81 protein-coding genes, 1 tRNA gene and 3 pseudogenes (2 of these 85 cut by a window edge) are annotated in these 115,343 nt (G+C 34.1%); 33 read left to right on the plus strand and 52 right to left on the minus strand.

Annotated elements, in window-relative coordinates; all coding sequences use genetic code 11:
• The 8 genes from IR010_RS18120 to IR010_RS18155 form a co-directional block, all read left to right on the plus strand.
• Positions 1-2,921 carry the 3' portion of an efflux RND transporter permease subunit gene (locus tag IR010_RS18120; RefSeq protein WP_194570609.1) on the plus strand. The gene continues 241 nt to the left of window position 1, outside the view, so the window shows 2,921 of its 3,162 coding nt (coding positions 242-3,162); its start codon lies off the left edge, out of view; it ends in the stop codon at positions 2,919-2,921.
• Between the two features lie 130 nt (positions 2,922-3,051).
• Complete coding sequence (locus IR010_RS18125; RefSeq protein ID WP_194605764.1) at positions 3,052-4,470, plus strand: TolC family protein; 1,419 nt, start codon at positions 3,052-3,054, stop codon at positions 4,468-4,470.
• Positions 4,471-4,653: 183 nt separating this feature from the next.
• Positions 4,654-5,115 carry a hypothetical protein gene (locus IR010_RS18130; protein ID WP_194605766.1) on the plus strand — a complete coding sequence of 154 codons (462 nt, stop codon included), beginning with the start codon at positions 4,654-4,656 and terminating at the stop codon, positions 5,113-5,115.
• Between the two features lie 290 nt (positions 5,116-5,405).
• Positions 5,406-5,786 (plus strand): DoxX family protein, encoded by a 381-nt coding sequence (locus IR010_RS18135; protein ID WP_029273535.1) that lies wholly within the window; start codon positions 5,406-5,408, stop codon positions 5,784-5,786.
• A 13-nt stretch (positions 5,787-5,799) separates the two neighbouring features.
• Complete coding sequence (locus tag IR010_RS18140; protein ID WP_194570612.1) at positions 5,800-6,009, plus strand: hypothetical protein; 210 nt, start codon at positions 5,800-5,802, stop codon at positions 6,007-6,009.
• 90 nt (positions 6,010-6,099) lie between these two features.
• Positions 6,100-6,477 (plus strand): VOC family protein, encoded by a 378-nt coding sequence (locus IR010_RS18145; protein ID WP_194605768.1) that lies wholly within the window; start codon positions 6,100-6,102, stop codon positions 6,475-6,477.
• A 17-nt stretch (positions 6,478-6,494) separates the two neighbouring features.
• A complete protein-coding gene (locus tag IR010_RS18150) occupies positions 6,495-7,004 on the plus strand; it encodes a DinB family protein (RefSeq protein ID WP_194605770.1) in 510 nt (169 codons plus the stop codon).
• Between the two features lie 42 nt (positions 7,005-7,046).
• Positions 7,047-7,514: a DUF1440 domain-containing protein gene (locus tag IR010_RS18155; RefSeq protein WP_194605772.1), complete on the plus strand. Its 468-nt coding sequence runs from the start codon at positions 7,047-7,049 to the stop codon at positions 7,512-7,514.
• A 333-nt stretch (positions 7,515-7,847) separates the two neighbouring features.
• Here IR010_RS18155 and IR010_RS18160 read toward each other — a convergent pair whose 3' ends face one another.
• Positions 7,848-8,009, minus strand: coding sequence for a DUF1328 family protein (locus tag IR010_RS18160; RefSeq protein WP_029273540.1), 162 nt, complete (start codon positions 8,007-8,009; stop codon positions 7,848-7,850).
• Between the two features lie 267 nt (positions 8,010-8,276).
• Between IR010_RS18160 and IR010_RS18165 the strand changes: the two genes are divergently transcribed.
• From IR010_RS18165 to IR010_RS18200, 8 genes are all read left to right on the plus strand, one after another.
• Entirely contained in the window at positions 8,277-9,353 is a 1,077-nt protein-coding gene (locus IR010_RS18165) for a pesticidal protein Cry7Aa (RefSeq protein ID WP_194605774.1), read from the plus strand.
• Positions 9,337-11,607, plus strand: coding sequence for a glycosyltransferase (locus tag IR010_RS18170; protein ID WP_194605776.1), 2,271 nt, complete (start codon positions 9,337-9,339; stop codon positions 11,605-11,607). The genes IR010_RS18165 and IR010_RS18170 overlap by 17 nt, the downstream gene beginning before the upstream one ends.
• Positions 11,608-11,889: 282 nt before the next feature.
• Positions 11,890-12,648, plus strand: coding sequence for an MlaE family ABC transporter permease (locus IR010_RS18175; RefSeq protein ID WP_029273543.1), 759 nt, complete (start codon positions 11,890-11,892; stop codon positions 12,646-12,648).
• 1 nt (position 12,649) lies between these two features.
• Positions 12,650-13,429 (plus strand): ABC transporter ATP-binding protein, encoded by a 780-nt coding sequence (locus IR010_RS18180; protein WP_194605787.1) that lies wholly within the window; start codon positions 12,650-12,652, stop codon positions 13,427-13,429.
• A 22-nt stretch (positions 13,430-13,451) separates the two neighbouring features.
• Complete coding sequence (locus IR010_RS18185) at positions 13,452-14,318, plus strand: MlaD family protein (RefSeq protein ID WP_029273545.1); 867 nt, start codon at positions 13,452-13,454, stop codon at positions 14,316-14,318.
• 18 nt (positions 14,319-14,336) lie between these two features.
• On the plus strand, positions 14,337-17,144 hold the full coding sequence (locus tag IR010_RS18190; RefSeq protein ID WP_194605789.1) for an AsmA family protein: 2,808 nt from the start codon (positions 14,337-14,339) through the stop codon (positions 17,142-17,144).
• A gap of 14 nt (positions 17,145-17,158) precedes the next feature.
• A complete protein-coding gene (locus tag IR010_RS18195) occupies positions 17,159-17,671 on the plus strand; it encodes a low affinity iron permease family protein (RefSeq protein WP_035667387.1) in 513 nt (170 codons plus the stop codon).
• On the plus strand, positions 17,668-18,867 hold the full coding sequence (locus IR010_RS18200) for an NAD(P)/FAD-dependent oxidoreductase (RefSeq protein WP_194605791.1): 1,200 nt from the start codon (positions 17,668-17,670) through the stop codon (positions 18,865-18,867). Before IR010_RS18195 ends, IR010_RS18200 begins: the two co-directional genes overlap by 4 nt.
• An 85-nt stretch (positions 18,868-18,952) precedes the next feature.
• Here IR010_RS18200 and IR010_RS18205 read toward each other — a convergent pair whose 3' ends face one another.
• Both IR010_RS18205 and IR010_RS18210 read right to left on the minus strand, forming a co-directional pair.
• Positions 18,953-19,903: a GNAT family N-acetyltransferase gene (locus tag IR010_RS18205; protein WP_194605793.1), complete on the minus strand. Its 951-nt coding sequence runs from the start codon at positions 19,901-19,903 to the stop codon at positions 18,953-18,955.
• A gap of 238 nt (positions 19,904-20,141) precedes the next feature.
• Positions 20,142-21,161, minus strand: a complete 1,020-nt coding sequence (locus IR010_RS18210) for a helix-turn-helix domain-containing protein (protein WP_194605795.1) — start codon at positions 21,159-21,161, stop codon at positions 20,142-20,144.
• Between the two features lie 187 nt (positions 21,162-21,348).
• Between IR010_RS18210 and IR010_RS18215 the strand changes: the two genes are divergently transcribed.
• The 3 genes from IR010_RS18215 to IR010_RS18225 all read left to right on the plus strand — a co-directional run bounded on the left by IR010_RS18215 (position 21,349) and on the right by IR010_RS18225 (position 23,860).
• Complete coding sequence (locus tag IR010_RS18215) at positions 21,349-21,840, plus strand: DNA-deoxyinosine glycosylase (RefSeq protein WP_194605797.1); 492 nt, start codon at positions 21,349-21,351, stop codon at positions 21,838-21,840.
• Between the two features lie 261 nt (positions 21,841-22,101).
• A complete protein-coding gene (locus IR010_RS18220) occupies positions 22,102-22,536 on the plus strand; it encodes a DUF6526 family protein (RefSeq protein ID WP_029273552.1) in 435 nt (144 codons plus the stop codon).
• Positions 22,537-22,948: 412 nt separating this feature from the next.
• Positions 22,949-23,860 (plus strand): hypothetical protein, encoded by a 912-nt coding sequence (locus IR010_RS18225; protein ID WP_194570624.1) that lies wholly within the window; start codon positions 22,949-22,951, stop codon positions 23,858-23,860.
• 359 nt (positions 23,861-24,219) lie between these two features.
• On the opposite strand, the gene IR010_RS18230 is transcribed toward IR010_RS18225, so the two are convergent.
• The 6 genes from IR010_RS18230 to IR010_RS18255 all read right to left on the minus strand — a co-directional run bounded on the left by IR010_RS18230 (position 24,220) and on the right by IR010_RS18255 (position 33,981).
• Positions 24,220-26,244, minus strand: a complete 2,025-nt coding sequence (locus IR010_RS18230; RefSeq protein WP_194605799.1) for a glycoside hydrolase family 97 protein — start codon at positions 26,242-26,244, stop codon at positions 24,220-24,222.
• 25 nt (positions 26,245-26,269) lie between these two features.
• Positions 26,270-27,514, minus strand: coding sequence for a glycoside hydrolase family 71/99-like protein (locus tag IR010_RS18235; RefSeq protein ID WP_194605801.1), 1,245 nt, complete (start codon positions 27,512-27,514; stop codon positions 26,270-26,272).
• 294 nt (positions 27,515-27,808) lie between these two features.
• Complete coding sequence (locus tag IR010_RS18240) at positions 27,809-29,311, minus strand: RagB/SusD family nutrient uptake outer membrane protein (protein WP_194605803.1); 1,503 nt, start codon at positions 29,309-29,311, stop codon at positions 27,809-27,811.
• Positions 29,312-29,336: 25 nt separating this feature from the next.
• Positions 29,337-32,339, minus strand: coding sequence for a SusC/RagA family TonB-linked outer membrane protein (locus tag IR010_RS18245; RefSeq protein ID WP_194605805.1), 3,003 nt, complete (start codon positions 32,337-32,339; stop codon positions 29,337-29,339).
• Positions 32,340-32,368: 29 nt separating this feature from the next.
• Positions 32,369-33,451 carry a hypothetical protein gene (locus IR010_RS18250; RefSeq protein WP_194605807.1) on the minus strand — a complete coding sequence of 361 codons (1,083 nt, stop codon included), beginning with the start codon at positions 33,449-33,451 and terminating at the stop codon, positions 32,369-32,371.
• Positions 33,452-33,459: 8 nt separating this feature from the next.
• Positions 33,460-33,981 (minus strand): DUF5004 domain-containing protein, encoded by a 522-nt coding sequence (locus tag IR010_RS18255; RefSeq protein WP_194605809.1) that lies wholly within the window; start codon positions 33,979-33,981, stop codon positions 33,460-33,462.
• Between the two features lie 481 nt (positions 33,982-34,462).
• On the opposite strand from IR010_RS18255, the gene IR010_RS18260 reads away from it, so the two are divergent.
• Positions 34,463-36,061, plus strand: coding sequence for a DUF6377 domain-containing protein (locus IR010_RS18260; protein WP_194570630.1), 1,599 nt, complete (start codon positions 34,463-34,465; stop codon positions 36,059-36,061).
• 123 nt (positions 36,062-36,184) lie between these two features.
• Here IR010_RS18260 and IR010_RS18265 read toward each other — a convergent pair whose 3' ends face one another.
• The 10 genes from IR010_RS18265 to IR010_RS18310 all read right to left on the minus strand — a co-directional run bounded on the left by IR010_RS18265 (position 36,185) and on the right by IR010_RS18310 (position 45,205).
• The gene (locus tag IR010_RS18265; protein ID WP_194605811.1) at positions 36,185-37,408 is read right to left on the minus strand and encodes a sterol desaturase family protein; all 1,224 of its coding nucleotides are present in this window, start codon (positions 37,406-37,408) and stop codon (positions 36,185-36,187) included.
• A 146-nt stretch (positions 37,409-37,554) separates the two neighbouring features.
• Complete coding sequence (locus IR010_RS18270) at positions 37,555-38,841, minus strand: Glu/Leu/Phe/Val family dehydrogenase (protein ID WP_194605813.1); 1,287 nt, start codon at positions 38,839-38,841, stop codon at positions 37,555-37,557.
• A gap of 467 nt (positions 38,842-39,308) precedes the next feature.
• Positions 39,309-40,160, minus strand: a complete 852-nt coding sequence (locus IR010_RS18275; RefSeq protein WP_194605815.1) for an EamA family transporter — start codon at positions 40,158-40,160, stop codon at positions 39,309-39,311.
• Between the two features lie 64 nt (positions 40,161-40,224).
• The gene (locus IR010_RS18280; RefSeq protein ID WP_194570633.1) at positions 40,225-40,818 is read right to left on the minus strand and encodes a 2OG-Fe(II) oxygenase; all 594 of its coding nucleotides are present in this window, start codon (positions 40,816-40,818) and stop codon (positions 40,225-40,227) included.
• A 156-nt stretch (positions 40,819-40,974) separates the two neighbouring features.
• The gene (locus IR010_RS18285; RefSeq protein ID WP_194605816.1) at positions 40,975-42,438 is read right to left on the minus strand and encodes an AAA family ATPase; all 1,464 of its coding nucleotides are present in this window, start codon (positions 42,436-42,438) and stop codon (positions 40,975-40,977) included.
• Between the two features lie 167 nt (positions 42,439-42,605).
• Positions 42,606-43,724: a vWA domain-containing protein gene (locus tag IR010_RS18290; protein ID WP_029273566.1), complete on the minus strand. Its 1,119-nt coding sequence runs from the start codon at positions 43,722-43,724 to the stop codon at positions 42,606-42,608.
• 106 nt (positions 43,725-43,830) lie between these two features.
• A complete protein-coding gene (locus IR010_RS18295; RefSeq protein WP_194570635.1) occupies positions 43,831-44,211 on the minus strand; it encodes a YchJ family protein in 381 nt (126 codons plus the stop codon).
• Positions 44,201-44,434 (minus strand): hypothetical protein, encoded by a 234-nt coding sequence (locus tag IR010_RS18300; RefSeq protein WP_029273568.1) that lies wholly within the window; start codon positions 44,432-44,434, stop codon positions 44,201-44,203. Before IR010_RS18300 ends, IR010_RS18295 begins: the two co-directional genes overlap by 11 nt.
• Positions 44,435-44,504: 70 nt before the next feature.
• A complete protein-coding gene (locus tag IR010_RS18305) occupies positions 44,505-44,651 on the minus strand; it encodes a hypothetical protein (RefSeq protein ID WP_194570636.1) in 147 nt (48 codons plus the stop codon).
• Positions 44,651-45,205, minus strand: a complete 555-nt coding sequence (locus IR010_RS18310) for a hypothetical protein (RefSeq protein ID WP_194570637.1) — start codon at positions 45,203-45,205, stop codon at positions 44,651-44,653. Before IR010_RS18310 ends, IR010_RS18305 begins: the two co-directional genes overlap by 1 nt.
• An 87-nt stretch (positions 45,206-45,292) precedes the next feature.
• On the opposite strand from IR010_RS18310, the gene IR010_RS18315 reads away from it, so the two are divergent.
• The 5 genes and pseudogenes from IR010_RS18315 (at position 45,293) to IR010_RS18335 (ending at position 48,005) form a co-directional block, all read left to right on the plus strand.
• Entirely contained in the window at positions 45,293-45,544 is a 252-nt protein-coding gene (locus IR010_RS18315) for a hypothetical protein (protein WP_194605818.1), read from the plus strand.
• A gap of 328 nt (positions 45,545-45,872) precedes the next feature.
• Complete coding sequence (locus IR010_RS18320) at positions 45,873-46,313, plus strand: KTSC domain-containing protein (RefSeq protein WP_194570638.1); 441 nt, start codon at positions 45,873-45,875, stop codon at positions 46,311-46,313.
• Positions 46,314-46,571: 258 nt separating this feature from the next.
• Entirely contained in the window at positions 46,572-47,333 is a 762-nt protein-coding gene (locus IR010_RS18325) for a DUF4369 domain-containing protein (protein WP_029273572.1), read from the plus strand.
• A gap of 18 nt (positions 47,334-47,351) precedes the next feature.
• Positions 47,352-47,738 (plus strand): annotated as a pseudogene (locus IR010_RS20270) (peroxiredoxin family protein); the annotation flags it as partial.
• Between the two features lie 186 nt (positions 47,739-47,924).
• Positions 47,925-48,005, plus strand: a tRNA-Tyr gene (locus tag IR010_RS18335).
• A gap of 294 nt (positions 48,006-48,299) precedes the next feature.
• Here the strand turns inward: IR010_RS18335 and IR010_RS18340 are convergent.
• From IR010_RS18340 to IR010_RS18370, 7 genes are all read right to left on the minus strand, one after another.
• Positions 48,300-48,518, minus strand: coding sequence for a hypothetical protein (locus IR010_RS18340; RefSeq protein ID WP_194605820.1), 219 nt, complete (start codon positions 48,516-48,518; stop codon positions 48,300-48,302).
• A 94-nt stretch (positions 48,519-48,612) separates the two neighbouring features.
• Positions 48,613-49,566, minus strand: coding sequence for a hypothetical protein (locus IR010_RS18345; RefSeq protein WP_194605822.1), 954 nt, complete (start codon positions 49,564-49,566; stop codon positions 48,613-48,615).
• Positions 49,567-49,591: 25 nt separating this feature from the next.
• A complete protein-coding gene (locus IR010_RS18350; RefSeq protein WP_194605824.1) occupies positions 49,592-52,846 on the minus strand; it encodes a sigma 54-interacting transcriptional regulator in 3,255 nt (1,084 codons plus the stop codon).
• Between the two features lie 176 nt (positions 52,847-53,022).
• On the minus strand, positions 53,023-53,436 hold the full coding sequence (locus tag IR010_RS18355; RefSeq protein WP_194605825.1) for an OsmC family peroxiredoxin: 414 nt from the start codon (positions 53,434-53,436) through the stop codon (positions 53,023-53,025).
• A gap of 2 nt (positions 53,437-53,438) precedes the next feature.
• Positions 53,439-54,218: an alpha/beta hydrolase gene (locus IR010_RS18360; protein ID WP_194605827.1), complete on the minus strand. Its 780-nt coding sequence runs from the start codon at positions 54,216-54,218 to the stop codon at positions 53,439-53,441.
• A gap of 67 nt (positions 54,219-54,285) precedes the next feature.
• Positions 54,286-55,326, minus strand: coding sequence for an alpha/beta hydrolase (locus IR010_RS18365; protein ID WP_194605829.1), 1,041 nt, complete (start codon positions 55,324-55,326; stop codon positions 54,286-54,288).
• A gap of 28 nt (positions 55,327-55,354) precedes the next feature.
• A complete protein-coding gene (locus IR010_RS18370; protein ID WP_194605831.1) occupies positions 55,355-56,335 on the minus strand; it encodes an alpha/beta hydrolase in 981 nt (326 codons plus the stop codon).
• Positions 56,336-56,746: 411 nt separating this feature from the next.
• On the opposite strand from IR010_RS18370, the pseudogene IR010_RS18375 reads away from it, so the two are divergent.
• Together IR010_RS18375 and IR010_RS18380 are read left to right on the plus strand one after the other, a co-directional pair.
• Positions 56,747-57,015: pseudogene (locus IR010_RS18375) on the plus strand (DUF4134 domain-containing protein).
• 435 nt (positions 57,016-57,450) lie between these two features.
• Positions 57,451-58,158, plus strand: coding sequence for a LytR/AlgR family response regulator transcription factor (locus IR010_RS18380; protein WP_194570640.1), 708 nt, complete (start codon positions 57,451-57,453; stop codon positions 58,156-58,158).
• Between the two features lie 123 nt (positions 58,159-58,281).
• Here IR010_RS18380 and IR010_RS18385 read toward each other — a convergent pair whose 3' ends face one another.
• The 4 genes from IR010_RS18385 to IR010_RS18400 all read right to left on the minus strand — a co-directional run bounded on the left by IR010_RS18385 (position 58,282) and on the right by IR010_RS18400 (position 61,746).
• Positions 58,282-58,599, minus strand: coding sequence for an Hpt domain-containing protein (locus IR010_RS18385; protein ID WP_194605832.1), 318 nt, complete (start codon positions 58,597-58,599; stop codon positions 58,282-58,284).
• Positions 58,586-59,305, minus strand: coding sequence for a sensor histidine kinase (locus IR010_RS18390; protein ID WP_194570642.1), 720 nt, complete (start codon positions 59,303-59,305; stop codon positions 58,586-58,588). The genes IR010_RS18385 and IR010_RS18390 overlap by 14 nt, the downstream gene beginning before the upstream one ends.
• 42 nt (positions 59,306-59,347) lie before the next feature.
• Positions 59,348-59,761: a response regulator gene (locus tag IR010_RS18395; protein ID WP_029268498.1), complete on the minus strand. Its 414-nt coding sequence runs from the start codon at positions 59,759-59,761 to the stop codon at positions 59,348-59,350.
• A 779-nt stretch (positions 59,762-60,540) separates the two neighbouring features.
• The gene (locus IR010_RS18400) at positions 60,541-61,746 is read right to left on the minus strand and encodes a sensor histidine kinase (RefSeq protein ID WP_194605834.1); all 1,206 of its coding nucleotides are present in this window, start codon (positions 61,744-61,746) and stop codon (positions 60,541-60,543) included.
• A 903-nt stretch (positions 61,747-62,649) separates the two neighbouring features.
• Between IR010_RS18400 and IR010_RS18405 the strand changes: the two genes are divergently transcribed.
• The 5 genes and pseudogenes from IR010_RS18405 (at position 62,650) to IR010_RS20175 (ending at position 65,505) form a co-directional block, all read left to right on the plus strand.
• Positions 62,650-64,053 (plus strand): cryptochrome/deoxyribodipyrimidine photo-lyase family protein, encoded by a 1,404-nt coding sequence (locus IR010_RS18405; RefSeq protein ID WP_228515196.1) that lies wholly within the window; start codon positions 62,650-62,652, stop codon positions 64,051-64,053.
• Positions 64,040-64,177 carry a DUF2256 domain-containing protein gene (locus IR010_RS18410; protein WP_194570645.1) on the plus strand — a complete coding sequence of 46 codons (138 nt, stop codon included), beginning with the start codon at positions 64,040-64,042 and terminating at the stop codon, positions 64,175-64,177. The genes IR010_RS18405 and IR010_RS18410 overlap by 14 nt, the downstream gene beginning before the upstream one ends.
• Before the next feature lies 1 nt (position 64,178).
• Positions 64,179-64,367 (plus strand): cryptochrome/photolyase family protein, encoded by a 189-nt coding sequence (locus tag IR010_RS20165; protein ID WP_228515197.1) that lies wholly within the window; start codon positions 64,179-64,181, stop codon positions 64,365-64,367.
• Positions 64,368-64,483: 116 nt separating this feature from the next.
• Positions 64,484-64,791: pseudogene (locus IR010_RS20170) on the plus strand (cryptochrome/photolyase family protein); the annotation flags it as partial.
• A 150-nt stretch (positions 64,792-64,941) separates the two neighbouring features.
• A complete protein-coding gene (locus IR010_RS20175; protein ID WP_228515199.1) occupies positions 64,942-65,505 on the plus strand; it encodes a hypothetical protein in 564 nt (187 codons plus the stop codon).
• Positions 65,506-65,859: 354 nt separating this feature from the next.
• Here IR010_RS20175 and IR010_RS18420 read toward each other — a convergent pair whose 3' ends face one another.
• The 4 genes from IR010_RS18420 to IR010_RS18435 form a co-directional block, all read right to left on the minus strand.
• Positions 65,860-66,987, minus strand: coding sequence for an alpha/beta hydrolase-fold protein (locus IR010_RS18420; RefSeq protein WP_194605836.1), 1,128 nt, complete (start codon positions 66,985-66,987; stop codon positions 65,860-65,862).
• A gap of 27 nt (positions 66,988-67,014) precedes the next feature.
• Positions 67,015-68,310 (minus strand): glycosyl hydrolase family 8, encoded by a 1,296-nt coding sequence (locus IR010_RS18425; RefSeq protein WP_194570647.1) that lies wholly within the window; start codon positions 68,308-68,310, stop codon positions 67,015-67,017.
• 11 nt (positions 68,311-68,321) lie between these two features.
• Positions 68,322-69,872 (minus strand): glycoside hydrolase 43 family protein, encoded by a 1,551-nt coding sequence (locus tag IR010_RS18430; protein ID WP_194605838.1) that lies wholly within the window; start codon positions 69,870-69,872, stop codon positions 68,322-68,324.
• 631 nt (positions 69,873-70,503) lie between these two features.
• Complete coding sequence (locus tag IR010_RS18435; protein WP_194605840.1) at positions 70,504-72,621, minus strand: thioredoxin domain-containing protein; 2,118 nt, start codon at positions 72,619-72,621, stop codon at positions 70,504-70,506.
• A gap of 254 nt (positions 72,622-72,875) precedes the next feature.
• Here IR010_RS18435 and IR010_RS18440 point away from each other — a divergent pair, with 254 nt between their 5' ends.
• Positions 72,876-74,378, plus strand: coding sequence for an MFS transporter (locus IR010_RS18440; protein ID WP_194605842.1), 1,503 nt, complete (start codon positions 72,876-72,878; stop codon positions 74,376-74,378).
• Positions 74,379-74,503: 125 nt separating this feature from the next.
• On the opposite strand, the gene IR010_RS18445 is transcribed toward IR010_RS18440, so the two are convergent.
• The 18 genes from IR010_RS18445 to IR010_RS18530 form a co-directional block, all read right to left on the minus strand.
• Positions 74,504-76,669 carry a beta-glucosidase family protein gene (locus IR010_RS18445; protein ID WP_194605844.1) on the minus strand — a complete coding sequence of 722 codons (2,166 nt, stop codon included), beginning with the start codon at positions 76,667-76,669 and terminating at the stop codon, positions 74,504-74,506.
• Between the two features lie 254 nt (positions 76,670-76,923).
• Positions 76,924-78,480, minus strand: a complete 1,557-nt coding sequence (locus IR010_RS18450) for a phosphatase PAP2 family protein (RefSeq protein ID WP_194605846.1) — start codon at positions 78,478-78,480, stop codon at positions 76,924-76,926.
• 1 nt (position 78,481) lies between these two features.
• On the minus strand, positions 78,482-79,393 hold the full coding sequence (locus IR010_RS18455) for a hypothetical protein (RefSeq protein ID WP_194605848.1): 912 nt from the start codon (positions 79,391-79,393) through the stop codon (positions 78,482-78,484).
• A gap of 138 nt (positions 79,394-79,531) precedes the next feature.
• Positions 79,532-82,825 (minus strand): VCBS repeat-containing protein, encoded by a 3,294-nt coding sequence (locus tag IR010_RS18460; RefSeq protein ID WP_194605850.1) that lies wholly within the window; start codon positions 82,823-82,825, stop codon positions 79,532-79,534.
• Between the two features lie 27 nt (positions 82,826-82,852).
• On the minus strand, positions 82,853-85,060 hold the full coding sequence (locus tag IR010_RS18465) for an FG-GAP-like repeat-containing protein (protein WP_194605851.1): 2,208 nt from the start codon (positions 85,058-85,060) through the stop codon (positions 82,853-82,855).
• 51 nt (positions 85,061-85,111) lie between these two features.
• Positions 85,112-86,602 carry a vanadium-dependent haloperoxidase gene (locus IR010_RS18470; RefSeq protein WP_194605853.1) on the minus strand — a complete coding sequence of 497 codons (1,491 nt, stop codon included), beginning with the start codon at positions 86,600-86,602 and terminating at the stop codon, positions 85,112-85,114.
• Between the two features lie 145 nt (positions 86,603-86,747).
• Complete coding sequence (locus IR010_RS18475; protein ID WP_029273701.1) at positions 86,748-87,290, minus strand: hypothetical protein; 543 nt, start codon at positions 87,288-87,290, stop codon at positions 86,748-86,750.
• A gap of 229 nt (positions 87,291-87,519) precedes the next feature.
• Positions 87,520-89,004, minus strand: coding sequence for a RagB/SusD family nutrient uptake outer membrane protein (locus tag IR010_RS18480; RefSeq protein ID WP_194605855.1), 1,485 nt, complete (start codon positions 89,002-89,004; stop codon positions 87,520-87,522).
• Positions 89,005-89,018: 14 nt separating this feature from the next.
• Positions 89,019-92,027, minus strand: a complete 3,009-nt coding sequence (locus IR010_RS18485; RefSeq protein WP_194605857.1) for a SusC/RagA family TonB-linked outer membrane protein — start codon at positions 92,025-92,027, stop codon at positions 89,019-89,021.
• 650 nt (positions 92,028-92,677) lie between these two features.
• A complete protein-coding gene (locus IR010_RS18490) occupies positions 92,678-96,799 on the minus strand; it encodes a two-component regulator propeller domain-containing protein (RefSeq protein ID WP_194605859.1) in 4,122 nt (1,373 codons plus the stop codon).
• Positions 96,800-97,090: 291 nt separating this feature from the next.
• Positions 97,091-98,950: a glycoside hydrolase family 97 protein gene (locus IR010_RS18495; RefSeq protein WP_317174484.1), complete on the minus strand. Its 1,860-nt coding sequence runs from the start codon at positions 98,948-98,950 to the stop codon at positions 97,091-97,093.
• Positions 98,951-98,984: 34 nt separating this feature from the next.
• Positions 98,985-101,579: a xylan 1,4-beta-xylosidase gene (xyl3A, locus tag IR010_RS18500; RefSeq protein WP_194605861.1), complete on the minus strand. Its 2,595-nt coding sequence runs from the start codon at positions 101,577-101,579 to the stop codon at positions 98,985-98,987.
• A gap of 41 nt (positions 101,580-101,620) precedes the next feature.
• Positions 101,621-104,338, minus strand: coding sequence for an alpha/beta hydrolase-fold protein (locus IR010_RS18505; protein ID WP_194605863.1), 2,718 nt, complete (start codon positions 104,336-104,338; stop codon positions 101,621-101,623).
• Between the two features lie 28 nt (positions 104,339-104,366).
• Positions 104,367-106,085, minus strand: a complete 1,719-nt coding sequence (locus IR010_RS18510) for a glycoside hydrolase family 43 protein (RefSeq protein WP_194605865.1) — start codon at positions 106,083-106,085, stop codon at positions 104,367-104,369.
• A gap of 568 nt (positions 106,086-106,653) precedes the next feature.
• Positions 106,654-107,295, minus strand: coding sequence for a porin family protein (locus IR010_RS18515; protein ID WP_194605867.1), 642 nt, complete (start codon positions 107,293-107,295; stop codon positions 106,654-106,656).
• 135 nt (positions 107,296-107,430) lie between these two features.
• A complete protein-coding gene (locus IR010_RS18520) occupies positions 107,431-113,502 on the minus strand; it encodes a M4 family metallopeptidase (protein ID WP_194605868.1) in 6,072 nt (2,023 codons plus the stop codon).
• 97 nt (positions 113,503-113,599) lie between these two features.
• Entirely contained in the window at positions 113,600-113,737 is a 138-nt protein-coding gene (locus tag IR010_RS18525) for a hypothetical protein (protein ID WP_157848508.1), read from the minus strand.
• A gap of 192 nt (positions 113,738-113,929) precedes the next feature.
• Positions 113,930-115,343 carry the 3' portion of a tetratricopeptide repeat protein gene (locus IR010_RS18530; protein ID WP_194605869.1) on the minus strand. The gene runs 197 nt beyond the window's last position, so 1,414 of the gene's 1,611 nt are visible here — the last part of the coding sequence; the start codon falls outside the window, past its right edge — the gene reads right to left on this strand; the stop codon is at positions 113,930-113,932.

Here is a 115,343-nt window from a genome sequence, read left to right on the forward strand (position 1 = left end):
CAGCCAGTAACGACGGTTCATTAGCGATTACTGTTTTCTTTAAATTAGGAACAGACGCAGATCAGGCCGCAGTTAACGTTCAAAACAGAGTTGCTCAGGCAACAAGTCAATTGCCTGCAGAGGTTGTACAGCAAGGTGTAACCACTGCAAAACAACAAAACAGTTTTATAATGGCAATTGGTATGTATACCGAAGATGAGTCAAAATACGACCAGACTTTTATTGCCAATTATGCACAAATTAATATTATTCCAGAAATCAAACGTATTCCTGGTGTTGGTGCAGCAAGTATTTTTGGAGGCGTAAAAGATTACTCTATGCGTGTTTGGTTAAACCCAACACAAATGTCTACTTATAAAGTGACGCCAAACGAAATCATGAGCGCGATTCAAGACAAAAGTTTAGAAGCCGCTCCGGGTAAATTTGGAGAACGAAGCAAAGAAGTTTTCGAATATGTTATTAAATACAAAGGAAAACTGACGAAGCCTGAAGAATATGAAAATATTGCCATTCGTTCTAATGCAGACGGATCTGTTCTTCGCTTAAAAGATGTCGCCAGAGTTGAACTTGGTGCTTACTCTTACAACAGTTTAACACGTTTGAACGGTAAAAAAGGAGTTGTAATGGGTATTATTCAGTTAGCAGGTTCTAACTCAAATGAAATCCAGATTGCAATTAATAAATTGATGGAGAAATCAGCTAAAGATTTCCCTAAAGGAATAAAACACAATATTTTCTACAGTACAAAAGTATCATTAGACCAATCTATTGAACAGGTTGAACATACTTTGATTGAAGCTTTTATATTGGTATTTATCGTAGTATTTATCTTTTTACAGGATTTTAGATCAACATTAATTCCGGCAATTGCGGTTCCGGTAGCGATTTTAGGTACGTTCTTTTTCATGCAGTTGTTTGGATTCTCAATTAACTTACTGACATTATTTGCTTTAATTCTGGCAATTGGTATTGTGGTCGATGATGCTATTGTCGTCGTCGAGGCGGTGCATGCTAAAATGGAACATAAACATTTATCTCCAAAGGTAGCCACACACGAGGCGATGCACGAAATTACGGGTGCAATTATTTCGATCACTTTGGTAATGGCAGCGGTATTCTTGCCTGTTGGTTTTATGGAAGGTTCTACAGGAGTTTTCTATCGTCAGTTTGCTTTTACCATGGCAATTGCAATTGTTATTTCAGCGGTTAATGCATTGACTTTAAGTCCGGCTCTTGCTGCTTTATTCTTAAAAGATAATCATGCGGCAAACGGTGATACTCCATACGAGAAAAAAGGATTTAAAGAAAAATTCTTTAACGGATTTAATAAAAGTTTCGATTCCTTAACCAACCGTTATGTTGGAGGTTTGAAATTTTTAATTCGCAGAAAATGGCTAAGCTTAGGTGGATTGGCTTTAATTACTGTAGCAACAGTGATAATGGTAAAAACAACTCCAGCTGGATTTATCCCAACAGAAGATCAAGGATTTATTGCAATTGCGGTTAATACACCTTCTGGAACCTCTTTAGACGGAACTCAAAAAGTAATGACTGAAGCTGAAAATACATTAAGAGGTTTAGATGCTTCTCGATTTGTAACGGCTATTTCAGGTTTTAACTTATTGACCAATTCTACAAGTCCATCTTCAGCCGTTGTTTTCGTATTGCTTAAACCAAATGAAGACCGTGGCGACGTAAAAAATATTGACGAAATCATGAATCAGGTTCGTGGAAAATTAGGTGCTATTTCTGGAGGAAGTTTCTTCGTATTCAGTTTCCCAACCGTTCCTGGATTTAGCAACGTTGAAGCTTTAGATTTAGTGTTGCAAGATAAAACAGGAGGAAAACTGGATAAATTCAGCGGAATTTCTCAAAACTTCATCGGAGAATTGATGAAACGTCCAGAAATTGCAGTAGCGTTTACTTCTTTTAAAGCAGATTATCCTCAATTGCAATTGGACATCAATGATGAAAAAGCAAATCAATTGGGCGTAAATGTAAAAGACATTTTACAAACAATGCAGACGTATTTTGGTAGCGCACAAGCCTCTGACTTTAACCGATTTGGTAAATATTACAGAGTAGTTGTTCAGGCAGATATTGCCGACAGAGCTGATCCGTCATCAATTGACCGTGTATTTGTAAAAAACAAAACAGGCGAAATGGTTCCGATAAATACTTTAGTAAAACTGACTCGTATTTATGGTTCTGAAACCGCTTCTAGATACAACTTGTTCAACTCGATTTCGATTAATGCGATTCCGAAACCAGGATTTAGTTCGGGAGACGCCATCAAAGCAATCGAAGAAGTTGCAGCACAGCAATTGCCTGCAGGTTATGGTTATGAATTTTCAGGACAAACTCGTGAAGAGATTTCTTCTGGAGGGCAATCGGCAACCATTTTCTTATTGTGTTTGATATTTATCTATTTCCTGCTTGCTGCTCAATATGAAAGTTACATTTTGCCTTTGGCCGTAATTTTATCAATTCCTGCAGGTATTTTTGGAGTATTTGTTGCCATCGGCTTGACCGGAATTGAAAACAACATTTACGTTCAGGTTGCGCTTGTCATGCTGATTGGGCTTCTTGCTAAAAACGCCATTTTGATTGTAGAGTTTGCAGTTCAAAAAAGAAAATCAGGCCAAGCTTTAGTCAAAGCTTCAATAGATGCGGCGAAACTTCGTCTGCGACCAATTATAATGACATCACTTGCCTTTGTCGTGGGATTAATTCCGATGATGAGTGCTAAAGGTCCATCAGCTCAAGGGAATCACTCGATTAGTATCGGTGCAGCTGGCGGAATGATTTCAGGAGTAATTCTAGGTTTGTTTATCATTCCGGTTTTATTCATCATATTCCAATATTTACAAGAAAAAGTTACCGGAAAACCAGTAGCCGTAATTCATAACGAAGAAAAATAAAAATGGAAAACTATATAACGACAGTGCTTGTGGCCATCATATTTGGCATCGGCTATATATCGTACAGAATCTCAAAAGATCTTGAAACCAGAAAAGATACTTGTACAGAAATTTAATGACAACATATAAAATGAAAAATTATATAACCAAAATCGTGATGATCGCCATTTTGATCACCACATTAATATCCTGTAAAGTTTCTAAGGATATTGAAACTCCAAAAGATGCATTTCCTGAGAATTTCAGGAATGCATCGGTTTCAAAAGATACGGCAAGTATTGGCGATTTGGAGTGGAAAAACTTCTTTACAGAAAAAGATATTATCCAGTTAATAGACAGTGCAGTTGCAAGAAACAACGATTTGCAGATTGCCACAAAAAACATCGAAATTGCACAATACAGATTTACGCAGTCAAAATGGGGAAATGTTCCTCAGGCTAATTTATTTGTAAATGCAAGTACAAGCAATCCGTCAGACAATAGTTTTACGGGAATGAATTTGAATCAGGCTTTGGGCCAAAAACATATTGACGATTATTCTGCCGGAGTTTCACTTTCGTGGGAGGCTGATATTTGGGGAAAAATCCGCAATCAGAAAAAAGGTGCTTACGCTGGATATCTTCAGTCAGAAGAAGTTAAAAAAGCATTGCAAACTAATATCGTAGCCAATGTTTCTAAAGGATATTATAATCTTTTGATGTTGGATGCACAATTGAATATTGCGAGACAAAACTTGAAATTGAATGACAGTACAACTAATATTATCAAATTAAAATTTGACGCCGGACAAGTTACTTCATTAGGAATTCAACAATCGGAAGCACAGAAATTAAGTTCTGAGCAATTGATTCCGTTATTAGAACAAAACATTGCGATTCAAGAAAATGCTTTGAGCGTTTTGACAGGTTCTTTTCCTAATTCAAAAACGAGAAGTACAAGTTTGACCAATATTACAATTAAAAATAATAATGCAATCGGAATTCCGTCTTCATTAGTAAGCAGAAGACCTGATGTAAAAAGTGCCGAATTAGCATTAAAAGTGGCTAACGCAAATGTTGGAATTACAAAAGCAGATTTATATCCTGCTCTAAGAATTACAGCTCAAGGCGGTTTGAATTCATTTGAAACCAGTAATTGGTTTAACATCCCAGCTTCATTATTTGGAACTGTGGCTGGAGGTTTAACACAGCCTTTATTAAACAACAAAAGAGTTAGAACGCAATATAACATTGCTGTTGCCGAAAGAGAAAAAGCAGTTTTAAATTTCAGACAATCTGTTTTAGTCGCAGTAAGCGAAGTTTCTGATGCTTTGGTAAAAGTAGAAAAATTACAACAGCAGGAAGCATTTTTGCAACAACGTGTAAAAACATTACAGCAAGCCATTAAAAATGCCAATTTGTTATTTAAAAACGGAATGGCCGAATACTTAGAAGTTCTTTCAGCGCAAGCCAATTTATTGCAGAGCGAGCTAGAACTGGCAAACATAAAAAGAGAGCAATTAGCTGCTAATACCGATTTATATCGCGCATTGGGCGGAGGTTGGAAATAATACCCGTTAATTATTTATTTTTTGAGATGAAAACGCTGTGAAACTTTGGTTTTGCAGCGTTTTTTTATTTTTCTATTGTTATGGAACGCAGATGACACGGATTTATTCAGATTTATACAGATTTCTTAAAATCTGCGCTTATTTCGTTACTTTTGATTTTCCTTAATCTATATAATTAAACCTATGAAAAAAATAGCACTAATTGCACTTTTAGCTTTACTGTTTGCCAATTGTAAAAAAAGCAATCAAGATGAAGAATTAAAACCACTAGAAAAACCACCAGCTGTAAGTGCTGTAAAAAAAGCCGAAGCGAAGGTCTATCAAAAAGAAGAACAAGATTGTAAAGATATTGCAGTAGAGATGGGCGACGGAAAAGAATGTATCTTAAAAAATACAGATCTTGAAAAAGTATATCAAAATATCATCAAAAATAAAGAAGTCGAAGAATCTAGTTATTTTTTAAGTGCGATTCCTAGCGAAAATAAATCTGTTGAAGTAAATCAAAATGGATTAATGTCAATCGATTATGAAATCACAAAAGACAAAGTTGCTATTTCTATGAATTATGAAGGCGGTGTGACAGAAGTAACACTCGAAAAAATAAAGGACACTATTAAAAAGAGTATTTATCACTATGCTGACTAAATTCTGAAATGAAATAAAAATTTCGTATAATCTTTGATTAAACCGCTATGCAACTTTTAAGTGTTTAGCGGTTTTTCTTATTTCCTGCTGAGCGAAGTTCTTGAATCGCTCAGCAGGACATATGCATTGATAGAATTTTTACTCTTGATTCTTTACTTTCTATTCTCTAAAATCTAAATTAACTTGTCCTAAATGACCTTAAAATAGTCGTAAATACCTATTCGATAAAAAAATAAAGATCAGTAAGTTTGTAATACATTAACCAATAACTATTTAAAAAAATAAAAACCATGAAGAAAGCAAAAATTATTTTTTGGATTACTACAATTATTATTTTTCTATTTGAAGGCGTTATGCCGGCCTTAACTTCTCAAACTGAATTAGCGAAAGAAGGAATTAAACATTTAGGATATCCTGAATATTTTGGAAATGCTTTAGTTGTCTTTAAAATTCTAGGCGTTTTGGTATTGGTGATCCCACAGATTCCGAATAGAGTTAAAGAATGGGCCTATGCCGGATTTGCATTCGATTTTATATTCGCTTCGATAAGTCATTTTGCAGTAGACGGTGTTAATTTTCAATCTTTTTTCCCTTTGATCTTTTTAGTGATTTTAGCGATTTCATATACGTATCATCATAAAATAGAGCGCTATAAAAATATTGCGTTATAAACTTTTGGAGGCGATGATAGAGGTTTTTAAAACAAATGTTCAAGAAGTCGATCAGTCAAAAATGATTGTGGGGAAACTTCTTGAGCATTTTCCAAACAGTATTATCAATTTTGATTTGGAAGACTGCGATAAAATTCTGCGCATTCACTCCTCCTCCATTTCAAATAAAAAAATAATTGAGCTTCTAGATTCGTATGGTTATCAATGCGAAGTACTTTTATAAGTTACCAAAATCAACTTAAAAATTTGGTTTTCAAAATTTTAAATAAATTATTGTAAATTTGAAACACTATCAATCATTAAATCAAAAAAAATGAATATACCCGCTGGACATCAAACTGTAATGCCTTATTTAATTCTAAAGGGCGCATCACAATTTATTGATTTTACCAAAAAAGTTTTTAGTGCAGAAAATTCTCATTCACCTGTTTTACGCGAAGACGGAACAATAATGCATAGTGAAATAAAGATAAACGGAAGCACAATTATGGTAACTGATGAAACTGCAGATTGGGGAAAACAAACCGCAAACTTATTTATATATGTTCCAAATGCTGATGACACATATAAAATAGCGTTAGAAAACGGTGCAGCAAGCTTAATGGAACCAAGCGATCAGGAGTATGGCAGAGCTTGCGGCGTAACAGATTCCTTTGGAAATATTTGGTGGATCACCTCTGTTAACAAATAATTTTTTAAGACAATAGAATGAAAACAGCAGTTCAAAAAAATGTTGTTGAAACATTTCAAAAATTAAACGAAGTACTTTCCTCTTTTTCGCAGGAAGAATTTAATATTGTTCCTTTTAAGGGAAGCTGGACGGCAGGACAAACCGCTCAGCATATTATTTTGGCTTGTTCTGGCTATCCAGAATTGTTTGCAGGAAAAACAGAAAAAACCATTAGGAAATATGATGAGCATGTTAAAGAGCTCGAAACGTTATTTCTAAACTTCAAAATCAAAATGGAATCGCCAGAATTCCTTAGACCTGAAAAAAAAGAGTACAATAAAAATTCGCTGACTTTAGTGTTGCTCAAAATAGAATCTGATTTACTTGAGGCAGTAGAAAATTATGATTTAACCTTGACTTGTCTGGATTTTCACTTGCCAAATTCCGAAAATTTTACCATTTATGAATGGATAAATTTTGCCTTGGTTCATGCACAAAGGCATACAAACCAACTGAATTCTATTTTACAATACTTAACCAAATTGTAAATTGAACATATTAACTTTCAACCAAAACCAAAAACCATTTTTATGAAATCAAAAGGAGGCGCTGTTTTCTTATCGGGATTAATTGCCGGCACATTAGATATTGTTGCGGCAATTACCGTTTACTCTATCATTCTAAACAAAACTACCGGAATAAAAATTTTGCAGTCTATTGCAAGTGGTATCTTTAAAAAAGAAGCTTACACAGGCGGTTCGAGTATGGCTTTGATCGGATTACTGCTTCATTATTTCATTGCCTTTACGTTTGCGTGGTTTTATTTCATTCTTTACCCTCGTCTTTCATTTCTAAAAAAGAATGCTTTACTCTCAGGAATTGTTTATGGCATCTTTGTATGGATTATAATGAATCTTATAGTATTGCCAATTGTATTTCCTGTTTTGCCACAGAAACATTTCGATTTTCCTTTAATGCTGTCCATTTTAATTTTGATCGTCTGCATTGGAATTCCTATTTCTTTTATAACTAAAAAATACTATTCTATTAAGGAATAGTTTCAGGTTTCAAGTTTCAGGTTTCAAGTTTCAAGTTTCAGGTTTCAGGTTGAAATGCATATTTTACCGCAAAGTACGCAAGGAGATAGTAGCTTGTTTTTAATATTATAAAAAAAAGTTCGCAAAGCTTTGCGAACTTTGTGTTTTAACTAAACGTTTATATAAATAAACTTAGCGTCCTTTGAGGTAAAATATACGATTAACAATTCTGCATTTCAACCTGAAACCTGAAACTTGAAACTTGAAACCTGAAACTTGAAACTTGAAACTTGAAACAAAAAAAAAAGCAACACGATAACGGTTGCTTTTTTTTTAGAGAATTAGAACTTATTGTTAAACTTTTGTTCTTCCGCTTATCAATGAGATTATGAATAATACCAAAAATATAAAGAATAAAACTTTTGCAATACTAGCAGCTCCAGCGGCAATTCCACCAAAACCAAAAATTCCGGCTATAATAGCAAGAACGATAAAAATAACTGTCCAACGTAACATAATATTTATTTTTTAGTTAGAAAAATGACTTTTTGACAAGTCTGATTTGTTTGTTACTCAAAGTTCTCAAATTCTTACATTTCCTATTAACTCAAAACGTTAATTTTTTATCGCAATCAACTATAAATCAAATTTTTAAAGTACTTTTATAATTCTCCTCTTTTCGTTACAGAATTCCCACCTGTAAGCATTTGAGTTAATTTTTTGATCGATTGGATTAATTCTCGCTCTAAACCTAAAGTAATTTTATATCAAAATAACAGAAATATGGAATTAGCCACGGTCCAAAGCACAACAGCTACAAAACACGGTGTGATTTTAGAGAAAACAGAAAGAGCATTTGAAGAATTAGGCGTTTTAAATCCAGCCATTTACCAAGACGGAAATTCTGTTCATATGTTTTACAGAGCGGCTAAAAAAGGTAACTTTTCAACAATTGGTTATTGTCGTTTTGAAGGTCCGACAACTTTAGTAGAAAGACTTGCAGAACCGATATTTTCTCCTGAATATATTTATGAAATTCACGGTGTCGAAGATCCGAGAATTACTAAAATTGATGACACCTTTTACATGACTTATGTTACCTATGATGGATTGAATGCCTCTGGTGCTTTAGCAACGTCGAAAGATTTAAAAAAGTTTAAAAAGAAAGGAATTATAACACCAAAATTTATTCTGCATGATTTTACTAATCTAATTAGAAAACATTTACAGAATTCAAGCATTGCTAAAATTTTAGCTTTTAATGTAGAAAGAAATTATCCTCTTGCTCAAATGACAATCGAACATTCGCTTGTATGGGACAAAAATGTGGTTCTTTTTCCGAAAAAAATTAACGGGAAATTTGTGGCACTGCATCGATTATTTCCATCAATTCAAATTTTCACTTTTGAAAAAAAGAGCGATTTGACAGTTGACTTCTGGAAAGAGTATTTGGAGAATTTACCCAATTATCTGGTAATGGAACCAAGATATAAGCATGAAACCAGTCACATTGGCCCTGGTGCACCGCCTATTGAAACAAAAGATGGCTGGCTTATGATTTATCATGCAGCTGAAAAACGCGATAAAGGATTAGTTTATCATGCCTGCGCTGTGTTGCTTGATCTTGAAAATCCACAGAAAGTGATTGGAAGATTAACAAAACCTATTATAACACCAGAAGAATATTACGAACGAAATGGGTATGTAAATTATGTTGTTTTCCCTACGGGAACAGCCATTTTTGATGACCTTTTATATATTTATTACGGTGCTGCCGATGACAAAATTGCGGTGGCTTCATTGAACCTAAACGACTTATTAACTGAACTAAAACAGAATTCCCATGAAAACGATATCTAATAAATCAAAAATAGTTTTTTTATCTACTTTTCCGCCAACACAATGCGGGATTGCAACTTATACGCAGGACACAATTAAAGGAATCAACGATGTTTTTGGTAAATCAGTTACTTGCGAAATTTGTGAACTGGTAGACAAACCTAACGCAAAATCAACTCAAGCTTTTACTTTAAACACAAAAAACAAAGAAGAATATGCAAAAGTTGCCGAAGAAATCAATAATGATAAAGCGGTTAAATTAGTACATATTCAACATGAATTTGGTTTGTTTGGAGGAAATTATGGAGACTATTTATTAGATTTTTTGAATGTTGTCAAAAAACCCTTAACATATACTTTTCACAGCGTTATCCCGAATCCTAATAACGAATTGAAAACTTTTGTGAAATTATTATTGAGCTACAGTAATTCTGTATTTGTAATGACAAATCAATCAAAAGAAATTTTGATGAGAGATTATGACATTAAAGAAGAAATTATTACTTGTGTACCTCACGGAACGCATATTGTAATTTACGAAGCGCCAGATAAAGCAAAAGAAAAATTTGATATTCAAGACAGAAAAGTACTTGCTACTTTTGGTCTTTTAGGAGAAGGAAAAAATATAGAAACAGGTTTGCAGGCTATGCCAAAAATTATCGAAAATACACCAAACGCGTTGTATTTGATAATTGGAAAAACACACCCAAATTTAATTATTGACGGTGTTGATGCTTACCGCAATAAGTTAGAAGCAATCGTCGAAGATTTAAATATAAAAGATAACGTTCGTTTTATCAATCAGTATTTAGATACAGATGAGCTGTTAGATTATTTAAAAGCAACAGACATTTATCTGTTTACTTCTAAAGATCCAAATCAGGCTGTAAGCGGCACTTTTTCATATGCTATGAGCTGTGCTTGCCCAATTGTTGCCTCAAAAATTCCTCATACTTTAGAAGTTCTTACGCCAGATTCTGGAGTTTTGGTTGATATTGGAAATGTAGATCAGTTTTCAGATGCAGCTATCAAATTACTTTCTGATGATGAATTAAGAACTGAAATGGGAATTAATGCCTTCAGAAAAACAAGAGCATCTTCTTGGGAAAATGTGGCAATTACACACATGAATACGTATAAAGAATTGATCGAGAATCCTTCTGAAATTAAATTCAGCTATCCTTCAATTCAATTAGGACATATTAAAAAAATGACCACAGATTTGGGAATTATCCAATTCAGCAAAATCTCTGTTCCAGACCTTTCATCAGGTTATACCTTAGATGATAATGCACGTGCACTTATTGCATTATGTATGCATTATAAACTAACAAAAGACAAAGAAGATCTTCCTTATATTTTGATTTATTTAGATTTTATCGAGCGTTGTCAAAAACCAAAAGGAAACTTTATCAACTATGTTGATCAAGAAAACCGTGAACATATTGAACAAAATGCTGAAGTTAATTTAGAAGATTCTAATGCTAGAGGTATTTGGGCTTTAGGAACTGTAGTTTCAATGAAAGATATTTTACCAGATGCAATTTCTAAAAAAGCCTCAAAAATTTTATTGAACTCATTAAAATGGGCAGAGAGTATACAATCTCCTCGTTCTATTGGTTTTGCAACAAAAGGTTTGTATTTATATCACACAGCTGTTCCTAATTTATACGTTGCAGCAATTATTAATAAACTGAATGCAAAATTGCTTTCTAACTATGAAATTCATGCTTCAAACGACTGGAAATGGTTTGAAAACTATATGACGTACGGAAATGGTATTTTACCAGAATCAATGCTGTTTGCTTATTTAACAACAAATAAACCTATTTATAAAAAAGTAGCTTTAGATTCTCTTGATTTCTTGATGTCGAAAATGTTTAAAGGCAAAGACTTTAAAGTAATTTCAAATAACGGATGGCTTCACAGAAATTCAGAAGCAAAAGAATACGGAGAACAACCAATTGACGTTGCATACACTATTCATACCTTGAATTCATTTTATGCTGCTTTTGGTACGCCAGAATATAAAAACAAAATGAAAATTGCTTTTAACTGGTTTTTAGGTAAAAATCATTTAGGTGAAATTATGTACAACCCTATCAGTGGTGGTGGTTATGACGGACTTGAAAAAGAAAACGTAAACTTGAATCAAGGAGCTGAATCTACAGTATGTTTCTTGACAGCCAGACTGTTGATGGAAAATCTTAAATTATCTGAAATCAAAGTTATTCCGTTAATGAAAACCGGAACAGACGTTGCTATAAATTCTTAAGTCAATTATATGATAATAGGCTAGCCAAAATGCTATTACATAAACTCAGAAAATCCCTCTTCTACAAGAGGGATTTTTTGTTAACTAAATTGTCGCTAACGTCAATTTTTTACGATTATTGTGTTTAAATGTTAATTATATAAACTTCCAAAAAAGTTGTGTAATATGTTTTGCTTTCTTATAAAGTAATTTTAATACTTGTAAATGAGAGGGTAAGCAAAATTTTTAAAACATTGTTTATCAGAAGTTTATTTTCGATTTAATAACCTAAAACATAGTATTTTGATTCTCACTTTAAAAAATACATTCACCGAGATAGGAAATGCAACACTGTTTGCAAAGCAGTTTTTTAAGGAAGTTTTTATACCTCCTTATGAGGGAAAAGAATTCCTAAAACAATGTTATGTTATAGGCTATAAATCATTACCGCTGGTTGCGATCACTGGTTTTATTATGGGATTGGTTCTTACGCTTCAGTCGAGACCAACTTTGGTAAAATTTGGTGCTGAATCTTGGCTTCCAGGAATGGTAGCACTTTCTTTAATTAGAGAGATTGCTCCGGTAATTACAGCTTTAATTTGTGCCGGAAAGGTATCATCAGGAATTGGTGCGGAATTAGGCTCAATGAAAGTAACTGAACAAATTGATGCCATGGAAGTTTCGGCAATCAATCCTTATAATTATTTAGTTGTAACGCGAATTTTAGCTACAACATTAATGGTACCGCTTTTAGTAATTTTTGCAGATGCCATCGGAATTTTTGGAGGATATATTGGAATTAATATTCACGGCGATGTTAATTTTTACCGATTTGTAACACAAATTTTTCAATCGCTAGAATTTCTAGATGTTATTCCGGCTACAATTAAGACTTTTTTCTTTGGCTTTTTTATCGGAATGATTGGATGTTACAAAGGATTTAATGCATCAAATGGAACTGAAAGCGTGGGTAAAGCGGCAAACTCTGCTGTAGTAACTGCTTCATTAACCATTTTTATAATTGATATGGTCGCTGTACAGATAACCGATTTATTTTTTTAAGATGATTAAAGAGAAAGAAAATATAGAACCTAAAGCAGAAGTACAAAGCAAAAGTCCGATCATTGAGATTAAGGATCTGCATAAAACTTTTGGCAAGGATAATAAAATATTAAGAGGCGTAAATCTGACTGTAAACAAAGGTGAAGATTTAGTAATCTTAGGCCGTTCAGGTTCAGGAAAATCAGTTACTATAAAATGCATTGTTGGCTTAATTGAACCAGACAAAGGCGAAATAAAAGTTTTTAATGAAAATGTACTAAATCTGACAAAACCAGAATTAAATGAAATCAGGGTCAGAATTGGATTTTTATTTCAAAGCGGTGCGTTGTATGATTCGATGTCAGTAAGAGAAAATTTAGCTTTTACCTTAAGAAAACATAGAAAAGATTTGACACCTGAAGAAGTTGAAAGTGAAATTATAGAAGCTTTAGACAGTGTTGGGTTGAGCGATGCAATCGAAAAAATGCCATCTGAATTATCTGGAGGAATGCAAAAAAGAATTGGCTTGGCCAGAACTTTAATTCTTAAGCCGGAAATCATTTTATACGACGAGCCTACAACAGGTTTAGATACGATAACATCAAGAGAAATCAGCGAATTAATCTTAGATATCAAACACAAGCAAAAAACAACATCTATAATTATTACGCACGATATGGCCTGCGCAAAATTAACTGCAGACCGTATTATGGTATTAAAAGATGGCGTTATACACGCTGAAGGAACATACGAAGAACTAGAAAAAGACGAAGACGAATGGGTTCGCTCATTTTTTGAATAAGCAAAATAAATAATTAGAAATCATGGATAAGCAATCTGGATACACTTGGAAATTAGGAATGTTTGTAACAATAGGTTTATTGCTTTTTATAATGGCAATATACTTTATCGGAAAACAGAAAAACCTTTTTGGATCAACATTCAACATCACATCTAACTTTAGAACAGTAAGCGGTTTAGAGGTCGGGAATAATGTACGTTTTTCAGGAATTAATATCGGAACTGTAGAAGAAATCAGATTAGTAAATGATTCTTCAGTTATAGTATCAATGGTTATAAAAGATGACGTTCGAGAATTTATTAAAACAGATGCGCGTACCAGTATTGGTTCTGACGGATTAATGGGCGATAAAGTGCTGACAATTTCTCCGGGAGTAAAATCTCAAAAAGCAATTGAAAACGGTGGACAATTGGCATCTCTTAAAGGAATTGAGATGAACGATATTATGAAAAGCGTTAAAAAAAGTATGGATAACGTGGGCGTAATATCTGAAGAGCTAGCAATTTTCAGTCATAGCATGAACAACGGAAACGGTGCTTTAGCAAGATTGGTTCGTGATGATAAAATGGCGAACAGCGTATCGAACACTCTTTCTAACTTAGAATCTGGAACTAAAGGTTTCAGTGAAAATATGGAAGCTGCAAAAAGCAATTTCTTATTTAAAGGTTACTTCAAGAAAAAAGAAAAAGAAAAAGAAAAAGCTAAAGAAGAAGCAAAAGAGAAAAAAGAAGAGCAAGCTGAAAAGCTAGAAAAAGCTAATAAAGAGAAAGAAGAAAAGGCTAAGGAGGAAAAAGCCAAAGAAGAAAAAGCTAAGGAAGAAAAGGCTAAGGAAGAAAAACAGAAACAGGAAAAGCAGAAAGAAGAAGACGCTAAAAAAGCAAAATCTTAAACTCTTGAAAACAATGTTATGAAAGCCACATATAAAAATATAAGCCTTAAAATCTTAAAGGTAACCGGAATAGTAATAGCAAGTATTTTGCTGTTACTATTTTTGATTCCGCTGCTTTTTCCTGGAACAGTTGCCTCTGAAGTAAAAAAGATTGCAAACGAACGTTTGGATACGAAATTAGATTTTTCGAAATCCAGACTTTCCTTTTTTACACATTTTCCCTCACTTACAGTTTCACTTGATGATTTGTCGATGACAGGTTCTGCACCGTTTAGAAATGATACTTTGCTTAAAGCGGAACAAGTTGCATTTGGAATTAACCTAAAAAGATTGATTTTCGACAACGAAGTTAAAATCAATAAATTATACGTGTCTAAAGCGATGATAAATATAATGGTAAACCAAAAAGGGCAAGCCAATTATAATATTTATATCGCTCCTGAGGAGAAAAAACTAAAACCAAATGAAAAACCAGACGAAGGAACCGCTATTCGATTAGAACGAATTGATTTGGAAGATTGTCATGTAAAATACAACGACCGTTCTGCCAAAATACTGGTTGATGCAAAAGGTTTTAATTATGTAGGAAAAGGAAATTTGAGCGAAGATATTTTTGATTTGAATACAGATGCTCAAATTGACAAACTTGATTTCTATTACAACAGAACTGGTTATTTAAGAAGAAAAGAAGTTCACGCCAATTTAATTACGCGAATCAATACTCATGCGCTTTCGTTTATTCTTCAAAAAAACGAATTGCATATCAATAAACTACCACTAAAATTTACAGGCTTTTTTACTATTTTGAGAGATGGTTATAAAATCAATATTAAAGCTGCTTCAGAAAATACAACCGTAAAAGATTTATTGTCTGTCATGCCGCCAGAATATTTGACTTGGCTGGAAGAAACCGAAATTTCAGGCAGAAGTGACTTGCTTCTGACTTTCAAAGGAAATTATAATGTTGCTAAAAAACAAAAACCAAATTTAGCTTTCAATTTAAAAATCGAGAAAGGAGCTGTAAATTATCAGAATGCACCAGTGCCTTTAACCGATTTTAATATGGACCTGAATGCCATGCTGCCTGATCTTGATCCGGAAAAATTATTAATAAATCTAAGAGCACTTAAATTTAAAGTGGGTGAAAAAGATTATTTTAATGCTTACCTGCACAGCAAAGGCTTATCTGAAATGACGGTTGATGCAAGTGTAAAGGGCGCGCTGGACCTCGCTGTTGTTGATGCTGCTATTGGCTTAAATAGTATTGAATTAAAAGGACTCTTAAAAACTGATATTCAGGCTAAAGGTGTTTTTAGCACTTCAAAAAAACTATTTCCAAAAACTATCGGAGGAATTGCTTTGCATAATGGCTGGCTAAAAACAGACTCCTATCCTAACCCAATTACCAATATAACTTTTGTTGCCAATATACTTAACAAGGCAGGAACCTATCAAGATTTGATTGTGGCCGTAGCGCCTGCATCTTTTGTTTTTGAAGGAAATCCGATGTATGTAAACGCTACATTATCTGATTTTAGTGATCTGGCTTATAATGCAAAAATAAAAGGCGAATTGAATGTTGGCCGAATTTATCAGGTTTTCTCTAAAAAAGGATTGGATGTAACAGGTTATGCAAAAGCGGATCTGTCGCTTAAAGGAAAACAAAGTTATGCTACAACAGGACAATATGATAAACTCAATAATAAGGGAACTATTATTCTTAAAAATATAAAAGCGACATCAGAACTTTTTCCGAAATCTTTTTTCATTAAACAAGGAAATTTCCGATTTCAGAATGAAAAAATGTGGTTTGAAAAGTTCAATGCTTCTTACGGAAAATCAGATTTTGATATTAGCGGATATCTGCTGAACACTATTAATTATTTCTTAGAATCACACGGAACTTTGACCGGGAACTTCAACATGAAATCAAAACTTATTAATGTTGATGAATTTATGGCACTTGAAAAAGGCGAAAATACCGATCGAAATCTTGAAGTTGAATACGCTAAAGAAGATCATCCAAAAATGAGCGGTGTTGTTCTAGTTCCTAAAAATCTAAATGTTTCGCTTACAGCAAATGCTGATAAAGTCGAATATAACGGTTTGGTTTTAAACAATCTTTCTGGAAAATTTGGAATTTCAAAAGAAGGCTTTTATTTAGAAAAATCAACTTTTGACATCATCGACTGTATTGTTGGAGTTGATGCATCTTATAAAGACGAATCACCAACTACAGCACATTTTAATGCCCATTTTACAGCTAAAGATTTTAGTGTACAAAGAGCTTACAAAGAAATTCCGATGTTTCATGAAATGGTTTCTGTGGCTGAAAAAGCACAAGGAATTATTTCTGTTGATTATACTGTAAAAGGAGATTTAAACGGAAATATGGGGCCAATTTACGAATCTCTGGAAGGCGGAGGAACTTTAAACTTGCGTGATGTGCAGGTAAAAGGATTAAAATTATTTGACGGAATCAGTTCTAAAACCGGACAAAAAGGATTAGATAATCCTGATCTAAAAGGAATCGAAATTATCTCAACTGTCGATAATAATTTAATCCACGTAGAGCCTTTTACATTTTCGGTAGCCAGCTTTAGACCCACTATAAAAGGAACAAGCAGTTTTGACGGATTACTGGATTTACGAGTACGATTAGGACTTCCGCCCTTTGGCATTATCGGAATTCCAATTGTAATCACAGGAACTCACGATGATCCAAAAATTAAGGTTTTTAGTAAAACTGGCAAAAAAATAAACGATGCCATTTATGATGAAATTCGAAATAAAGTAATTCGTGAAGAAAAAGTAAGCAAACCATAAAATCAAAAGAAAAAATGAAAAATAAAAAACAGAATGGCGGCAGTACATTCGAAAAATTCGCTACTAAGGTTTCAAAAGCTTCTGGAAGTACAACTGCTTTTTTAGGTGCTTTTTTTATCGTTGTAGCATGGGCGGTTTCAGGTCCGGTTTTTAATTATTCTGAAACTTGGCAATTGGTTATTAATACCGGTACAACAATTATAACGTTTCTTATGGTCTTCTTGATTCAGAAAGCCCAAAATAAAGATTCTCTTGCCATTCAATTGAAGTTAAATGAATTAGTAGCTTCTAACGAATATTCAAGCAATAGTTTAGTTGATATTGAAAGCATGACTGAGGAAGAGATGATTATTGTTCAAAAATACTATCACAGACTTAGCGAGCTTGCCAAAAAAGAAGAAAGCATAAGAACTTCTCACTCCATTGCCGAAGCACATCAGCAGCATGAACGAAAAGATAAAAACAGAAGTGGGCTAAAAACGATTCAAAAACCAAATACAACAAATCGAAATACAACCAAAAAATGAAACTACGCTCTATAGAAACTTTCTGGCCATTAAAAAATGCTATGAAAGCAAGTTATCCATCAATAGATTCGGATTTAAATACAACGATTTTAATTATTGGAGGTGGAATTACTGGAGCTTTAATTGCTTATAAATTAATAAACGACGGCAAAAAAGTAGTATTGGTTGACCGCCGCGACATCTGCAGCGGAAGCACTGCAGCCAGCACAGCGCTTCTTCAATATGAAATTGATGTAGCATTGCATGAGCTTATTAAAATTAGAGGAATAAACTGCGCTGTTGACAGTTACAGAAATGGAAAAAAAGCCATTTTTGATTTGCGAACCATAATTGACACTGTAAAAAGCGATTGCCAATTTGAATTCAAAAAAAGCATTTATTTCAGCTCTGTTCAAAAAGATCTTCCTTATTTAAGAAATGAATATAAAGCCCGCAAAGAACATGGATTTGATGTGAATTGGCTTGAAAAATACGAATTAAAAAAAATGGGTTTAAATGCTCTTGCGGGAATTGAGTCTAAAACCGCGGCAGTTATGGATCCGTATCGATTGGCAAGTGACATTTTAATTTACTGCCAGAAAAAAGGCATGCAGATTTTTGACCGCACTAATATCACCTCAATTCAAACTCAAAAAGGAAAATCTATAGCGCATACCGAAAATAAATTTACAATCACTGCAGATCATGTTGTACATTGTTCTGGTTATGAAAGTACTCAGACATTAGACGAGAAAGTAGTTGACTTAAAAAGTACCTACGTAATTGCATCTGAGAGTTTGCCTGATCTGCCAAATTCTTTTAAAAATGCCATATTTTGGGATACCAGTAAACCCTATTTATATTTTAGATCTACTGTAGATGGCAGAATTATTGCAGGCGGAGGAGATGAAGAATTTGTAGATGCTAAAAAACGAGATAAATTATTACCTAAAAAAGAACAATATCTTTTACGAAGATTTCAGCGAAAATTTCCCAATATAAATTTTAAGCTCGATTATTCCTGGGCCGGAACTTTTGGAGAAACAAAAGATGGACTTCCTTATTTTGGAAAACCAGATCCGGATAAAAACGAACATTACGTTCTAGGTTTTGGCGGCAACGGAATTACCTTCAGCGTTATTGGAATGAATTCTATTCTAGATTCTATAAATGGAATCAAGAATCAGGATTTGGAATATTATAAGTTTAAGCGTTAATTTTTTAGCTTCTAAGATACTGAGTTGCTAAGTTGCTGAAAAAAACTTAGAACCTTAGCAACTCAGAACCTTAGTGTCTTAAATGCTATAGCACTAATTCCATTTGTATGTTACAGCGTTTGTAAGGCGTTGGTAAACCAAATACCTTTTGAAAACCTAGTTTATAATACAAATTAACTGCAGGCTTTAATATTGTGTTGCTTTCTAAATATATTTTTTTTGCGCCTTGTTCTTTAGCATAATTCACAATAGTTTGGCCTAATAAAAAGCCAATGTTTTTACCCTGCGCTTTTGGAGAAACTGCCATTTTTGCCATTTCAAAATCATAATCAGAATTATTCATTTTAATCAGCGCACAAACTCCCACAGGCTCATTTTTATACAAAGCCACGAAAATTTTTCCGCCCTTATTTAAAATATATTCTTCTGGATTATCTAAAGCTTTGTAATCGGCTTCTTCCATTTCAAAATAAGTCGAAATCCATTCTATATTTAAAGATCTAAAAGCTTCACGGTATTGAGGTTCATATCCTGTAATTTTTACATCTTGGCTTTCTCTCAATTTTTTCTGTTCGTTAACTCTTTTAAGCAAAGTTTTCTGCTCCAATAAAAACTCCCATTCTTCTAGAGCTGCCCAAAGATTTGTAGAAGATTCTGCAATTAATCCGTCAACCGCAGCTTCTACATCCTTCAATTGGAGCTTTAATTCTTTTGAAAATGCTATTCCCTGCGCTGTCAAACCCACAATATTTCGTCGTTTGTCATTGCTTTTTAAACTTTCTTCTACTAATCCTGCCACAATCATTTCCTGAACAATTTTACTGACAGAAGGCTGAGAATGACCAATTTCATTTGCAATTTCTGTAATTGTTATTTCTCTATCTTCTGTAAGCGTATAAAAAACAGGAAACCATTTTGGCATAAAGTCCATTCCGTACAACTCGTATATTTTAGCAGCATCATCTGTAATAATTGCTGTCATCAAACGCAACCGGCTTCCTAAAGCCACTTTGCCCACTTTATTAAAAAATTCCATATATAATTAATTACATAACTAGTTATGCAAAGATATGTAAAAATAGGTTCAAAGTTGCAAAGGTTTAAAGTTGCAAAGGTTTTTTTGCACTGCTAATTTTAATTCTACAAAATAAAAAAGACGGACAAATAATGTCCGCCTTATATTTATCTTTAAATCTTTGCAACTTTAAACCTTCAAACCTTTGTTGCTTTGAACCTTTGCAACTTTGAAGCTTTGAAGCTTTGAACCTTCAAATTTAAGCTGTAATAGCCATCGGATTCAAATTGAATTTATATTCTTTTGGGCTGCAGTTGAACTTTTCTTTAAAGATTTTAGAGAAATAGCTTCTGCTGGTAAAACCAATGCAGTAAACAATCTCAGAAATATTTAAGTCAGATGTTCGCATTAGAACTTCGGCTTTTAAAACTCTAACGTGGGTAATATAGTCGTTTACAGTCCTGTTGTGTATTAATTTAAAACCTTCTTGAAGTTTATTTGGTGACAAACCTGATTTTTTGCTTAACGATTTAATGGTGAAAGCTTCTTCAGGGCAAGATTTTATAAATTCAGAAAGTTCTTTGATTTCTTCCATTTCTTTAAGAGTCAGACAATTTGTATCTTTTGATGCATTTAAATCATCTGTATGCTGCTGAATTTCCATTGCAAGAATAATTCTTAAAATTCCTTCTTTCAATAAATTTCTAACAACTCCTGTTTGTGTTATAGCGTTTAATTGCTCAATTTTTTCAGCAATTTTCAAATTATAAGAACCTACATAAAAGAAATCTTGAACCGTATTATTTTCAAAGAAAGTTTCTTTTACTTTTTGATTTAAGGAATGTAGATTATTTTCGTCAACTTGCGTTCCAACAATAATAAAAGTAAATTTTGTTTTGATGTCTTTTTCAAAGAACAAAACATTATCCTGTTTGTCTTTAGAAGTAACAATAGCAGTCTGAAAAGTTTTGAATTTTCTTTCTTCACCGTTAAGTCCAAAACTATGCGATAAATTTCCTTTAGAACAGTATGCGAAATAAACAGGAGATGACATAACGTTTAGAATATCCAATCGAACATCAGCTGAAAAAGTCATATCAAACTGCACGTACGAAATATTATCATTAAAAGAGGCACCAATAATAGATCCTTTTGCAAAACTATTATTAACTTCAAGCTTATGTTCGTCTAAATCAAAAGTGATTTTTCCGCCTAAGTTGCTTTTCAATTCCTCAAATATATTTTGAATTTTTTCTGTATGGATGGTAACTATTTTCATTTTGCCTGAATTTAAATTCGATAATCTGTTGTAGATTTATATCACAAAGCATTTGCTGCGTTTGCAAATCTGACATCAAAGTTCGTTCACAAGTAGGCCAAAAATGTTATATAATTTTCGGCTTTTGTTTTATAATTACTTATGGTAATATTTTAACTCAAATAAATTATTTCTTAATTCAAAAAAAATGAAAAGTTTTTCTTTCTCACCTATATCCTCTCCTGAAGCTAACATTTTGATTTTAGGCACAATGCCCGGAACAAAATCTTTAGAACTAAATCAATATTATGGACACAATCAAAATAACTTCTGGAAATTTATGTTCATTATTTTAAGGGAAGATTTTTCGAATGATTATGAAACGCGAAAAGCATTATTGCAAAAAAACAACATTGCACTTTGGGATGTTCTTCAATACTGTGATAGAATTGGCAGTTTAGACAGCGCCATAAAAAACGAAATTGCCAACGACTTCGAAACCTTTCTAGAAAAACATTCTAACATCAAAATCATTCTGTTTAATGGTCAAAAAGCGGCCTCGTTTTTCAAGAAATATGTTCATCTAAAAAAAACATATCAGCTAATTACATTGCCTTCTACAAGTCCAGCAAATGCGAGCAAAGGTTTTCAATCTAAATTAGATGAATGGAAAATTATTGCATCTTTAGTACGATATTGAAATCATATAACATTTTCAATTTAAAATATAACACAAAATTTCGACATCTAAATTAATTTTACTTCAACGAAATAAAAGCCATTAGAAGAAATTTTTAGGATGAAAAAGAGGCTTTTTAAAATATAGATATTACTAAGAAAAACTGTAAAAAGTTTAGACTATAAAAGCAACATTGGTTATGTTAGTTTATTTTGAAAAGAAAGCTATTCTAATTATTTAGGGTAGCTTTGTTTTTTTAGTCGAAATCTAAACCAAATAATTATGAAAATTCAAACCTATTACAACCACATACGATTCTATCCCCCACATCATTTTGTATATTACCCAGTTTTATTCCTCTTCTTAGCGGGCAGCCTTTATCTTGCCTTTACCACAAACGATATGTTAATCTGGTTATTTATCAGTGCTATATTTATATTTTTATTTGCACTTGGTTTTATGCTTCGCCAGCATTATGCGCTCATTTTGCAAAACCGAATTGTAAGACTCGAAGTGCGATACCGCTATTTTACCCTAACCGGAAAAAGGCTCGAAGAATTTGAATATAAATTAACAGACGATCAAATATTTGCTTTAAGATTTGCACCAGACAATGAATTTTTACCACTTCTCGAAGATGCTCTAAAAAATAACTTACCTGGAGATTCTATCAAAAAAGCCATTGTTCACTGGAAAGCCGATTATAATAGAGTATAAAAAGTAAATCTAAAAAATATAAAATTCCAAATTCCAAAGTTTTTCAACAGTTGGAATTTGGAATTTTCATTTATAATTAATTCCACAGTCAAAATTCGTAAATCATAACTCAAATAAGGGCGTGCCACCATCCCGATAAAAGGGCAAAATACCTGTGCGCGCATACGCCCTTTTATCGCGATGCTGTCGGGCTATACGCGCTACTTTGGTAGCCAGCTTATATCCCTCACGCGGTTGGCGTATCCAAAAAAAAGTCTGTTTTTTAACAATTTCAAAATAAAAACAGGTTGTCTAAAAACCATACCACACTGATAATCAAACAAATTACTTAAAAATAAAAATTAAATGAATGATTTTTTTTGTTAACTTTAAGTGTTAAAACTTTATCAATTAAATTTAAAAATAAATTATTATGAAAAAATTATTTTATTTTTTGATAGTTTCTCTTTTTTGGCTTTCATCACATGCACAAATTGTTGCTGAAGCTGCCGCTAAAGACACTTTAGTTTCAATTGAAAACAAAGCTGCTTTTGATCAAAACATTCCCGATGATTTGCCATGGCACGCACGACGTTTTAAATTGACTGCCGGCGTCTTTTTTCCTTCTAATAACACCGAGGTAGAAGTTGGAAGCAATAATGGAAACTTTGGAGATTTAATTGATTTTGAAAAAGACCTTGGTTTTAATAAACATACAACATCATTTGCCGGATCTTTTGAATGGAGAATATCAAGAAGGTCAAGACTTGGCACAGAATTTTTCTATCTAAAAAGAACCTCAACTAAAACCCTGCAGAGAGATATTGAATTTGGAGATCATACATATCCAATAAATGCGACGGTTTCTGCATTTATGGACAATCAAATTGTTCGCGTTTATTATGGTTACGCTTTTATATCAAAACCAACATATGAAATTGGAGCGCTTATAGGAACACATGTTTTATTAGGAGATGTGGGTTTACGTCTTGAAGCAGGCACCGCACAGGCTGAATACAAAGATAATTTCGATTTCACAGCGCCACTGCCAGATCTTGGAATATGGGGAGAATTTGTATTAGCGCCAAAATGGGGACTTTATGCTAATATTAACTATTTCGCCATTAAAATCAACGATGTTGACGGGCGAATTTTAAGTTATAATTTATCTGTTTTATATAATATTTACAAAAACTTCAGTTTAACTGCCGGCTATACAGGTCTAAACATGAGAGTTGATGTTGAAAAAGAAAGACTAAACGGATTTTTCAAATGGGGTTATTACGGACCAACATTAGCCGCTACTTATAGTTTTGGAAATCATGTTAAGCTTTATAAACATTGATTTTTTTGTTTCAGGTTTCAGGTTTCAGGTTTCAAGTTTCAGGTTTCAAGTTTCAGGTTTCAGGTTGAAATGAGAATTAACCGCAAAGTTCGCAAAGTTTTTCTATAAGGAAGGATTTATAAAAACACAAAAAGTTCGCAAAGCTTTATCAAATCAAAGCCTTGCGAACTTTTTCTGTTCAAAATCAATAAATTTTCTTAGCGTGCTTTGCGGTAAATATCCATCAAGATTGCAACCTGAAACTTGAAACCTGAAACCTGAAACCTGAAACAAAAACAACAAGCCCGATACCTTAAAAGATATCGGGCTCATCAGCTCAAACTTAACTTAAACTCAAAATAAACTTAACAAAACTTATTTTACTTCTCGATTGGAGTGAATTTTATAGCTGTTCCTCCTCCAGCTGCGAGTTTGACATCTAAAACTGTTTTACTGTTTACTTTTTGTTTTGAAATAATAACCGGATACGGATTGGTTTTGTAATTCGCTCCTTTTCCATCAGCATAAATTTCAGCTTCGTATTCTTTTCCAGAATCTAAGAATGATAAATTCACTTTTAGATCTCTAGCATTTTTATTTGTAATAGATCCTAAATACCAGTTTTTTTCCTCCCAGTCTTTACGGACAATTGTGGTGTATTCTCCAATTTTAGAATCTAAAACTTTTGTATCTGACCAAATACAGGGAACATCTTTTATAAACTGAAATTCCGGTTTGCCAACATAATTTTCCGGTAAGTCTGAAGCCATTTGCAGCGGACTAAAAATAATAACATACAATGCCAGTTGATTCGCCAAAGTACTCTGCACTCTTGCACCAGAAGGCGTTTTATAATCAAAATTAAAATTCCCGGGCGTGTAATCAAAAGGTCCTGAAAGCATTCTGGTAAAAGGCAAAGTAGTTAAATGTTCTGGCGTATTTCCTCCATCAACAGACCAAGCATTGTATTCTTGACCTCTTCCTCCTTCTTGTGACATAAAATTTGGATATGTACGCTGAATACCAGTTCCTTTCATTGGTTCATGATTGTCGATCATGATGTGATATTTAGCTGCAGTTTCGATAACTTTTCTGTAATGACGCGCTCCGTACTGGCTGTCGTGCCATTCTTTTTTATCCAAATATTTGTTTACATAACCCGTTTTAACCGAATTCACGCCCATTTTTTGATACAGTTTAAAAGCGTCTTCCAATTGGTTTTCGTAATTTTTTGTAGCGCCGGCCGTTTCATGATGTCCAATTAAGCGAACATTTTTCATCGCTGCATATTTTGTAATTTCTTCTAAATTAAAATCAGGATAAGCTTTTACAAAACTAAACGCAGATCCGTCAGCGGTCCAGTCGCCGTCCCAGCCTTCGTTCCAGCCTTCAACCAAAACACCATCAAAATTGTTTTTCGCAGCAAAATCAATATATTCTTTTGTATTCTTAGTTGTAGCGCCGTGTTTTGGTCCTTGCCCCCAAGTAAATTTTTCTAAATGCATTCCCCACCAAATCCCAATGTATTTTGAGGGCGTGATCCACGATAAATCTTCAATTTTAGATGGCTCATTTAAATTCAGCATAATTGTCGAAGTAGCAACTTCTCCGGGAGTTTTACCCACAACAATCGTTCTCCAAGGCGTTTTAAAAGGCGTTTCGGCATAAACTTTTACACCGTCAGCCCAAGGAACTAAATCACTTTTGTATTGTTTGCTGTTTGTTTTTAAAAGTGTCATCGAAGCAAAATCAGTTAAATTGGCTTCATGAATAGCAACGTAAAGTTTCTCTTTGGTTTCAAAAGTTGCCGGAGTATTTATTGTATCCGTCTCACTTACTGGAGTTTTGCGATACGTACTTTCATAATAACTATTCTCTCGATGTACCGGAATCCACCAAACATCATTTTCAGATTTAAAAGTGAATTGCGTTATTTCATTCGAGATTTTTACTTTTCCTAAATGAGGCTGTTTCGGAAATTCATATCGAAATCCTACACCATCATCAAAAACTCTGAAAATAATATCAACCAATCGCTCCTCTCCTATTGATTCTTTTAAATGAACAATCAATTCGTTGTGGTGATCTCTCAGTTTTTTGAATTCTCCCCAAGGCTGCTCCCAAGTTTCATCTGCTGTTTTTTCGTCGGTAGAAACTACTTGAAAACCTTCTGTCATTTTTTGAATTCCCTGAAATTCAAATCCCAACAAAGAAGGTTCTATAACCGATTTTCCATTTGATGAAAAGCTGTATTGAGGCTGACCTGACTGCGTTAATTCAAAAGTTAATTCGGTATTTTTTCCGGGCGAACTTATTTTGTATGTTTTTTTAGTACTAGAACTGCACGCGTATATTAACATCGACGCAAGAATGATCAGACAGCAGCTGTATTTTATGTTTTTCATTATTTAATTGTATTAATTACAACTCTTATTTTATTTCACTTAATAACTGTTTTGCTTTTGCGGGCTGCATAGAAACAAAATAATTAAAAGCCTGATCTAATTTTTTCTGGGCATCTGCATTGCCTTTCTTTTCTATTCTTAGGTTGTATAATTTGCTGATTTCTGTAAAAAACGATTCGGTACTTTTTACTCCCGCAAATGCTTTTACTTTTTCGATATACGTATAACCAAATTCAACCGTTGGTTCGAACATGGTTCCTTCTCCAAAGTCATTCCATGTAATCAATTGCAAATAGTTTACGTTTGCATTTTTTGCCATAGAAAGTGTTTCCTCGAGCGTGGCGCCATTGTTATGCTCTATTGTCCAGCCAATTGCCGCTCCGCCTCCGCCTTCGGAATAAAAATCTTTAAAACCGGGATAAGCACTTCCCATCGCAACTGAAAGTTTTGGTTTGGTATTGGTATAAAATTTTGTCAAATAAGTGCTGTTTTTATACACCCAGGCATATTCACCTGCAGCATTTTCTCCCGCTTCTACAGATTGATCCCAAAGGGTTAAAAAAGTTGGTTTTGCAGTTAAAGCACCAAAAATGTTTGTCCATTCTGCAGGCGTCTGCAGTACAATTGGTCCAAAATTTAACAGCAATGGTTTTCCATTAATTTTGATGTAGTTCGAATCGCCAAAATAATTCGTCTGCAAATAACCCAAATCAGTTTTAGCGGCGCTTGTAACCGAAATTGCTTTCCCGGCATCGACAGCATTTTTCGTCACTCGGTCCTCATAAACGATGGCATATTCAAGTCCAACTTTATCAAGCATGGCAATCAATTGCTCTGTATTTTCTTTTACCATTCGATAATCGTTTACATCATATGTGCCGTACCAATCGATCAAAAGCCCATCAATTCCTGAATATTTCATCAATAATAAATGATTTTCAATCACATTTTTATCGCCAGAATGATACGGTCCGATCATCGGATAATAATACGATGCAATTTCTCTGCGGTTGTTTGCTCCAATATTGTTTGGGTTTTTATTGGCCATTGTCCAATGATATCCCCATTTTTTATCGGGACTGCTTTCATTGGTTTCAAACCAAGGCATATAATGAAGGTAAATTTTCGTGCTGTTTGTTTTTTCAATTGCAACCGGAGCGAGTGTTTCTGGCTCTGTTGGCTTGTCTGAACCTTTGTCATCACTGCTGCATCCAGAAGCGACCAAAATGTTCATAATTCCAAAAAACAATAATGTGATATATCTTTTCATATTAATGTATTATTTGTTTTTATTTTTTGATACAGATTAAAAATTTATCAGATTTTTTAATCATTAATCTGTGGTTAAATTTCTCTCGCAGATTTTGCACATAAAGCAGATTTGTTTTAATGAAATTTGATTACGAAAATCAATGAAAATCTCTTTAAACTATATGAAAAAATAAATCTATCAGATCTGCAAAATCTGCGAGAAAAAAAATTGTTCAGTAATTCTTATACCAAAAAAATTAAAATATGTCAGCCTTCCGCGACTAACCAACATGGAAGGCTGACATTCAATAACCTAATACCCAGGATTCTGTACCAGATTTTTATTTGTAGTTAAAACTGTACTCGGAATAGGGAAAATCGCTCTATACTTTTCAGTTGCACCTTTTTCCCACCACGGCTGGAAAAATGTTCCAAAACGAATATTGTCTGTTCTTCTTCTTCCTTCAAAAGTAAATTCTTTCAGCAGCTCTTTATCAATAAAATTAAGATCAATAGTTGCTGGCATTTCTTCTCCTGCACGTGCTGTAATTTGCTGTACAAATGGTTTTGCTAAATCAGGTGATCCTAAGCGAACGTAGCATTCAGCCTGCATCATTAAAATTTCGGCATAACGAATTAAAACAAAATCATGATCGCGCTCCCATTGTTCGCCCGCTTTCATTTCGTATTTTCCTAAACGAACTCCCTGATTTTCTTTTGCATCTGCGACACTTGTTACTTCTTCAGTATACGTTAATGGCTCTCCGTTATCCATAATAATAACAGAACCAGTCGCTAAATTTATCTGATCTCCGGCAACCATGCATTTTTTTCTTTTATCAGTATCTGAAAAAGCCGAATAAACTCCTGGCTGTGCGCACATTCCGTTTGCGCTCCACGGATAATCTCCAATTGGAGAAAGTGTTAGTTTATGCAGATAATGACAAGACATTGAAGACATATAATTCCCAACTGTTCCTGCTTTTTGATCGTACGGGATTGCAAAAATTATCTCTGGAGATTTTTCATTTTGTGTTGCAAAATTGGCGAAGAAATCAGGCGCTAATGTATAACCTGTTACTTTCTGACACATGTTAATACAGTCTTGCCAACGCGCAGTTCCGATAAATGCTTCCGAATTTAAATACAATCTTGCCAATAAAGAATAGGCAACATTTTTTGTAAATTTAGAATATACTACATTTGAAGTTAAGTGCGGAATCGCATCCAGCAATTCTTTCTCCACAAAATCATACACTTGTTTCCTTGAAGAATTAGACGGCAATGCTGTATCTTCAAAATTGACAACAATTGGCACATTCCCAAATAAGTCTAAAAGATTATAGTAATAGTAAGCTCTCAACGCTTTTTCCTCAGCATAAATTGGTGCTTTTGCAGCAGCTGTTAAAGAAGATTTATCGATTTGATAAATGATAGAATTGATTTTTGCAATTCCGGTATAATTGTAACGCCAAGCGGAAAGAATCATACGGTTGTCTGCTTTCCAAGTGTGTCTTTGAGCGTCTTGATATTGACCGCCATCGAACCAGTTTGTTCCTCTGGTTGGAATTGTAGCTTCATCAGAAACTGTTTCATTTAAAAAGAATACATACTCACAAGTTGGATAATTATTTGATATACCGTCTGCAAATCCTCTTAGCGAAGAATAAGCACCTCCAACTAATGCATCAATTTCTTTTGGAGTATTGCCAAAGTCTCCATCTTCTACTTTATCATATAAATCTTCATTTAAATTGGTACATGATATCGTAAAAAGCATGCTCATCAATATTGCTGCTGTTATTTTGATTTTCATTTGTTCTATTTTTGAGTTAATTCGCTTAATTATTTAGCGTAAAATTTAATCCAACAGAAATAGTTGTTGGTCGAGGATAATTATTATACTTATCAATTCCTGGAGCTGCTAATCCTGTCTGGTCAACACCATCTTGAGCATTTAAGCCAATCTCTGGATCAACACCTTTGTAGCTTGTCAAAACAAAAAGATTTTCTCCCATAAGATAAACTCTCAGTTTTGAACTTTTATACTTCAACGGTAAAGTATAGCCTAATGAAAGTGTTTGAAGCCTGAAGAAAGAGGCATCTTCAATCCAATAACTTGAATATTTTGGAGATGACGTAATCCCGCTGTTCAAAAAGTCATCCGGAACATTGAAAGCCGGAAGTCTGTTTGGATCATTTAGCATCATATTTGTTGCATTTAATGCTTTCTGACCAAACATTCCATAACCTGAAACGCCAAGGTCGAAGTTACCGTAAGTAAAATTCATCCCGATTCCTAAAGTTAAATCTGGCTGTACATTTCCTAAATCTCTTTTGTCATCATCGACTAACGCATCTCCTAAAACTTTATCATTTGCAGCATTGTAATACAGCATTTTTCCATCGGCGTCAAGCCCAGCGCTTTTAAATCCCCAGAAAGTTCCAACCGGATATCCTTCGGCAATAATTTGAGAATACTGACCAGACATACCAGATAACCCATGAAGAGATCCGCTGTAAATCACATCTGTTTCATAAGTAGTATTTGATAGTTTTTCAATTTTTTGAATATTGTGTCCTAAAGTTAAATTGGCATTCCAACTAAATTTATCTCCTTTAATGATGTCAGCATTCAGCGTAAGCTCCACTCCTTTATTTGACATTTCGCCAACGTTCGCCAGCATTGTTCCAACTAAGTAAGGTGGTTGAGGCACTTCGTACGTATATAATAAATCATCCGTTTTTTTAGAATAATATTCAAATGAGCCCGAAATTCTATTGAAAAGTGTAAAATCGATACCAACATTAATTTGTTTTGTAGATTCCCATTTTAAATCTGGATTTGGATTTTGTTTTGGAGAATAAGCCAAACTCCAAGTTCCCGTAACTGGATCGTAGTAACTGTCGTTTCCAACTCCTAGAATTGAAAGCGATTTGTATTCGCCAATCCCGTCCTGGTTTCCGGTAACTCCATAACCTACCCTAAGTTTTAAATTATCAAGCCAGCCTTTTGAGGAGCTCATAAAATCTTCGCTTGAAATTTTCCAGGCTAAAGAAGCAGATGGAAAAGTTCCCCATTTATTATTTTCTCCAAAACGGCTAGAACCGTCTCTTCTTACTGTTGCTGTCAACAAATATTTGCTGTCGTATGAATAATTGGCACGAGCATAAAATGAAACCAAATTTGATTTCCCTTTATACGAATACACATCACCTAAACGGTAATTGTAACCAGCGCCTAAATTATTGTAGCTAAATGCATCTGTAACAAAACCGCTTCTTTGTGCACCAAAACCTTCATAAATATTTTCTAAATACGAATATCCGGCAAGCGCTCCAATATTGTGTTTGTCAATTATTTTATTGTAATTGACATAAATTTCGCCTTGAGCATTAGCATATTCAGCATATGTTTTTTGAGCGTAACCGTCTTCTGTTCTTCCTTCCATAACTGCGTATGAAGGTTTATACGTGCTTCCTTTTACGGCGTTATGTTCGTATGAAATGTTGGCTACCGCTAGAAAATCATTCAAAAACTTAACTTCAGTTTTAAAGTAACCCAGCAATCTGTGTCTTTCATTGTCAACGGTTCTGTTCGTCAAAATCTCAACCGGATTTTCATAAATTGTACCGCTTACTGAAGTAAAATCTCCATTTGCATCATAAACAGGAATTGTTGGATTTAGATTATAAGAACGTTCAAAAATTCTATAATCTAACGGATGCCACTTATCAACATTGGCAAATAATCCCATATCAAATTTTACATCTTTATTATCACCAAGATATTGGTACGCGCTAACGTTGCCGCTTAATCTTTCTAAACCTGTAGTTTTAATAACACCTTCATTATTTAAGTATGAAAGAGAGGTTCTAAAACCACTGTCTGCTTTACCAGAATTAATGCTTAAAGTATGCGATTGCGAAATAGCAGTCTGCTCTAATTCTTTTTGCCAGTTGGTATTTCCTCCGTAATCAATCGCATCTTTATTGCCTGTTTGGCGCACATATCCTCTCCATTGATTGGCTGATAGAAGATCTAAATTATCCGCAACATAACCAATACTTGATAAACCGCTGTACGTTACAGAAACACCTTTTGTCCCTGATTTTGTTGTAATTATAATAACTCCATTTGCTCCTCTAGATCCATATATGGCTGTCGCCGAAGCATCTTTAAGAACGTCAACAGATTTAATATCCGAAGGCTGAACGATATTGATATCAACTCCTGCAATTCCATCTACTACAATTAGCGGACTGTTGCTCGCTGTCAGAGATGTTCCTCCACGCAAGCGCAATGTAGAACCTGCTGCAGGATCTCCAGAAGGACGAATTACATTTAATCCGGCAACTTTTCCCTGCAAAACCTGTTCTGTAGATGAAATGGTTCCTTTTACTAAATCATCTCCCTTAACTGTAGAAATTGCTCCAGTTAAATCTGATTTCTTTTGCGTTCCGTATCCAACGGCAACAACTTGAACTTCTGCCAGCATATAACCATCATTCTGCAGACGAACATCAATAGGAGATTTGGTTCCTGATAGAATTTGAATTTTTTGAGTTGTCGATCCGATAAACGAAATTTCAATTGAACTTCCTACGGCTACAGTCAAGCTGAATTTACCGTCAAAATCTGTAGTGGTAGCATTTTTAGTACCCACCTCTATTACTGAGGCGCCTGGCAATACATTTCCGGTATTGTCATAAACAGTACCAGATACCTGCTTTTTATCCTGAGCGAACATTCCTCCCGAAAGAAAAAGCATGAAAATCATGAATACCACAGTTTTAGTAGTCCACGTATGATACAGGACTATTTTTTTATTTTTACTATTCATTAGAATTGATGTTTTAATTTGATAGTGAATTATTTGTCTAGCGTTTTAAGCGGCATTTTGGTATCTGAGATCGTTTTGTCTTTGTTGTCTTTTACTACAACATGAATCTCATTTAAGTTCGCAATACCATTTAGTTCTGTAACTAAATTGACAAATCCTTTTATCTCTGCCTTTCCTCCGGTAAACTCACCAGAAATTATTTTGCTTCCGGCTGTAATGGTGTAGAGCAATTTGTTTACGCCCGGCTCATTGTTTTTTCTAGACATTCCCAGAAAATCCTTTTGACTGATCTGCAAAGGAAAAAATGCAAATACCGGTGGCGGTGGTGGAATATATTCTCCAGCGTATAAAACCTGATCCGGAATTGTTCCGGCCCAATCGTCTTTTACCATCAAGAAAACTAAATTTTCCATTACGTAACCGTCTGGTGCGTTATAATATTCCTTCGGAATCAAATCCATTTTATAGAATCCGTTTCCTAAGTCTTTTAATTTTGTTTTTGCTGCAATTTCAGGAAGCCAAGATTGGTATTCTTGTTTAATATCCCAATTATTTAGACCGCTGTGTATATGTACACTTGTCGCGCCTGCAAATCCTGGAGCCAAATTGGCATTGAATAAAATACTTACGCCTTTATCAATTGTTGGTTTTGTTGGATAAGCTCTGATTAGTTCATTAGCTGTATAAAAAGAAGAAAAATCAGTATAAGGCATATTGGCAACATCACTTTGCTTCGATCCGTTTTTGTTTTTTAAACGAAACCAAAATCCTGCGCTTGCTGCAATTTCCTCCGGAGTTTTAGAGAAATACTGTGTTGGAGTTAAAGTAAAACTCCAAACTTTATTGCCAACATACGTCAGTTTTGCAAAGTCTGACGAGTTTTCCCAGTGTCCTGCATCTGGCTCAGATGGCGACCAGATCCAGATATAAAGATCTTCATTTTCAGCAAATGTGGTTCCTGAAAGATCAAAGTACCAAGTCACTTTTTCATCATATTTGTATACTACAGGAAATGATGACATACTTCCCACAGCTCCTGCGGCTTCTTGAGCCTGCGTAAAATTAGGAGCCATTAAAAGGGCAAGTAAAATTGTATATAGAAATTTTTTCATATTACTTTTTAATTAATAGCATTTAATTTAAACACGTACGACACAAAAGGGTTTCCTCCTGAAGTATGCACTAACTGAAATTCCATTTCGTCATTGCTTCCCGGAACTGATGTTAATCTAAGTTCATCTGTTTTTTGTGTTTTTTGTGCGTCACTATACAAGTAGATTTTTACCGCGCTTGCGTTCGTCTGCTGAAAATCTGAGCTTAACTGCCAATATCCCTTTGGGGCAAATAACGCTGGCACGTTACCCAAAACTTCATAACTTGTCGGATTATTCTTTTCGTCTACGCTGAATCTGATTTTAAAATCTTCGTAGTTGAAATAGGTGCTCAAGTTTTCTTCACTTGGTTCGATCTTATTTGCTTTCGCAGATTCGTCAACCATTTTTAAATTTGTTAATCCCCAGTCTCCATTTACTTTCTCATAAATGGTAATCGGATCAACGTGGCTTCCGTCGTCAGTATTATCACAGCCAACGGCTATTAAACACAAAACAAAAGCCAGCCAATACATACTTTTACATCTCATAATTTGTGGTTTGATTGTTAGTTTTTTTTGCCTCATTAAAGACAGAACGAAGCTAGATGTTAAATAAATCTAAAAAAAAATATCTTAGAAAAATCAAGATATAATTCGAATAAATTGTAAATCAATTAATTGAAAATCAATATTTTATAATATTTTTGCATTTACAAAAATCAAGGTTATGTTTAGATCAAAATCAACAATTAATTAATGGTAATTATGACAATATCTAAATTAAAGTCTATATTTTTTTCACTATACATATATATAATTGCTTTTTATTGTATAATTTCAAATTATTAGACTACTTTTAACATTTAGATCTAGTTTTTGGATGCCAAACCCAATTTTAGAGCTTTGTTTATTGAAGTTGTAAAATTCTGAAAGTTGTCTAATCATCAGCTTTCAAGTTCTTTTTTCAAATTAAAAAACGAATTAACTCGAACCAATCAAAAGGAATTTTTTACCCTAACCAAACAAAACCATGCAAAGAATATTCATTCTATATTTTTTTATTGCAGGTTTTTCTCTAACTGCGAAAGAGACAAATCCTGTTCTGGAAGAATTAGATAAAGTACTTCTGAAAAAAGATGTTTACTTAAAACAGAAGTATCGCAAAATTGAAGCTTTAAAAAAAAACGTATCAAAATTTACGGTAAGCCAAAACAACGAAGAGCTCTACAATAGCTATATGGCATTGTTTGAAGAATATAAATCGTTTAAATATGACTCTGCTTATTATTATTTAGAAGAAGCAAAAATTAAGGCGATCGTTTTAAAAGATCCAAAGTATTTGGCTCATAGCCGAATTAAAGAAGGTTTTGTATTGCTTTCGTCAGGATTATTTAAAGAAGCAATTGACACATTAAATGTTATTGATGACACTAAACTAAATCTTAAAAATAAGTTTGAATACTATTCCATAAAAGCCCGCGCTTATTATGATTTAGCTGATTACAACCGTGATCAGCGTTTTAATATTCACTATGTACAACAAGGAAATCATTTCCTTAAAAAAGCGTTGGAACTAATCGGAACTAATACAAACGAATATTGGGCAGCCGAAAGTCTAAAAAGATTAAAACAACAAGATTGGCGTGGTGCCGAATTTGCTTTTAGTTACTGGATTAATAATTATACTTTACCGCCTGATTATTACGGAATCGCTACTTCCAGTCTTGGCTACATTTATTCGGAACGAGGATATACAAAAAAAGCAATTCAATATTTAGCGCTCGCCGCTATTGCAGATGTCAAAAATGCGACAAAAGAAACTGTTGCGCTTCGGAATTTAGCCAACGAACTCTTTAAAATGGGTTATCTTGACAAAGCAAATGAATACATTAACATTGCCATGGATGATGCTACTTTCTACAACGCCAGACATCGCAAAATTGAGATTTCGTCTATATTGCCTATTATCGAAAAAGCGCAATTGAATAATGTAAAAGATAAGAACGATAAACTCGAAAAGATCATTATTCTGCTGACAATCTTAACACTAATTATTGTATTGTTTTCGATTATCATTTTTAAGCAGCTAAAAGAAAAAAATAAAGCGCGCAAGATAATGGCTTCATCGTACGCGCAGCTTCAGGAAATGAATATCAGTTTAAGCGAAGCGAATGCCATCAAGGAAGAATATATTACGTATTTTATTAAGGCGACATCTGCTTTTATTAATAAAATAGACCATCTCCAAAAAAGTACGCTTCATAAAATTATTACAAAGAAAACCGACGAAGTTATTGCGAGCCTGAAACGCTATAACGTTAAAGAAGAACGCGAAAATCTCTTTCATCAATTTGATGAAATTTTCCTGAAATTGTTCCCAACTTTTGTGACAGATTTTAATCATTTATTTCCAAATGATCATAAATGCATCGTTAAAAAAGGAGAACTTTTAAATACTGAATTAAGGATTTTTGCTCTGTATCGATTAGGAATTCAGGACAGCAGTCAAATGGCAGAATTTCTCGAACTTTCTGTAGCTACAATTTACACTTATAAGACAAGAATCAAAAGCAAATCAGATTTTAAAGATACCTTTGAGGAAAAGATTATGGCAATTAAAACGATTTAAATTACATTCGTCCTTCATGTAAGGTTTTCAAAACCCAGGAAAGAGAAAAAGCGACATGTAAATGTCGCTTTTATTTGTATTATTTATTAAATTAAATACTCATATCCCTTAACTCATAACTGGTTATTCAGAAGTTTCCAGCTGCAGCACTACATTTTGATACCTTTTGCTCAAAGAAAAGAATTGCTCGGCAAAAATCATAATCGCAAGCGGAATAAAGAAGAACGAAGTTAAATCTTCTTCATATAAAAAGTAAGTTGTTATAATAAAAATTCTTCCATATTCTAGATAATACATCCATTTTCGCTGTTCTAATAAAGCACCGCAATTGATTAATGTAATAAGAATAAAGCACAGAACAAAAACTTTATCAACGATGTTTAAATACTCAAAATAATACGTAAAAACAGTCAATACCAAAGTACATACTCCTAATTGAATATAGAGATAATTTCTAAATCGAAGTCTTTGATGCGGATTGCTTTTATCCTGCAGAAAGCGTTTTTCTAAAATTGGGCGAATATCCTGATCCATATGAGCTGGGCTTCCAAAAACAGCGTTCCATCTGGCTTTAAAGCCTTTAGAACGTTTCCATAATTCGAAAATTTCAAAGTAATAATGAAAATGCTGCCACAAGAAACTGTAGCTTTTTAAAGGATGCGTTAATCCGTATTTTGGTTTTTCCTCTTCTTGCTGAAAAGTTCCAAAAAGGCGATCCCAAAAAGTAAACATATCTCCGTAATTTTTATCCAGGTATTTTTCGTCAGAGGCATGATGTACACCATGAACAGAAGGCGTTACAAAAACATATTCAAGCCATTTTATTCTACCAATAAGCTGTGTATGCGTAAAAAAAGAATAGGCACCATGAACAATAAGCATTGTAATAACCATAGACGGATGAAAACCGACAAAAGGAAGAACGCACCAAAATCCGGTACGTATAATTGCCTGAAAAGTAGTTATTCTGGCAGCAGCTGTAAAATTAAATTCTTCACTGTGATGGTGCACAATATGTGCCGCCCAGAAAAAATTGACTTCGTGTCCTAATCGATGGTACCAGTACCAAACAAAATCGGTTGCCAAAATTAGCGCAAACCACACAAAAGCATTATTAGGAATATAAAAAATTCTGTAGTTATTATAAATGAAATAATACAGCTGATAAAAACTAGCAGCTATAAAGAGATTGATCAACCGTTCTGCAATACCAATACTGATATTAGAAACAGAGCTTTCATAATTAAAAATTTCCGGTCTCTTTTTACGCTGTGCCAACTTATATTCTAAAAACAAAAAAAGAAAGAAAGCGGGCATTGCGAACGCAAGAAAATTAATATGTTCCATTTTTAAAAATTACTTTTTTTCGATTCTAAAAAAACTCTAATAGAAATTATTATAAAATTAGTAAAGACATTTTCATCAATTAATATATTTCTATTTATGAAATGCTATTAACTGATGAAAACAACCTTCATCTTTATAGCCAATTTTTAATTCTGTTTGAATTTTGGAGCCTCTAAAGCTACTTCTTTAACAGATTGTGTATCAGCTACTTTTTGCAAAGCAATTACATAAGCAGCAATTCTTGGCGTAATATTATGTTTGGCCGCGATTCTAAAAACAGTTTCAAAACCTTTTTCCAGAATATCTTCTAAACGTGTATTGATTTGGTGAATTCTCCAAGACTCTAAAAGTGAATTTTGAAGCCATTCAAAATAAGAAACGGTAACACCGCCAGCATTTGCCAAAATATCCGGAACTACCAATACATTGTTGTCATGCAATATTTTATCAGCATCAGAAGAAACGGGTCCGTTTGCACCTTCTACAATAATTTTTGCGCGAATAGCATCGGCATTTTTCTGTGTAATAACATCTTCTTTTGCTGCCGGAATTAAAACATCTATATCTAAAAGCAATAATTCTTCGTGTTTGATGGCAACCGAATTTGGATACCCTTTTATACTTTTATTATTCAAATTATAATACAAAATAAGTTCCGGAATATTGATTCCGTCAGGATTGTAAAAAGCTTCAGATACATCACTTACGGCAACTACTTTTAATCCTTTTTCATATAAAAATAAAGCTGAATGCAGTCCGACATTTCCAAAACCTTGAATGGCAACACTTGATCTTGCTGGTCTAAGTTTTAATTTTTGAAGTGCCAATAACGTAATAATACTAACACCTCTTCCTGTTGCTTCTACTCGGCCTAATGATCCTCCAGAATGCAAATGTTTTCCCGTTACAACAGCGTGAATTGTTTTGCCGTGAACTAATGAAAATTCATCCATAAGCCAGCCCATTTCGTCAGGACCTGTTCCCATGTCTGGCGCAGGAACGTCTTTTTCTGGTCCAAAAATATCTGATAAAGCTTTTGTGTAAGCTCTTGTTATTTTCTCTAATTCTGTTTTAGAAAGTTTTCTTGGATCACAAATAATACCGCCTTTTGCTCCTCCAAACGGAATTCCAGTTACTGCTGATTTCCAAGTCATCCAAGCGGCAAGCGCTTTTACTTCGTCTAGATTTACTGCTGTATCGTATCTAATGCCACCTTTTGAAGGTCCTAATGCTGTATTGTGAATTACACGATATCCTTCAAAATTTTGCTGGCTGCCATTATCCAATGCAATCGAAAAATTAACCACGATCTGTTTTTCCGGTCGCTGTAATTTTAATCTGATTGATTCATCTAATTTTAAAATATCGGCCGCGATATTAAAACGATCAATCATTGATTGAAAGGGATTTTGTTTAATTATTTCTGCACTCATATTATATATCTTTAAATTTGGGTTTATCTAATTTGTATTTTATTTATTTTTTTAAAACTTTCTAAAATTTCTGAAAGAATGTTTTAGAAATAAAGACCACAGCCACAACATGGAATTTTAATCCGGCAGCTCTGCATCATTTTATTTTTATTTCTATTCGATCTCATTTTTATTTGTTTTTTTAATAGTTCTAAAAAAAGCCTTTAATGGTGCATGAAAGGCTAAAAAAAAAAATAACTAACAAGTACTTTCTCTATTAACGCCATTTCATCTCATAGTTTATCATACAGCACATCGTGAAGCTGCATGTAAACGAGATTATATTTGGACTATAGTTTTTCATTGTTACTGCAAATTTATAAAATATATTTGTTAATTCTATAGAATTAGTAGAGTTTTGTTTTAAAAAGTTTAATATCAATTCAAAATGAACTGTAAATTAATACTTTATAAAAAAAGTAAAAACATTAAAATTGCGATCTTACTATGAAAAATATTGAAATTAAAGCCAAAACAAGTCCAATAAAATTGATTTTAGATAATTTCTCTTTGAACAAAAATAACCCTGTAAGACTTCCTAAAATGATTACTCCCATATTCATTCCGGCAAAAACCGTCGAGGGATTTTCAGAAAAAGCTTTATGGGCTTTTAGATAAAACAGAATATTACCGAAATTAAATATTCCGACTAAAGCACCAAAAAGAATATTTTTTAAATTGAAATTTTCCTTTTTAATAATGATTTTATACAAGGCAACTCCTAGAGCAATTACAAAGGAAATAGCAAAAACAATGCATAAAGAGGTTGGATATGGAAGTGTCGTGTAAAGCGCGATTTGTTTAAATAGAATGTCGATGATCCCGAAACCAATTAAAACTCCCGCTGGATAAATCCATTTGTTTTCTGTATTCTTAGATTGTTTTCTTAAAATGAATAACAATGCTGTAAAACCAATTACGAGACCGATAACTTTATAAGTATTAAATTCTTCTTTAAAAATCAGCCAAGCTGCTAAAATCGGAATAAAAAGAGATAATCGCTGTGCAGCATCCGTTTTTACTATTCCAATATATTTGATAGAAGCCATTAAAAGTAAAAAAACGACAGGCAATAAAACTCCAATTGCAATATAAATGTTCCAAGGTGCTTTTGCATCAACTTCAGCAAAATTGGGACTAAAAGTTAAATAGCATAGTATTAGTGCTGTTATGTAATTAAAAGCTACAATTTGTGTGGGATTGGTATCGTATTTTCGAGTTATTTTGAAGATTACTCCAACAATTACACTGCAAAGAATACTTAGAATAAGAAATAACATAGAATCAAATTTTGATTGTAAAAATAGTGTTTATCTACATTCCAACTTTCAAAAAATAAAAATATTAATCACTTTTAAGCCAGCCCGTAATACTCATTCTGGTATTTTGAGTTACCAAAACTTCATGAACTAATTCATTGCTTTTAAAGAAAACTGTTTTTCCTTGAGTAGGTGAAATTTTTTGATTGTTATTTTCTTGGTGAATCATTAATTCGCCGCCGTCAGCTTCAACCCAATTACTATTAAGATAACTGATCATAGAGTATTTACGGCTCGGATTATTTTTAAATTGATCCAAATGTTTGAGATAAAAATCGCCTTTTTCATATAGAGAATAATGAAATTCATAACCTGTAATTCCGGCGTAACAGCTTTTATTTAAATAAATTACAAAAGCATCAATTTTATCAAAAAATTCATTTTCAAAAATATTTTCGTTCTTTTTATCGAGCCAATAAATAGCATCGCTTCTGATTTTATTATTAAAAGAAAGTTTTTCAGAATTTCCTATTCCAGCAGATAAAAGCAAACTTCCAGCATTTAAATCAAGTAAATTTTTCTTTAAATGATTGGCCAATTCATCACTCAAAAAATGCTCAGAAATACCAATTTTATTTTCTAAATAAGTCGCAATCAAATCCTCAAAACTATCTTCCATCTATTATTTGGGAAAACTGCAAATACAGCCAACGAAGCAAGATAGACTATTAAAAACTTGTAATAGTACTTTTGAGAAAATAATAAACCCGACAGTCCTAAAATCTTGGGATAATCTGTCGGGTTTGATAATTATAATGTAATCTTAATTCTTAATTTATAGTTTACTGATATAACTTCCGTACATATCCTTAAACTGATGCCCTTGCGCAAAACGGTCTTTGCTTAACTTTTTATATTCAACCAATCCCCACAAAATAAATTCTTTGAAGAAATATTGATCATTTTTATCTAATTGAGGCTGATATTTTTTTAGTAAAACATCTAACGGCGTTACTTCATCCAAAATCTTTTTGTATTCTTCATCTGAAGCGTCATCTAATAATTCGAAACCGCTTTCTGCAAAAAACCATTCGATTAAATCAGAGTAAGCCGTTTTTTCACCAGCTTTTTCAAGCTTTTCAATTTTAGGCAAAAGTGTTGGAAATAAAGTTCGTATTGCAGATCCGATTAAATTCTGCGCCACCGACGCAGCTCCCTCCTGCTCTCCTTCATAAACCAATTCTACTTTTCCTGTAATTGCCGGAATAATTCCGATAAAATCAGACAATCGCAAAGTTGTTTTTTCCGCTCCTGATTTTAAGGCACGGCGTTCTGCCGTACTCATTAAATTTTCAAAAGCCGTAATACTCATTCTGGCACTCACACCGCTTTTATTGTCGATGTATTCGCTGTCACGCGCTTCAAAACTTATTTGCTCCAGAATATCTTTGGCTAAACTAGGGACATAAACGAGTTTATGCTGTGTTTCATCTAATTTCGCTTCTTGTTCCGTAATATTTCTTGCAATGGCAACACTTTCAGGATAATGCGTTAAAATCTGAGAACCAATCCTATCTTTTAACGGCGTCACAATACTTCCGCGATTGGTATAATCTTCTGGATTTGCTGTGAAAATAAACTGCATATCGAGTGGCATTCTTAATTTGAAGCCACGAATTTGAATATCGCCTTCCTGAAGAATATTAAATAAGGCAACCTGAATTCTTGCTTGTAAATCTGGTAATTCGTTAATAACAAAAATACAGCGGTTTGCTCTCGGAATCATCCCGAAGTGAATTACACGATCGTCTGCATAAGATAATTTTAAATTTGCTGCTTTTATTGGGTCAACATCTCCAATTAAATCAGCAACAGTGACATCTGGCGTTGCTAATTTTTCGAAGAAACGCTCATTTCTATGAAGCCATGATATTGGAGTTTCATCTCCTTTTTCGTCAATTAAATCTTTAGCAAAACGCGAAATTGGATTTAATGGATCATCATTGATTTCTGAACCTGCAACAAATGGAATATATTCATCTAATAATTCGACCATTTTACGAGCCAAACGCGTTTTTGCCTGACCTCGAAGTCCTAATAAATTAATATTATGACGAGATAAAATAGCACGTTCCAATTCTGGAATTACAGTATTTTCAAAACCATGAACACCCTCAAAAACAGGTTTGCCAGATTTTATTTTCTCACGAAGATTATTTCTCAATTCGTCTTTTATACTTATACTTTTATATCCTGACGCTTTTAGTTCGCCTAGTGTTTTTATGTTTTCTATTTTCATATTTTTTATTTAAAAATTGAATGATTTAAAGACTTAAAATTCAATTGATATTTGATTTTTTTTTGTGTTTGGGAACCTTTTTAATTAAATAAGCACTTCTTCGGTCCCGAAGCTTCGGGATCTGGACACTCAGCGTTACAACCGAAAACTGAGACAGAGACTCAAAACTATCTAACTCGCTTTTTTCTATTTGTTTCATAATCTTCAAAAATCATTTCACCCAAACCTTTTAGCCCAGTATAAAATGCTTTTCCTTGATTTGCTTCTGTAAATTGATTCACAAAACGCTGTAAATACGGATCGTTTGCAATCATAAAAGTCGTAATCGGAATGTGTAATTTTCTGGCTTGCTGTGCCTGTGTGTAACATTTGTCTACGATATATTCGTCGAGCCCGTTGCTGTTCATATAATATGAACCATCTCGCTCACGCACACAACTTGGTTTACCGTCGGTGATCATAAAAATTTGCTTGTTTGTATTTCGTTTTCTACGCAAAATATCCATCGCTAATTGAAGTCCGGCTACCGTATTTGTATGGTAAGGACCAACTTGCAGGTAAGGCAGATCTTTAATTGGAATTGTCCAGGCATCATTTCCAAAAACTAAAATATCTAGAGTATCTTTAGGATAACGAGTTGTGATTAATTCAGCCAAAGCCATAGCTACTTTTTTCGCAGGCGTAATTCGGTCTTCGCCATACAAAATCATACTATGACTGATGTCAATCATTAAAACCGTACTCATTTGGGCTTTATATTGTGTTTCTTCAACTACCAAATCATTTTCGGTCAACATAAAACTTTCAACACCGTTGTTTATTTGAGCGTTTCGCAGACTTTCGGTCAGTGAAATACGTTCTAAGCCGTCTCCAAAATTAAATTCACGGAATTCACCTGTATGTTCATCGCCATTTCCAGCATGTTTTGTTTTGTGATTTCCTGTTCCGGAGCGCTTTAAATTTCCGAAAATTTGATCTAAGGCTTGCTGTCGAATCGCACGTTCTGTTTTAGCCGTGATTCCAAAACCGCCAGTTCCGTCTTCTTTGACCTCATCTTTTATGTAACCTTTCTTTTTTAAATCTTCGATAAAATCATCGATTGTGTAGTTCTCGTCGGTCAGTTTATATTCCGTATCTAGCTCCCGAAGCCAGTCTATAGCTTCATCAAAATCCCCCGAAGTATGGGTGATCAGCTCTTTAAAAATACCAAAAAGCTTTTCAAACGGAGACTGAAATGGGGCTTCGTATGTCTTGAAATAAAAACCTTTTTTAAATTCGTTTTTCATAATTCTAAAATTACGCTATTTTAGAATTACGAAAAAAGAAACGTTTATTAATTTTTAGTTAAAATATTGAAACAAAATATACTAAAATTACTAAGAATTTTATCAATTATTCAAACTTTCCGTCGAGATAAAACCAAGCATTATTTTCAAACTTAAACGTCGAAAATTCGTAATGCATCTGTGGTTTTTTGTTTGAATCTATAAAATAAGCCTTAAACTCAACTGTATTTTCAGTAAAACTTAAAATTTCTAATTTTTGCCATTTATTGCTCGTTGCCCATTTTAAAATTTCAGCTTTTGAGTAATATTGTCTTTCAGAAACATGAGTAGTTTCTAAAAGGTAAACTGCATTATGCGTGGCATACGCCGAATAGCGAGAACGCATTAAAGCCAATGCAGTGGGTGCTTTTTGATTATTTTTAAGATACAATCCACAGCAGTCATTAAATAGTAAACCTGTATCGCAATAGCATTTTTTATTCTCCATCAACTTGCTCTTCGCCGTTAATTTTTACGTGCAACTGATTTAATAAAACTTGATATCTGCTGATTTCTCTCAAATCTTCATCTTCTTCTGCATGATCGAGCAATTCGTCTAGAGTTTCATTTACTTCAAGCAATTTATTATTCGCTTCTCTGTCTTGTTTTGCAGCGATCAAATCAATTATTTCCTGTACGCTTGCTTTTAAAGTTTCGAATTTAGTATTCATATATTTTGTTTTTATTTTGTTTCAAGTTTCAGATTTCAAGTTATTTACAAACTTGAAATCTGAAACTTTTCTATTCTTCCTTTTTGTCTTCGTTGAACTTTTTAATAATTTCTTTCAGTTTTTCTTTACGCGCAATTACAGCCTGTTTTGCTTTGTCTTGGGCTTTGTGCAATTTGTCATTATGCTTTTTGATATTCCTTTCGTTGTTGCGTCCCATTATATTTGTCTTTTAATTTCTTCTAAAGTTTTTTCAGTAAAAATCAGTTCTGTTATGATTTTCTTTCTCAAATCGGCAATGTCATCATAATCAAAATGTTTTGCCCACGAAGTCAATTGCTGCAGATTTCTGATTTGTTTTATTCTTTTTGTGGTTTCAAAACTCGTTCTCAGAATTGCTTTACTATCGTAATTCGGATTCTTTTTATGCTGATAGGTTACTGTATTTTTTTCGAAATCAGCTTCTATATAGTATAGCTTTTCCTCGGCATTATCCGCATAAAATTCGTTCCAGGCGGCAAAACCTATTTTTGTTTTCGATTCTCCCGAAGCTTCGGGATCAACGTCTCGGGCAATCAAACGCCATTTACTGTTGGCTAATCTTCCCCAATGATTAGAAACACGGTACATTCCTGCTTCTGTATAATAATAGGTACTTCCCGCTTTGCTTTCAAACTGTTTTTTTAGGCCTTCTATTTCATTTGCAAGCACTTCATGAAAAACACAAAAGGTATTTTTGAAGGAATTGGGATGTGGCTTAAAATTTTTCTGCATGTGCAAATATACTGAGATTGACTCGAACTCCCTAAAACAAAGATAAATTGATTAACTTTGCAACTTCAATTTTAAAATTTAAAAAACATGTCTAAAGATTCACAAGATAAAATGATGCAAAAAGGAGTTTATACCGGCATCATCGAAAAAGATGAAAACAACAATTATTTTTGTGGAGAATATCTTTTAGATTATAAAATGGTACATACCAATCATACAATAGGGGAATTGATTACTATTAAATCTGTTATCGAAAATCCAAGTGATATCAGTTATGATAAATATCCTAAAAAATCTAAAAATTTCCATAAGGCAAATAATAAGCCGGAAGATAAATAATTTGTTCAGGTCTTCTTTGTTTCAAGTTTTAGGTTGAAATGAAGATTCAAACTCAAAGAGTGCACACTAGCAAAGTTCGCAAAGTTTTTTAATAAAGCTTTGCGAACTTTGCATTTTAAATCCATGGAACATAAAAACTTTGCGGTTAATTCAATGGATAGATGGAGTAAAAACGTCTTACATTTAATATTTATCAAATAACTTTTTCTGAATATTTTTTCGATCAAAAGTAAAAAGTTAAAAAAAAGTGTACCTTTGCAAAAAATTTGTCGTTTTGAAGTAATAAAAACTCATTTCAAACTAATAGACAATAAGTTACCTTTTATTTATGAAAAAAATAGTTGAATACCGCAAGTTACTAAACGTTGATAAAACTGCAGAGTTAAAAGATTTGAAAACCATTTATCGTAATGCGATGAAAGAATCTCATCCTGATAAATTTCAAGGTGATGAAGCTGGTTTAAAAGCTGCAGAAGAAAAAAGTAAGGCAATCATTGAGGCTTATCACTTTTTGGTAAGTATTAATCCTGAGACGATTAAAGCAAATTTACCTGAATATACTGAGACAATCGCAACTGCAACAATTACTGATTATAAATTTGTTGAAGGGCGTTTAATTATCGATTTCTCTAACGGAAGTGTTTACGAATACATTAGTGTTCCTAAAGCGACTTACGTAAAAATGGTAAATGCTGACTCTCCTGGAAGATTCGCCAAAAGACACATTTTGAACTCTTTTACTTGGAGAAAGAAAACAAATCAAGAATAGTTTTACACTATATTATACTTAAAAGCATTCTGGCAACAGAGTGCTTTTTTTATACTTAAGAATTAGGAAATTGTTTGTTTTTAAGCAAAATAAAAATATAATTACTAGTTTTTAAGCACATTAAACAAACAAAACCCCTGATAATAGGCACTTTAAGCCTCTAAAAACTATAACAAAATTTTAGGTTACAAAATTCTTTATGTTTTATATTTTTAGATACTTTTGTTGCACAAATCAATTAACTAATTAATATTTATAATGAAAAAAATATTTTTTTTACTTACAGCTTCTGTAGCGATTATTTCATGCAGCAAAGTTAAAGACGGAGAATACCTTATTACAGGAACTGCAACAGGAATTGAAAACGGAAAAACTATCATCCTTCAAGGTCAAGACCCTACTACAAGAATGTCAGTTAATCTTGATACAGTAAAAGTTGAAAACGGAAAATTCGAAATAAAAGGAAAAGTAACTGAACCAGCTTTTCACGCTTTAGTACTTGAAGGTGCTAACCAGCCAATTCAATTTATCTTAGAAACTGGAGAAATCAATATTGCAATTGACAAAGACAGTATTCACAAATCTAAAATTTCTGGAACTTACAGCAATGATGAGTTTGTAAAATTCAATGAAGATCTTACAAAAACTCAAAAAAGACTTGTTGACTTTCAAAAAAATAACACTGAGAAAATGCAACAAGCTCAACAAGCTCAAGATACTGCAACTATCAATGGTTTGATGAAACAATACGTTGCTATTCAAACTGAAGTTCAAGCAGATTCTAAAAAGAAATATGTTGCTTACGCAGAAACTCACCCAAAATCTTTTATCTCTGCATTGATCGTAAAAGGAATGTCTGAAGATCCTACTGCAGATACTAAAAAAGTAGAAGCTATATATAACTCTTTAGATGAGTCTCTAAAAAATACAACTCCTGCCAAAGAAGCTAAAACAAAAATTGGTCAAGCAAAATTGCCTGCAGTTGGTGCATCAGCTCCTCCGGTTGGCAGCGCTAAATGAAGATCAGATTTTTCAGCTCCTAATCCAGAAGGAAAAGTAGTTTCGCTTAAAGAAAGTTTAGGAAAAGTTACTATTGTAGATTTTTGGGCTTCATGGTGCGGACCATGCAGGAAAGAAAATCCTAATGTTGTTGCTATTTATAAAGAATTACACGCAAAAGGATTAAATATTATTGGAGTTTCATTAGATAAAGAAAAAAGCAAATGGACAGAAGCTATCGCTAAAGACGGCTTAACCTGGACACACGTTTCGAACCTAAAATTTTGGGATGAACCGATTGCTGCTCAATACGGAGTTCAATCAATTCCGGCAACTTTTATTCTTGATGCGTCAGGAAAAGTAGTTGCTCAGGACTTAAGAGGTCCAGAATTAAGAGCAAAAATAGTAGAGCTTTTAGCTAAATAACACCAATATTCAGAATAAAATAAAAAAATCTCCCTAGTGGAGATTTTTTTATTTTATTCAATACCAATGAATTAAAAAGCAATTGAAAAATAACTTAAAATTAAGTGCGATTTTAGTTTGTAAACATCAAAAACGTTTATATATTTGCAACCGCTTAGCACAACAAAGCGCATTAATACAAGCTTCGGGGAGATACTCAAGCGGCCAACGAGGGCAGACTGTAAATCTGCTGTGTGAACTTCGCAGGTTCGAATCCTGCTCTCCCCACTAAAAGGGTAAAAGAAGTAAAAAGGTCACTTTTTCAATCTTTTCAAAAACCCGCAAAAAACGTGGTAAAACCTGCAAATCCTAGGATTCGCAGGTTTTTTTGTTTTATACTGCTTTTCAAATTTTTTAAAAACGCTCAAAAGTTTTGTGGCACATTCGGTGCACAATTCTATGACGCTGCAATGTGCACCAGAAAACTAAAAAAAACCTTTATTTATAGGGGTTAAGAAGGTTAACGACTTGTTTATTTGATGCTATAATTCTACATTTATTAATCTAAAACATTGAATTATGTTAGAAAGCAGTTTTGGGATGGTTTTCTTTTTTAAAATTCCCCGCAATGAAAGCACAATTAGAAGTTTTAATATGACCCGGTAATAGTGTAAAATTATAATGCCTAACATTTAATTTTCTGTAATTTTCAGGAGACTCCAGTTTTTCTCTGCTTAAAAGAACAACAAAAACTTCCATTTCGACATCAATACTTTTGGTCGAAATATTCTTGTATGTCAAATTATAGTCAACATAGGGATATCAGTTTGAAAATAATGCTTTAGATGAAATAACCAAGAATATAAGTCTATGAAAGAAATTAATAAGTTCGTGTTTATGCTATAAATAATCTGATAGCTTTTTTTAGATATGCTTTTTCCGGCTTGTTTATTTCCTCAATAACATTTACCCAGCTTTTTTCCAGGCTTACCATTTTATAGAATGCCAGGATCAAAGACCAGTCGGCATCATTTCGTTCAATTCGGAGACCAATCGCAATTTCAATAACTGTAAGCCAGATAAGCCAGTAATTTCCAGCTCTGAATTCTTTAATAATAGTTTTTAATACTGGGTCATTTCCATCATTGACAAATCGTGCGTAGCTTAACAGGCCAACCCTGAGCGTATTATTATAATGTTCTAATATCTTAAGGTTCTTACCGTTATTTTTAGCTAGATTTACCGCGATTTGTAAAAGTTGAAGCACTTCCGCTTTCTGTTCCTCAGGTTGTTTTTTAAGATCAAGGAACCATAAAGCATCAACATAGCTGTAGTCGGGCCAAAATTTAAACGTGCAGTTTTGGTACAATACACTGCAAATTTCGTTACTGTTTAGCAAGTTCTCCACTTGCGCTTCATCGGCAGTAGCTATGGCGATAAGAAGCCTGCTCCCCTTAATTAAGGGTTCCAGTTTTGACGAATGAATCAAAGCTTTGCCAATCATAAAATCTTTAGTGATCGACACAGAAGTGTCCCTTTCCCCAATGGTCATGGTACCTACACTTATTGCGCCTCTTGGAAGCAAATAGAAATCAGGGTTGGTCAAGGAATCATTTATCAAAAAACACTCCCTGTAAATTGCCGTTAAGCAGTTAATAAGTGCCGGATAATGTGTGGAATAAATAAGCAGACAGTCTGATGATATATTTCCCCTGAGCCTATCGTCATTATTAATACTACAAAATGCAACATCATAAAAGCGGAGCAATAATTCCTCTGCTTTTTGATGATCTTTTTCTATCATTTTAGTAAACCCAAGTAAGTCAATATAAGCTAACATTGTATCCATAGAACTCTTCATTTACAATACAGGCCTAATGTTGTTCCCTATACCCGGATTTTAATACTTCTTTTTCATCATTAACACTTTCGCTCCACTCATATGTGGCAGTCGTTTTTTTTATGCCTAGCCGTGCAATCATTGAATTTAATGTGCCAACTTTGAGGCCCAGCAATTCCGCAGCCCCCCCAGGACCGTAAATTTTGCCTTTACAGGTATTGAGCGCTTTTATAATATGCTCTCTTTCATTTTCCTCGTAGGTTTTAAAAGAAATGCTTTTTATAAAATCAGTACGCTCCTCTATTTTAGGCACAGGCAGATATACCTCTTTCAGTGTATCGCCTGTTGCCATAAGCACGCTGCGTTCCATAAGATGTTCCAGTTCCCTTACGTTTCCGGGCCAGTAATACGCGGTCAGTTCCTTCATAACCTTATTAGCTATCCTGCTTACTTTTTTACCGGTATTTTTGGCATATTTTCCAAGAAAGTGCAGTGCCAGGTCAGGAATATCTTCTTTGTGTTCCCGCAGCGCGGGAAGGGTGATAGGGAATACATTGAGCCTGTAATAGAGATCCCTGCGAAAGCGTCCCTCCTCAACTTCCTGTATTAAATTCCTATTCGTTGCGGCAATAATGCGCACATCGGTTTTTATAACGCTCTGCCCGCCAACTCGTTCAATCTCTTTTTCCTGCAATGCCCTGAGCAATTTTACCTGAAGGTCAAGCGGCAGTTCGCCAATTTCATCTAAAAACAGGGTTCCTTTATTGGCCAGTTCAAATTTTCCTATTCTTCGCTCGGTGGCACCAGTAAAGCTGCCGCGTTCATGGCCAAACAGTTCGCTTTCTATGAGACTGGCCGGTATTGCGGCGCAATTTACCTTTACCATCAGTTTGTCTTTGCGTGGGGAAGAGTTGTGTATTGCACGCGCTATAAGCTCTTTGCCGGTTCCTGTTTCTCCTAAAATTAAAACAGTGCTGTTAGCAAAAGCAACCTGTGAAAGTAAATGAAACACTTTTTGCATTTCAGGGCCGGAGCCGATAATGTCGTTATAGGAATAGCCGATATTGGCTTCATGCTGCAGGTACTGCTTCTCTTCTTCAAGCTGGGCTTTATAACTACTAATTTCAATTAACTGGTTTTCGATCTTTTCATTTGCTATCATGTTCGATACCCCTGTGGATATATGATAGGAAAGCCTTTTTATCAACTCCTTGTCTGCTTCAGGGAACGCGTCCTTTTTTGCCGACAATAATACCATTGCGCCAAAAACTTCATTGCTGTTCTGCAATCTTATTGCGGCAAGTTCCTTAATTCCTGCCCGATGTATAAATTCGATATTAGGCAGCTTTTGGGGCCGCATGCTTTCGACGGTTACAACATGTACATCTTCTGTTTTTAAGAGAATATCATGTAAACCGTCATATAAGGGATATTCCTGTGTAACTACTTCCTCATAGTCAGGCTGTGTGGCTACCTGCTCACAATAATATAAATAAGGTTTATAAGATCCTTTTTCAATATTAAAAGTAGTTATTGAAACATCTGAAAAGGATATGAAACGCTGTAACGATTGGTGAATAATATGGATTAATTCATGTTTATCTCTGGTTGAAGAAATTGCGGTGCTGACTGACAACAGGATTTCATTTTGACGGTCCCTTTGCTGGATTACTTCATTTGCGACAATATTTGCAACCGCTGTAGCCAGATGGGGTGACAAGCGCTGTATAAAAGAGGCATCACTTGCGCTGAATGCATAATCTTGTTCAGAGGACAGCGTCAAGGCGCCAATAACCTGCCCGCTGCTCACCAGACGGACGCAGGCAATTTCCCGGATATCCATACCCAGCATAAAATCGACATGCGTCATTTGCATTTCTTTTAAACTCTCATAATTAAATATCACTGCATCATCTGTCTGGACTACTACATTATGGATGCCGTCGTTTAGAGGAAAGGCCGAGGAAAGTAAATCATCCGGATAGCGTGACATGAGCTCAAAATCATAGGCAAAGATGGTATAATTTTCCTTTTCGAAATCGTAAAGCGAGATACAGATATCAGTAAAAGACATAACCGATTTTAACTGCGTACGGATCGCATTCATTAGATTGTCCTTATTGCGTATAGAGGCTATAGCATGGCTTACCGATAACAAAATGCGGTTTTCTTCATTTCTTTCTTCTATTTCTTCCAGGTGCAGGATATTGTTTAAAGCCGTTGTAATGTGATTAACTACCCCTTTAACCAGATTGAGCACTTCGGTAGTAAACTGGCCTTTTTGGTCGCCAAAAAAAGTAAGGATACCCAAAGGCTTCTGGCAGGGCGTTCTTAACGTTATCGCCATAAGTTCTTTCAGGCCACTATCAAAGTGCATTTTCATATAGGGCTGCGCATTCGCCTTCTGCGCTTCTGCTTCAATGTCAAAAACCAATGGTATTTCCGATAGTAATATAGTATCAAGAATACCATCCTTTACCGGTATTGGTTGTGTAGTTATTGTTTCATAATTCTTATACGCCCGGTTTTTAGATTCGGGATCAAGTATATATGTACTCATAGACTCAAGGTCGCTGTTAAGGCGAAGCACAAGGCTGTGAGAATAAACAAAAAGTTGTTTTAATTCTGTATTGACAAGTGCCAGCAATTCATTGCGATCTTTAACACGTGATATGACATCGCTTATATGAAGCAGTGTTTCACGCTCCTTTATTTTAGTGTCAATTGCTTCTGCTGCCAGAATATTGCTCACTGCAAGTGATACCTGGCATACTATGCCATTTACCATTCCGAACATAGACGGGTTAAAATTATCCGGCACATCAGAGTAAAAAGCCAAGACTCCTATAGTCTCCCCTTCAGTCTTTAGTGATACACCCATTAATTGTTTTATGCCCGACTGGTTCATTATTACTGCATAACCCGGGGCTTTGCCCGTAGCAACTAATGTATCCAGGTCGAAAATCTCCGGTTTGTCCGAAAGCTCAATTTTGTCATGCAGGCCATCGGCAAAAGGGTAATGATGGGTTATCAGATGATGGTAGTCATCATGTGACCGCATTTTAGAATTTGGATCCAGCAAAAATGCTTTTAGCGTTGTTTTTTCCTTATTGCTTAGAGAAATAGTGCAATGGTAAAAGTAAAAAAGCTGCTGGAATTTCTCCCGGATAAGCTGCATGAGTTCACTCCTTGCTTTAATGTAGGCAATATCTGAACTTAGGGATAATAGCAATTCCTTATCAGTAATACTTTTTTGAAGTAACAGCCTATCGTTGTTAGTAGTTGTCATAATTATATTTGCAATTTATCCCGGAATTTAAACTAGTTACTAAACCATTCAAAGATAAATTAAATGCCCTGAAAATTGTTAAAATACGCGTACATATTTTAACAGAGAAAAGAGTAAACGTTTCAAAATCAAACGATACCATTATAATGCCTGTGATTTGATATTTTGCCGCCGGCTCAACCTATTTCGTAACTGACCGGAACATTTAAGGCATTGCTGACAGGGCAATTTTTTATGCCCTGTTCAATGCAATCAGTAAGTGTTGACAAGTTTATATGTATTACAACAACATGTATCAGCAAGTGCACCCCAGTTATAGTACCGTTTTCAAATTTAACCTTAGCGGTGGTATTTAGCTGGTTACATGTATAGCCAGACTCACTTATAATAAAGCTTAATTTCATTACAAAGCAGCTGGCCAGCGCCGCAGCTAACAACTCCTCTGGGTTTGCTTCGTGCTCTTCACAGGCAAACCTTCCTTTAAAATTAAAAGGTGCATCCTGAATAAGGGTGCTTTGGGTACAAAGGAGTCCACTTCCTTCTAGGCCGGAACCCTTCCATTTGGCTTGTGCACTTCTGTATAACGGCATAATTATAACTTGCTTATCCAGTTTAAAATATAATCAGCATCCTCTTTCCATGTTGCCTGCCCCAGTACATTGTGGTTACGGCCCGCAAACTCTTTGTATTCCGTAATCGATCCATTAGCCTTATATTTTTTGTAATTACGGATGTTTAAGTGGGGCGGAATCAGGTTGTCAAATTCACCCGAAGTAATCAGTAAAGGCGCATGTTGTTTTTTAAAATCTACATAGGCCTGAGAAGTAAGCCCACCCCGTAAGACGCTTTTTGATTCTGGGATAGTCAGTTTTTCATAAGCTTCCTTCTGGTCCTTAAGCGGCATTCCGTTTACAAAAGCGTATTGCCAGTCCTTAAAAGACATCATATATGTTTTTTTTGAGGAAGTAAAAAGCCCAAGTGATTTCCATGAACCTTTAAGGAACGAAAACTCATAAGGGATAATTCCCTGTGGAGCGACCGGGTGTATGGCTACCGCGGCTGCAGCCAGGTCACGGTTTAATAATATCTGTGTGATCATACCTCCTAATGAATGCCCAATGATAATAGGCTTTTCAGGCAGGCTTTTAGCAATAGCTGCATAGTGGTCAATAACTCCTGATAAGGTTAACCCGGCCAGAGCGGTATCGTTAGGCTGTCTTTTCCTTAAGGTCTCTGCGGGTGCATCTTTAAAGGGCCATGCTGGTGCAAGGGTGGTATACCCCTTGCTTTCAAAATACAATTCCCATTCATCCCAGCAGCTATTGCTGACAAATGCACCGGTTACAAATAATATAGTTTTAGTTGTGCTCATACGTTTTTCTTTTTTTAACCGGCAGTGATAACACCGCCGGTCTTATTTTAGTTAAATTGGACTGCGATTATTTAAGGTACTTTTTTAATGTAGCAGCTGCCTGAACGAAAAGTGCTTTGGTTTGAGGAAGGTTTGCAAGCCCATTCAATAAACCGAAATCGTGGATGACATCATTGTAGCGCACTGTAGTTACATCAACGCCTGCATCACTAAGCTTGCGTCCGTAGTTTTCACCTTCGTCCCTTAAAATATCATTTTCAGCGACTTGTATCAGTGTAGGGGGCATGTTTTTTAGCTGGGCAGTAGTGGCCTGAAGCGGAGAAGCATAGACCTCTTTTCTTTTGTTTTCAGGGATGTATTGGTCCCACATCCATTTCATTAATGAAGCAGTAAGGAAACGCTGTTTACCAAATTGCTTCCACGAAGCATTTTCAAAATTAGCATTGGTCACCGGCCACATCAAAACTTCCGCTTTGTATTGTGTGCCACCATCTGCACTAATTTTTAATGCCGAAGCCGAAGCCAGGTTACCACCGGCACTATTGCCCACGATCCCAAGTTTGGTGCCGTCCACATTGATCTCGTCACCGTGTGTTGCTAGCCACTGTGACACGGCATATACCTCATTAACGGCCTGCGGGTATTTTGCTTCAGGTGAGCGTGTGTAATTTACAAACACCCCCACGTAGCCTGTAAGCACTACAAGGTCGCGCACCATACGTTTATGTGTAGGGTAATCCCCTAATATCCATCCTCCGCCATGCGTAAACATAAATACCGGTAATTTTCCCGATGCGCCTTCCGGCCTTACAATATTTAGGGTCACGGTATAGCCTTGGTATGTGATAGTTTTTTCTGATTCTGTAATACCGGAAAGGTCTACCGGAAATGCTGCCTGTGCGCCAACGAGCACATTTCGCGCATCTTCTTTACTCATGGTTTCCAATGGTTTACCGCCACTGTTTAAAGGTTTTAAAAAGGCTTTAACGGCAGGAGACAGGTTTGGGTCTGTAGCATAATCAACTTGCGAATAACCATAATAGGTTCCGATCAATAACAATGCAAGGATGTAAAAAAGAGACTTGTTTTTAATTGTATTTTTTTTCATGGTAAGATAATTTATAAGGTTGAATGGGTTATTCTAGATACTTTTTAAGATGGGCAGCCGCCTGTATGAACAATGCTTTAGTTTGTGGCAAATGGGCCAGACCATTGAGGAGTCCCCAGTCATGTATCACATCATTGTAGCGGACGGTGGTAACCTCGACACCGGCACTGCTTAACTTGCGACCGTAAGCTTCGCCCTCATCACGCAGGATATCATTTTCGGCTACTTGTATAAGCGTAGGTGGCAAATCTTTCAATTGCTCAGGCGTAGCCTGAAGAGGAGAAGCATATATTTCATTTCGTTGCCCAGCGGGTATGTACTGATCCCACATCCATTTCATTAAAGATGCTGTAAGGAACCGCTCTTCACCAAATTGTGTCCAAGAGGTATTGTCAAAGTCAGCGTTTGTTACCGGCCACATTAGTACCTTTACTTTATAGGCCGCCTTTCCTTCCTCAATAGCCTTGAGTGCGGAGGCTGTTGCTAAATTTCCACCGGCACTATTCCCTACAATGCCTAATTTAGTTCCGTCCACCCCAATTTCATTGCCATTCTCTGTCAGCCATTGCGACACGGCATACACTTCATGCACTGCCTGTGGGTATCTTGCTTCGGGGGCACGGGTATAGTTCACAAAAACTCCGGTATAACCTGTAAGCACTACAAGGTCACGTACCATGCGTTTATGTGTTGGGTAATCGCCCAATATCCAGCCCCCTCCGTGAGTGAACATAAACGCTGGCATAATGCCATTTGCGTTCTCTGGTTTTACGATGTTCAATGTTACCGTATAACCGAGATGGGTAATCGTTTTTTCAGATTCTTTAATGCCGGAATAATCTACCGGGAACGATTCCTGAAGGCCGACCAGTGCGTTGCGGGCCTCATCGGCAGGTAAGGTTTCCAATCCGGAACCCCCACCATTCAGGGGTCGTAGAAATTCTTTTACTGCAGGCGATAAATGGGGGTCACTGGCATAATCAACCGTCTTAATTGTGTTTGTGTTCATTATGTATTTTATTAGTTTTTACATCACTATACTAATTCTATACCAAAATCATAATAATCACATTTACAATGTATTACATTTAAAATGCATTAATAATATTGTTCTTATTTCAACAATTATCTTTTAAATTGATGAAATAGAAACAAAATAGTACAGAAGTTCAAATGCACAGGCAACGGCATAAGCTTGATGAGGGATCTATATTTAGATAGATTTAAATCAAGCTCTATCCAGATACAAATTTTACCTATTAAAGCCAAGTGCTGTCAAGTAATACCACTCGATGCCAGATCATGATCACGAGTTGATCTCCAGATGATATTTGCTCGGAAAGCCGTATAGTGCGGGATAAAGACAACAACTAATTTGTTTCATCATGGAAGGACAAACAAAAAATACCCTGTTGGCAACATGGCAATGCTGACAGGTTTCAGTGTGCTGGCACAGGGAAATGGTACGGCGGGTATTAATGAAGCCACTAAGATGGTAGCCTCATATTTTGATACCTCCACGCAGCTTATTTATGTCATCGGAGCCATGGTCGGCCTTATAGGAGGTGTTAAGGTATATAACAAATTCAACAGCGGGGGATCCTGATACAAGCAAAACGGCAGCAAGCTGGTTTGGTGCGTGTCTTTTTAATTGTTGCTGCTACCATCCTGCGTTCATTCTTTCTTTAATCCCACTGCCATATGAGTAATTACAACAATTGAAGTTGATACATTTTTTGCCACAAAAACTCAAGGCGATATTTAAGTTTATTTTACCAGTCGAGTTTTGTGGCAGATTCGTGGCACATGGTATTTTTAAAAACCATAATCCAGCAAAATCAAGGCCTGCCAATCTTAGGCTCTAAACTGTATATCAATAATTTACAAATTTACAGTTGTAAAATTCTTAAAAGAACACTTGGGTTGTTATTCAACAGCAACTAATAATTGATTAATTTCTATTTTACCTGTATTACTAATAATTTTCTTGAAAAAAATTATTATCTTGTTCAGGAAGTAGGAAGAGTATTAAAAAAAACAGTGCAGTACAACTTTACAATATGGATTTAAATATGTTCAGAACACTGCAATAACTTTACTAGAATTATAATATAGGCTTAAACTATGAATTGCATTATTATTGATGACGAAGAAATGGCAAGAGCCATTATAGAAAAAATAATCGAGGATATTCCGCAATTAAACTTATTAAAAAAGTTCTCAAATGCTATGAATGCCATCAAGTACTTGAATCAAAATGAGGTCGATTTAATTTTTCTTGACATCCACATGCCTGATTTTACAGGTGTTGATTTTATTAAAACTCTTAAAAATCCTCCCAAAATTATACTTATAACCTCTGATAAAGATTTTGCTATTGAAGCTTTTGAATATGACTGTATTGTCGATTATATAGTAAAACCTATTACCAAGGATCGTTTTGAGAAAGCAATTCAAAAAGTGATTGCGATACCCTTATCTAGAACAATGGTTATTAACAAAAGCGCAGGTGAAGATAATGCACATGAATTTTATATTAATATTGATCGTCGTTTAATCAAAATCGAATTTGCTTCAGTAAACATAGTAGAAGCCAAAGGAGACTATATTCATATTAAGACAGAAAATAAAAACTATGTAGTACACTCTACTCTTAAAAAAATTGAAGACAAATTACCTAAAAGTTTATTTTTGAAAGTGCACCGTTCGTTTATCATCAATACCAAAAAAATTATAGATATTGAGGACAATAGTGTCTTAATTGGTAAAGATGTTGTTCCGGTAAGTCGCGCAAATCGGCCTGATTTAATGAAGCGTTTAAATTTATTGTAGACTTTAATAAAAAGAATTAGATTTCTTCCAACTTATTTTTTTCTAATATTTTACATTTTAAATCTCAATTCTAAAAAATGACCAGCTATAACTAAAGATTAAACAATCAGCAAATAAGAATTACTATAAGCCGTTTACAAAATGTTGAATTAATTGTAAAATATTTTCAAACTCATTTGCAGACTTAATTATGCCATTTAATAACTCATTTTCATATTCATGCGTGATATGATATTCTTTTTCAAGACCAAAAATTATTATTTTATGTTTTAATTTATGAACATGTTCTGCCGCATTTTTGTAGTTATGAGCTTCCATACTTTTATTATATGCCAATATTTCGAGCGGAAGTTCTTTTTTAATAATAGTAATCATTTTTTGCTTACATTCACTGTCATCTCCACAAATTTGATCTATATAAGTTAAATTAGGCTGTTCCATGGTTTTTAGGTAAAGTAAAATAAAATGTTGTTCCGATATTTTCCTTACTTTCAAGCCAGATGGAACCTTTGTAGTATTCTACAATTTTTTTGACTATCGAAAGACCCGCTCCTGAATTTTGATTGCTGCTCTCTAATTTTGTAAATATTTTAAAAATTTTGCCGTGATATTTTTCAGCAATTCCGATACCATTATCTTTAATATAAAATTCAAAATCATTCTTGTTTTCTTTACAGCCAATGTCAATTTGACCGTGGTTTTTATCATTATAATGAATGCTGTTTTCAATTAAATTTTGCATTAATTGTTTGAATCGCCATGTATTTCCGTTTATTTTAGGTAAATCATTGATTATTGAAATTTTAATATTTTTGGGAATATGAATTTCTCTCGTAATTTCATCAATTATCTGATTAAAATCAATTAATCTTTCTTCAGATTCTAATTTGTCTATTGTAGAGTAAGCTAAAATTCCATTGATTAGCAAATCCATTTTTTCGACATTAAACAATACCTGATGCAGCAAATTCAAACAACTTTCACTCATTGCGTCTTTATTCTCCTCAAGAACCCAATTAATCAACGTATCTATATTCCTTAGTGGCGCTTTTAGATCATGTGAAACAACATGAGCGTATTCATTAAGCTCTCTGTTTTGATTTTCCAGACTTATTAGCAATTCTTCCCTGTGTTTACTCTTATTCATATTTCCATAGATTGCTATAAAAAAACAAGTTCCTATAATGTATTACTGCGAAATTATTTCATTTATACTCCAGTAGGTCAGTAGTTTTGCTATCCTGTCTACATATTCCTCATATTTCAAAGGTTTTAAAATATATCCTGCAATACCAATTTTATAACACTCCATTACATCTTTATGGTTATTGGAAGTAGTTAATATAATTGCGGGTATGAATTTTAATACATCGTCTGTTTTTAAAATATTCAAAAATTCAATCCCATTTAATTTTGGCATATTAAGGTCTAAAATGATAATGTCTGGCACTATCTCTTTCTTATTCAATATATCAAGTGCTTCTTCACCATTAGTTGCTTCGATAATTTGATGATTGAATTCTAATTTTTTTAATACTCTGTAAAATTTCATTACTTCTATTACATCATCTTCTATTAATAGAATATTTAAAGATTTTGCCATTTTCTTATTTTTAAAATTTGATGTATACCAATATTATAATAAATATACCTTACTGTACGTGAAAACATGACTTTATTCGTTAACTCTTCTGTAAGTGTCGATGAATGGGAATTAAGTGTCGATGAATGAATATATTTTTCAATTCTTCAATAAAAAATTTCTTATGAATATTTAAAAGAAAATTAAAAAATAGCATTATTTCCCTTTAATACTAATTTGTCTACCTCTCAATTCCAATCAATTACAAGTCAGCCGTAAAGATGGAAGATTCACCGACAGCAAACTACTATTCATCGAAAAAAATAAACAAAATTTGAGTATCGACTTAGATTTGTATCAGAATTAAGAAAGAATCTAAAAATAATTTTCAAAACAATTTAACAAAGTTAATTACCATTTACAATTGCATTATTTAGTTGATTAGAATTCCTAGTATTAACCATTTAAAAAATTAAATACATTTAAAAGCAGGTCAATATTATAGGTACTTCCTGAATTACATTGTCATTACAATTGGAATTTTGCACATTTAAAATCTTTTTTGAATTTACCTACATCTTCAAAAGAGTTGCTAATACCGAAAACATGACGCCCTTTTTGCCCAAAGCCTGAGCTTTCTACAAATTAAAAATTAGTAACGGCAATGTAATTCTACCGAAGTAATAATTTAAATGTCCACATTATTTCCATTTTTTATTAAATGAGAAGTTTTTTTACTTTGATTTTCCGCAGCTAATTACTCCTAAGAAATTAAGTAAATCCAAAAAAAATTAGCAGTTTTACTCTTTTGGTAAAACAAAACAAAAACAAGCACCTCTTTGATTATTTTTTCTATTTTTCAAATAGATAGTGCCTCCTAATCGCTCTAATATAGCTTTTATAGTTGATAAGCCAATGCCGGAATTTTTAGCATATTTTTGATTGACAGTTTCAAATAATTCAAATACTTTTTCCCAATATTCTTCTTGTATGCCTGGTCCATCATCTTCATAAATAAATGAATAACTAGTTTCATCTTCTTCCAGAGATATCCAGACATTACTTTTTTGTTTGTCAGTGTGTTTTACTGTGTTTGACAAAAGATTTTGAATAATTTGAATAAAACCAATTTTGGAACACTTTATTACAGCATCACAATTAATATAATGAATTTGCGCCAGAGTATATAAAGCATTGTTATCCACTATATATTGAATAATGTTTTGTACATTAAAATATTCTAAACAAATTTTGTCATTGCTAACTTTGGTATATTCTAAAATCCCGTTGATTAAAAACTCCATGTATTCATTTCTGGAATAAATTAGATCGATCCATTCCTCTAACGTAGTATTTTTTATAAGTTCTTTATGATCCTCTTTTATAAAAGTTATCAAAGAGTTCACCCCTTGGATAGGAACTTTTAAATCATGAGTTAATCGATAAGCAAATTGATTCAATTGCACATTTTTTTTCAAAATTTCATCATTCAGACTTTCTAAAAGACTATTTTTTTTTCGAAGTTCAAATTGAGAAATTACCTGTTTTGCCAGTGCCTTTAATGATTCTTTTTGGCTTTCTGTAAGGCCTTCTCTAGGCTTTGTGTCAATAACACAAATTGTCCCTAAAGAATACCCCTCTTTACTGTTTAAAGGAGCTCCTGCATAAAATATTACGTGAGGGTCATCTGTAGTTAAGGGATTATCATAAAACCTCTTGTCTTTACTAGCATCCGGAATAATGAATAATTCATCGGGCGTATTTATTGTATGTGCACAAAAAGCTAAATCCCTCGGAGTTTCGGTCGTATTTAAACCATGATGCGATTTGAACCATTGCCGGGTATCATCAACTAAAGTTACCAATGCGATTGGAGTGCCGCAAATTTCAGCTGCTATTTTTGTCAGGGCATCATATTCTTCTTCAGGTAATGTATCTAATATTTTATAAGTATCTAAAGCTTTTAAGCGCCGATCCTCATTGTTAGGAATTTGTGGTTTATACATATAACTGAATTTTTATTTGTTTGCTTAAAACTAAATATACATATGTAAGATATGTCTGCTATTTTCATTCATAAAAATAAATAATTTATAATTCTTTTTATAAGAAATTACCATAAAAAAACATGTTGGAATATTAAAATATGGCTTTTCAGTAAATTATACTATAAACTGAGCTGAATCTTTGTGGTAAGCTGTCTTTCTTTTCCGTTTAAAAGAATTATTAATTTACTGCAATTATAATCCCCTTACAATAGCACTTTGGATAGCAATGAGCTTTAGTATTTAAAATTCTAAGATAAAAGTTATCTTCATTTATGACAGAGCCGATAATATTAGAGATAAAATTTCCAACTATTTACAAAAAATCAAGGCTTAAGAAGTTTAAGTCGAAACTTTTAGATCAAGAAAGCGCAATTCATATGAAGAAAACTTACAAAATTATTTAAAAAAAATACTATTCAATCAGTTTTTAGTTGAAATAGTGAAGGCTTGCTTATGTTATAACATACATTGATAATAATACCAAAAAATGTATTTAATAGCCGCCTTATCGGAATTGAATACAGTGTTTATAATAAAACAAACAGTACTACTCAGTCGACATCTTAGCAAACCTGATTTTATTGAAATATGCACACTATTGCTAATCATTAAACCTTTATAAACATAAATTGCTTATTTTTGTTTAATATTATCTGGAAATAATTAAACAAAAAAAATAGTAAAGCCAATTATGATGCTGTAGGAAATTGGTTTTGTCGATGTAGAAAAATCCAATATTATTTCTTGTTCCGGTCCGCACAGCCATCATAAAACTTTACAATTAGACAGGTTAAGTTATGCAAAGCCTGATAAAGAAATTACATCACTGCTTAAAAGTTGAACAAAAAAAAGTTAAATATTATGTGGTTCAAACGTGATCTGCGTTTTACAGATCATGAACCTCTTTTTATGGCACAGCAGGAAAATATCCCCCTTCTTATGTTGTATTTTTTTGAGCCATCAGTAATGGCGTGCGATGATTCTGATGTGCGTCACTGGCGTTTTGTTTATGAATCCTTAAGGGAAATGCAGTCTAAATTAAAGCCGATTGACGCGCAGATCTATTATTTTCATAACGAAGTCCAGACTGTTTTTGAGTACCTATGCAGTCTTTATAATATCCAGACAGTGTTTTCGCATCAGGAAATCGGCAACAAAGCCACTTTTGACAGGGATATTGAAATGCAGTCTTTTTTTGATCAAAATAATATCGTTTGGAAACAATCCCAGCTGCACGGAGTGATAAGAAAGCTGCGGTCAAAACAAGATTGGGACAAGCGCTGGGAAGAAACAATGCGGGCAATACCTAAAATGATTGACCTGAATGCTTTTAAATTTGAAAATTTAAATCCTGATTTTTACCTGGAACTAATAGGAAAAGCACTTTCGAATGAAATTACAAACCGAAATGAAAACTTTCAACAAGGGGGCGAATATTGGGCATGGCGCTATCTGCAAAGTTTTGCAAAAGAAAGACATATAAATTACAGCAGGCACATTTCCAAACCAGCCTTAAGCCGAAAAGGCTGCAGCCGTCTCTCTCCCTATTTAACTTACGGAAACATAAGCATGCGGATGGTGTATCAATATACCAATCAGTTTTATGAAGGATCGCCCAACAAAAGAGCCATGCTTAATTTTGTTTCCAGACTCCACTGGCATTGCCATTTTATGCAAAAATTTGAAAATGACTGCCAGATTGAATTTGAAAATATAAACAAAGATTATGATTCCCTGGTCAAGCCAAAAAATGAAAACTATATAAAAGCCTGGCAGGATGGCAAAACCGGCGTTCCTATTGTAGATGCCTGCATGCGATGTTTAGTGCAAACAGGTTATATCAACTTTAGAATGCGGGCGATGCTAGTTTCCTTTTTTACATTCAATTTGTGGCAGGACTGGCGCGAACTGCATTTTCTGGCAAGACAGTTTTTAGATTACGAACCCGGAATTCATTATCCGCAGATTCAGATGCAGGCAGGTACAGCAGCAGGCAATACCATTAGAATTTACAATCCCATAAAAAACTCGCAACAGCACGATCCAGAGGGTGTTTTTATAAAGAGATGGATGCCTGAACTGGCTGAAATTCCATCACAATTAATTCATGAACCCTGGAAATTAAATCTTATTGAACAGCAATTTTACAAATGCGAAATAGGCAAAGATTATCCAGAGCCGATAGTTGACATAGAAGAAACGCGGAAATACGCCAGTGATATTGTCTGGGGTTTTAGAAATAAACAAAAAAATGCGAGGAGTTAAGAAACAGAACCTGCCCATTAAAACCTGCCCTGCCTGCCAAAGGCCATTTGCATGGAGAAAAAAATGGGAAAAGGTGTGGGACGAAGTGAAATATTGCAGTGATAAATGCAGAAGCAGCAAATAATATGGAAACCAAAACTTTAAGGCTCATACTTGGAGATCAGTTAAACAGCAATCATTCCTGGTATGAAACCACAGACAATTCAATAACCTATGTGATGATGGAAATCCGCACAGAAACAGACTATGCCATACACCACATACAAAAACAACAGGATTCTTTGCAGAAATACGCCAGTTTTGCAATTACCTAAAATCCAAAAGACATCATTGCATTTATCTGGAAATAAACGACAAAGACAATTTATAGTCTCTTGAGGCCAATCTGTCCTTTATCATAGAGAGAGATCATTACACAAGATTCGAATACCTGATGCCCGATGAATACCGCGTAGATGCAGTATTAAAAAAATTTACATCCCAGCTTGGTATTGCATCTAAAGTTTACGATACCGATCATTTTTTCAGTACCCGTAATGAACTCGGAAAATTCTTTGAAGGCAAAAAAACTTTTTTGATGGAAAGTTTTTATCGCGCCATGCGAAACATCATATCCTTATTTCAGGAGACAACCCAGTGACAGGCCAGTGGAATTATGATCATGAGAATAGAAAAAAACTGCCTAAAAATCATCGACCCGCTCCCCCTTTAGTTTTTAATAATAATGTTTCCCATATAGTGGATGCCATTTTACAGACCGATATTAAAACGATCGGATCTATTGACAAAACAAATTTTATATGGCCTGTAAACAGGAAACAGTCCCTCGACCTCCTTGATTATTTTACAGATGAATGCCTGCCTTTATTCGGTTCTTACCAGAATGCAATGCTCCCTAATGAGTGGTCCTTATACCACTCCAGATTATCATTTTCTTTAAACACAAAAATGATTTCTCCGGCTGAAGTCATACAAACTGCAATTGCAAAATGGGAGAAACATCCCGAAGTTATTGCTTACAACCAACTGGAAGGTTTTGTACGCCAGATTATTGGATGGCGGGAATACATGCGAGGCATTTACTGGCTCAAGATGCCGGAATATGCTGCATTAAATTTTTTCGGCCATAAGGAAAAATTGCCTGAATGGTTCTGGACAGGCAAAACCAAAATGAACTGTCTTAAAGACGCCATAACGCAGTCCCTCACATTTGCCTATGCGCACCATATCCAGCGTTTGATAATCACTGGAAATTTTGACCTTTTGGCCGGAACCGATCCTGATGAAGTCGACAGCTGGTATCTTGGCATATACATCGATGCGCTGCATTGGGTTGAAATAACAAACACACGAGGCATGAGCCATTTTGCAGATGGAGGAATTGTCGGCACGAAACCTTATTTCAGTTCGGCTTCATATATTTATAAAATGAGCCCTTACCATGATGAATAAATTCTATTCCGGCCGTTTTTTCGTCAAAAAACATTCCGTTGTATTCGTTGTTAAAAACCCAGACATTAAGTCCGGGAGTTTCAAAATATTCTTTTTCGTTTAATACTAAATTCTGAGAAAATGACTTATTTGCAAGACTAAACAAACAAAAAAATATAATTACTTTTTTTAATAAAGTTTTATTGAAAACCACTACTAACATACTACTAAGTTTGCGCATAATTTTATATTTAATTATTAAAACCAACAACAAGTACCTGGACAAATGAATTGTTTGAATGTCATGTTTTGGGGCAAATACAATTCATCGCCAGATACTGTATATTAAAATGAATGAATTAGTAATCCTGGAAATCACTTTTCTTTAAATAAAAGTGGTGCTAATTCTTTGAAGCTTCGACGCCAGGTTTGAAATTCGTGTCCGGTATTTTCAGAAATATAGGGAACCGCATTAAAACCAGCAGTTTTAAGAGTTGCCACAGCATCTTTAATACCATCAGGCCGCTCTTTGCTTCCACAACTTAAAAAGATCAATTTTACTTTTGATTTATCTTTAATGTCTTCCGGTTTATAAATTCCTCCACTAAGAAGTGCATAATAAGAGAAAACCTCCGGTTTATTAAGAGTTATCATTTTTGTTTCCATTCCTCCCATTGATAAACCACCCATCGCACGATTAGCCGAATTTGCCAGCGTACGGAAATTTGAATCCACATACGGAATTAAATCCTCTACCAAAACCGTTTGAAAGGGTTCTATTTTGAAACTTGCCAAACCACCGTATTTAATTTCATTGGTCATACCGTACGTCATTACAATAATGAATGATTTTATTTTGCCTTCTGCTATCAAATTATCCATGATCAAATTGACGTGTCCCTGATTGCTCCATGCTGTTTCGTCTTCTCCCCAGCCGTGTTGTAAATACAAAACCGGATATTGCTTTGATTTATCTTTATGATATCCTGGTGGGGTATAAACAAAAGCCCTGCGAGAGGTATTAGTGCTTTTTGAAGGAAAAAGAATTTGCTGTACGTTTCCGTGCGGAACATTTTTCAACGCATAAAAATCCTGATCATGTGCGGGTATTTCAATGCCGCTTTCCCAACGCGTAGAACCGTAAAAATTAAGTGCTCCCGGATCGTTAAAAACGCCTCCATCGATAGTTACATGATAATAATGAAAGCCTTCATCCATGGCGCCTGCTGTGGTTCCACGCCAAATACCGTCTTCTCCTTTTACAAGAACGGTTCCTCCTTTTGTTCCACCTAATCCAAGGCTTACTACTACAGATTTGGCTTCGGGAGCAAGAATTTGAAATCGTACATAACCCTGAGAATTAACTTGCGGGTATTCCTGTCCGGGCTGATTAAGGGTTGAAGGTTTAAAATCTTCGGCAATAGCAGTTTGATTTGTTTGTGAAAAACCTATAAAACCTGATAAAATAAATGCCCATACCATAACAATTGTGTACTGTTTCATATTTTTTATTTTTTAGATTTAAAAAAATTATTTTACTGTTGGCGTGATAATTTGATAATTCCCACTAAGATGCATTAAACTGAAGAGATACATTAATCCATCATAATACGGATCGAAGTAACCATCTTCATACGGTTCCAGTTTCGCATTCCAAAGGGCATGAACAAAATCCATACTTGTTTTATCGGGATTGACAAGTGATGCTGTTGCCGAAGTCGCTACTAATCCTATGGAATGTCTGAGTTTTTTAACGGGACCGGCTTGCAGTATAAACTCTGGTTTAGAACCATCCAGATTAAATTGATCTTCAAAAGTGTCCAATCCTTTGGATCTAAGAAAATTTTGGAATTTTACAGCATATTCTTCCTGCCATTTTTTATCTTTTCCATACCACATATAATCCATTGCAATATTCATAGGAACACGCCACGAATCATAACGAAATCCTCCAGGCATCCATGGTGTAGGATGTGGTTCTCCTGTGAATTCGGTGTAATCTGAATTTAGTCCTGTTACAGGATGAGTAGCTTTATGGAGAAAATTGCGAGACACATCGGCACATTCTTTATAAAATTGCTCGTGACCATCTTTCGCATACAAAGCCCATATTTCATAGAAGGCTGGAACATGATAAGAGGGGTCTGTCCAGTTATAACCTCCTCTTTCTGGCACAAAAGATATTTGCTTGTGTTCCGTATTTATTATATTATGAATACCAGCTGTACCGTCTTTTTTCCACATAGCATCGAGTATTCTTCTGGCTTCTTTATAATAATTTATTCCGGTATCATTTCCCCATCTATTAGAAGCAAAAAGCAAACTGGTGATATAGTATAATTCTCCATCTGAAGCAGAGCCGGGCGAATTTCGTTTTTTAGTTTCAGGGTTTACACTCCATGCAAAATAAGCTTCTCTTGGTCCTTCCTGATGTTGCATGTATTTGACAGACCATCTCCAGATGCGGTCGAAAACCTCTTTTTTATTCAGTTGAACAGCGACCATCATTCCATACGACATTCCCTCTGTACGGGCATCTTTGTTTTTAACATCCGAAACATATCCTAAAGAATCACCTTCTTCAAAATACACTTTGTTTGGACCTTCAAAAACGTCATAATAGGCTTTGGCTACTTTCTTATCTATTTCAGCCTGACTATAGCCTGCTTCCTTAAAAAGATTGCGGTACTTAGGTCTGGATTCTGATTTTTCTGCTTTCTTTTTAATTTGACCAACGACCAAAACTGGTAAAATCAATCCGAACACCAATACCAAAACGTGAATCCTAATCAGAAATTCATTTGCGAAACTTTTATCTATAATCATAATTTATCTTTTTAATATTTAATTCTAAACCAATCAAAATCAACATATCCTCCAGTATTTTTTGTCGCATAATTGAACAATCCAAAACGATAGCCCATAAAATGCGGAAGCGTATATTTCATTTTTAAAGTTTCGCCTATCGGGTTCCAAACTTTTCCATCGAGACTGTAGAAAAAATTGGCTTCATCTTTTTTGTTTGTAAAATCACAATCAATTTTAAAATAAACCAGATTTTGATCTAAAGCAATTCGCTGTACTTCAACAGCTTTGTCTTTATTGGTATTTACCATTACTATTGATTTTTTGCCTTCTTCTACTTTCACTCCAACCAGTCCGTATTCTTTTTGTAAGGCAGATAATCCGGCAAAATCACCGTCCTTCATTTTAGAAATATCCAAAAAAACAGAAGCTGAGCTTGCTGGACCAATTGTACGTTGTGTTAGTGTATTTCTTGCTAAGAGAAAATCAGTATCAATTCTTCCTGTTTTAAGGCGCAGGAATCCTTTTCTTTCTTTTAAAGACCAAAGTGTATTATCCGGATTGTGATTCCATTGCCAAACTAATGGCAGCATTTGTTCCCCTTTTTTGCGGTTGAATTCATCTGAGGCAACCAAATTCGGAATTAAGCTTTTACTTACTGGCAGATCTAATTTTTCAGGAACTTTTCCATTTTTGCCTAATATTGGCCAACCGTCTTCCCATTTTACAGGAACCAGATACGGAATTCTGCCAACAGCTCCATAATCGCGAAAAAGATAAGAGAACCATCGACCGTCGGGAGTGTCTATAAGTCCGCCCTGAGCAACGCCTAAATCCTGTAAACCTACTTTTCCTTCCCACGGACCATTAATATTGTCAGCTCTATGAATTATTACAGTACGCATTCCGCCTTGAGGCCAGCAAATATTAAAAAGGTAATATTTTCCTTTTATTTTAAATAACTGAGAACCTTCTGCACCTAGCATAATATTGTTTCCAGCAGGTGCACTGGCGTTCGCTATAATAATTTTATCCGGAACATTTTGTTTAATTCCGGTTAAATCATCATTGAGTTCAACCAGTTTGATTTTGCATGCTCCGTAGATTAAATAAGCCTTACCGTCATAATCAAAAAACAAAGAATGGTCGTGATAATCCGGTTTAAAAGAAACTCTTTGCCAGTTCCCTTTTTCTATATCTTTCGTTTTAAAAATGTAGGTCTCACCTGTAGTTTGTGCAAAAGTAGTCACATAATAAATTCCGTTATGAAAACGCAGACTACTTGCCCAGGAACCTCTACCATACGTGCTTTTTCCTTCTGTTAAATTTAATTCCGGCATATCTGCCAAAGTATCATAGGCATAATTGATGATTTTCCAATTGACAAGATCTGTCGATTTCATAATAGGCAAACCCGGACTCATGTGCATTGTAGTACTGCTCATATAATAATTTTCACCTACTCTGATTATGGACATATCAGGCACATCAGTAAAAAGTATTGGATTCTGGGCTTGCGCCAAAGTAACAGCATGAATAAGCAAAACAAAAAAGACGAAAATGAACTTAATACCTTTTTTCATGGCGTAAAGATTAAATTAAAAGAAACCTTTATCGAATTACATATCGTATAATTCCAGCGTAACGAAAAAGCCGAAAGTGTTTAAGCTTCCGGCTTTTAATTTAAAAACTAACTCTTAAACTTAGTTATAAACCAATTTGTAAAATAACACTTATAACCAACATTAATTTTTAAACCTAAAATCATAATCTTCAATTTTATAACAATTACATTATACTAAATTTAATAAGTGTATTTATCACAAATATAAATAAAAACAATTAATACACAACCGGTTGCTTAAATATTTACAGTTAGAATCATTAAAAAAAACTATATAAAAAACATTATAAATATTTTTTATGTTAAAAAAATACACAATATCAGTTTAGATGATTATTTTAATTAAGAAGTTTGACAAATTAAAGGACTTACTGCATTTTCTATGAATAACTCGCAAAAGTTAAATCAAGAAACTTATTATCAATTAGTTGCAAATAATTACAATAAAAAATCTTACGCAATTACCATACAAAATGATTAAAACAATGAGGTGCCGTATAGAATAAAAAGATAATTTCGAATGATAATCGAAAAAAAAAGATTCTGCTAAAATTAAATTTATAAAAGACTTTTTAGTTTTAGGCATTCGTTCACTGCAAACCATTCTTTATTTTAGCCACTACCACATTTATGTCTTTTTCAGGCATTTTGCAGGCTTTGTTCACGCAGACATAAATGTAAGTTTGATTCTCGACAAAACGATTTTCTAAAATAGCAAGTTGACTTTCTTTAGTTGCTCCGGCAATAAGAATATTGGGCAAATAATAGCTTTGAAGTTGACTCGTTTTAATTAGAGCGTCTTTTCCGGAAATGGCAACTTCAAAATAATTGTCGGTATAATTCAGCATTAAATTTAGCCAATTATAATATTCGGTCGGTGCTTGTAAGGCATCTGCTTTAATATTATTCAGCATCTGTTTTGCAGTTTTGCTATAAGTATCATTAGAATAATAATGTCCTAATAAAAATAGATTATTCGCCAGAATCGAATTAGAACCTGAAATTACATTATCCTGAATTTCCATTTTTCTGGTTATTAAATCTGCTGAAGCGTTAGATGTAAAATAAAACAGGCTCGACTTTTTATCCAAAAAATGAGTTATCGTATAATCCGTTAATTGTTTCGCTTTATTGAGCCATTTTTCATCAAGTGTAATTTGATACACCTCAATAAAGGTATCTATAACCGTTGCATAATCTTCTGAAAAACCAGCGATACTGCTTTTACCTTCTTTATAACTATGGTATAAACTTCCGTCTTTCCGGAGTTGATTATTCAAAATAAAATTGGCATTTTTTAAGGCAACTTCTTTATAATGCGGATTTTTAAATGCACAATAAGCATTAACATAAGCCTTTATCATTAAAGCATTCCATGAGGTTAAGGTTTTATCATCTAAATGAGGTTTTGCTCTTTTGTTTCTGGCTGTTAAAAGTATTTGCTTCCAATTTTTTACTTTAGAATCCAGTTCTGTAACCGTCATTTTGTTTTTGATTGCAAAGTCTTTATCAGATTGTGTTCTAAATAAAACATAATTTCCATTTTCCCATAAACCCTTTTCATTTATGTTGAAATATTCCTGAAAAAGTAGAAAATCAGATTTTAAAAGTGCCTGCAACTCCTCTTTTTTCCAAACATAATAAGCGCCTTCTTCTAGTTTATTTGATTTGTTTTTACTGTCTGCATCTAAAGACGAATAAAAAGCACCATTGGAAGCCATCAGTTCTTTTTCTATAAAATTCAATGTTTCAATCACTGTTTTTTTATACAAATCATCTTTTGTTATCAAATACGCATCAGCATACAAACTCACTAATTGTGCATTGTCGTAAAGCATTTTTTCAAAATGAGGAATATGCCATTTTGAATCTACCGAATATCTGCAAAAACCTCCTCCAATTGGATCGTAAATTCCGCCATTAGCCATTTTTACAAGTGTTGTATTTACATAGGCTTGCGTTGCTTTGGCATTATTTTGATTACTGTAACGAAGGAGGAAACTCAATGATCCTGGCATTGGAAATTTGGTATCGCTAACTAAGCCGCCTTCTTTATAGTCTAATTCTTTTTGCCATAATTGTACGGCTTCAGAAAGTTCTGAATTTTTAAAATCAGGCTGACTATTATTAGCTGTGATTAATTGTGATTTCTGAATACCTGCCACTAATTTATCTGCATATTCACTTGCCTTCTCTGGATTTTTTTTATACAAATCAGAAAGTTCTGTTAAGGCTTTTGTCCATTCTTCTTTGGTAAAATAAGTCCCTCCAAAAATAGGGCGTCCATCAGGAAGTGCAATGCAATTTAGCGGCCATCCGCCTTTACCTGTCATTAGCTGAACGGCATTCATGTAAATTTGGTCAATATCGGGACGCTCTTCCCTATCCACTTTTATACTGATAAAATTGTCATTCATTAATTTGGCTACTGCCTCATTTTCAAAACTTTCTTCTTCCATAACATGACACCAGTGACAAGCAGAATATCCTACAGAAATAATAATAAGTTTATTCTCTGCTTTTGCTTTTTCCAATGTTTCCTGATTCCATGCTTTCCAATCAACAGGATTGTGCGCATGCTGCAAAAGATACGGACTTGTTTCATTAATTAAATCATTGGTATATTTGTGATATTCTTCAATATGCTGTTTTTTATTGCAACCAATAAAAAAGCAGGAAACAATCAATAAAAGATATAGAATACGCATATATGAAATGAAAAAAGTATGAATAATGATGTTGATTTTCAGTTGTTTTTAAAATCAAAAGCTAAAATAGCAATTTAAATTTAATAGATTTGCTATAACCAAAGAATGCTTCAAATCTGCTATTAAAGGCTTCAAAATTGACAATCTTATTTCAACTTTCAAGCTATTTTTACATTTAACATTTTATAAAAATGAAATGAAAACGAAGTACTATTTCAATGATATATCGCTCTAAAATATTTTTTAATCAACACATGGGGATAAGCAGAAAAAAGTCAACCACTACATTGATAAGCAATACATCGCAAAAGCTTTCTGTACTGGAAAAAATAGGTTACGGTTTAGGAGATTTTGCGGCGAACTTGATTTTTCAGACCTTACTTACCTTTTTAGCTTTCTTTTATACTGATGTCTATAAAATTCCTGCCGGAACCGCCAGTATTATTATTTTTATTGGAGGCTTTGTCGGCGCTTTTTTTAATATTATTATGGGCATTATAGCTGACCGTACCCACACGCGCTGGGGAAAATTCAGGCCTTGGATATTATGGACTGCCGTACCTTTTGGAATTGGTGCTGTTCTTTCTTTTTTGACTCCTAATTTTGGTGAAAACGGTAAGATAATTTACACCTTGCTGACTTATTTTTTTCTTGTTATAATCTATTCAGCAAATAATTTACCCTATGTTGCTTTAAGTGGTGTTTTAACAGGAGATATGAAAGAAAGAAATAGTCTTTCATCCTATCGTTTTGTTGCTGTAATGATTGCGCAATTTATAATTCAGTCGCTCCTATTGCCATTAGTTTTAATTTTTGGACATGGTGATAAAGCCGTTGGTTTTAAAAATACCATGATTCTCTTTGCAGTTATAGGAATCATTTGTTTTCTAATTACTTTTTTTACCACCAAAGAAAGGATTATACCTGCAAGGCATCAAAAATCGTCAGTCAAACAGGATTTTGTCGACCTTACTAAAAATCGCCCGTGGCTGGTGATACTACTGGTTACTACATTGGTATTCATAACGTTGTCTTTAAAAGGTGGAATGTATGTTTTCTATTTCAAATATTATTTAGACCCTGTTGCGCAAACCGTATTTTTAAAAGATATTGGTTTTACGGCGTTTATTCATGATCTTAATAATTCATTAATAGCAATGGGATTAGTAGATTTTCAGTGGCCTGGAGATGTTCCTACATCTGCATTTAGTCTTTTTAATGCTGGCGGAATTCTTTTTATGATTTTAGGAATTTTATTTTCAAAATCGCTAGCAGACGCATTTGGCAAAAGAAATATTTACATTACTTTCATTTTTTTGTCCGCTGTAAGCTTATTGCTTTTTAATTTTTATAGCAGAACTGCTATTGCAATGGTTTTTCTGACGCAATTAGTTCATGGTTTTATTTACGGAGTAACAATTCCGTTATTATGGGCTATGATTGCTGATGTAGCCGATTACAGTGAATGGAAGAACAATCGAAGAGCGACTGCAACTGTTTTTTCAGCCATGCTTGTTGGATTGAAAATAGGAATCAGTATTGGCGGAGCGTTGGGTGCAGCATTTTTATCTAAATACGGATATGTAGCAGAAGAAGTCAATCAGGTTCCGGCAGCTGTAGAAGGAATTAAATTGTGCGTAAGCATCTATCCTGGATTTATATTCATTATAAGCGCCGTTATGTTATGCTTTTACGTTATAGATAGAAATATGGAAATTGCCATTGAAAAAGAACTAAAGGAAAGAAGAGAAAACTAAACTACCATCTTCTAAAATGAGTCATTAGGAATAATAAAAAAACAGTAATATAGAGCTCCCCACAAACTATATTACTGCCAAAAAAATATCTAAAAACTTTTTTTTGAGTGTTTAATAAAAAAATTTTATTGCACCATAATAGCTAAACTATTCACAATATTTTCGGATGATGTACCTGTATAAAATACAAATTCACCGGGTTCAACTTTCCAGTCGTTACTTTTCTCGTCGTAGAAAGCCAAATCTTTTACTTTCATTTTTAAAGCAACTGTTTTTTCTTCTCCTGGTTTAAGGAAAATTTTATCGAATGCTTTTAATTCTTTTTTAGGCCTTAAAACTGATGCCGTAGTTTGACCAGCGTACAATTGAACTACTTCTGCACCATTCGTTTTTCCAGTATTTTTGATAGTAAACTTCACTATTATTTCATCATTCACACCGTATACTTTTTTGTCAGAAGCAACATTAGAGATATCAAAGGTTGTATAAGACAGACCGTAACCAAAAGGATGTTGAGGTTCAATACCTTTGGTATCAAACCAGCGATATCCTACCAGAATATCTTCCTCGTAATTTACTTTCAAATCATGTCCCGGATAAGCCCCTAAAGCATGCGCCGGCGATTGGCTTAAAGTAACTGGTATCGTAAATGGTAATTTTCCTGAAGGAAATTCTTTGCCGCTCAACACATCAACAACTGCGTTACCCGCTTCCATTCCACCATACCAGCCCCAAACTACTGCAGGTACGCGAGATTCAATACCTGCCAGTTCAAGCGGAGAACCTGCAATGATCACCACAATCGTTTTAGGATTGGCTTTCGCTACTTCCTGAATTAAAGTTTCTTGTCCATAAGGCAAACGCATATGCAATCTGTCAAATGATTCTGAATCAAAATCATGGTTCAAACCGGCAAAAATAATTGCTACATCTGATTTTTTGGCCTGAGCTACTGCTTCTTCAATTAATTTCCAATCTACCTTGTCGGTGTTTAATTGACCATCACTGCTTCTCTCCACAACATGAGATTGTTTCTCGTAACCTTGTGCAAAATTAATTTGCATAGACTTTCCGAATTTAGCAGTCATAGCCTGAAATGGTGTTATCTCATATAAAGCTTTTATTTCTGAACTAAATCCACCGCCGCAATGTGTACGGGTTGCATTATCACCAATAATAGCTACAGATTTTATAGCATTCATATTCAATGGCAAAATTTGCTTTTCGTTTTTCAGTAAAACAACTGCTTCTACTGCCGAGCGATAGGCCGCTTGTTGGTGTTCTTTTGTATTTATAGAACCTGTAATTCGTGTTTTTGGATCTAAAACTTTCGTTTTAATCATCACTCTCAGAATATTAGCCACTTTTTCATCTACTAGGCTTTCTTTTATTCGTCCTTCTTGTACTGCGTTAATCAAAGGATCTGCGAAATACCAGTCGTTATAATTTTCCTTTTCGGTTCCCATTTCTAAATCCAAACCTGCCAGTGCTGCTTTTTCGGTACTGTGAACAGCATCCCAGTCCGACATATAAACTCCTTTAAATTTAAATTCATCCCGCAAAAGCGTTCGTCCCAAATAATCATTTTCAGTACAATAAGAACCTCTGAATTTATTATAGGCTCCCATAACACCCAAGACTCCGGCATCAACAACAGAAGATTTGAAACCCGGCAAATAAATTTCGCGTAAAGCCCGTTCACTCACGGTGATATCGACAACAAAACGATTTTGCTCCTGATTATTAGCTACAAAATGCTTTACACAGGCCGCAACATCCTGCGTTTGCAAAGCTTTAATATAATTAATAGAAAGCTGTGAAATAAGAAACGGATCTTCGCTCAAATATTCAAAATTTCGTCCGCAAAGTGGTGAGCGAATAATGTTGATTCCAGGACCAAGCAAAACATCTTTTTTGCGAAAACGTGCTTCTTCGCCTAAAACTATACCACGCTGTTTAGCTAGTTCTAAATTCCAGCTTGCAGCCATAGCGGTACCAGGAGGAAAACAGGTCGAAGCATCATCAGTTTGCCCAGCATATTGCCAATTATGACGATTCATTTCTGCTCTGACTCCATGCGGACCGTCAGACAAGGCCCATTCCGGAATTCCGAGATGCTTTACTTCTTCAGTATAAAATTTAGAATTGCCATGCAGCATACCGACTTTTTCCTTCAAAGTCATTTTTTTAATTAACTTTTGAATTCTTTTTTCTGTCGTAGCATTTGTTTGCGAAAAAGAACTTTGAAAAAATACGGAAAACAAAGCCGCAGCTATAAATTTTAATTTCATTTTATCTTTTTTAGAGGACCTTTTGGGTTCATTAAATAATTTAGATTGAATGTTAAATGGAAAATTCGCCTAATTAACAAGCTCCCAAAAATAGCCGAATACAAAATATACGAATCCTACAAATCGAGCATTTTATATAAGAAATGAAGCAGAATTGCATTAAAAAATACATGAGCATATTATCTCTACAAAAAATTATATTAAACATATAATCAGACCTGAAAATTCCATTCATTAGAAACTATTGCCAGCTATTAGTCAGCACCGTCAGTTGTTGCCCTAGCAACTGCAAAAGCGGCCACTTTTTTACCTAAATCTAATCCTTTTTCACAATCACTTCTATAATGAATAGCTCCGTACATTCTTGAGTTTGATGCTTCTAAAGCCATTGCCTCATATTCCGTTTTTTTAGATGGAATAAAATGTGATAAAACAGTACAAGCAGCTGCACTAAAAGTAGAATGACCAGAAACATATGCTGGAAAATTAGGAACTCCTGTGGTTGTTTTAATCGAAGGATCCATTTGACACGGACGTGGATTGAAATAAGTGTACTTTGCATCCCAGCAGCTAATTGCAGCATCCATCATTGCGACATTTAATAAGGCTAAATTTCTTGCCCATCGAATTTCGCTGTACGATTGTTCTACAAAAGCTTCACAGGCAATGGCGTTCCAATGTCCGGGAGGTGTGTAAGTATTTACTCCGTCAGCCCAAAAACTGACAATTTCTAAGTGCTCACGAGAATTGTCCTGGCTGTATCTTTTAATCTCGGCTAATTCTTTTGCAAATACTTCAGATTTTGTTGAAGGAGGTGCAGGCGGACGATTGGCTACCACATCTGCTTCTGTCATCAAAAATGATTTTACTTTTCCAAATAATGGTAACATTGGCGGCCTGGCTGGTATTTCTAATGATTTCCAAGGAATTTCGCCTCTTGCTGCAGTTTGAGATTCTAATGCAGCCCAGATCGCCGGTGTTCCACCAGCAACTCCAGCCCCATCATTCGAAGCCCGAGTTATAAATTTTGCAGCAACTTTTCTGCCCAAACTAATTCCGGCATCAACATCTGAGCGAACATTAGCACCGCTGATAATACGGTATAATTTTTCTTCCTCAGCTTTTTCATTTATGTAAGCAATTTCAGTTGGAAATAATAATTTTAAAAGCTCAACAGTAACCCCCGTCACGACTGCATCTTCTGATGGATATGACGGCAAAGTATTTTTAGGAATTAATACTTGGAGACTGGGATCAATAATATATGGTGCTGATCTGTTGTACTGCTTTTTATAATGCCAAGCAGCAATCAGTGCGTCGTATTGAGCGGCACTCACATAAGCATAAGCCCTCGCTGCATAAGGAGGATTGGAAAATGGAAATTGAGGATACGCAAATGGATTTGCCGCCGAAGGAGCCGGATAAGTTCCATCCTCATTTTGATAAGGCGGACGATTATGCCTTGCTACCAATGTTCGCATAATTTCATTCCAGCGCAGTACGCTGCCAGCGCTCCAAAATTCTATTATGCTTTTTTGTTGATTGTTAATATTAACCTGAAAACTTTTAATTTCGTTAATTTCTCTCGTGTAAGCAGGTGTATTTGTGGCAACAGGTACATCTATTGAAAATTCATCAGGTGCAGTTAAAAGATAAGGCTTCCATGTATCAGCTTCAAGGTCTGTATTTTTAGGGTTCAATTGTGGAAACTGTTCATTTCGTTGCGCAATATCATCATCACAGGAATACATTAATAAAACTATTAGAAGTATAAAGCCTTTAAAGACGATTTTTTGAATATTATTTTTCATCTCACTTGTTTTTATTTTTAAAATTTATCAGGTAAAAAACTCCTCCATATAATGAGCTTGCTTCTCCTACATTTCTGCCTTCCGTTACTACATTATAACCACCTACAATAGCTAATTCAGGAAGTTTTTTTAAAGTATATTTTCCATTCAAGCCCAATTTAAAAGCATTCATTGTATTACTTGGGAAAGGCATGTTATTTTTTGTAATGTCAAAACCACCAGATTGTGTAACCGAATTGTCAATAATAGCCTCGGCAATTAATCTTGATGAGCGATATCCTAATCTTAAATTAATGTTTATAGCATCTGGCATATTTACTTTATTGGTGTAATGAATTTCATCTGCCAAATAAGAATTTCGATCAATTGTAATATTCGCTTTTTTAATATAAGCAGCAGATAAAGTAGTAAAGAAACGATGATACTGCACATCTCCCATTAATCGTAAAGTTCCTGTTTTGCTGCCAAGGCCAATGCTTAATGGTAAATAATCTGCCACATAATCTGAGGCAGGCATTGAATAGCTTCCTAATGCAAATAAGGAATAAGTAAGAGCACCAAAAGTTTTTTTAATTGGCATATATTTCAATGTCAAGGATAAATCCTGAATTCCTTTCTGTCCTTTCATAGTTCCCACCGTAGCCTTAGTTTCAAGATAAGGAACAGTAAATAAAAAATTTAGCTTATCAAATATGCCATAATTACACATAAGTGCGGGACCTTGAGCAGATACTGTTCCTAAATTAAGATTCTCTCTTTTAAAAGTACCTTCCCAGTACTCATTCCAACTGCTATATTCGTATACCGCTCCAAAGCAAAAATTATTTTTGTTCATCATAAGGGCATCGATTTCGGTTTGTGCGTTGATCAAAAGAGGAATTAAGAAGAGACAACACAGGTATAATTTCCTCATTATTTATTTTTTTTGGTTAATTAGAACTATATAAGTCAATAAATTAGCTCAAAACCAGAACAAGTTAATGTCCTGATTTTAGCAATTAAGTTCAACACGTTTTATTTTTGAAGAGGTAAAACAATTCAAAACAAAAGCTTAATTTATTTTAACACTTTGCAAAAAAGAGTTATTCTTAGTAACCAAGAGGTACGTTTTTCCTTTTACCTTAATTTTTTCCATGTTTTTAACATCGCCGGGAGTAAAAAATCCGCTGTCAATTGCTGACACTGATCTGAATTTTCCGTGACCATCTCCTTTTAAAAATAATCCGTGACCGGCATCGTTTCGAGGCGTTTCAACTTCTGAATTATACATGTTACCCGTTACTAAAACATCCAGTTTACCATCTTTATCGTAATCGTCAACCATTATTTGATTGATGCAGGTAAGCTGTGCTTCAACTGGCAGTTCGTGAAGGATGAACTTCCCATTTTTATTTTCTAAATAAATACTGGCAAATGATTTTACTTTATAATGCAGCGCTTCTTTAAGTGATTTTTCAGTATAAACATCAACCAAAGTGGCTTCTGAAAAACTTTCGTAGTCTTTGAATTTCTTTTTGATATTTGGAATTTGCTGAGACGAACAACCACGACCGCGCACCGGATATTGTTTACCATCATTGTAGTAACTCAACACAATGTCTTTGTGTTTATTATTGTCGAAATCTTTTACATAAATATCAAAGGTTTCACTAGGAGTTGCTTTGTATTTGTAGTTTAAACCATTGTTTCCAACAATATAATCCATATCGCCATCATGATCAAAATCGCCTTGCTGAATGCTCCACCACCAACCTGTCGTATCATCATTAAGTCCCATGTTTTTGGTAACTTCTTTGAAACCCGATACAGTATTTTGAAAAATACGGATTGGCATCCATTCGCCAACAATAATAATATCAGCTAATTTGTCATTATTAAAATCGGTAATTACAGCACTTGTCGCCATTCCTAAATTGGTAAATTCTCTAGGTGATTTTTTAGAAACTTCAAATTTTGGCTGTGTTGGTGAACTTATATTGTGCAATAAATAAGTTGTTGCAGGAGAAGGATATTGCCCCGGAACCTGTCTTCCTAAAACTAAAAGATCTTGTTTTCCATCTTTATCATAATCAATAGGATATACTTTTGAACCACTTGTCAGCATCTTTGGCAATACACTTTTTGGAGCTTTTGTAAAATCGCCTTTTCCGTTATTAAGATATAGTCTGTCTTGTAATTTTGGGTCGTTAACCAAAAATTCGTAACCACCGCTCACTACATACAAATCATTGTCTCCGTCATTATCAGCATCGAAAATAACGGCTCCTGTATCTTCACTGGCTTTATCGTCTTCAAGAGCCTGACTGTTTTTTTCTACAAAGCCATTTTTAGTCTGCATAAATAATTTTCCTGAATAGGTTGCAGATCCTCCAATAAAATAGTCATCCAAACCATCTTTATTTAAATCACCCACAGCAATAGCAGGACCAAAAGTCGACATTTTATGAGGCAATAAAACTTGATCTTTAAAATCATCGTACTTATTTTCTTCGTGTTTATAAACAGGAAAAACGTTGTTTTCAGTCGCGAATAAATGCGTTTTTGGAGTTGCTTTTACAGCTGGTTCTTCTTTGGCATCTTGCTCCTTAAAGCTTAAAGTCTGATTTACTTTTACATTTGCTAATTTTTGCACTTTGCCGTTTGACCAGACTACTTTAACCTCATCGATCGTTTTGTCTTTCCCAACACCAAAATGCAATTCAGGCGCTACAGAAGATTGAAACCCTCTGGTTAGGGTTAGCTCCTGCATCTGGGTTCCTTTTTTCGTTTTTACATAAACACGGTTTCCTAAGCCAAAAGTGTTTTTAGTATTTCCTTTGAAGTTTACTTTGATGTAATTATTGCGTTTAGAACTTGAATTTTCAAAAACAGAAGCGTAATCATCTATATTATTGACAACCAAATCTAAATCACCATCGTTATCTAAATCGACATAAGCAACGCCATTTGAAAAACCTTTATACTCAATTCCCCATTTTTTATTGGCTTGCTCAAAATTTAAATTTCCTTTGTTTTGAAACATAAAATTGTCAATTTTCTCAGAAGGAATTTCCTGAGATTTCTTAAGTAAATCTTTTGGTTTTAGATTAAGCGCTTCTAAACTATGAAAGAAATCATTGTTATTAATTTCTCTTCTTGTTCCGTTCGTTACAAACAAATCCTTATTTCCGTCATTATCAAAATCGGCAAATAAAGGTCCCCAGCTCCAATCTGTAGACGAAGTTCCGGTAATACGGGATACATTGCCAAAATGTGGAATACCGTTTTCATTAACTCCTGTATTTAACTGCATGCAATTGTGCATATATTGGTAGTTAAAACCAGCATCAACTACATCCCAAAAAAGTTTCGGATTCATGCTGGACATGTTTGCTTTCTTACGACGATTATCCTTAGCGTCCATATCAACCTGAAAAACATCTAAATTTCCATCGTTATTAAAGTCTGAAATATCCACACCCATTCCATAAAAAGAATTATGCGCCATTGCCTCTTTTACTACTTCCTTAAAAGTACCATCCTGATTGTTGATGTACATAAAATCTGGAGAGTTGAAATCATTAGAGACATAGATATCAGGCCAGCTGTCATTATTTAAATCGCCAATTGTGGCGCTTAATGATAAACCATAGTTTTTTACACCGGCTTGTTCGGTAACATTGGTAAAATGATTTCCGTCGTTTCTATATAAATGTCCCGATTCATTATCCTTTACATGAAGCATCATTTGTACATAATCGCCTGTTGCCGAATTGAATTTTGTTGGCGGATAATTCGCTACAAATAGATCTAAATCGCCATCTTTATCATAATCAAAAAAAGTTCCCTGAACACTGTTTCCTATATCATCAATGCCATATTCTTTGGCTTTTTCTGTAAAAGTTCCGTTATGATTATTTATATATAGTTCATTGTTTTTAGGTCCGAATTTCCCTCCTACACTACAATAAATATCCAAAAAACCATCACCGTTTACATCGGCCATTGTAACTCCGGTATACCAACGGTTATCACCGCCAACACCTGCTTTTTTTGTAATATCCTCAAATTTTAGTTTTCCTTTGTTTAGGTACAATTTATTGGATACCTGATTTCCTGTAAAGAAAATATCTACCAGTCCATCATTGTTAATGTCGCCGGTAGCAACTCCTCCACCCAAATAAATATAATTGTAGGTGAAGTAATTCAGGGAATCATTTTCTTTCAGATTATTGCTAAAATCAATTCCGGTGTCTGAACGGTCTAAAGTGGTAAAGATTTTCTCATCTGATTCTTTTGAACAACCAGCAAGCAATACTAAACCCACAAGGCTAAAAGAAATTACTATTGTTTTTATATTTTTCATATTATGGATTCTAATAAATTTATTTTTTTAAATACAAATCGGAGAATGTGCTTCGACGGTTGAAAAAAGGATTCTTTTAATATCTATTTTGGAGAAATTATCTTCGCCTTCAATAATTTTAATGTATTGATTTGGTTTTACATTTTTAAAGACTTTTTTCTTTTGGTCTTTCGGCCAGGTAATTTCGATTTGGTCTATCGTTGTTGCTTTTCCAATTCCGATTTCCATTCTTAAAGCCGACGCTCCAAAGCTGCCACCTGAGTTTAAGATCCTGTAAACAGATCGGGAAACTCCATTTTCTTTGAAAGTGACTTTTACTTTTGTTCCAATAGCAGAACGATTACTTTCTGTTCCTTCTAACTTCAATTTTATCCAACGGTTGTTGTTTTGACCCGGATTTAGGTATAAAGAATTACTGAAAGAATCCCCTAAATAAGCACCTCCGACTTCTATAAAAATATCGTTGTCTCCATCATTATCCAGATCATTAATAGCTACACCATGCCCTTTTTGCAAATTTCCTACTCTGCCGGAAACAGTAACGTCAGCAAATTTTCCATTGCCCATATTTCTAAATAATCTATTTGGTGCCAATGATCTATAGTCCGGATTTCCTGTTCCGAGGTACATATCCAGAAAACCATCATTATCAATATCTCCGAAATTTGAACCCATAGCAAATACAGTTTTGCTTAATCCAGATATTTCAGAAACATCAGAGAAAGTGCCATCATGATTGTTATGGTACAAATACATTTTACTGCTTTCATTTGGAATATTTAGGGCTTCCATTGCAATTTCTCCAGCAATAGAGCCATTATACTGATAACCACAAACAAATATATCCTGCCATCCATCGTTATCATAATCCCAAAACCAGGTTGGAAAAGTCATTACATTAATGCCCGCCAAGCCTGCCTGATCTGTAACATCTTTAAATTGCGGAATACCCTTTTTGAGTCCAGTATTTTTTAATAATGTTTTTCTTTTATTCATTCCGGAGAGGAACAAATCAATATCGCCATCATTATCATAATCAGCTGACGTTACACCTTTTATATAAGCAATAACATCACATTTTGCTGCTTTGGCAACATTGGTAAAGGTTCCGTGCTGATTATTTAAGTACAATTCTGAAGGATAGGATTCATTATCTGATGATTCATTTCCAATAAACAAATCGAGATAACCGTCATTATTAAAATCATTCCACGTACCGGCTTGGGTAGGGAATTCAGAATATAAACCACTCTTTAGGGTTACATCAGTAAAAGTTCCGTCTCCGTTGTTGCGTAACAGCGAGTTTGGTTGTCTTCCGTATTTACGCATCCAGGCACCTCTCAAAACAAAAATATCAATATCGCCGTCATTGTCATAATCAGCTTGTATCATGTTTAATCCTCCTTTGAAACGGCCTATTTCTGAAACTTTAGAATAATCGAGATATTTTCCTTTTTTATCATTTTCATAATAATGCATCACGCCATCCAGACTCCAGTCAGAAGTTACAATATCCAAATAGTTATCGTTATTAAAATCATCAACAATAACTCCACCTGACATATTTCTGCCTATTATGCCTGCGTTTGCGGCTACATCCAGAAAAGGTTTTATGCTGTATCCTGAATCTTTATTCAGGTTAGGTATAAGCCATTGTTTGGGAACTTCTAAAGGATAACCGCCGAGCGTCATATAAGCAATATTGAGAAGCCATCTTGATTCATAATCATTAGGGTCAATCGATAATAATTTCTTATAAATTTCAATTGCTTTTTGAGACCCCTGTCGTATCGTATGAATTCCATTTTTTTGGATAGGCATAGTACAGGATTCGGGATTATGATAATTCACACAATTTTGTTTTTCGCCTAATCTCATGTACGCTATGGCTAAAAATTTTAACGATTGAAGATCTTCTTTTCCGTCTATTTTCTTCTTTCTATTTATGGCATTTTCTATAGTTGCTACAGACTCTGCCTCTTTTCCAAGTTTTAATAATGCATTTCCTTTATTTATTTCATTAAATAATTTAAAAAAACCTTCATCTGAACTTTTAATAATAGAGTCGTAATATGCTACTTCTGCTTTTGCTGCAAAAGGATTGTCTTTCACGTTATACATCTTATTTCTTGCTTCCAAAATCTTAACCATCTTGTCATTTGGATTCGAAAAATAATCACAGGACTGGGTTAAAATAAATAGGCTAAATAGCGATACTAACTGTTTGATTTTCATAATTAAGGCATTTGTAGATTAGACCAGTTTCTTTGATATTATGAAACGCACTCAATTCTCCGCTATCGTTTCGGGAGTTTTATTTCCGATATGGATATTATAAAACTTCCATTCCTGATGTGCTACATTTCTGCCCAGCTTTAGTCCTTCAACATTATCAGACTGAATATGGTAACCGCCCATTACTCTTGAGATTCCGGCCATATTTGCCGTTTCGGTTAAAGTGTTGAACTTCAAAACAACTTTCTTTCCTAAATTATCCGGTTCTGTCATAGCTCCTGATACCAATTCTGCAGATTGACCAAATGCATCGCTGCCTGTCCATAATCTTAAAGCTTCTGCACAACCACCACTTATCGTACTATGACCTGAAACATAACTCGGAAAAGGCGGACATACAAAGGTGTCTGGAGAATAAGGTCTCCATTCTTCTCCCTGCATGGTAATCATTCCCTTTCCAGGACCTCCCCAAGCAGTAATCGTTTTACCGCCGTAATAGAAATGTACTAAGGCATTTGGTCTGGATGAATCATAAAACATTTTGGTATCCCAACAGGCAATAAAACAGTCCATCGCTGTTATCTGATTTAAAAAATACATTTTAACGTCCTGATCTAAAGTGTGATTGTCTCTTCTTGAAATATCCTGCGCAAATCTTAACCAGTGTCCGGCTTGCTGAACAGATTTTGGTCCGTCTCGCATAAATTCAACCAGTGCTTTGTCTTCATCCGTTAATTTGGCCTGTAAAGCAATAACTTCATCTACTTCATTTTTAAGTTTTTCTGAACCAAATAACGGTGGCGGAACAGCACGGAATTGATCTCCTGATTTCAATCCGACTGGTTTTACTCTATTCCAAAAAGGAGTTAAACAAGCGGGGGCAAATTTTCCACCTTTTCCATCAGAAAAATATTTAGGCTGCCAGTGGTTAATATCATTTAGTTGATCAACTGTATTTACGGGCGAATATTTAGTGTAATCAAAAAATGGTTTTCCGTTAGAACCTTCTTCTTCCGCATATTGATTCGAACCGTCTCCTCTTCTTGCCGCGATTACCGCTTTGGCCGCCAGATTACCAATTCCTTCTGGCGTTTTTGGATCTAAGGAAGTATTTGTTGGATCATAGCCTAATTCTTTCATGTAAGAAGCAAATAACGCTTTATCACTATAATAATATTCGCATAGTGCTCCATACGCTGCGTAACTTATCGCAATTTCTTTATTTTTTAAATTTTGCTCTTTTTTAGGTCTTCTTTTAATATCCGTTAGATATACCGGAATTGCTTTTTCGTCATAACGGCTCCATGCATCAAAAATAGCTACGAAAGTCAATCCCAAAAAGCGGGAAGTTACAGTAGGTCTTGGTCTAAATCTGTCTGTATCATTTGCAGTTGCTTGAACTGCCATTTCTCCCCATTTATAGGCTAAATTATTTTTTCCTGTTGGTTCGGCAATTTGATTTTTGTCTTTAACTTGTGCAAACGTATTTACGCTTAAAGCACTAAAAAGTAGCACTTTAAACAAAAATTTATAAATTTTCATTTTTGGTTGGTTTATATGGTTGTTAAATAGCTTTCTTTTCAATTAGAATTAATTGAAGTTGTATGTTAAATTGTAAAATAAAGCGATTAACCCTCAGTAAAAACTAAAGATTAAACGTATCTACAATTTAGCATTCAATGAAATGCTATACCATATCTGGAGGTGGATAATTTGTAGTAAAATATCCTGAAAGAAGATTTTTTTGTGGAGAATATGAATTTAAGGCAACAGTAGAAACTAATTTTACAGAAGTACTTATTAATAATACTGTGTTACTTTGAATGTAGTCCTGAAGGAAGGATTTTAATAACTTTTTGCCTGGATTTTCTTTATTTGAATTATCATCAAATAACTGACTGTCAACAATCTTTTTTAAATTTTTATTTAAAGCTTCATTATGAGAACTTTTTAAGCAATATAATTTTAAAACATTGTTTTGAATTCTTTTCTTAAAGACATGATAGGTTTTATTGTTGATTAAGAAGTCTTCGTTGGTATCTTCAATACCAGAATCAACAACATAAGCATAAGGGTTGATTTTAACTTCAATTATTTCAAAATTTGCGTTGTCAGTTTTCTCCATAGCATTCACCCACACTTGCTCTTGTTGTTCAGCAAACGTGATATAAAATCCTAGAACATTATAAAACAATGTTACGATTAAAAAAAGTGAAGCAATCCTTTTCATTTGAATAAAATTTTGCCTGCTTAAAAATTGAAATATTGAAAATTTAAAATCTTAGTAATGGTATTTTGTTTTTAAAAAAATGCATTATTAGCTGAAGAAGAAGTAAAAAAATTACATAAATTATAATTTCTTAAACAACATAATGTATTGATAAACAGCGCACGTTAATGCGCTGTTTGCCAAATACTAACTTAACTAACTCAAACTAACAAACTTCAATAATCCTCACCTAGTAGCCAGGATTGTTATCACTAGGTTTTATATTTGGATTAGAAGATGTTTCTCTATTAGGGATAGGCCATAATTCGCTTCTACCAACTTTAAAACCAGTACCTGCAAGCTCAGTACTAGCTATACCCCATCTTATTATATCATCAAAACGAACTTGCTCGCCAGCTAATTCTACTTTGCGTTCATGAATAAGAGCTGTAAACACCTGATCTTTTGTAAGTGTTAATGCCAATAATGGCACGCCTGCTCTAAGACGAACCTGATTAATGTAGCCAATAGCGGTTGCTTGTACACCTCCAGGTCTCATGCTTTCGCATTCTGCCATCATAAGCAATACATCTGAATAGCGCATTACTTTGAAGTTGATGCTTGAATCCAGATTTTCATCAGTACGTTTATAGTAATTTTGATATTTTTTCCAGCCTGCTCTTCTTAGACCTTCAGATGAAGAGAAATTAGCAGCTGTCATTGTATTAGCTCCATTGTTATATTTAGATCCTGGTACGTAGAAAGTATCTCCAAAACGTTTATCACCCACCTCGTATGAATCTAATAAATTATCAGACGGATACACATTGTACCAGCCTAAATTACCATATTCCTGACCTCTAAGTGTAGATTCAGCCACACCGTCTCCTGCAGTATCACTACCCCATTTATCAGCTACTCCTAATTTTTCATCATATTCAATCTCAAAAATTGATTCCGGACCATGCTCGGTTTCATCCATGAAATTGTTATAAAAATTAGTTTCTAAACTAAATCCAGTAACTTTATTAAAAGCAGCCAAAGCTTCGTCATATTTCTTTTGATACAAAAGTGCTTTTCCTAAATAAGCAAAAGCTGCTTCTTTAGTCGCTCTACCCTTATCTTCTACATTTTTGCTCAATAAATTTTTAGATGCAAAATCAAAATCATCAGTGATTAATTTATAGATTTCTGCCTTAGGACTTCTTGGTGCACCCACAATAGTTTGTTTGGTATAAATAGGCAAATCACCAAAACGAGGTACTAAAAGAAAGTAATAGTAGGCTCTTAAAAAATGAGCTTCACCTAAAAATTTATTCTTTTTCTCTTGTGTCAAAACTGAATTAGGCAAAGCCTGAATCTTCTCTTCGTTATCTAAGACAAAATTAGCTTTGGAAATTCCTAAAAAACAGGTTTCCCAATAAAACTGAATAATATCGCTACTTGCATCAAAAGAAAAATCAAGGAAAGGTTTTTTGTTACCTTCTAACTGTGGGTTTCCTTTGTTTTCCTGAGCCATATTGTCTAAAGCAAAGAAAATATGTCTGGCATAGAGTCCTCTTGTTTGCAGATTTGCGTAGGCTGCATTTACTGAAGATTGTACCTGTGCTTCCGATTTAAAGAAAGTTTCAGGTGATAACTGATTTGGATTTGTTAATTCCAGATCATTATCGTTACATGAATTTATTGTTAAGATCCCTAACAATACTACAACTATATATTTTATTTTTCTCATCATCTTTTTATAAATTAAAATGTAACATCAAGTCCAAAAATTACTGATTTTGGTTGTGGATATCTGCCTATATCAATTCCGGCAGAATTTGCATTAGTATCTACACGTGCAACTTCAGGATCTAAACCAGTATAATTTGTAATTGTAACAAGATTTTGCGCACTTACATAGAATCTTATATGTGAAAAATAGCTGTTAAAGGCTTCTCCTGAAAAGGTATATCCTATAGTAACATTTTTTAATCTTGTGTAAGAACCATCTTCAACATATCGTTGGCTTGCAGAAGACCAGTTTTGGCCTGCCCCAAGCGCTCTTGGTAATGTAGCCGATGAATTAGTAACCACTCCATTTTGAACAATTGATCGATCTAAAACATCTGTACTGGCATTAAATAAACGTGACATAGCTTCTAGGTCAAACTTATTTGCATTAAAAACATCATTCCCCTGAACTCCTGTTATAAAGCAGTTAAAATCGAACTTTTTATATGCAGCTGTAAGGTTTAAGCCATATGTAAAATCAGGATATGGATTTCCTATATTAGTTTTATCATCAGAGTTAATTACTTTGTCTCCATTGCGATCCACAAACCTAATATCACCAGGTTGTATAGTAGTTTGGCCAGCACCTAAAGCAGCATCTACTTCTGCCTGATTTTGATAAATCCCGTTGGTCTGATACCCATAAAAATAGAATAATGGCTGACCAACTTCCAATCTTGAGAAATTCTCTAGACCTGCTCTTACTGCCGGACCAGCTAAGACACTAGTTACACCGGGAGCTAAACCTGTTACTTCGTTTTTGCTTGTTCCCAAATTAGCTATAGCAGACCAGGTAAAATCGCCTTTTCTGTCATTGTATCCAAGTGACAGTTCAAATCCGTGCACTTTTACATCGGCAACATTTTGAATTTGAGTTCCTCCACCAGCTGAACCTACAGAAGCAGGAAGCGGTACTGCGAAAAGAATATCGCTGCTTTTATTATTAAAATATTCGACAGATCCTGTAAATTTTTCATCAAACAATCCAAAGTCCAAACCTATGTTTCTGTCATTTTTAGACTCCCATTTCAAATCCGGATTTGCAGCTCTTCCTGCAGTAACACCAGCTCCTGCAGCTCCGTTAAACGGATATGTATAATTTGCTGCCAACGATGAACTGTATTGATAATCGTCTATTCTGTCGTTACCTGTTGTACCTGTACTCGCTCTAAGCTTCAATGTGCTAAAAACAGAATCGGTCATAAAACTTTCTTTTGCAATATTCCAACCTAAAGCAACAGAGTAGAAATTACCATAGCGGTTATTAGATCCAAAACGAGAAGAAGCATCTCGGCGACCTGAAACTGCAAGCAGGTATTTCTCATCGTAATCATAATTAATACGGGCTATGTAACCTAAATTATTAGCCTCAATATTACTAGAACTCAAATTGGCATCTTGTAGTCGCAACTGGTCTATTTCATTTGAAATATAGTAACGGCTGCTGGCTATTAAATTCTGGCTCTTATTCTCAATTTTAGTTATAACCCCTAATACTTCTAAATTATGTTTAGAAGCAAAAGTAGTTTTGTATGTTAAACTGTTATCAAAAACAATGGTTTGTCCCTGAGAATTTGTTTCAGCAGTAGACGAATACGCCTGTTTATGTGCTGAACCATCTTCGTAACCTGGAATAAAAGTGTGATCTTGACTTGTATAATAATCTAAGGAAACCTGTGATCTGAATTTTAATCCTTTAAAAATTTGCAATTCAGCATAAATGTTTCCTATTATAGATAACCCCTTAATTGTTTGGTATCCTAAATTTGCTACACGTACAGGGTTTTCTGCATCCTGTCCATCAGCTGTAGATGGGCCTTGGTAACCTCCTACATTATCTGCATTATAAACTGGCAAATACGGCGCCATTTTAATAGCATGTTCTAATAATGTTCTACCTCCTGAAGCACGTTCTGGATTAGTTTTGCTGAATGACAATCCAATATTACTGCCAACAGTTAATTTACCTATATTTTGTGTATTATTGGCTCTGAAAGAGTAACGTTCAAAACCTGTACTGATAACAGCTCCATCTTGTTTTAAATATTCTGCAGAATAACGACTTGTAGCATTCTCGGTACCATTTGAGAAACTTAAATTATAATCCTGCATTATGCCACTCTGAAAGATTTCGTCCTGCCAGTCTGTATTTATATTCCCAAATTGAGCAGCTCTTGCACTTACATCGCTCCCTAAATCTTTAGCATATTGTAAATATTGTTGTGTATTTAAAACATCGTATCTTTTAGTAATAGTTTGAAAACCTGTGTAAGTATTAAAATTTAGTTGCCCAGGACCTTTTTTCCCTTTTTTGGTAGTTACCATAATGACCCCGTTAAAAGCTTTAGAACCGTATAAAGCTGTTGTTGAGGCATCTTTTAAAACCGACATCGATTCAATATCATTAGGACTCAAGCCAGATAAATTACCTGTCAAAACTCCATCGATAACATATAAAGGAGCACTATTTCCCATTGTAGCCAAACCACGAATAGTAACTGTTGGGCTTGAACCAGGCGCGCCATTTACAACGGTAACACCAGCTGCTCTACCCTGTAAAGCCGACTCTGCATTTGTAATAGGAACTGCTGTAATATCTTTTGAACTTACGGTCGAAATTGCTCCTGTTACTTTAGTTCTCTTTTGAGCACCATACGCTACGACAACTTCTTGTAAGTTTTGTGCAGATTCTACTAATGTAACATTAATTGTTGTACGAGTCCCCACTGTAATAGTCTGTGTAACCAAGCCAACAAAAGAAAACGTTATTCTATCAGTAGGATTCACTCCATTTAAAGAGTATTTACCATCAAAATCTGTAGAAGCGCTAATTTTGGAACCTTCTACAATTACACTGGCACCAGGCAAAGGAAACCCTGAGGGATCGATAACCACACCCTGTATGGTCTTTGATTGTGCCATCACATTCTGATAGCTTATCATTAGCAATGCGATTATTGCAAATTTTAATTTTAACATCATATTAATTGGTTTTTTGTTTAGTTTAAATAATTATTTGGTTGTAAAGTTTTTGCTATTTATGCATTGAGACAATTTATTTTTTACGCTATTTTTCTGCCCTTTAAATTTTTGAAAATAAGAATACGATTTTCACTGATTTTATATTTTTCCCCAATCCTAAAGTGTTGGTTTTAAAATTTGATTGCGAAAAAAATGGACTGTTCAATACACAAAAATTAGTTTCATTTCATGTTTTTAATTGGTTTAAAATTGTTAGTAATGTTTTCATGGTTATTGATGTTTAGTTAACTCAAAAATATAACGTTAACATAAATTTCACATACTACATATGATGCAAAAACTATCAAATTTGTAGCACAAGAGTTAAAAAAACGAACAAAATCAATATTTAGCTTTTATTTACTAAACAAAATAAAATTCCTATTTTGGTAATTATGAAGCATTATTTTTCATGCATTCATAAATTAAATAAAGAATTAATCTTTATTTAATAATCACCCAAAAAAGTATAGAATCACATAAAACTTAATTATTTATACTTTACATTTATTTCTATTCCTATAATTTTCCATTTTTATTTTTCATTTTGCCTGTCTGTAAAAAACAAAAAGACGGCATAAAAGCCGTCTTGGAATAATTTAAAAAATGCATTATTTTTTGTTGTGAGTGGGCAGATAACCGTATTTATCTTTATAACATTTTGTAAAATACGAAGGAGAACTAAACCCAACTTTATAACTAATTTCGGTTATATTGTCATTGCCAAATTCTATTAATTCTTTAGCTTTTTCTAAACGCACATTTCGAATAAATTCATTTACTGATACACCTGTTAGTGTCTTAATTTTTCGATACAATTGGCTTCTGCTCAAAAACACTTTCGAAGCTAAATCTTCAACACTTAATTCCGTCTCATTAATATTTCCATTTATATAATGCAATACATTTTTTATAAAATCATTATCTAGAGTAGTTGTTTTTTCTTTTGCTTTTGGTGTAATTCCGTTATAGAATTTATTAAACATAATTTGCCTGCTATTAATCAATTGCACCAGACTCGATCTTAAAATATCCATGTCAAAAGGTTTGCTTAAGTACATATCTGCACCCGAATCAATACCTTCTAATCGATCTTTTACCAATGCTTTTGCAGACAACATCATTAACGGAATATGACTGGTTTTTAAATCGGCCTTAATACTTTTACACAATTCTAAACCATTCATAACAGGCATAATTACATCTGTTAAAATTAAATCAGGCAATTTCTGCAAAGCTAATTCTAAACCAACCTGACCATTCTCTGCTACTAAAACCTTATACTCTTTTTTGAGTTCATTTTTTAAATAATTTCTAAGTTCGACATTATCTTCAACTATTAAAATAGTGTAAATTCGATCTTGTTTTTCTTCATTTTCCTCTGATTGGGTTTCCGCTTTTTCTATAACAGGCGTGAAACTCATTTTTTTCTCCTTTTTAAAATCCTCAAGTAATATTTCACTTTCATTAAAAAACTCTTTTCCAATGGGAAATAATAATTTAAAAGTAGTACCAACTCCCAATTCACTTTCTACTTCGATCATTCCTTTATGCAATTCTACAAAACCGCGTACTACTTCCAAACCTATGCCGGTACTTCCATAATAAGCTTTATTTAAATTGTTAACCTGATAGAAACGGTCAAAAATTCTCTTAATATCTTTTTTCTCTAATCCAGAACCAGTGTCTTCCACAATAACCTCAAATGAAGGATAAGAAGTTGCGGAATCTATCAAAAGAAAATGAATCAATTCGTTGTTGACCACTATTTTTACAGTTATTCTTCCCTTATCTGGCGTAACCTTAAAGGCATTTGAAATTACATTAAAAATAATTTTTTCAAACATTTTTGGATCAATCCAATCTTTTAAAGCTGTTTTATTAGATTCAAATTCCAAATGAATTCCACGACTCAATGCTTCTTCATCAAAATAACTGACAATTTCTTTTGTAAAGCTTACTACCTCAATTAGTTGCAATTGCAATGTCATTTTATTGAACTGCAATTGGTTAAAATCCATTAACTCATTAATTAATCGTGAAAGTCTGTCAGAGCTTTTTTGAATTGTCTGCAATTTTTTCAATACACTGTCCGGCAAATCTGAGGAATAATTTCTTAGAATATCGCCTAACGGATTTAAAATTAGAGTCAGTGGTGTTCGAAACTCATGCGAGATATTGGTAAAGAATTGCAATTTTTTATTATTTAATTTTTCAATCTGAACCGCTTTTGTCTTTTCAAATTCTATCATTTGGTTTTGTTTAAAACGATTCTGATAATATTGATTGCCAAAATAAATAGCGGCTAACAACAACAGCGTATAAAATAAATAAGCAAAAGATGTTTTCCACCAAGGTGGTAGAATTTCAATTCTTAATTCTAATGGTTTTTGACTCCAAACTCCATTTTTTTCTGATGCTTTAACTTTAAAAATATAATTGCCTGGCGCTAAGTTTGTATAAGTTGCCGAGCGCTTATTGCCAACATAGTTCCACGAATCTTCAAAACCTTCTAAATAGTAAGCAAATTCATTTCGTGCCGGATATGAATAATTTACAGCAATAAAATCGATGGTAAATACAGACTGATCGTGTCTGAGGATTATTTTTTTTGTTTGTGAAATTACTTTTATTAAGGGTGAGTTTTTTTCTAATGGCCCAACTGATTTATTAAAAAGTTTTAGATCTGTAAAATAAATTGGAAGCTGTTTTTTACTCTTAACTAAATTCGTTGGATTAAAGTAATTTAAGCCTTCATAGCTTCCAAAATACAATACTCCGTTTTCATCTTTTAGAACCGAATTGTTATTAAAATCATTTCCTAATAACCCATCATAGATCGAATAATTAAAGGTAGTTTTGTTTTTTAAATTTAGTCTTGTAATTCCTTTCTTGCCACTCAACCAAATACCTCCATCATTAGATTCAACTATAGATGAAATTGACTTTTCATGAAGTCCTTTGAAATTAATATACCATTTAAGGCTATCTGTTTTTTTATTGTAACTGAATAAGCCTGCACCATCGGTACCAATCCAAATTTCTTTATTTTCAGCCTCATATAAAGTATTAATGGTGTGTGTACTTTTATGATTTTTTAGCTTTTCAGACATTTTATCTCGAAAAGAAACTACTGAAAAGGTAACAAAATCATTTGTCATAACATTGTATAAACCTGTTGTTGAGCCTACCCAAACAGCATCATCTGAATCGACCATCACATTTCTGATGTCTAAATTCATTAGATTATAAAATGGTTTTGAATTACAATGATGAAATTGACGATCTGAAGGAGTATAATAGTGCAAGCCTTTTGCAAATGTACCAATCCAAATTACACCTCTTGAATCTTCCGCAATACTCATAATGTTATCTGAAGCCAGATTAGGAGTGTTTTTTGTATTATAATTAATAAAATTTCTGCTTCCTTTTTTTAAAAGAAAAATCCCTTCGTTCCAGCTTGACAACCAAATATTCTGTTTTTTATCAATAAATACTTTTGTGATATTATCGTTGGTTAATCCAGAATAAAAGCTGGCATCAGATTTCGTAATATGTTTAAACTTTTTAGTTCTTAGATTATATACGTCGACTCCTCCTCCTTCCATAGAAATCCACAACTGCCCTTCATTGTCTTTTACAATACCGGTAACACAATTTGTTTGTAAGGATTGTGAATTTCCAGGCAAACTTTCGATAATATTTACCTTGCTGTTTATTTTATCGAAAATACCCAATCCCTTATTATAATAACCAAGCCAAATTCTACGCTCCTTATCAAGAAATAAAGACCAGACTGAATTTGAACTTAAACTACGTTCATTGAATTTGCTGTTCACATATTTTTCCTGAACAACACCTTGATCATTTACAATGATTAATCCATCATTTTCAGTTGCGCATAGTATTGTTTTAGGATCTGTTGCCAATATTGACATAATTCTTTTTTTCGTAATAGGATAAGAAAAAGCCTGATTAGAATTTAGATTTACTTTAACCAGACCTTTATATCCGTTGCCAATCCACAAATTTTGTCTGCTGTCTAAAAACATAGATACTATATTTCCAGATAAAATTTGATTATCGTTGCCTGCAATTATTTTTTGAACTTCGTTTTTTGCCTTATTGAGTACTTTCAAGCCAAAATTAGTTCCTAGGTAAATGATTCCTTTTTTATCCTTTACTAAGCTGTTAATAAGATAATTTTCAGGATTAGAAACATCTAGCTTTATTGAAGTAATTTCTCTAGTTTTAACATTTAGTTTCAGTAAACCGCCATTAAAAGTTCCTAAAAATAAATTACCATTATTATCTTCAATAATGCTTTTAACAGAAATTACATTCTCTTTGTTTATCTTTTTTTTAATATCAATACTTTCAAAAGTATTTAAATCTCTGTTATAAAGACACAAACCTTCATCAGTTCCAACCCACAACCGGTTGTTTGTATCTACGTAAGTTGCGTAAATCAGATTACTATTTATTGAATTACTAGCGTTGGAATTTTGTTCATATGAAATATAATTTACTCCATCAAATTTAAATAGACCTGCACCATTTGTGCCCATCCACATAATCCCAAATTGATCTTGCGCAATGCTATAAATACCGCTTTTTGAAGTCTCTTTGTTGACTAAACGAAATTGGTAGTTTTCAAAAGTATTTTGAGAAAGCACATTATTTACTATAAAAAATAAGATAACAATAATGCTAAAACATTTTTTTTTTGACATATTACGATTAGTTAAATAATTATATAGTTTTTTTATTCAGAAACATATTTGACGTCTTAATCATACAATATTTATTATTTTAAGGCTAGAAAAGGAAAATTACAGATACAAATTTCAACTTCCATTCGCATTACTATATGGTAGTTTTTAAAGTGGCAAACTAAAAGGATAATTCATTTTAATTTGCTAATTAAATTTTAAAAAAAATTAATTCAATAACACTATTCCACCGTTAGAAGGAATTTCAATTTCAATCTCTTGATTATTTTTCAGCTTTATAGGTTTGACATTTCAATTTAACCTTTCATCATCGAAATAGTATTTTAATGCTGTTCCCGAAGCCATCATGGAAAGTTTTAATTTAATTTTCAGCGTTTCTTTTTGTGCATTAACTCCTGCTATATACCATCTTGCACCTTTTCTTCGGGCAAGCACAGCGTATTTACCAGGATATCCATTCAAAAATCTTAATTCATCCCAAGTTGTTGGAACTTCTTTCATGAAATCGATAGCCCAAGATGGGGCATCGTATAAATTATTTGGCGCCAATGCAAAATGTTGCACACTGCTTTGAAAAAGTACTGCAGTAGCTAAGGCAAACACGTCAGAAGTAATTCGTTTAGAACCTTTATTTGGAATATTATCACTATTATAGAATTTATTTAATGCACTTCCCCCAAAATCCATACTTCCAACCGCGTTTCGAATGAAGGTATGTATTGAAGCATTTTTGGCTTCATTATCACAGCTGGCTTGTCCAAAATGCAGATTTTCGCTAGCTAACACGGCCTCGCTAGCGGCATAATTCGGATACATACGCTCCCAGCCTCTTGGCAGTGTACAACCGTGAAAAATAACCATAAGTCCAAAATCATTGGCATCTGTCAGGATATCTTCATACAATTTCATAGTGATTTGTTTGTCTCCACCAAAAAAATCTACCTTAATTCCTTTTATACCGATATTTTTCATCCAGGCCATTTCCTTACGGCGAATTATAGAATTGTCCATCATTCCTCTAGGACCTTGTGGTGCATCATTCCAATAGCCGTTAGAGTTATACCACAAATACAAACCAACACCTTTTTCTGCGCCGTATTCTGCCAGTTCAGCAATTTTATTTTTTCCTATCTGAGTATCCCAAAGTGCATCAATTAAAATAGTCTCATATCCCATTGCGGCACTAAAATCTATATATTGTTTTTGTACGGGAAAAGTAGTATTCCCATCCATTTTGATGATCCAGCTCCAGGAACCTTTGGTATATTTGTATTCTTTGAAAGCTTTATATTTTGGCTTAACCAAATCAAAAGGAATTGTTGTTTCTACAATTGGAGCAAGCGTTTCTCCAATAGTGATAGTTCTCCAGGGAGTTTCGCCACTGAGTGACATTCCCGGTGCTGGCGTTCCATTACCGTTATTTTCTCCCATCATAGGAAATCCCATAGTGTATAATCCTTTATCATGTCCAATTAATCGGCTGCCGCAATATCCACTGTCTACACCAGTTTCAGAGATTAAAAGCCAGCCATTATTTTTTACTTTAAAAAGACAGGGAAATGTATAACCTTCGCCTATACCGTTTTTTCCCATTTCGGCATCTAATGTATATGATGTTTCATAACTCGGGGCACTTCTTGCATATCCAGTCATTGGTTTGCTTTGCGGACAAAGAAAAGTTGTAGCTCCTTCGGGCAACATAAAGCCAGAAGCCTCTTCCTGAACAATGCAAGAAAGCACATCCTTTTGAGGATATATTTTATATTTAAAAGCTACATTGTTATTGCTTACCCTAAATATTACATCAATCGCTAGTTTATTCTCTTTGGTAAAAGAAAATACGGCTTCATTAGCTTCATAATGCACATTGCGCTGCTTGATAGTAAGCAGTTCATATTTTTCATCAATTTTATTCTGATTTACGTCTGTATTTAAAACTAATCCTGTTGAAAAATCACCAACACTGGTTTTCAAACCCAGAGGAGAATTTTCTAAGAACGTTTTTTCATTGTATGTAACACTATACAAAGGCAATCCATTAGAAACAGAAAGAAAAACTTTAAGTTTTCCATCAGGACTCTTTACAACTGATTGTGCATTTATGTTTAAAAAACTAAACAGACAAAAACATATAAAATATTTAAAACTCATAGCACTTTATTTTTTTTGCAATAGAACAGCTATTTTATTGAATAGCTATTTTAATCATTTTCAAATCTTTAGCTTGTGAACTCGTACCATAATAAACTTCATACTCACCAGAAGTCACATTCATTCCCTTACTTTTTGAATCAAAAAATTCAAATGATGAAGCTGGTAAACTGACCGTTGCATTTTGACTTGCACCAGCTTTTAAATCAATTCGTTGAAAAGCTTTTAATGTCTTTAAAGGACCATCAGTATCATTTACTTTTCGAACATAAACCTGAACTATCTCTGTTCCATCTTTTTTGCTGATGTTTTTTATTGAAAAGTTTAATTGTGTATTTTCATTAGACTTTATGTTTGTCTTAGTCAGATTTGCTGTAGTGATATTGAATTTTGAATAACTTAAACCAAAACCAAACGGAAACAAAACATCTGTCGTATATCTATATGTACGACCTTTCATCGAATAATCTTCAAAGTCTCTTAAGATGTCTGAATTTTTATAAAATGAAACCGGCAGTTTTCCTGAAGGATTATAATCTCCAAAAAGTACATCGGCTACAGCCTGACCTCCGGATTCTCCCGGATACCACGCTTGTAAAATGGCATCACAGCTTGCCGTTTCCGGCGTTAAAGCAATTGCAGAACCAGAACAGTTTACAAAAACCACTTTTTTACCTGCTGCCTTAAGCGCTTGCAGACATTTTCTTTGAACGGAAGGAAGTTCAATATTAGTACGGTCACCACCTTTAAAGCCAGGATAAGAAACTGGCATTTCTTCTCCTTCAAGCAAAGTTGAAAGTCCGCCAACAAAAATTACAGTATCAATTCCTTTTAATTTTTGAATAAGTGTTGCGAAATCAATATTATATTCTTTTCCAAAATCGAACTCAAGATTGGCCTGCCAATTGTTTGACTGAGCATACAAAATTTCGATTTTATATTTTTGACCTCCATGAACCGGAAATGCAATTTTACCCGGAAGTGTACGCCAGTTGGTATATTTTGCTATTGATTTACCATCAACTAACAATTCAAAAGCTCCGGTAGCTCCAGTTTTAAAAACAAGAGTATCATTTACTTTAGCTATAAAATCTGCTTCAAATTTTGCTGAAAAACCTTCTAATTTTACTCCAGAAGCAAATTCGTGCTGACCTGCAGTGGTCATTTTTATGGGATTTAAAATTTGCTGCGTTGCCACACTATTTCCTGCTCTGTCTGGATTATTCCAATAAGTAGCTTTAATACCTTTTTTTCCTTCAAAAGAAAGCTGGTCAAAATAAGTTTCATTTACTTTATCCTCCACTAAATCACAGGCTTTATCATAAACAATTTTGCTTGCGGTAACTTTTGATTCTATTCCTTTTATAACAGTAATTGTTTTTACTGGTGTTCCATTATAATTGCCCCATAACATTGGTTCATTATCAGCATTCGGACCTATAACTGCCACTTTGCTTAAGGTTTTATTTAAAGGAAGTATGTTGTTCTTATTTTGCAAAAGTGTCATTGACTTTTGAGCCATTTCGAGAGCTAACTGTTGATGTTCTTTACTATTAAGAACAGATGCCGGAATTTGAGCCCACGGTACAATTGATTCGTCATCCATTTCGCCTAAATCAAAACGCCCAATTAAAACACGAAGCAGGCTTTTATTAATATCTGATTCTTTAATTAAGTCTTTCTCGACTGCTTCCGGTAAATTTTTAAAAGGATATTTTTCCCAAACACATTCTACATCCGTTCCTGCAAGTACCGCTTTTGAGGCTGCGTGCGTTGCATCTGACGAAACTTTGTGCGTCGTATAAAAATCAGTAACGGCTCCGCAATCTGAAACTACCATGTATTTATAACCCCACTCATCACGCAAAATACGTTGTAATAAACGTGTATTACTGCAGCAAGGTTCGTCATCCAAACGCTGATAAGCACACATAACCTGACGCACATCGGCATCTTGTACCAATGCTTTAAAGGCCGGCAAATAGGTTTCGTAAAGTTCACGAGGATCGACATTATTTAAATTCAATTCGTGTCTGCTCCATTCCGGGCCCGAATGAACAGCAAAATGTTTGGCACAGGCTAAAAGTTTACGGTATTTAGAATCTGCCGGACCTTGGAGTCCTTTAACAACTGAGATTCCCATACGAGAAGTCAAATAGGGATCTTCTCCATAAGTTTCCTGCCCTCTGCCCCAGCGTGGATCTCGAAAAATGTTAACATTTGGAGTCCAAACTGAAAGACTCAAAAAGCGTTTATTTTCATTCCCGTTTTGAATCCATTGGTTGTATTTAGCACGAGCTTCATCAGAAACCGCATTAAAAACATTATAAACTAACTGATCATCAAAAGAAGCTGCCATACCTATCGGTTCAGGAAAAACAGTAACATTATCGTTATTTGCGTAGCCATGCAATGCTTCACTCCACCAATTGAATTTTTTAATTCCGAGTCTAGGAATGGCATCACTTTGATCACACATTAATGCTGCCTTTTCTTCAAGGGTTAATCTTGAAATTAAATCTTCTGCACGTTCTTTTGAACTAAGAGATGCATCTTTAAACCGATATTGCTGTGCATTTACACTAAAAATGCATAGTAAAGTTAGGAGATATAGATAATTAACTTTCATGATTTTGGATTGGAATTAATGTATGTTTTTATTTGCAATAATTAATTAAATAACAACGGAGCAAACATAAATAAATCATGTCTCCATACAGGCCAGCTGTGACCACCAGGATATTCGCTGTATTTATATTTAATACCCATTTGATCAAACTTGCCCATCATTATTTTGCAATTTTCAAAAGCTATATCTTCCTTACCGCCCATTGAAATCCAAAAGTTTTTTATATTTGAATTAATAGCTGTGGCGTTGTTTTTCATAAACTCATATTGCGGTTCTGATAAAGCTGTATTATTGGCCCACCAGCCCGAGCTAAAAATTCCTATGCTGGAAAACAGATCTGAATTTTTTACACCCGCATAAAGTGTTTGCAGACCGCCCATAGACAAACCGGCTAAAGCTCTGTCTTTAGCTTCTGTCGCTACTTTAAAATTACTTTCTACAAACGGGATTGCGGCAATTTTTAATTCATTTTCAAAAGCTTTTAATGCATTTTCATTAAAACCGGCTACTCCTCCGGTATTTCCCATATTTCCGTCAAGCATCACAATTACCATTGGTTTTGCTTTCTTTTCCGCTATTAAATTATCTAAAATTAAATTGGCTTTACCCTGAGTTGCCCATCCGGTTTGGTCTTCACCTCCTCCATGCAACAGATACAAAACCGGGTATTTTTCGGTGGAATTTTCATAACCCGGTGGTGTGTAAACATACATTTCCCGCCAGGAATTAGTAAACTTCGAAAAGTATTTCTTAATTCTGATATCACCATGGGGCACCATTTTTAAAGTATAAAAATCCCCTTCTTTATTCGGAATTTCAATACCGCTGGCCATGCGTCCCATGCCATAGAACGTTTCACTAGACTGATCTGCTACAGCCACACCATCAATAAGCAACGAGTAATAATTGAATCCTCTATTGATTACATCAGTAGTAACAGTCCATAATCCTTCAGAATCTCGTGCTAAGTCGTACTTTTTGCCTAAATCAATTTGTACTTTTGAAGCTTCCGGAGCATTCATTTTAAAAACTACCCGATTGTCTGGTAATATTTGTGGATACTTGGCGTTACGGATATTAGTTTGTGCAGGATCTCCTAAAATAGTGTACAATGGAAAAACAGACGGATCAACAGGCTTAAATAAAAACTGTGAAAACATATACAAACCGTTTTTCCAAACTTTAAAGTCATGAACTCCAGGTTCGATGTAATAAATATGCGGCACATTGTTTTTATATAAATAATCATGAGTTCTTCTGCTATTTTCGATAAGCCAGTCGTTATCGCCACAGGAAATCCATAGTAGTTTTATTTTCTTTTTTGCTTCTTCTGGATTTGGAAGTAATTCTTCAGGTTTTTTAGTATTTGGAGCCGCTGAGAAAGCACCTACCCAGGCAAATTTATCAAGATTTCCTAATCCGAAATTCAATGACTGTCCTCCTCCCATAGACAAGCCTGCAATAGCTCGATGTTCGCTGTCTTTGTAAGCAGGATATTTTTTTTCGATAAAAGGAATTAAATCGTTTAGTAAATCTTTTTCAAATACAGCAAATGCCTGTACTTTATCAGGAGCCATTATATTTCCGGCAGCACTGTCGTCTTTCATCGCTCTGCCATTTGGCATTACAACAATCATTGGTTCTATTTTTCCTTCAGCATAAAGATTATCCAATATAATCTTTGGATTTGCTCCGTTTATCCATTCTTTTTCATCCCCGCCTATTCCGTGCAAAAGATACAGAACGGGATATTTTTTCTTTTTATTGAATCCCGGAGGAGTATAAACCGCTGCCTTCCTTACCGAACCTACAGTTTTAGATTCGTAACTGAGAATTTCTATATTTCCGGATGAAATATTAGAATTTAATTGATCAAAACCTACAGGTGCCTGCACTCTTAAAGGCATTTTAGCTTCTGAGAATTTATAACCCAATAGATAAAGCATTTTATCGGCATAACGTCTTCCTAGTTCTCTGTAACCTGCTGCATTAAAATGCAAAAAATCAGGTTCAGCAGTACAACCTTTAGATGAAATAACATAAGAATTTGCTATTGTCTTTGGCAGTGTTGCAATAATTTTATTCATGCTGCCACATTTGCCATTCTGGTCTTCATTTACGGTTTCTCCTGAGAGCAATGGCACTTTTTTTGGATCCAGATCTAAATCCTTAATCAAATTATCGTACACAATTTTTACTTTTTGCGGCCAAAGTGTATCATTTGTATTCGATTCGCCCTGATGCAGTAAAATACCTTTAATGACTCCTTTCTTCTGTGCAATTTTAGCCATCTCCAAAAGTCGCGCATAAGGATTATCATCATATTCTCTAAGAATTCCTTTCATCCATTCAGGTGCAGTTGCAATATATTCTGCTGTCTTATCTTTATCAAAAAGTGCAATTTTGCAACCTCCAACGGCTATATTTATAATCCCTACTTTTATATTTTTAGGCAAATTAGAAACCATGTTTCTCCCAAAATAATCAACAGGTGTTAATCCTGTATTACAACGGCATAATGGCGGTATTGCGGTATACCAATTTCCTTTTGTACGATTAATATCAGGACAATTTATGACTTGTAAAACCTGAAAACGATCATCAACACCAACTTTATCCTGCGGTTCTATTTTAGCATATCCTTCCATATTAGATTGGCCAAAGCTCAAATAAACATGAAAATTCGGATCTTGTGAATATCCTTTTTGTCCTATTGAAAAAAGAACTGCAAATGCAAAAAATTTAATTATTGATTTCATTATATAAATGTTTTAATGTCAATATTTTCTATTTTATCTGAGCATCATTTGAAGCCGTAGCATATAATCCTACTAATGCTCCTGTAAAACCTCCAGCCACATTTGTGGAAAGAATATCACCTGAAACACTTCCTCCTAAATTTTGAAAATTAATACCATTTAAGGCATAACTAAATTCATAATTGTCTCCTGTTGCTTTTACCTGTAAACGAATATTTTTCTTGATCTCGATTTTAGTACTTGCAATAATTTTCGAATCTCCTTTTTCGGTTCTTTCCAGCAAAATAAAAGTATCTTTTCCTTTTTTCGTTATTCCAAAAACATAATTAAACCGCTCATTCTGAAGACAAACAATTCCTGCCAGGTCTTTTTCAGATGCCGGTTTATACTCTAATGTTGTGGCAAAAGAAAAAGTATTATGCTGCTGTCTGTAAAATAGTGTAGAAGTTGGCTTCAATTCTTTAATATTTACTTCAAAAGGTTTAATCTCAAGTCCTTTTTTAGTTAGCAAAATAAAATTTTCGCGAGGCCCTCTTAAACCTATCCATCTGTAATCTAATTTTGCAGAAGTGAAATTTTCAGTAAACGTAAAATTTCCATTAGGGACAAATCCGTCTTTTCCTGTTTTGTTTTTAGTAACCCCTTTAGGCATTTTTATTTTTGGCTCTAGAGGCACTAATCCATTCTCGAACACCGGAAAAACTCCAGACCAGTCTACAGGCAGCATAAAAGTTTCCCGTCCTGTATTTACACGGTTTTTATCATTCGGACGGATACCAAGAAAAACCCCATAATATTTATTATCCGGTCCCTGAACTAAATCTGCATGGCCAGCCCAGTCAACTTTTTCAGGCCTATCTTGAGAAAAATATCTTTGTGTAAGAATTGGATTGTTTGATGCCGGCTTAAAAGGCCCTTTTGGACTATCGCAAATAAAAATAACTTCACTATGATTATCACCTGTTCCCCCCTCGGCACACATTAAATAATAATGATTGTCTTTTTTATACAAATGAGGTGCTTCAATCCAGATTGGTTTTTTAGAAAGATCTACACCGCCGTCTACTATCACTTTATCTGTGCCTGGAATTACTTTATCATTTGCAACATCGTATTCCCACACTTTAATTACACGATGACCTTGGTAAAGTTCTTTTCCTTTATCAGGAGCATCATTATGAACTATATATCCTTTGCCATCATCATCAAAAAAAATACAAGGATCGATTCCGTTAAAATCTAATTTTATCGGACTTCCCCAACCTTTCTTTGGATCTTTTGTTTTTACTATAATATTTCCCATATTACCTGTAAAGGCCGTGACAATCATATAAAATGTATCGTTGTGAGGGTTATACGTTATTCCGGGAGCATATACTCCCTGACTGATACCCGTATCGTGAGGATTAAATTCGGAAACATTATTTAATACCCCTCCCAAATCTGTCCAATTCACTAAATCTTTAGAATGGAAAATAGGAACACCGGGAAACATGGCAAATGAAGAACAGACCATATAATAATCATCTCCCTTTCTCGTAATAGCCGGATCGGGATAACATCCTTGTAAAATAGGCGAATAAAACTCATCTTGGTTTAATGGATTATTTTTATATATATAATCGTCGCCTCTATAGACAACATTAGAAAAGAAAGGATGATTAGAAAGATTACTTTCGAAGTTTTTTCTATTAAATGAAAAAATAAATAATAATGATAATAATAAAAATATTTGTCGCTGTTTCATTTTAATCGTTCTTATAATAATATATACTAGAAAATATCTGCGTTTTACAAAAAACTTATTAAGTAACAATAAGTGTGCTTATCACAAATATAAAAATATTTTAACACACAACCGGTTGCTTTAATATATTTTTTACTAAAAATATAAAAATAACACCAATTAAAAATATTTTAAACAATAAAGAATTAAAAACAAAATATTTAGTACATCTTAATTTTAGCCGTTAATATGATTTTTGGGATTCTTTACTCAAAAAAGTAAGTACATTATGACGTAAAAAATGCAATTAAAAATCAATATACTGATAGCTTGTTTTCCAAAAAATTAAAGGCAGTTTTTTCGAATTTTTATTTTGTAAGAATGGAATGTTTTTTATGTTATTAGATTTGGGGCAGAATCATGGCAAATGCGTTACCACATTTGATAAAGAGAGTCACGTTCTATGATAACTTACACTTAATATTCAGAGATGTTGGACATAATTCTGTGACTACACAAAAAAGCCTGTAAACATAGGTCTACAGGCTTTTTTTATGCACTTAATTAAATAGCTTTAGACTAATTCACTCTATTTAAAAAAGTACCCGATAGTTATTTGAAAAACTCTATTCTTCATATCGCGATTAATAACATAATTGACATCACTTTCTTTAAAGACATTAGAATAAGATATATTATATCGTAAGTCTGTGTAAAACTTATCTTTAATTTGATACCCCAATCCTAAATTTACGGAAGTATCTATACCTGTTGAATACTCTTTCAAATCTAAATTTTCATAATTTTCGTAACCAAGAAAATTATCTCGATATTCATTATTAGCCTTTAGAAGTATTCCTATCTGAGGTCCGGCTTGCAGACTTAATCCTTTTAGGACATAATATTTTAGCATCACGGGAATGTTTAAATAGTTTAAGTCTATTTTGCTTTTATAGTTTGAATTGGTTACCTCCTGATCAGAAAAGGAAATTTTTGTTCCCTGCTGGCTGTACAATAATTCTGGTTGAATTGAAAAGTTTTTCGCCACTGGAATTTCGACCATTAACCCCGCAGTAAATCCAGTTTTGCTTGATGAATCCAATTCGCTTTCATCAAAAGTAAGGTTCGCCAAATTTAAACCCGCTTTTACGCCAAGCTTGATTTTTTCAGTTTGAGCCATAACAGTCACACCTAAAAAGAGTATGCATATAAGCAATATTGATTTTTTCATAGATAATATTTGTTTAAGAACAGCAGCTCAAAAAAAGAGCTGCCGTATTTATATCTTTAATTTGTTATTTTTTAATAACCTTAGCTGTATATTTCTTGCCTTGTACATCGCATTCTAAGATGTAAACTCCAGGAATTAATTCGCTAAGATTACATTTGATGGAAAACTTGCATACGTTTTATTCCATACAGCCTTACCATCCATTCCGTACATTTTGATTTCAGCCTGTCCTTCAATTTTTTCCGCTAAAAATAGGTTTACATTATCAACAGCCGGATTAGGGAATACTCTAAAAGGATTTGTTATTTTGCCAACAAGCATACCTTTTGAATCAAATGGCGCTGAAATACTATTACATCCATTATTATTCGTCACTTGAAGGCTGTAATTTCCTTCCCAAATTGTAATTATAGTTTTTTCAGTTGCGTTTGGTATCGGTCTTTCGTTCAAAAACCATTGATAAGATGTTCCCTCAACTGAAGTTGTTAATTTCTTATCTCCCACAACCTGAATTTCTGGTACAATATTGTTTTCCAGAATTGAAATCGTAGTGCTAAAAGTTTTACCGATTCCGTTTTCATTATAAACAGTCACAAAATAATCACCGCTTTCTTTTGTCTCGTAAGTTGGTTTTGTTGAACCATCAAACCATTCGTATGCTTTATAATTTCCAGGATTCAAAACAACTTCTGGGCCGCAGACAGCTCCACTAACTAAGTCAGATTCGAAAGTATCAAATGTTGCCGTAATCTTTTCTGTAAGTGTACATCCGTTTTTGGTTGTTACTGTTACAGAATAATCTCCCGCTTTATTGATTTCGATACCATTAGTAACTTCACCTGTACTCCATTTGTACGAAGCAACTTTTAATTTATCTGAATCAAAATTAGTTTGGGCAGCAATATATAAGCTTTTGCCTGCATATCCATGAATTACTGGATTATCAAATATTTTAAAATCTGATGTTGTTCCTTGATAAAGATAGTTTTCGACTTTATTATTTTGTGCAATACCGTCATTTTCCAATTTGGCAGTGACAGTAAATACATGAGAATCTCCACTGTTATCAAGTTTAGGCTGTTTCTTTAAAATATATTCTACGCTTTCGCCAACTGGAATTCCAGCTTCAATAGCTTCTGAAATAGTTTCATTTGTGTTGATATATTCTAAATCTAACTGAATACTATTTGCAGGAATTGCAATTTGTCCTTCATTTGTCAGCTTTACTTTAAATTCATTGCCTCCACATATATCTTTTGGTGATAATATTTGTACTACTACATCTAAAACAGGTTCGCTGATTATTTTTAAATCATCTAAAACCATATAAGAATATCCACCTTCTTTAGCATGTCTAAGTCGAAGCATTACAGATTTTCCTGCATATTTAGTTAGGTTTACCGCTCCCCTTTTCCATTCAGTGTCTGAATAATTTCCTTGTTTAGCGTCTTTCCATATTTCAGTCCATTCACCTCCCTGAGTTTTAATGTCTATGCTGAATGAATTCCTATAATTACATTGCATTGCATAGTAAAATTCTAAAGAAGTTGCATTTTCAGATAACTTATACATTGGCGAAACCAATTCTCCATTTATTGCATAATATTCAAGCTGATTGTAAAGCATTGTGCCTAAATCATCTCCTGTATGATCTTTTTTTGGCAATGTCAGATTTGTATTATCTGGCTTTGGAACAGCTCTCCACGGATAATTATCATCACTTTGATTTGAAGTGTAACCATTTGTTCCAAATATTGAACCCTGAGCTACACTTGAAAAAGTTTCAATATCTAGATTTGGTGCCTTAGCCACAACCTGAAAAGATTTTGTAAGAGTTGCCGCTTCAGCTTTTGGCTGGCCGTTTGTAATTACTTTTACATTGATTTCATAATTTCCTGGTTCTAACTTAGGAAGACCATCTAATGTGTAAACAATAGTTTGATACTGTAAGATCTGATCATTTCGTTCTAAAACAATTGGTTCACCTACAGCTTTACCATTTTGGGTAATTTGATATTCTATCGAAGCTTTTTCTACTTTTTTATAAAATACATTTCTTGCCCCTATAAAAAATTGGTGAGAAGGTGCATCTTCGTACATAATTTCAGGTACACTTAAATTAGACAACTGTACATATTCTGATTTCTCTGTAATCTTAATATTATCTACTGCAAAACCATTAGCAAATAAACCATTATCATCGTGTTGAAATGCTACAATAACACAAGGTTTTCCTGCATACGGAGTTAAATCTACGTGGTATTCTATCCAGTTATCAATGTAATACATTTTAAATGCCTGCTCCCAAGTTTTACCACCATCTGTACTTACTTTTACATATCCGTCAGAAAGTCCTGTTCCGTCTCCAAAGGCGTCAAATGTCAAGTGTGCTTCTTTGTAATTGCTCAAATCCAGCACAGGAGAAGTTAACATATCATTTGCAGCGTCGCAATTACAAATATCATCGTTACTTGCCATAAATTTTGTATGCTCTGTTAGGTAAAAACTTGGAGACCTTAAATCTAAATCTGTTCCGAGTTTCCAGCCTGCAGCACCTTTGTTTTCAAAAGTTCTCCATCCTTTATATCCAGATGCATCTTCAAAATCTATTGTATAAGGCAGTACCGCTATTTTCTCATCTTCATTATTCCAATTATCGTAATCAAAAGTGTAAGTATTATTTTCTGGCTTGATATCCTGAGTCATATCATCAGGAAACACAGAAACTGTAATGGTATTATTACCGATAGTCTTTAAATCAATATTCGGAATAGTGTACGTTATAGTATCTTTAAACTTAGTAAACGCTAATGACGCTTTTTCTGTTTTCGAATAAACTTCATTTTGTAAATTATCCAGAATTTTTACGGCAACATTAACCTGCTCTGCTTTTGTCGCAAAATTATTGATGATTTTAACCGTTATTTTTGTATTTGAATTATCAATTTTACAACTTCCAGCATCTATTTTTGCATCTAAAAGCACTAAATCATAAGGTGCATTGTCTACATGAATATTGTCTATAAAGGCTCCTAAGAATCCGTCATTATAATCATCTGTTGCAACGCGAAAACGAATCGCTCCTTTTTTACCTGCTAATTCATTTAAACGAATACCAATTGGCTTTTTACTAAAATCATTATTAATTCCAGTAAACCATGGGCCTGACAATACACCATCGTCATAAATATGTAAAGTTGAAGGATAATCGATACCTGTAACTTTTTTCCAGTTTTGATTGTCTTCAGAATATTCTACAACTAATCCGTCATATCCGTTATGAAACAATGAAATGATATCAAACTCAACATACGGAAAGGCAACATTACTAAAATCGAATACTGGCGATTGTAATGTAAAATCAGCATTCAAAGCCATTCTTTCAGAAGCATTTGCAAGGTTTTCAGTAGCCCACAAATATTTCGATTTTGTATCTCTAAATGAATAAGAAGATGCCTGCCATATAAATTTTTGATTGGTAGCCAGTGATTTTGAATACCAGCCTCCCGGTGTTCTTTCAAAATTTTGATTGTAAGGAAACTGAGTAATAATACCGCTGTACGAAGCACTTATAGCACTATTATTAGCCGCTACAGGATCTTGGCTGTATGATACAAAAGCTTCATAAGTATGCAGGCCTGCTGCTGATAAATCAATTGTGCCATCAAAAGGAATTGTCATTTCTGTATTCCCTTTAAATGCAGTGCTTAACGTTATATCTTTCCAGATGGTTTGATTTCCAGAAGCTGTATCTGCATATCCCACTTTTAATTGAGATCCTGCTGGTATATCTTTACAGCCCACATTATAGATCGTTGCCGTTAATGCATGATTTGCTGACAGCGAAGTGCCGGTATATTCCGGAAGATTTAATCCTACTACTTTAAGATCAAAATCTTTTTGCTCTGGAACAACCATAAAATTTGTAACAAAAGAAATTCCGTCTTTTGCGCCGAATTCTGTAACAGGGGCAAAATCAAATTTAACTTCTACATAGTTTAACTTAGTTGTACTTATAAAGTAAGGGAGTTTTTCCTGAATCTTTACAATCGTTTCTTCGCCTAATGCCAAATCTTTATCAAAATTAATAACGCCATTGCTGCCGTAAATTTCATTCAATCTACCACCAAAACCTGGAACCATTAATCTCAACTTATAATTTAAAACCTCACTTGCTTTAATTACAGTTGAGCCTGTATTTTTAAATTTAATATAAAAAGGCTCATCTCCTTTTAAAGAACCACAAGATGCTACAGGATTTTCAACCGAAACAAGTGCTATTTGTTTATCTGCATAAGCAGTTCCAATACCAATTGCGTACCAGGCATTACTAACTTGTTTATATTCTTCAGAACCTATTCCGTATAAATCTTCTGTAACCATTAAGGTTGCCTGACGCATATCACTAAAGTTTGAAGAAGGCGATAAATACTCTGTAAGTGTTATGTAGGCAATTTTTTCTGCTTTAGTCAGACCAATAGCTTTAACATCATAACTATTATTAAGGTCATTTACACCTTGACCACCTTCACTTAAAAGGTAAAACCAATAATTCGTGATACCGCTGTTAATGTGCACGCCGCCATTGTCGTAACTAACATTTGTTGGACTTATCCAATTTATTCCTCCATAAGTATCAGGCTGACCCTGAGCTTTTGGGTTACCCATATTTCTCATACTGCCATGAGTGTACAACTCACTTCCAAGCATCCAGATATCTTCTTTTTTGTCTTTTCCAACATAAAATTCAACGCACGTACCAAAGATATCACTGAAAGATTCATTCATAGCACCTGATTCTCCTTGATAAATTAAGCCTGCAGTTAAACCTGTTACCCCGTGAGTTAATTCGTGTGCTGTAATTCCTAAACCAACATATGGAGTACTATAACCATCTCCAAATTGTGCCCATCCGCCAGTCCATGAAGCATTTTCAACGTTAGTACCTAGGTGTGCGAGACCAATAATTGCCATTCCTTTATTGTCGATACTATTTCGGTCAAATTTTTCACCATAATATTCTATGGTTTTCTGCATACCCCAATGAATATCCATAGCAACCTCGTCATGATCTTTGTTATGCAGTTCATTCCAAATATTATCTTCATCAACAAATTCTGTGATTACTTCATCTGCAGCATGATCAGCATGGTTCATATTCCAAGTGTACATTGGCACTTTATATTTACCTTGCAGTCCTTCCAATCTGTATCCGTCAGCATATTGTTTTGTATTAAAATTTACTTCTCCAGCATATCTTGATTTCCCTTTTCCTAAACTCTGATCTCCAAAAACAGCATCACGGCTTAAATCAAGGTTTAAAATTATTTTTCCAGTATTTGCATCTACATAAATAGTATTACTTGATTGTGGATTTGTAGCATAAATATCAAACTTCCAAGCCAAGTAATATTCTTTCAATTCTGAAGAAAAATTAGGTCCCACATAAACGAGTTCCCCCTGTGGCTTTGTGCTAATATTTTTATTAACCAATGAACCTAATTTTTTACTCTCCCAAATATATTGCTTCGCATTTACAGTTTGAAGTGCATTGCCTAAAGCTGTCGCTGCATTTATTTTATAATTGTTGCTTACGGTTAATTTCTTAGCCGTAGCCCCAAATGCATCAATTTTAGTTTTATTTTCTCTAACCTTATAAATTGCTCCTTCAACAGGAACAGAATTATGGAATTGCTGATACGTAACTACTGTTCTCCCATGAGTATCAGAAACCGATTTTAATTGCATTTTATCAGACGCAGCTAAATCAAACTCTCCTTTTTTAACTTCAAATATGTTTTTAGCTGTTACGTTTGCAGTTTTTGCAAAAGATTTAACCTTTGTACTTACTGAATCCTGCGGATTTGTTTTCTCGATAGTATTGGCTACATTTTGTTCAAATAATTTTTGACTTGCCTGCTGCTGCTTTTTTACTGACTCAGTTTCCTGAGCAGAAAGTTCTGTCCCACTTATTTTTTCTTCTTTTTGAGTAAGAAGATTTTCAGCATCATTATTCTGACTTGAATATGGATCACTGGCTTTTTTAGAAACTGGATCTTTTTTCTGGCTCACAGTCGGCGATCCCAGTGCCGTTGTCACACTGCCTTTTAGTTTGTTTGGAAAAAGTGACTGAGCCATTCCTACGGAACAGACAAAGAAACCTAACAAAACAAACAAATACTTGGTTTTAAAGTAAATTTGGTTCATTCGTTTTAAATTTAAAAATTAATAATATAGTATGCTTGGTTAATAAATATTGCGCTTCGATGGCTCATAGCAAAACCATAAAAGCAGTTTCTAAAAATCAATTCGGAGTTTGATCTTTAGGATTTTCTTTTGTTATTTTTTCTAGAATTTTTAAAAGGGTTTTCTTTTTTGTTTCTGTTTCTTCTAAGAGTTGTTCTAAACTTTTAGGAGGGATATCTTTTTTCTTCCTATTCATTCTAACTTATTTACTTCGACCTGCTCGCTAATCGATTTGGTAAATGTAGAAGGGAGATTATGTGTTTATGCAAAAAAAGACTATTGAAAAAACACTCTGAGGCAGAAAAGTTCCACCCAGAAAGCACTCAAAAAAAAATAAACCAAACTAAATCAGATTATTAGCTTGGTTTATTTTATGATATTAAATATGTTAAATTGTATTGAGATAAGTGGAGAGATTTACTTTTTCGTTAGTTAAATCAAACTTTTTACGCAATCTCGTTCGGGCATTTTCTATAGATTTAAAAGATTGTCCTGTAATTTGAGAGATTTCTTTTGTGGTTAAATCCAAATATAAAAGTGCACATAATCTTCGATCTTTTGGAGTAAGAGAAGGATAATCCTCCGTTAATTTGTCGAAAAAAGATTTATGAACCTGCTCAAAACTTATTTCAAATTCTTTCCAAATATCTGTATTCAAATTCTTTTCAAGACGCTTTAAAACTATATCAATAGCCTGCTGCATTTCTTTATTAACAGTTTTGAGTTTTATCTGTTTAAGATCTGTCAGGATTTCGTTAATGCTGTCTGTACGATGTATTTCTGCCATTGCCTTTCCTATGAGAACCTTCTTTTTGGCTTCGAGGCTTTCGTTTAAGACTTGCATTTTTGTTTTTAATTTTTCCTTTTCGAGCTGATTTTTAATATTCTTGTTGCGGTATTTTATCAGTAAAATAATCAAAATCAATATTCCAATAACTAATATTAAACCTACTACATAATATTTAAATCTCTTTTTTTGTTCAATTAGTGTTTTTATCTGGGTTCGGGCTTTATAATCTTGTTCCAGCTTTATTCTTTCAATGTTTACTGTCTTTTCTTCAATATTTTTACTGTCTTTAATAGCATTATATTTCTGAAAATAATAAACAGCATTTTTATAATCTTTTTTAATTACATAAACTTCATAAAGCATTTTATTGAGGTCTAAACCAGAAGAACTATATACATTTTCGCTGCACAATTCTAAACCTTTTTTTGCATTTACAAGTACAGTATCATAGTTTTTTTCTTTTAAATTATATTCAGCAAAAGACTGATATACAAAAGCCTGCAGTAAATTATCAACACGATTGCTCAATAAGGAAAAAGCTTTGGCAAAATACTCTTCAGCTTTTATTTTATCTTTTTTCAAAACATATGCTCGAGCCAGATTAGTGTAAACGTAAACCTTTAGATCATCATTTTTTAAGCTTTTATTTAGTGCTTCGGCTTTATGAAAATAATACAATGAAGAATCTAAATTTCTGCTGAGATATAAAGTCCCTATATTGTTTAAAATTTTTACCAGCTTTACAGCATCATTTTTTGACTTTTGAAAACGATATACGTTTAAGAAACATTGCAGTGCTTTTTCTTTATTTTTCCCTTGTGCATAAATAATCGCAAGATTGTTTTCTAATTTGGATGCTTCTTCAAGATTGTCGTTTTTTTTGTAGATCTCATAGGCTTTCAAATAATATTGAAGGGCAACATCTAAAACCTCTCTGGCAGAATACATTTTTCCTGATGTGATATAAACACCAGCTAAAGTAAGTTCAGATTCTTTTGTTTTTTTAGCTTCT

It is taken from the genome of Flavobacterium sp. MR2016-29 (assembly GCF_015350695.1).
In the GTDB taxonomy this organism is placed as follows: Bacteria; Bacteroidota; Bacteroidia; order Flavobacteriales; family Flavobacteriaceae; genus Flavobacterium.

What these genes read in the sequence shown, in the direction of transcription:
- IR010_RS18515 (WP_194605867.1), bottom strand. Translation starts at nt 107,295, where the DNA reads ATGAAAAAATCAATATTGCTTATATGCATACTCTTTTTAGGTGTGACT.
- IR010_RS18420 (WP_194605836.1), bottom strand. Translation starts at nt 66,987, where the DNA reads ATGAAACAGTACACAATTGTTATGGTATGGGCATTTATTTTATCAGGT.
- IR010_RS18355 (WP_194605825.1), bottom strand. Translation starts at nt 53,436, where the DNA reads ATGCCGTTATACAGAAGTGCACAAGCCAAATGGAAGGGTTCCGGCCTA.
- IR010_RS18435 (WP_194605840.1), bottom strand. Translation starts at nt 72,621, where the DNA reads ATGCGTATTCTATATCTTTTATTGATTGTTTCCTGCTTTTTTATTGGT.
- IR010_RS18390 (WP_194570642.1), bottom strand. Translation starts at nt 59,305, where the DNA reads ATGAATAAGAGTAAACACAGGGAAGAATTGCTAATAAGTCTGGAAAAT.
- IR010_RS18240 (WP_194605803.1), bottom strand. Translation starts at nt 29,311, where the DNA reads ATGAAAATCAAAATAACAGCAGCAATATTGATGAGCATGCTTTTTACG.
- IR010_RS18495 (WP_317174484.1), bottom strand. Translation starts at nt 98,950, where the DNA reads ATGAGTTTTAAATATTTTATATGTTTTTGTCTGTTTAGTTTTTTAAAC.
- IR010_RS18455 (WP_194605848.1), bottom strand. Translation starts at nt 79,393, where the DNA reads ATGAGGAAATTATACCTGTGTTGTCTCTTCTTAATTCCTCTTTTGATC.
- xyl3A (WP_194605861.1), bottom strand. Translation starts at nt 101,579, where the DNA reads ATGAAAGTTAATTATCTATATCTCCTAACTTTACTATGCATTTTTAGT.
- IR010_RS18125 (WP_194605764.1), top strand. Translation starts at nt 3,052, where the DNA reads ATGAAAAATTATATAACCAAAATCGTGATGATCGCCATTTTGATCACC.
- IR010_RS18520 (WP_194605868.1), bottom strand. Translation starts at nt 113,502, where the DNA reads ATGAACCAAATTTACTTTAAAACCAAGTATTTGTTTGTTTTGTTAGGT.
- IR010_RS18170 (WP_194605776.1), top strand. Translation starts at nt 9,337, where the DNA reads ATGAAAACGATATCTAATAAATCAAAAATAGTTTTTTTATCTACTTTT.
- IR010_RS18245 (WP_194605805.1), bottom strand. Translation starts at nt 32,339, where the DNA reads ATGAATAGTAAAAATAAAAAAATAGTCCTGTATCATACGTGGACTACT.
- IR010_RS18400 (WP_194605834.1), bottom strand. Translation starts at nt 61,746, where the DNA reads ATGTATAAACCACAAATTCCTAACAATGAGGATCGGCGCTTAAAAGCT.
- IR010_RS18430 (WP_194605838.1), bottom strand. Translation starts at nt 69,872, where the DNA reads ATGAAAAAAGGTATTAAGTTCATTTTCGTCTTTTTTGTTTTGCTTATT.
- IR010_RS20175 (WP_228515199.1), top strand. Translation starts at nt 64,942, where the DNA reads ATGCTCCCTAATGAGTGGTCCTTATACCACTCCAGATTATCATTTTCT.
- IR010_RS18265 (WP_194605811.1), bottom strand. Translation starts at nt 37,408, where the DNA reads ATGGAACATATTAATTTTCTTGCGTTCGCAATGCCCGCTTTCTTTCTT.
- IR010_RS18220 (WP_029273552.1), top strand. Translation starts at nt 22,102, where the DNA reads ATGAAAATTCAAACCTATTACAACCACATACGATTCTATCCCCCACAT.
- IR010_RS18275 (WP_194605815.1), bottom strand. Translation starts at nt 40,160, where the DNA reads ATGTTATTTCTTATTCTAAGTATTCTTTGCAGTGTAATTGTTGGAGTA.
- IR010_RS18260 (WP_194570630.1), top strand. Translation starts at nt 34,463, where the DNA reads ATGCAAAGAATATTCATTCTATATTTTTTTATTGCAGGTTTTTCTCTA.
- IR010_RS18370 (WP_194605831.1), bottom strand. Translation starts at nt 56,335, where the DNA reads ATGAACACAAACACAATTAAGACGGTTGATTATGCCAGTGACCCCCAT.
- IR010_RS18150 (WP_194605770.1), top strand. Translation starts at nt 6,495, where the DNA reads ATGAAAACAGCAGTTCAAAAAAATGTTGTTGAAACATTTCAAAAATTA.
- IR010_RS18525 (WP_157848508.1), bottom strand. Translation starts at nt 113,737, where the DNA reads ATGAATAGGAAGAAAAAAGATATCCCTCCTAAAAGTTTAGAACAACTC.
- IR010_RS20165 (WP_228515197.1), top strand. Translation starts at nt 64,179, where the DNA reads ATGGAAACCAAAACTTTAAGGCTCATACTTGGAGATCAGTTAAACAGC.
- IR010_RS18460 (WP_194605850.1), bottom strand. Translation starts at nt 82,825, where the DNA reads ATGAAAAATATAAAAACAATAGTAATTTCTTTTAGCCTTGTGGGTTTA.
- IR010_RS18505 (WP_194605863.1), bottom strand. Translation starts at nt 104,338, where the DNA reads ATGAAATCAATAATTAAATTTTTTGCATTTGCAGTTCTTTTTTCAATA.
- IR010_RS18145 (WP_194605768.1), top strand. Translation starts at nt 6,100, where the DNA reads ATGAATATACCCGCTGGACATCAAACTGTAATGCCTTATTTAATTCTA.
- IR010_RS18230 (WP_194605799.1), bottom strand. Translation starts at nt 26,244, where the DNA reads ATGAAAAACATAAAATACAGCTGCTGTCTGATCATTCTTGCGTCGATG.
- IR010_RS18360 (WP_194605827.1), bottom strand. Translation starts at nt 54,218, where the DNA reads ATGAGCACAACTAAAACTATATTATTTGTAACCGGTGCATTTGTCAGC.
- IR010_RS18490 (WP_194605859.1), bottom strand. Translation starts at nt 96,799, where the DNA reads ATGTCAAAAAAAAAATGTTTTAGCATTATTGTTATCTTATTTTTTATA.
- IR010_RS18445 (WP_194605844.1), bottom strand. Translation starts at nt 76,669, where the DNA reads ATGAAATTAAAATTTATAGCTGCGGCTTTGTTTTCCGTATTTTTTCAA.
- IR010_RS18315 (WP_194605818.1), top strand. Translation starts at nt 45,293, where the DNA reads ATGTCTAAAGATTCACAAGATAAAATGATGCAAAAAGGAGTTTATACC.
- IR010_RS18185 (WP_029273545.1), top strand. Translation starts at nt 13,452, where the DNA reads ATGGATAAGCAATCTGGATACACTTGGAAATTAGGAATGTTTGTAACA.
- IR010_RS18345 (WP_194605822.1), bottom strand. Translation starts at nt 49,566, where the DNA reads ATGGATACAATGTTAGCTTATATTGACTTACTTGGGTTTACTAAAATG.
- IR010_RS18300 (WP_029273568.1), bottom strand. Translation starts at nt 44,434, where the DNA reads ATGAATACTAAATTCGAAACTTTAAAAGCAAGCGTACAGGAAATAATT.
- IR010_RS18270 (WP_194605813.1), bottom strand. Translation starts at nt 38,841, where the DNA reads ATGAGTGCAGAAATAATTAAACAAAATCCCTTTCAATCAATGATTGAT.
- IR010_RS18180 (WP_194605787.1), top strand. Translation starts at nt 12,650, where the DNA reads ATGATTAAAGAGAAAGAAAATATAGAACCTAAAGCAGAAGTACAAAGC.
- IR010_RS18290 (WP_029273566.1), bottom strand. Translation starts at nt 43,724, where the DNA reads ATGAAAAACGAATTTAAAAAAGGTTTTTATTTCAAGACATACGAAGCC.
- IR010_RS18480 (WP_194605855.1), bottom strand. Translation starts at nt 89,004, where the DNA reads ATGAGAAAAATAAAATATATAGTTGTAGTATTGTTAGGGATCTTAACA.
- IR010_RS18255 (WP_194605809.1), bottom strand. Translation starts at nt 33,981, where the DNA reads ATGAGATGTAAAAGTATGTATTGGCTGGCTTTTGTTTTGTGTTTAATA.
- IR010_RS18305 (WP_194570636.1), bottom strand. Translation starts at nt 44,651, where the DNA reads ATGGGACGCAACAACGAAAGGAATATCAAAAAGCATAATGACAAATTG.
- IR010_RS18295 (WP_194570635.1), bottom strand. Translation starts at nt 44,211, where the DNA reads ATGGAGAATAAAAAATGCTATTGCGATACAGGTTTACTATTTAATGAC.
- IR010_RS18210 (WP_194605795.1), bottom strand. Translation starts at nt 21,161, where the DNA reads ATGAAAATAGTTACCATCCATACAGAAAAAATTCAAAATATATTTGAG.
- IR010_RS18165 (WP_194605774.1), top strand. Translation starts at nt 8,277, where the DNA reads ATGGAATTAGCCACGGTCCAAAGCACAACAGCTACAAAACACGGTGTG.
- IR010_RS18190 (WP_194605789.1), top strand. Translation starts at nt 14,337, where the DNA reads ATGAAAGCCACATATAAAAATATAAGCCTTAAAATCTTAAAGGTAACC.
- IR010_RS18310 (WP_194570637.1), bottom strand. Translation starts at nt 45,205, where the DNA reads ATGCAGAAAAATTTTAAGCCACATCCCAATTCCTTCAAAAATACCTTT.
- IR010_RS18130 (WP_194605766.1), top strand. Translation starts at nt 4,654, where the DNA reads ATGAAAAAAATAGCACTAATTGCACTTTTAGCTTTACTGTTTGCCAAT.
- IR010_RS18450 (WP_194605846.1), bottom strand. Translation starts at nt 78,480, where the DNA reads ATGAAAAATAATATTCAAAAAATCGTCTTTAAAGGCTTTATACTTCTA.
- IR010_RS18385 (WP_194605832.1), bottom strand. Translation starts at nt 58,599, where the DNA reads ATGGAACAGCCTAATTTAACTTATATAGATCAAATTTGTGGAGATGAC.
- IR010_RS18365 (WP_194605829.1), bottom strand. Translation starts at nt 55,326, where the DNA reads ATGAAAAAAAATACAATTAAAAACAAGTCTCTTTTTTACATCCTTGCA.
- IR010_RS18440 (WP_194605842.1), top strand. Translation starts at nt 72,876, where the DNA reads ATGGGGATAAGCAGAAAAAAGTCAACCACTACATTGATAAGCAATACA.
- IR010_RS18205 (WP_194605793.1), bottom strand. Translation starts at nt 19,903, where the DNA reads ATGGAATTTTTTAATAAAGTGGGCAAAGTGGCTTTAGGAAGCCGGTTG.
- IR010_RS18215 (WP_194605797.1), top strand. Translation starts at nt 21,349, where the DNA reads ATGAAAAGTTTTTCTTTCTCACCTATATCCTCTCCTGAAGCTAACATT.
- IR010_RS18200 (WP_194605791.1), top strand. Translation starts at nt 17,668, where the DNA reads ATGAAACTACGCTCTATAGAAACTTTCTGGCCATTAAAAAATGCTATG.
- IR010_RS18225 (WP_194570624.1), top strand. Translation starts at nt 22,949, where the DNA reads ATGAAAAAATTATTTTATTTTTTGATAGTTTCTCTTTTTTGGCTTTCA.
- IR010_RS18425 (WP_194570647.1), bottom strand. Translation starts at nt 68,310, where the DNA reads ATGATTATAGATAAAAGTTTCGCAAATGAATTTCTGATTAGGATTCAC.
- IR010_RS18235 (WP_194605801.1), bottom strand. Translation starts at nt 27,514, where the DNA reads ATGAAAAGATATATCACATTATTGTTTTTTGGAATTATGAACATTTTG.
- IR010_RS18320 (WP_194570638.1), top strand. Translation starts at nt 45,873, where the DNA reads ATGAAAAAAATAGTTGAATACCGCAAGTTACTAAACGTTGATAAAACT.
- IR010_RS18135 (WP_029273535.1), top strand. Translation starts at nt 5,406, where the DNA reads ATGAAGAAAGCAAAAATTATTTTTTGGATTACTACAATTATTATTTTT.
- IR010_RS18250 (WP_194605807.1), bottom strand. Translation starts at nt 33,451, where the DNA reads ATGAAAAAATTTCTATATACAATTTTACTTGCCCTTTTAATGGCTCCT.
- IR010_RS18410 (WP_194570645.1), top strand. Translation starts at nt 64,040, where the DNA reads ATGCGAGGAGTTAAGAAACAGAACCTGCCCATTAAAACCTGCCCTGCC.
- IR010_RS18395 (WP_029268498.1), bottom strand. Translation starts at nt 59,761, where the DNA reads ATGGCAAAATCTTTAAATATTCTATTAATAGAAGATGATGTAATAGAA.
- IR010_RS18405 (WP_228515196.1), top strand. Translation starts at nt 62,650, where the DNA reads ATGTGGTTCAAACGTGATCTGCGTTTTACAGATCATGAACCTCTTTTT.
- IR010_RS18285 (WP_194605816.1), bottom strand. Translation starts at nt 42,438, where the DNA reads ATGAAAATAGAAAACATAAAAACACTAGGCGAACTAAAAGCGTCAGGA.
- IR010_RS18350 (WP_194605824.1), bottom strand. Translation starts at nt 52,846, where the DNA reads ATGACAACTACTAACAACGATAGGCTGTTACTTCAAAAAAGTATTACT.
- IR010_RS18195 (WP_035667387.1), top strand. Translation starts at nt 17,159, where the DNA reads ATGAAAAATAAAAAACAGAATGGCGGCAGTACATTCGAAAAATTCGCT.
- IR010_RS18280 (WP_194570633.1), bottom strand. Translation starts at nt 40,818, where the DNA reads ATGGAAGATAGTTTTGAGGATTTGATTGCGACTTATTTAGAAAATAAA.
- IR010_RS18160 (WP_029273540.1), bottom strand. Translation starts at nt 8,009, where the DNA reads ATGTTACGTTGGACAGTTATTTTTATCGTTCTTGCTATTATAGCCGGA.
- IR010_RS18325 (WP_029273572.1), top strand. Translation starts at nt 46,572, where the DNA reads ATGAAAAAAATATTTTTTTTACTTACAGCTTCTGTAGCGATTATTTCA.
- IR010_RS18510 (WP_194605865.1), bottom strand. Translation starts at nt 106,085, where the DNA reads ATGAAACAGCGACAAATATTTTTATTATTATCATTATTATTTATTTTT.
- IR010_RS18485 (WP_194605857.1), bottom strand. Translation starts at nt 92,027, where the DNA reads ATGATGTTAAAATTAAAATTTGCAATAATCGCATTGCTAATGATAAGC.
- IR010_RS18380 (WP_194570640.1), top strand. Translation starts at nt 57,451, where the DNA reads ATGAATTGCATTATTATTGATGACGAAGAAATGGCAAGAGCCATTATA.
- IR010_RS18465 (WP_194605851.1), bottom strand. Translation starts at nt 85,060, where the DNA reads ATGAAAATCAAACAGTTAGTATCGCTATTTAGCCTATTTATTTTAACC.
- IR010_RS18475 (WP_029273701.1), bottom strand. Translation starts at nt 87,290, where the DNA reads ATGAAAAGGATTGCTTCACTTTTTTTAATCGTAACATTGTTTTATAAT.
- IR010_RS18155 (WP_194605772.1), top strand. Translation starts at nt 7,047, where the DNA reads ATGAAATCAAAAGGAGGCGCTGTTTTCTTATCGGGATTAATTGCCGGC.
- IR010_RS18140 (WP_194570612.1), top strand. Translation starts at nt 5,800, where the DNA reads ATGATAGAGGTTTTTAAAACAAATGTTCAAGAAGTCGATCAGTCAAAA.
- IR010_RS18470 (WP_194605853.1), bottom strand. Translation starts at nt 86,602, where the DNA reads ATGAAAATTTATAAATTTTTGTTTAAAGTGCTACTTTTTAGTGCTTTA.